This is a genomic window from Mesorhizobium sp. M2A.F.Ca.ET.043.05.1.1 (assembly GCF_003952445.1).
Taxonomy (GTDB): domain Bacteria; phylum Pseudomonadota; class Alphaproteobacteria; order Rhizobiales; family Rhizobiaceae; genus Mesorhizobium.
This window is the reverse complement of record NZ_CP034446.1, coordinates 2,584,758-2,693,734: the sequence shown is the minus strand read 5'-3', so window position 1 is coordinate 2,693,734 and position 108,977 is coordinate 2,584,758. Positions and strand designations below refer to the sequence as shown.

121 protein-coding genes, 1 pseudogene and 1 riboswitch (2 of these 123 cut by a window edge) are annotated in these 108,977 nt (G+C 64.4%); of the genes and pseudogenes, 62 read left to right on the top strand and 60 right to left on the bottom strand.

What is annotated here, in order from left to right; all coding sequences use genetic code 11:
- The 7 genes from EJ069_RS13320 to groES form a co-directional block, all read right to left on the bottom strand.
- On the bottom strand, nt 1-362 hold the 5' portion of the coding sequence (locus EJ069_RS13320; protein WP_126061674.1) for a gamma-glutamyl-gamma-aminobutyrate hydrolase family protein. It extends 319 nt beyond the left edge of the window; the window shows 362 of its 681 coding nt (coding positions 1-362); it begins with the start codon at nt 360-362; the stop codon falls past the left edge of the window.
- Between the two features lie 150 nt (nt 363-512).
- Complete coding sequence (htpG, locus tag EJ069_RS13315) at nt 513-2,405, bottom strand: molecular chaperone HtpG (protein WP_126061673.1); 1,893 nt, start codon at nt 2,403-2,405, stop codon at nt 513-515.
- A gap of 58 nt (nt 2,406-2,463) precedes the next feature.
- The gene (locus EJ069_RS13310; protein WP_126061672.1) at nt 2,464-2,781 is read right to left on the bottom strand and encodes a DUF982 domain-containing protein; all 318 of its coding nucleotides are present in this window, start codon (nt 2,779-2,781) and stop codon (nt 2,464-2,466) included.
- Nucleotides 2,762-3,130: a hypothetical protein gene (locus tag EJ069_RS32750; RefSeq protein ID WP_189476353.1), complete on the bottom strand. Its 369-nt coding sequence runs from the start codon at nt 3,128-3,130 to the stop codon at nt 2,762-2,764. Before EJ069_RS32750 ends, EJ069_RS13310 begins: the two co-directional genes overlap by 20 nt.
- A gap of 104 nt (nt 3,131-3,234) precedes the next feature.
- Nucleotides 3,235-3,456 (bottom strand): hypothetical protein, encoded by a 222-nt coding sequence (locus tag EJ069_RS13300; protein WP_126061671.1) that lies wholly within the window; start codon nt 3,454-3,456, stop codon nt 3,235-3,237.
- A gap of 65 nt (nt 3,457-3,521) precedes the next feature.
- Nucleotides 3,522-5,150, bottom strand: a complete 1,629-nt coding sequence (groL, locus tag EJ069_RS13295) for a chaperonin GroEL (RefSeq protein WP_126061670.1) — start codon at nt 5,148-5,150, stop codon at nt 3,522-3,524.
- A 61-nt stretch (nt 5,151-5,211) separates the two neighbouring features.
- The gene (groES, locus tag EJ069_RS13290; protein ID WP_126061669.1) at nt 5,212-5,526 is read right to left on the bottom strand and encodes a co-chaperone GroES; all 315 of its coding nucleotides are present in this window, start codon (nt 5,524-5,526) and stop codon (nt 5,212-5,214) included.
- 326 nt (nt 5,527-5,852) lie between these two features.
- Between groES and EJ069_RS13285 the strand changes: the two genes are divergently transcribed.
- From EJ069_RS13285 to EJ069_RS13265, 5 genes are all read left to right on the top strand, one after another.
- Complete coding sequence (locus EJ069_RS13285; RefSeq protein ID WP_126061668.1) at nt 5,853-6,200, top strand: hypothetical protein; 348 nt, start codon at nt 5,853-5,855, stop codon at nt 6,198-6,200.
- A gap of 12 nt (nt 6,201-6,212) precedes the next feature.
- Complete coding sequence (locus tag EJ069_RS13280; RefSeq protein WP_126061667.1) at nt 6,213-6,491, top strand: usg protein; 279 nt, start codon at nt 6,213-6,215, stop codon at nt 6,489-6,491.
- Between the two features lie 234 nt (nt 6,492-6,725).
- Entirely contained in the window at nt 6,726-7,202 is a 477-nt protein-coding gene (locus EJ069_RS13275; RefSeq protein ID WP_126061666.1) for an Hsp20 family protein, read from the top strand.
- Between the two features lie 94 nt (nt 7,203-7,296).
- A complete protein-coding gene (locus tag EJ069_RS13270; RefSeq protein ID WP_126061665.1) occupies nt 7,297-7,806 on the top strand; it encodes an Hsp20/alpha crystallin family protein in 510 nt (169 codons plus the stop codon).
- 428 nt (nt 7,807-8,234) lie between these two features.
- Nucleotides 8,235-9,662: a hypothetical protein gene (locus EJ069_RS13265; RefSeq protein ID WP_126061664.1), complete on the top strand. Its 1,428-nt coding sequence runs from the start codon at nt 8,235-8,237 to the stop codon at nt 9,660-9,662.
- A gap of 34 nt (nt 9,663-9,696) precedes the next feature.
- Here the strand turns inward: EJ069_RS13265 and EJ069_RS13260 are convergent, their stop codons facing one another.
- Together EJ069_RS13260 and EJ069_RS13255 are read right to left on the bottom strand one after the other, a co-directional pair.
- Nucleotides 9,697-10,578 carry a hypothetical protein gene (locus EJ069_RS13260; protein WP_245456542.1) on the bottom strand — a complete coding sequence of 294 codons (882 nt, stop codon included), beginning with the start codon at nt 10,576-10,578 and terminating at the stop codon, nt 9,697-9,699.
- A gap of 441 nt (nt 10,579-11,019) precedes the next feature.
- Nucleotides 11,020-12,675 carry an acyl-CoA synthetase gene (locus EJ069_RS13255; RefSeq protein WP_126061662.1) on the bottom strand — a complete coding sequence of 552 codons (1,656 nt, stop codon included), beginning with the start codon at nt 12,673-12,675 and terminating at the stop codon, nt 11,020-11,022.
- Nucleotides 12,676-13,075: 400 nt separating this feature from the next.
- Here EJ069_RS13255 and EJ069_RS13250 point away from each other — a divergent pair, with 400 nt between their 5' ends.
- Both EJ069_RS13250 and EJ069_RS33285 read left to right on the top strand, forming a co-directional pair.
- The gene (locus EJ069_RS13250) at nt 13,076-14,176 is read left to right on the top strand and encodes a KamA family radical SAM protein (protein WP_189476349.1); all 1,101 of its coding nucleotides are present in this window, start codon (nt 13,076-13,078) and stop codon (nt 14,174-14,176) included.
- 419 nt (nt 14,177-14,595) lie between these two features.
- The gene (locus EJ069_RS33285) at nt 14,596-15,159 is read left to right on the top strand and encodes a BA14K family protein (protein WP_245456540.1); all 564 of its coding nucleotides are present in this window, start codon (nt 14,596-14,598) and stop codon (nt 15,157-15,159) included.
- Between the two features lie 199 nt (nt 15,160-15,358).
- On the opposite strand, the gene EJ069_RS13235 is transcribed toward EJ069_RS33285, so the two are convergent.
- Nucleotides 15,359-16,735: an FAD-binding oxidoreductase gene (locus EJ069_RS13235; RefSeq protein ID WP_126061660.1), complete on the bottom strand. Its 1,377-nt coding sequence runs from the start codon at nt 16,733-16,735 to the stop codon at nt 15,359-15,361.
- A 249-nt stretch (nt 16,736-16,984) separates the two neighbouring features.
- Between EJ069_RS13235 and EJ069_RS13230 the strand changes: the two genes are divergently transcribed.
- Together EJ069_RS13230 and EJ069_RS13225 are read left to right on the top strand one after the other, a co-directional pair.
- Nucleotides 16,985-18,121, top strand: coding sequence for an ATP-binding protein (locus EJ069_RS13230; RefSeq protein WP_210211329.1), 1,137 nt, complete (start codon nt 16,985-16,987; stop codon nt 18,119-18,121).
- Nucleotides 18,122-18,368: 247 nt separating this feature from the next.
- Complete coding sequence (locus tag EJ069_RS13225) at nt 18,369-20,387, top strand: S8 family peptidase (protein WP_189476346.1); 2,019 nt, start codon at nt 18,369-18,371, stop codon at nt 20,385-20,387.
- A 91-nt stretch (nt 20,388-20,478) separates the two neighbouring features.
- Here EJ069_RS13225 and EJ069_RS13220 read toward each other — a convergent pair whose 3' ends face one another.
- Both EJ069_RS13220 and EJ069_RS13215 read right to left on the bottom strand, forming a co-directional pair.
- Nucleotides 20,479-20,913: a hypothetical protein gene (locus EJ069_RS13220; protein ID WP_126061658.1), complete on the bottom strand. Its 435-nt coding sequence runs from the start codon at nt 20,911-20,913 to the stop codon at nt 20,479-20,481.
- A gap of 113 nt (nt 20,914-21,026) precedes the next feature.
- Complete coding sequence (locus EJ069_RS13215) at nt 21,027-21,452, bottom strand: SgcJ/EcaC family oxidoreductase (RefSeq protein ID WP_126061657.1); 426 nt, start codon at nt 21,450-21,452, stop codon at nt 21,027-21,029.
- A 184-nt stretch (nt 21,453-21,636) separates the two neighbouring features.
- On the opposite strand from EJ069_RS13215, the gene minC reads away from it, so the two are divergent.
- From minC to minE, 3 genes are all read left to right on the top strand, one after another.
- Nucleotides 21,637-22,527, top strand: coding sequence for a septum site-determining protein MinC (minC, locus tag EJ069_RS13210; RefSeq protein WP_126061656.1), 891 nt, complete (start codon nt 21,637-21,639; stop codon nt 22,525-22,527).
- A gap of 99 nt (nt 22,528-22,626) precedes the next feature.
- Nucleotides 22,627-23,442 (top strand): septum site-determining protein MinD, encoded by an 816-nt coding sequence (minD, locus tag EJ069_RS13205; protein WP_126061655.1) that lies wholly within the window; start codon nt 22,627-22,629, stop codon nt 23,440-23,442.
- On the top strand, nt 23,439-23,711 hold the full coding sequence (minE, locus tag EJ069_RS13200; RefSeq protein ID WP_042638296.1) for a cell division topological specificity factor MinE: 273 nt from the start codon (nt 23,439-23,441) through the stop codon (nt 23,709-23,711). The genes minD and minE overlap by 4 nt, the downstream gene beginning before the upstream one ends.
- A gap of 340 nt (nt 23,712-24,051) precedes the next feature.
- Here the strand turns inward: minE and EJ069_RS13195 are convergent, their stop codons facing one another.
- Genes EJ069_RS13195 through EJ069_RS13180 form a run of 4 tightly spaced genes read right to left on the bottom strand, consistent with a single transcriptional unit; the run spans nt 24,052 to nt 29,097 of the window.
- The gene (locus tag EJ069_RS13195; protein ID WP_189476343.1) at nt 24,052-25,824 is read right to left on the bottom strand and encodes an ABC transporter ATP-binding protein; all 1,773 of its coding nucleotides are present in this window, start codon (nt 25,822-25,824) and stop codon (nt 24,052-24,054) included.
- Nucleotides 25,821-26,852: a glycosyltransferase gene (locus EJ069_RS13190; protein ID WP_126061654.1), complete on the bottom strand. Its 1,032-nt coding sequence runs from the start codon at nt 26,850-26,852 to the stop codon at nt 25,821-25,823. The genes EJ069_RS13195 and EJ069_RS13190 overlap by 4 nt, the downstream gene beginning before the upstream one ends.
- Nucleotides 26,849-27,958 (bottom strand): glycosyltransferase family A protein, encoded by a 1,110-nt coding sequence (locus tag EJ069_RS13185; protein ID WP_126061653.1) that lies wholly within the window; start codon nt 27,956-27,958, stop codon nt 26,849-26,851. The genes EJ069_RS13190 and EJ069_RS13185 overlap by 4 nt, the downstream gene beginning before the upstream one ends.
- Nucleotides 27,955-29,097, bottom strand: coding sequence for an acyltransferase (locus tag EJ069_RS13180; protein WP_126061652.1), 1,143 nt, complete (start codon nt 29,095-29,097; stop codon nt 27,955-27,957). Before EJ069_RS13180 ends, EJ069_RS13185 begins: the two co-directional genes overlap by 4 nt.
- Before the next feature lie 596 nt (nt 29,098-29,693).
- On the opposite strand from EJ069_RS13180, the gene EJ069_RS13175 reads away from it, so the two are divergent.
- From EJ069_RS13175 to EJ069_RS33750, 3 genes are all read left to right on the top strand, one after another.
- Nucleotides 29,694-30,581, top strand: a complete 888-nt coding sequence (locus EJ069_RS13175) for an EamA family transporter (protein ID WP_126061651.1) — start codon at nt 29,694-29,696, stop codon at nt 30,579-30,581.
- Nucleotides 30,582-30,861: 280 nt separating this feature from the next.
- A complete protein-coding gene (locus EJ069_RS13170; RefSeq protein WP_126061650.1) occupies nt 30,862-31,374 on the top strand; it encodes a hypothetical protein in 513 nt (170 codons plus the stop codon).
- Nucleotides 31,375-31,734: 360 nt separating this feature from the next.
- Nucleotides 31,735-32,289: a hypothetical protein gene (locus EJ069_RS33750; protein ID WP_126061649.1), complete on the top strand. Its 555-nt coding sequence runs from the start codon at nt 31,735-31,737 to the stop codon at nt 32,287-32,289.
- A gap of 251 nt (nt 32,290-32,540) precedes the next feature.
- Here the strand turns inward: EJ069_RS33750 and EJ069_RS13160 are convergent, their stop codons facing one another.
- Entirely contained in the window at nt 32,541-33,185 is a 645-nt protein-coding gene (locus EJ069_RS13160; RefSeq protein WP_126061648.1) for a response regulator transcription factor, read from the bottom strand.
- Nucleotides 33,182-34,585, bottom strand: coding sequence for a sensor histidine kinase (locus EJ069_RS13155; RefSeq protein WP_126061647.1), 1,404 nt, complete (start codon nt 34,583-34,585; stop codon nt 33,182-33,184). The genes EJ069_RS13160 and EJ069_RS13155 overlap by 4 nt, the downstream gene beginning before the upstream one ends.
- Nucleotides 34,586-35,712: 1,127 nt before the next feature.
- On the opposite strand from EJ069_RS13155, the gene EJ069_RS13150 reads away from it, so the two are divergent.
- Nucleotides 35,713-35,865 (top strand): hypothetical protein, encoded by a 153-nt coding sequence (locus EJ069_RS13150; protein ID WP_189476340.1) that lies wholly within the window; start codon nt 35,713-35,715, stop codon nt 35,863-35,865.
- Nucleotides 35,866-35,894: 29 nt separating this feature from the next.
- Here the strand turns inward: EJ069_RS13150 and EJ069_RS32745 are convergent, their stop codons facing one another.
- The 3 genes from EJ069_RS32745 to EJ069_RS13140 form a co-directional block, all read right to left on the bottom strand.
- Nucleotides 35,895-36,053 carry a hypothetical protein gene (locus EJ069_RS32745; protein WP_189341655.1) on the bottom strand — a complete coding sequence of 53 codons (159 nt, stop codon included), beginning with the start codon at nt 36,051-36,053 and terminating at the stop codon, nt 35,895-35,897.
- Nucleotides 36,054-36,199: 146 nt separating this feature from the next.
- Nucleotides 36,200-36,580 (bottom strand): YkvA family protein, encoded by a 381-nt coding sequence (locus EJ069_RS13145; RefSeq protein WP_126061645.1) that lies wholly within the window; start codon nt 36,578-36,580, stop codon nt 36,200-36,202.
- A gap of 62 nt (nt 36,581-36,642) precedes the next feature.
- On the bottom strand, nt 36,643-36,825 hold the full coding sequence (locus tag EJ069_RS13140) for a hypothetical protein (RefSeq protein WP_036258067.1): 183 nt from the start codon (nt 36,823-36,825) through the stop codon (nt 36,643-36,645).
- A 242-nt stretch (nt 36,826-37,067) separates the two neighbouring features.
- Between EJ069_RS13140 and EJ069_RS13135 the strand changes: the two genes are divergently transcribed.
- Complete coding sequence (locus EJ069_RS13135; RefSeq protein ID WP_108702822.1) at nt 37,068-37,217, top strand: hypothetical protein; 150 nt, start codon at nt 37,068-37,070, stop codon at nt 37,215-37,217.
- A gap of 68 nt (nt 37,218-37,285) precedes the next feature.
- Here EJ069_RS13135 and EJ069_RS13130 read toward each other — a convergent pair whose 3' ends face one another.
- Entirely contained in the window at nt 37,286-37,621 is a 336-nt protein-coding gene (locus EJ069_RS13130; protein ID WP_126061644.1) for a hypothetical protein, read from the bottom strand.
- A 308-nt stretch (nt 37,622-37,929) separates the two neighbouring features.
- On the opposite strand from EJ069_RS13130, the gene EJ069_RS13125 reads away from it, so the two are divergent.
- From EJ069_RS13125 to EJ069_RS13110, 4 genes are all read left to right on the top strand, one after another.
- Nucleotides 37,930-38,754 (top strand): Ku protein, encoded by an 825-nt coding sequence (locus EJ069_RS13125; protein ID WP_126061643.1) that lies wholly within the window; start codon nt 37,930-37,932, stop codon nt 38,752-38,754.
- A gap of 109 nt (nt 38,755-38,863) precedes the next feature.
- A complete protein-coding gene (locus EJ069_RS13120) occupies nt 38,864-39,121 on the top strand; it encodes a metal-sensing transcriptional repressor (RefSeq protein ID WP_040973109.1) in 258 nt (85 codons plus the stop codon).
- An 8-nt stretch (nt 39,122-39,129) separates the two neighbouring features.
- Entirely contained in the window at nt 39,130-40,482 is a 1,353-nt protein-coding gene (locus tag EJ069_RS13115; RefSeq protein ID WP_126061642.1) for a cation diffusion facilitator family transporter, read from the top strand.
- Nucleotides 40,479-41,192, top strand: coding sequence for a sulfite exporter TauE/SafE family protein (locus tag EJ069_RS13110; RefSeq protein ID WP_126061641.1), 714 nt, complete (start codon nt 40,479-40,481; stop codon nt 41,190-41,192). Before EJ069_RS13115 ends, EJ069_RS13110 begins: the two co-directional genes overlap by 4 nt.
- A gap of 4 nt (nt 41,193-41,196) precedes the next feature.
- Here the strand turns inward: EJ069_RS13110 and EJ069_RS13105 are convergent, their stop codons facing one another.
- Nucleotides 41,197-42,144, bottom strand: coding sequence for a DMT family transporter (locus EJ069_RS13105; protein WP_126061640.1), 948 nt, complete (start codon nt 42,142-42,144; stop codon nt 41,197-41,199).
- Between the two features lie 212 nt (nt 42,145-42,356).
- Entirely contained in the window at nt 42,357-42,761 is a 405-nt protein-coding gene (locus EJ069_RS13100; RefSeq protein WP_126061639.1) for a VOC family protein, read from the bottom strand.
- Nucleotides 42,762-42,864: 103 nt separating this feature from the next.
- Between EJ069_RS13100 and EJ069_RS13095 the strand changes: the two genes are divergently transcribed.
- The gene (locus EJ069_RS13095; protein WP_126061638.1) at nt 42,865-43,497 is read left to right on the top strand and encodes a TetR/AcrR family transcriptional regulator; all 633 of its coding nucleotides are present in this window, start codon (nt 42,865-42,867) and stop codon (nt 43,495-43,497) included.
- 141 nt (nt 43,498-43,638) lie between these two features.
- A complete protein-coding gene (locus EJ069_RS13090; protein WP_126061637.1) occupies nt 43,639-44,217 on the top strand; it encodes a dienelactone hydrolase family protein in 579 nt (192 codons plus the stop codon).
- Between the two features lie 35 nt (nt 44,218-44,252).
- Here the strand turns inward: EJ069_RS13090 and EJ069_RS13085 are convergent, their stop codons facing one another.
- The 3 genes from EJ069_RS13085 to EJ069_RS13075 all read right to left on the bottom strand — a co-directional run bounded on the left by EJ069_RS13085 (nt 44,253) and on the right by EJ069_RS13075 (nt 46,036).
- The gene (locus EJ069_RS13085) at nt 44,253-44,897 is read right to left on the bottom strand and encodes a hypothetical protein (protein WP_126061636.1); all 645 of its coding nucleotides are present in this window, start codon (nt 44,895-44,897) and stop codon (nt 44,253-44,255) included.
- A gap of 86 nt (nt 44,898-44,983) precedes the next feature.
- Complete coding sequence (locus EJ069_RS13080) at nt 44,984-45,724, bottom strand: CbtA family protein (protein ID WP_126061635.1); 741 nt, start codon at nt 45,722-45,724, stop codon at nt 44,984-44,986.
- A gap of 102 nt (nt 45,725-45,826) precedes the next feature.
- Entirely contained in the window at nt 45,827-46,036 is a 210-nt protein-coding gene (locus EJ069_RS13075; RefSeq protein ID WP_126061634.1) for a CbtB domain-containing protein, read from the bottom strand.
- Between the two features lie 48 nt (nt 46,037-46,084).
- Nucleotides 46,085-46,162, bottom strand: a riboswitch (adenosylcobalamin (AdoCbl) riboswitch).
- Between the two features lie 105 nt (nt 46,163-46,267).
- Between EJ069_RS13075 and EJ069_RS13070 the strand changes: the two genes are divergently transcribed.
- Nucleotides 46,268-46,840, top strand: coding sequence for a histidine phosphatase family protein (locus EJ069_RS13070; protein WP_126061633.1), 573 nt, complete (start codon nt 46,268-46,270; stop codon nt 46,838-46,840).
- Between the two features lie 118 nt (nt 46,841-46,958).
- Nucleotides 46,959-47,231: a PilZ domain-containing protein gene (locus EJ069_RS13065; RefSeq protein ID WP_126061632.1), complete on the top strand. Its 273-nt coding sequence runs from the start codon at nt 46,959-46,961 to the stop codon at nt 47,229-47,231.
- A 237-nt stretch (nt 47,232-47,468) separates the two neighbouring features.
- Here the strand turns inward: EJ069_RS13065 and EJ069_RS13060 are convergent, their stop codons facing one another.
- Entirely contained in the window at nt 47,469-47,990 is a 522-nt protein-coding gene (locus EJ069_RS13060) for a DUF6428 family protein (protein WP_126061631.1), read from the bottom strand.
- Nucleotides 47,991-48,032: 42 nt separating this feature from the next.
- Here EJ069_RS13060 and EJ069_RS13055 point away from each other — a divergent pair, with 42 nt between their 5' ends.
- The 4 genes from EJ069_RS13055 to EJ069_RS13040 are packed head-to-tail and all read left to right on the top strand — an operon-like array spanning nt 48,033 to nt 50,712.
- Entirely contained in the window at nt 48,033-48,383 is a 351-nt protein-coding gene (locus EJ069_RS13055; protein WP_126061630.1) for a metalloregulator ArsR/SmtB family transcription factor, read from the top strand.
- Between the two features lie 32 nt (nt 48,384-48,415).
- The gene (locus tag EJ069_RS13050) at nt 48,416-49,114 is read left to right on the top strand and encodes an MIP/aquaporin family protein (RefSeq protein ID WP_126064720.1); all 699 of its coding nucleotides are present in this window, start codon (nt 48,416-48,418) and stop codon (nt 49,112-49,114) included.
- Nucleotides 49,111-49,524, top strand: coding sequence for an arsenate reductase (glutaredoxin) (gene arsC / locus EJ069_RS13045; RefSeq protein ID WP_126061629.1), 414 nt, complete (start codon nt 49,111-49,113; stop codon nt 49,522-49,524). Before EJ069_RS13050 ends, arsC begins: the two co-directional genes overlap by 4 nt.
- Nucleotides 49,525-50,712, top strand: a complete 1,188-nt coding sequence (locus EJ069_RS13040) for an MFS transporter (protein ID WP_245456537.1) — start codon at nt 49,525-49,527, stop codon at nt 50,710-50,712. It abuts the gene before it with no gap.
- Between the two features lie 203 nt (nt 50,713-50,915).
- On the opposite strand, the gene EJ069_RS13035 is transcribed toward EJ069_RS13040, so the two are convergent.
- Nucleotides 50,916-51,641, bottom strand: a complete 726-nt coding sequence (locus EJ069_RS13035) for an outer membrane protein (protein WP_126061628.1) — start codon at nt 51,639-51,641, stop codon at nt 50,916-50,918.
- 403 nt (nt 51,642-52,044) lie between these two features.
- Here EJ069_RS13035 and EJ069_RS13030 point away from each other — a divergent pair, with 403 nt between their 5' ends.
- Nucleotides 52,045-53,010, top strand: a complete 966-nt coding sequence (locus EJ069_RS13030) for an AraC family transcriptional regulator (RefSeq protein WP_126061627.1) — start codon at nt 52,045-52,047, stop codon at nt 53,008-53,010.
- Nucleotides 53,011-53,238: 228 nt separating this feature from the next.
- On the opposite strand, the gene EJ069_RS13025 is transcribed toward EJ069_RS13030, so the two are convergent.
- From EJ069_RS13025 to EJ069_RS12975, 11 genes are all read right to left on the bottom strand, one after another.
- Nucleotides 53,239-53,523 (bottom strand): PRC-barrel domain containing protein, encoded by a 285-nt coding sequence (locus EJ069_RS13025; RefSeq protein ID WP_126061626.1) that lies wholly within the window; start codon nt 53,521-53,523, stop codon nt 53,239-53,241.
- A 223-nt stretch (nt 53,524-53,746) separates the two neighbouring features.
- A complete protein-coding gene (locus EJ069_RS13020; RefSeq protein ID WP_126061625.1) occupies nt 53,747-54,070 on the bottom strand; it encodes a DUF2934 domain-containing protein in 324 nt (107 codons plus the stop codon).
- Nucleotides 54,071-54,148: 78 nt separating this feature from the next.
- Nucleotides 54,149-55,258 carry a mandelate racemase/muconate lactonizing enzyme family protein gene (locus tag EJ069_RS13015; protein WP_126061624.1) on the bottom strand — a complete coding sequence of 370 codons (1,110 nt, stop codon included), beginning with the start codon at nt 55,256-55,258 and terminating at the stop codon, nt 54,149-54,151.
- A gap of 55 nt (nt 55,259-55,313) precedes the next feature.
- Nucleotides 55,314-57,752, bottom strand: coding sequence for an FAD-dependent oxidoreductase (locus tag EJ069_RS13010; RefSeq protein WP_126061623.1), 2,439 nt, complete (start codon nt 57,750-57,752; stop codon nt 55,314-55,316).
- Between the two features lie 131 nt (nt 57,753-57,883).
- Nucleotides 57,884-58,882 carry a L,D-transpeptidase gene (locus tag EJ069_RS13005; RefSeq protein WP_126061622.1) on the bottom strand — a complete coding sequence of 333 codons (999 nt, stop codon included), beginning with the start codon at nt 58,880-58,882 and terminating at the stop codon, nt 57,884-57,886.
- A 160-nt stretch (nt 58,883-59,042) separates the two neighbouring features.
- Entirely contained in the window at nt 59,043-59,327 is a 285-nt protein-coding gene (locus tag EJ069_RS13000; protein WP_126061621.1) for a DUF982 domain-containing protein, read from the bottom strand.
- A gap of 27 nt (nt 59,328-59,354) precedes the next feature.
- Complete coding sequence (locus EJ069_RS12995) at nt 59,355-59,657, bottom strand: DUF982 domain-containing protein (protein ID WP_126061620.1); 303 nt, start codon at nt 59,655-59,657, stop codon at nt 59,355-59,357.
- 198 nt (nt 59,658-59,855) lie between these two features.
- The gene (locus EJ069_RS12990; RefSeq protein ID WP_042638367.1) at nt 59,856-60,083 is read right to left on the bottom strand and encodes a hypothetical protein; all 228 of its coding nucleotides are present in this window, start codon (nt 60,081-60,083) and stop codon (nt 59,856-59,858) included.
- A 142-nt stretch (nt 60,084-60,225) separates the two neighbouring features.
- The gene (locus EJ069_RS12985) at nt 60,226-60,426 is read right to left on the bottom strand and encodes a hypothetical protein (RefSeq protein ID WP_042638369.1); all 201 of its coding nucleotides are present in this window, start codon (nt 60,424-60,426) and stop codon (nt 60,226-60,228) included.
- A gap of 86 nt (nt 60,427-60,512) precedes the next feature.
- The gene (locus EJ069_RS12980; RefSeq protein WP_189476338.1) at nt 60,513-60,716 is read right to left on the bottom strand and encodes a hypothetical protein; all 204 of its coding nucleotides are present in this window, start codon (nt 60,714-60,716) and stop codon (nt 60,513-60,515) included.
- Between the two features lie 175 nt (nt 60,717-60,891).
- The gene (locus tag EJ069_RS12975) at nt 60,892-62,232 is read right to left on the bottom strand and encodes a phospholipase D-like domain-containing protein (RefSeq protein ID WP_126061619.1); all 1,341 of its coding nucleotides are present in this window, start codon (nt 62,230-62,232) and stop codon (nt 60,892-60,894) included.
- Between the two features lie 161 nt (nt 62,233-62,393).
- Between EJ069_RS12975 and EJ069_RS12970 the strand changes: the two genes are divergently transcribed.
- Both EJ069_RS12970 and EJ069_RS12965 read left to right on the top strand, forming a co-directional pair.
- Nucleotides 62,394-62,777 (top strand): DUF768 domain-containing protein, encoded by a 384-nt coding sequence (locus EJ069_RS12970; RefSeq protein ID WP_126061618.1) that lies wholly within the window; start codon nt 62,394-62,396, stop codon nt 62,775-62,777.
- Nucleotides 62,758-63,042 carry a hypothetical protein gene (locus EJ069_RS12965; protein ID WP_126061617.1) on the top strand — a complete coding sequence of 95 codons (285 nt, stop codon included), beginning with the start codon at nt 62,758-62,760 and terminating at the stop codon, nt 63,040-63,042. The genes EJ069_RS12970 and EJ069_RS12965 overlap by 20 nt, the downstream gene beginning before the upstream one ends.
- A gap of 48 nt (nt 63,043-63,090) precedes the next feature.
- Here EJ069_RS12965 and EJ069_RS12960 read toward each other — a convergent pair whose 3' ends face one another.
- The 3 genes from EJ069_RS12960 to EJ069_RS12950 form a co-directional block, all read right to left on the bottom strand.
- Complete coding sequence (locus EJ069_RS12960) at nt 63,091-63,291, bottom strand: hypothetical protein (protein WP_126061616.1); 201 nt, start codon at nt 63,289-63,291, stop codon at nt 63,091-63,093.
- A 245-nt stretch (nt 63,292-63,536) separates the two neighbouring features.
- A complete protein-coding gene (locus EJ069_RS12955) occupies nt 63,537-63,830 on the bottom strand; it encodes a GYD domain-containing protein (protein ID WP_126061615.1) in 294 nt (97 codons plus the stop codon).
- A 203-nt stretch (nt 63,831-64,033) separates the two neighbouring features.
- Nucleotides 64,034-64,921 carry a transcriptional regulator GcvA gene (locus tag EJ069_RS12950; RefSeq protein ID WP_126061614.1) on the bottom strand — a complete coding sequence of 296 codons (888 nt, stop codon included), beginning with the start codon at nt 64,919-64,921 and terminating at the stop codon, nt 64,034-64,036.
- Between the two features lie 125 nt (nt 64,922-65,046).
- Here EJ069_RS12950 and EJ069_RS12945 point away from each other — a divergent pair, with 125 nt between their 5' ends.
- From EJ069_RS12945 to EJ069_RS12930, 4 genes are all read left to right on the top strand, one after another.
- A complete protein-coding gene (locus tag EJ069_RS12945) occupies nt 65,047-65,508 on the top strand; it encodes a VOC family protein (protein WP_126061613.1) in 462 nt (153 codons plus the stop codon).
- A 33-nt stretch (nt 65,509-65,541) separates the two neighbouring features.
- On the top strand, nt 65,542-66,270 hold the full coding sequence (locus EJ069_RS12940; RefSeq protein ID WP_126061612.1) for an SDR family oxidoreductase: 729 nt from the start codon (nt 65,542-65,544) through the stop codon (nt 66,268-66,270).
- A 207-nt stretch (nt 66,271-66,477) separates the two neighbouring features.
- A complete protein-coding gene (locus EJ069_RS12935) occupies nt 66,478-67,284 on the top strand; it encodes an alpha/beta hydrolase (protein WP_126061611.1) in 807 nt (268 codons plus the stop codon).
- A 131-nt stretch (nt 67,285-67,415) separates the two neighbouring features.
- Nucleotides 67,416-68,429 (top strand): nitronate monooxygenase family protein, encoded by a 1,014-nt coding sequence (locus EJ069_RS12930; RefSeq protein WP_126061610.1) that lies wholly within the window; start codon nt 67,416-67,418, stop codon nt 68,427-68,429.
- Nucleotides 68,430-68,589: 160 nt separating this feature from the next.
- Here EJ069_RS12930 and EJ069_RS12925 read toward each other — a convergent pair whose 3' ends face one another.
- Nucleotides 68,590-70,134 carry an alpha/beta hydrolase gene (locus tag EJ069_RS12925; protein WP_126061609.1) on the bottom strand — a complete coding sequence of 515 codons (1,545 nt, stop codon included), beginning with the start codon at nt 70,132-70,134 and terminating at the stop codon, nt 68,590-68,592.
- Between the two features lie 211 nt (nt 70,135-70,345).
- On the opposite strand from EJ069_RS12925, the gene EJ069_RS12920 reads away from it, so the two are divergent.
- The 3 genes from EJ069_RS12920 (at nt 70,346) to EJ069_RS12910 (ending at nt 72,259) form a co-directional block, all read left to right on the top strand.
- Nucleotides 70,346-70,987: a class I SAM-dependent methyltransferase gene (locus EJ069_RS12920; RefSeq protein WP_126061608.1), complete on the top strand. Its 642-nt coding sequence runs from the start codon at nt 70,346-70,348 to the stop codon at nt 70,985-70,987.
- A 261-nt stretch (nt 70,988-71,248) separates the two neighbouring features.
- A complete protein-coding gene (locus tag EJ069_RS12915; protein ID WP_126061607.1) occupies nt 71,249-71,581 on the top strand; it encodes a hypothetical protein in 333 nt (110 codons plus the stop codon).
- Nucleotides 71,582-71,722: 141 nt separating this feature from the next.
- Nucleotides 71,723-72,259 (top strand): cupin, encoded by a 537-nt coding sequence (locus EJ069_RS12910; RefSeq protein WP_126061606.1) that lies wholly within the window; start codon nt 71,723-71,725, stop codon nt 72,257-72,259.
- Between the two features lie 19 nt (nt 72,260-72,278).
- Here EJ069_RS12910 and EJ069_RS12905 read toward each other — a convergent pair whose 3' ends face one another.
- Complete coding sequence (locus tag EJ069_RS12905; protein WP_126061605.1) at nt 72,279-72,638, bottom strand: hypothetical protein; 360 nt, start codon at nt 72,636-72,638, stop codon at nt 72,279-72,281.
- 195 nt (nt 72,639-72,833) lie between these two features.
- On the opposite strand from EJ069_RS12905, the gene EJ069_RS12900 reads away from it, so the two are divergent.
- A complete protein-coding gene (locus EJ069_RS12900; protein ID WP_126061604.1) occupies nt 72,834-73,148 on the top strand; it encodes an EthD family reductase in 315 nt (104 codons plus the stop codon).
- Between the two features lie 16 nt (nt 73,149-73,164).
- Here the strand turns inward: EJ069_RS12900 and EJ069_RS12895 are convergent, their stop codons facing one another.
- Nucleotides 73,165-73,722 (bottom strand): DNA-3-methyladenine glycosylase, encoded by a 558-nt coding sequence (locus tag EJ069_RS12895; protein WP_126064717.1) that lies wholly within the window; start codon nt 73,720-73,722, stop codon nt 73,165-73,167.
- Nucleotides 73,723-73,735: 13 nt separating this feature from the next.
- Nucleotides 73,736-74,884, bottom strand: coding sequence for an amidohydrolase (locus EJ069_RS12890; protein WP_126061603.1), 1,149 nt, complete (start codon nt 74,882-74,884; stop codon nt 73,736-73,738).
- Between the two features lie 264 nt (nt 74,885-75,148).
- Here EJ069_RS12890 and EJ069_RS12885 point away from each other — a divergent pair, with 264 nt between their 5' ends.
- The 7 genes from EJ069_RS12885 to EJ069_RS12855 all read left to right on the top strand — a co-directional run bounded on the left by EJ069_RS12885 (nt 75,149) and on the right by EJ069_RS12855 (nt 83,293).
- Nucleotides 75,149-77,056, top strand: a complete 1,908-nt coding sequence (locus EJ069_RS12885) for an EAL domain-containing protein (protein WP_245456535.1) — start codon at nt 75,149-75,151, stop codon at nt 77,054-77,056.
- A 345-nt stretch (nt 77,057-77,401) separates the two neighbouring features.
- Complete coding sequence (locus tag EJ069_RS12880; RefSeq protein WP_126061601.1) at nt 77,402-79,471, top strand: ABC transporter ATP-binding protein/permease; 2,070 nt, start codon at nt 77,402-77,404, stop codon at nt 79,469-79,471.
- 337 nt (nt 79,472-79,808) lie between these two features.
- Nucleotides 79,809-80,234, top strand: coding sequence for a DOPA 4,5-dioxygenase family protein (locus EJ069_RS12875; RefSeq protein ID WP_126061600.1), 426 nt, complete (start codon nt 79,809-79,811; stop codon nt 80,232-80,234).
- Between the two features lie 585 nt (nt 80,235-80,819).
- Nucleotides 80,820-81,095 (top strand): PepSY domain-containing protein, encoded by a 276-nt coding sequence (locus tag EJ069_RS12870; RefSeq protein ID WP_126061599.1) that lies wholly within the window; start codon nt 80,820-80,822, stop codon nt 81,093-81,095.
- Entirely contained in the window at nt 81,073-81,663 is a 591-nt protein-coding gene (locus EJ069_RS12865; RefSeq protein WP_189476335.1) for a cytochrome b/b6 domain-containing protein, read from the top strand. Before EJ069_RS12870 ends, EJ069_RS12865 begins: the two co-directional genes overlap by 23 nt.
- A 125-nt stretch (nt 81,664-81,788) precedes the next feature.
- Nucleotides 81,789-82,325 (top strand): cytochrome b/b6 domain-containing protein, encoded by a 537-nt coding sequence (locus EJ069_RS12860; RefSeq protein WP_126061598.1) that lies wholly within the window; start codon nt 81,789-81,791, stop codon nt 82,323-82,325.
- A gap of 440 nt (nt 82,326-82,765) precedes the next feature.
- On the top strand, nt 82,766-83,293 hold the full coding sequence (locus EJ069_RS12855; protein WP_126061597.1) for a flavodoxin domain-containing protein: 528 nt from the start codon (nt 82,766-82,768) through the stop codon (nt 83,291-83,293).
- A gap of 55 nt (nt 83,294-83,348) precedes the next feature.
- Here the strand turns inward: EJ069_RS12855 and EJ069_RS12850 are convergent, their stop codons facing one another.
- Complete coding sequence (locus tag EJ069_RS12850; protein ID WP_126061596.1) at nt 83,349-83,699, bottom strand: hypothetical protein; 351 nt, start codon at nt 83,697-83,699, stop codon at nt 83,349-83,351.
- 359 nt (nt 83,700-84,058) lie between these two features.
- On the opposite strand from EJ069_RS12850, the gene EJ069_RS12845 reads away from it, so the two are divergent.
- Together EJ069_RS12845 and EJ069_RS12840 are read left to right on the top strand one after the other, a co-directional pair.
- On the top strand, nt 84,059-86,098 hold the full coding sequence (locus EJ069_RS12845) for a hypothetical protein (RefSeq protein WP_126061595.1): 2,040 nt from the start codon (nt 84,059-84,061) through the stop codon (nt 86,096-86,098).
- Between the two features lie 28 nt (nt 86,099-86,126).
- Complete coding sequence (locus tag EJ069_RS12840) at nt 86,127-86,684, top strand: hypothetical protein (RefSeq protein ID WP_126061594.1); 558 nt, start codon at nt 86,127-86,129, stop codon at nt 86,682-86,684.
- A gap of 101 nt (nt 86,685-86,785) precedes the next feature.
- Here the strand turns inward: EJ069_RS12840 and EJ069_RS12835 are convergent.
- The 3 genes and pseudogenes from EJ069_RS12835 to EJ069_RS12825 all read right to left on the bottom strand — a co-directional run.
- A pseudogene (locus tag EJ069_RS12835) lies at nt 86,786-87,022 on the bottom strand (hypothetical protein); the annotation flags it as partial.
- Nucleotides 87,023-87,183: 161 nt separating this feature from the next.
- On the bottom strand, nt 87,184-88,368 hold the full coding sequence (locus EJ069_RS12830; protein ID WP_126061593.1) for an ImmA/IrrE family metallo-endopeptidase: 1,185 nt from the start codon (nt 88,366-88,368) through the stop codon (nt 87,184-87,186).
- 75 nt (nt 88,369-88,443) lie between these two features.
- Nucleotides 88,444-89,481 carry a hypothetical protein gene (locus EJ069_RS12825; RefSeq protein ID WP_126061592.1) on the bottom strand — a complete coding sequence of 346 codons (1,038 nt, stop codon included), beginning with the start codon at nt 89,479-89,481 and terminating at the stop codon, nt 88,444-88,446.
- A gap of 31 nt (nt 89,482-89,512) precedes the next feature.
- On the opposite strand from EJ069_RS12825, the gene EJ069_RS12820 reads away from it, so the two are divergent.
- Complete coding sequence (locus EJ069_RS12820) at nt 89,513-90,838, top strand: ATP-binding protein (RefSeq protein ID WP_126061591.1); 1,326 nt, start codon at nt 89,513-89,515, stop codon at nt 90,836-90,838.
- A gap of 104 nt (nt 90,839-90,942) precedes the next feature.
- Here EJ069_RS12820 and EJ069_RS12815 read toward each other — a convergent pair whose 3' ends face one another.
- On the bottom strand, nt 90,943-91,125 hold the full coding sequence (locus EJ069_RS12815) for a hypothetical protein (RefSeq protein WP_126061590.1): 183 nt from the start codon (nt 91,123-91,125) through the stop codon (nt 90,943-90,945).
- Nucleotides 91,126-91,408: 283 nt separating this feature from the next.
- Here EJ069_RS12815 and EJ069_RS33275 point away from each other — a divergent pair, with 283 nt between their 5' ends.
- The 3 genes from EJ069_RS33275 to EJ069_RS33745 all read left to right on the top strand — a co-directional run bounded on the left by EJ069_RS33275 (nt 91,409) and on the right by EJ069_RS33745 (nt 92,294).
- Complete coding sequence (locus EJ069_RS33275) at nt 91,409-91,780, top strand: hypothetical protein (protein ID WP_245456534.1); 372 nt, start codon at nt 91,409-91,411, stop codon at nt 91,778-91,780.
- Entirely contained in the window at nt 91,777-92,001 is a 225-nt protein-coding gene (locus EJ069_RS12805) for a DUF768 domain-containing protein (RefSeq protein ID WP_126061589.1), read from the top strand. The genes EJ069_RS33275 and EJ069_RS12805 overlap by 4 nt, the downstream gene beginning before the upstream one ends.
- A 161-nt stretch (nt 92,002-92,162) precedes the next feature.
- Entirely contained in the window at nt 92,163-92,294 is a 132-nt protein-coding gene (locus tag EJ069_RS33745) for a hypothetical protein (protein WP_281060069.1), read from the top strand.
- Nucleotides 92,295-92,572: 278 nt separating this feature from the next.
- Here the strand turns inward: EJ069_RS33745 and EJ069_RS12795 are convergent, their stop codons facing one another.
- The 6 genes from EJ069_RS12795 to EJ069_RS12770 form a co-directional block, all read right to left on the bottom strand.
- The gene (locus EJ069_RS12795; RefSeq protein ID WP_126061588.1) at nt 92,573-92,818 is read right to left on the bottom strand and encodes a MoaD/ThiS family protein; all 246 of its coding nucleotides are present in this window, start codon (nt 92,816-92,818) and stop codon (nt 92,573-92,575) included.
- Nucleotides 92,819-92,936: 118 nt separating this feature from the next.
- A complete protein-coding gene (locus EJ069_RS12790) occupies nt 92,937-95,201 on the bottom strand; it encodes a xanthine dehydrogenase family protein molybdopterin-binding subunit (RefSeq protein ID WP_126061587.1) in 2,265 nt (754 codons plus the stop codon).
- A gap of 3 nt (nt 95,202-95,204) precedes the next feature.
- Nucleotides 95,205-95,681 (bottom strand): (2Fe-2S)-binding protein, encoded by a 477-nt coding sequence (locus EJ069_RS12785; protein WP_042639662.1) that lies wholly within the window; start codon nt 95,679-95,681, stop codon nt 95,205-95,207.
- Nucleotides 95,681-96,541: a xanthine dehydrogenase family protein subunit M gene (locus EJ069_RS12780; RefSeq protein ID WP_126061586.1), complete on the bottom strand. Its 861-nt coding sequence runs from the start codon at nt 96,539-96,541 to the stop codon at nt 95,681-95,683. The genes EJ069_RS12785 and EJ069_RS12780 overlap by 1 nt, the downstream gene beginning before the upstream one ends.
- A 186-nt stretch (nt 96,542-96,727) precedes the next feature.
- Nucleotides 96,728-97,264: a DUF1629 domain-containing protein gene (locus EJ069_RS12775; protein ID WP_126061585.1), complete on the bottom strand. Its 537-nt coding sequence runs from the start codon at nt 97,262-97,264 to the stop codon at nt 96,728-96,730.
- 105 nt (nt 97,265-97,369) lie between these two features.
- A complete protein-coding gene (locus EJ069_RS12770; RefSeq protein ID WP_126061584.1) occupies nt 97,370-98,401 on the bottom strand; it encodes an aldehyde reductase in 1,032 nt (343 codons plus the stop codon).
- A 127-nt stretch (nt 98,402-98,528) separates the two neighbouring features.
- On the opposite strand from EJ069_RS12770, the gene EJ069_RS12765 reads away from it, so the two are divergent.
- The 3 genes from EJ069_RS12765 to EJ069_RS12755 all read left to right on the top strand — a co-directional run bounded on the left by EJ069_RS12765 (nt 98,529) and on the right by EJ069_RS12755 (nt 101,061).
- The gene (locus EJ069_RS12765; protein ID WP_189476332.1) at nt 98,529-99,500 is read left to right on the top strand and encodes an AraC family transcriptional regulator; all 972 of its coding nucleotides are present in this window, start codon (nt 98,529-98,531) and stop codon (nt 99,498-99,500) included.
- A gap of 102 nt (nt 99,501-99,602) precedes the next feature.
- On the top strand, nt 99,603-99,950 hold the full coding sequence (locus EJ069_RS12760; protein ID WP_126061582.1) for a VanZ family protein: 348 nt from the start codon (nt 99,603-99,605) through the stop codon (nt 99,948-99,950).
- Between the two features lie 118 nt (nt 99,951-100,068).
- Complete coding sequence (locus EJ069_RS12755; RefSeq protein ID WP_126061581.1) at nt 100,069-101,061, top strand: GlxA family transcriptional regulator; 993 nt, start codon at nt 100,069-100,071, stop codon at nt 101,059-101,061.
- Between the two features lie 69 nt (nt 101,062-101,130).
- Here the strand turns inward: EJ069_RS12755 and EJ069_RS12750 are convergent, their stop codons facing one another.
- A complete protein-coding gene (locus EJ069_RS12750; protein ID WP_126061580.1) occupies nt 101,131-101,886 on the bottom strand; it encodes a hypothetical protein in 756 nt (251 codons plus the stop codon).
- Nucleotides 101,887-101,943: 57 nt separating this feature from the next.
- Nucleotides 101,944-102,780, bottom strand: a complete 837-nt coding sequence (locus EJ069_RS12745; RefSeq protein ID WP_126061579.1) for a hypothetical protein — start codon at nt 102,778-102,780, stop codon at nt 101,944-101,946.
- 567 nt (nt 102,781-103,347) lie between these two features.
- Here EJ069_RS12745 and EJ069_RS12740 point away from each other — a divergent pair.
- The 6 genes from EJ069_RS12740 to EJ069_RS33270 all read left to right on the top strand — a co-directional run.
- Nucleotides 103,348-104,667: an aspartate aminotransferase family protein gene (locus EJ069_RS12740; RefSeq protein WP_126061578.1), complete on the top strand. Its 1,320-nt coding sequence runs from the start codon at nt 103,348-103,350 to the stop codon at nt 104,665-104,667.
- A 13-nt stretch (nt 104,668-104,680) separates the two neighbouring features.
- Complete coding sequence (locus EJ069_RS12735) at nt 104,681-105,832, top strand: FAD-binding oxidoreductase (RefSeq protein WP_189476329.1); 1,152 nt, start codon at nt 104,681-104,683, stop codon at nt 105,830-105,832.
- Between the two features lie 208 nt (nt 105,833-106,040).
- A complete protein-coding gene (locus EJ069_RS12730) occupies nt 106,041-106,322 on the top strand; it encodes a hypothetical protein (protein WP_245456533.1) in 282 nt (93 codons plus the stop codon).
- 104 nt (nt 106,323-106,426) lie between these two features.
- Nucleotides 106,427-107,377, top strand: coding sequence for an EamA family transporter (locus EJ069_RS12725; RefSeq protein ID WP_126061575.1), 951 nt, complete (start codon nt 106,427-106,429; stop codon nt 107,375-107,377).
- A gap of 114 nt (nt 107,378-107,491) precedes the next feature.
- Nucleotides 107,492-107,815 (top strand): hypothetical protein, encoded by a 324-nt coding sequence (locus tag EJ069_RS12720; RefSeq protein ID WP_189476326.1) that lies wholly within the window; start codon nt 107,492-107,494, stop codon nt 107,813-107,815.
- Nucleotides 107,812-108,977: the 5' portion of an alpha/beta fold hydrolase gene (locus tag EJ069_RS33270; RefSeq protein ID WP_245456532.1), read on the top strand. 385 nt of this gene lie beyond the right edge of the window; 1,166 of the gene's 1,551 nt are visible here — the first part of the coding sequence; its start codon is at nt 107,812-107,814; its stop codon lies beyond the right edge, outside the window. The genes EJ069_RS12720 and EJ069_RS33270 overlap by 4 nt, the downstream gene beginning before the upstream one ends.

Genomic DNA, 108,977 nt, shown 5'->3' with positions numbered 1-108,977 from the left:
TCGGCCGTGGGCACGATCTCGAAATAGCCGAACTCCCTGATGCCGCTTGCCACCGGCCCGACATCGGCGCCGAGATGCCAGGCGATCTGCTGCGCGCCCTGGCAGATACCGAGCAGCGGCAGGTCGTTTTCCAGGCAATGCTCGATCAGCGCGGCCTCGTGATCGAGGAACGGATGCTTGTCGGTGTCGAAGACGTTGAACGGACCGCCATAGATGACGGCGCCGTCGATATTTTCGAGATCGATCGCCTCGCCCTTGAACGGCATCGCCGTGGTAACCGCATGGCCGTTCGCCTCAAGGGTCGTCTGGGCGTGATCGTCGCCCGGTTCTTCCGAGTGCCGGACCAGAACGATGCGCTTCATCGGAACTCCTGCCGCTCATTTCGCGAGAACCACGGTAGAGCTTAGCGGGTCATTGGCAATGTGCCAGCCTCCGATCGTGTTTGGCGGCGCCGCCTCTCCATTCGTCCAGGATGGAGGCATGGGCGGCGCATCTCGGTATGGGCGCCTTCATCACCCCTTCGCCAAGCCGCGATCGATCAGCCGCGCCAAGCGCGCCGAGAAGGCCTTGGCGTCGGCCGGCTTGTCGCCATCGAGCACCCGCGCTTCGTCGTAGAGCAGATGCGCGGCGTCTTCCTTGAACGCCTTGTCGTCGTCGCCGAGCTTTGCCAGCGCCGCCACGCGTTCGTGGCGCGGGTTGATCTCCAGGATCGGCTTGGCCGCCTTGTCGAGCCGGCCGGCGGCGTTGAGCAGGCGCTCGAACTGGCGGTCCGGGCCATGCTCGGGCGCGACCAGGCAGACGGCGCTTTCAGTCAGCCGGTCGGAAGCCTTCACGTCTGACACCTCCTCGCCGAGCGTCGTCTTCACGAAGGCGAGGAACGCCGCGATGTCCGACGATGTCTCGGCATCAGGCTTCGCCGCATCGTCGGGCAGCGGGATGTCGGCAAGCTCCGCCGCGCCCTGCGTCACCGACTTGAACGGCTTGCCGTCGAATTCCGGCGTCATCGTCACCCAGAAACTGTCGACCGGCTCGGTAAGCAAAAGCACCTCGATGCCGCGCGCGCGAAACCCTTCGAGCTGCGGCGAGGCCTCCAGCCGGGCGCGGTCGTCGCCGGCCATGAAGAAGATCGCCTTCTGGCCTTCCTTCATAGCCCCGACATAGTCGGCAAGGCTGCGCCAGCCTTCGCCGGAAGCGGTCGAGCGGAAGCGCGCAAGCTTCAGCAGCTGCTCGCGCCGCTCGTAATCCTCATAGAGACCTTCCTTGAGGACGACGCCGAAATTCTCCCAGATCTTGGCATAGGTTTCGGCGTCGTTTTCGGCAGTCTTGGCAAGGTCGCCGAGAACGCGGCTGGTCACGCCCTTGCGGATCGCGGCGAGCAGCGGGCTTTCCTGGATCATCTCCCGCGAGACGTTGAGCGGCAGGTCGGCGGAATCGACCAGGCCGCGCACGAAGCGCAGATAGCGCGGCAGGAGATCGGCATCGTCGGTGATGAAGACGCGCCGCACATAAAGCTTCATGCGGCCCTTGCGATCCTGGTCGAACAGGTCGAACGGCCGCGATCCGGGCACGAAGGCGAGCACGCTGTATTCCTGCCGTCCCTCGGCGCGGAAATGGATGGTCGAGGCCGGCTCGTCATACTGGCCGGCGACGCTGCGGTAGAAATCGGTATATTCCTCCGGCTTGATCTCGCTCTTCTGCCGCACCCACAGCGCCGTTCCGTCGGCGATGTCGCGCGGCTCGGCGCCGGGCTTCTCGACAAGCGTGATCGGCACCGGCACATGACCCGACTGCGACTTCGCCAGCCCTTCGAGCCGGTATGGCGTGGTGTAGGAGGTGGCGTCCTCCATCAGATGCAGCACCACGCGGGTACCGCGCCTGGGCGCCGCCTCGATCGGGATCGGCGCGATTTCATAAGTGCCCTTGCCGTCGGACGACCAGCGGAAGGCCACGTCGCTGCCGGCCTGGCGGCTGATCACGTCGACCCGGTCGGCGACCATGAAGGCGGAATAGAAGCCGACGCCGAACTGGCCGATGAGCTGCGTGTCCTCCGCCGCCTTGCCGGCCTCGACGCGCTCCATGAAGGCGCGCGTGCCGGAGCGCGCGATGGTGCCCAGCGCCTCGGCCATCTCGTCGCGGCTCATGCCGATGCCGTTATCCTCGACGACAACCTCCTTGTTGTCCGGGTGGGCCGCGATCGTGATGCGCGGCTTGGCATCGTCGCCCAGAAGCTCGGGACGGCTCACCGCCTCGAAGCGCAGCTTTTCGCAGGCATCCGCTGCGTTGGAGATCAGCTCGCGCAGGAAGACGTCGCGGTCCGAATAGACCGAATGCACCATCATGTGCAGCAGCCGCGAGACGTCCGCCTCGAATGTCCTGGTTTCCGTCGCCTTGGTGTCAGTCGTCATTCAGAATTCCTGGGTTGGTCGTTTGTCCGCCGCGCAGCACGCGCCGGGCTTCGAATCTTCAGCTATTGTTGCTTATGCCATTGCTGCTTGTGGATGCGCGTCCTGCCAGCGCCGCGGGCGCAAGCGAGACCATGTCGGGCGCCAGAATATCGTGGCGGCGGGCGAAGGCAACAAGGGTTGCCCGCACTGTCTCGGCGTCGATTTCGCCGACAATGCCGGCTTTGCAGGCATTGAGCGCGATCGTATGCGCGCTGCTCCTGCTCGCGGCCGGCCAATCCTGCAGCAGGGCATAGGCTTCCGCCACCGTCTCCAGCCGCGCCGGCAAGCCCATGCCGACAAGCACCGTGACAGGCTCTTCAAAGCGGTCGTGGTTCATGGTCTGGACCCTCTTTCGGGTGGATAGCCACGGTTCCCGGGCGAAGCCCCCCGGCCAGCATATGTCGGCGCGGGTAGGGCGGTTGCAGGGCGATGCCATGCGGCCGCGGCTGGCCTATGCCGGGGAAGGCTTGCACCTTGACCGCGCCCGCCGGCGTGGTGTGCGTCGCTGAAACCTGCTGGTTCAGGCGCGGCGGCGGCAGCGCGCTATGCGCCTTGACCAGGGCTTCGATCCAGGCGGCGACCGCCAGCGGCACCGGCGCGCGCCCCTCGATCCAGCGCGTCGCATCGGTCCTGGAACAGCCAAGCTCCTGCGCAAGGTCGCCGGCGTCCCATCGCAAGCTTCTCAAGCATTCCCGCAAGCGTCCTGCAATCATGGCAATCGCAATTCCCTTCGCCCAAATCCCATCGCGACATAGTTGGACGGACCCCGCCGTGGCGGGGCCGATTTCGCTCAGCTTCGCGCGGATGTTTCGGTGGCCGACACCTGCTGAGCGGCAAGGAACATCAGCGTCGAGGCGACCGTCCGCCGGTTCCATCCGGCGGCTTCGGCCGCGTCGAGCAGGCCGGCCAGCAGCGGCTTCAGCGCGCTTCGGCATTCGGCTTCATAGGCGAGGAATTCGCTTGCCGGATGCGTCGGCGTGGGAATCGAGCCATCTGCGCTCATCATGTTCATAAGGGCCTCCCAAGTTTTGGCGGAACGCCCGCTCCCGTTGCCGGGAGCGGGCTCTCGTCAGCGTCTCAGAAGTCCATGCCGGCGCCGGTCGGCACGGCCGGAGCGGCTTCCTTCTTCGGCTTTTCGGCCACCATCGCCTCGGTGGTGACGAGCAGACCGGCGACCGAAGCCGCATCCTGCAGCGCGGTGCGCACCACCTTGGCGGGGTCGATGACACCCTGCTTGTAGAGGTCGCCATATTCGCCTGTCTGGGCGTTCCAACCATAGGCGCAGTCGGTTTTCTCGCGCAGCTTGCCGACGATGATCGAGCCTTCCGATCCGGCATTCTCGGCAATCTGGCGCGCCGGAGCCTCGATCGCGCGCCGCACGATGTCGACGCCGTATCTCTGGTCGGGATTGTCGACCGCAACCGCGTCGAGCGCCTTGGCCGCCCTGAGCAGGGCGACGCCGCCGCCGGGCAGGATGCCTTCCTCGACCGCGGCGCGCGTGGCGTGCAGCGCATCGTCGACGCGATCCTTCTTCTCCTTGACCTCGACTTCCGTCGCGCCGCCGACGCGGATCACCGCGACGCCGCCGGCGAGCTTGGCAAGCCGCTCCTGCAGCTTCTCGCGATCATAGTCGGAGGTGGTCTCCTCGATCTGGGCCTTGATCTGCGTGACGCGGCCCTGGATCTCCTCCTTCTTGCCGGCGCCGTCGACGATGGTGGTGTTCTCCTTCTCGATCGCGACCTTCTTGGCGCGGCCGAGCATCTCCAGCGTGACGTTCTCCAGCTTGATGCCGAGATCCTCGCTGATGGCCGTGCCGCCGGTCAGGATGGCGATGTCCTCCAGCATGGCCTTGCGGCGGTCGCCGAAGCCCGGAGCCTTGACGGCGGCGACCTTCAGCCCGCCGCGCAGCTTGTTGACCACCAGCGTGGCCAGAGCCTCGCCCTCGACATCCTCGGCGATGATCAGCAGCGGCTTGCCCGACTGGACGACGGCCTCGAGCACGGGAAGCAGCGCCTGGAGGTTACCGAGCTTCTTCTCATGGATCAGCACATAGGGCTCGTCGAGCTCGACGCGCATCTTGTCCTGGTTGGTGATGAAATAGGGCGAGAGATAACCGCGGTCGAACTGCATGCCTTCGACGACTTCCAGCTCGGTCTCGGCGGTCTTGGCTTCCTCGACGGTGATGACGCCTTCGTTGCCGACCTTTTCCATGGCCTCGGCCAGGAAGCGGCCGATCTCGGCGTCGCCATTGGCCGAGATGGTGCCGACCTGGGCGATCTCGTCGTTTCTTGTGATCTTGCGCGCATTGGTCTTGAGTTCGGCGACCACCGCATCCACCGCTTTGTCGATGCCGCGTTTTAGATCCATCGGGTTCATGCCCGAGGCGACCGCCTTGGCGCCTTCGCGAACGATCGCTTGGGCAAGCACGGTGGCAGTCGTGGTGCCGTCGCCGGCGAGATCGTTGGTCTTCGAGGCGACTTCGCGGACCATCTGGGCGCCCATGTTCTCGAACTTGTCCTCAAGCTCGATCTCCTTGGCGACGGTGACGCCGTCCTTGGTGATGCGGGGGGCGCCGAACGACTTGTCGATGACGACGTTGCGGCCCTTGGGACCAAGCGTCACCTTCACCGCGTCGGCGAGGATGTTGACGCCGCGCAGCATGCGCTCGCGGGCGTCGGAATGGAATTTGACTTCCTTGGCAGCCATTGGATCACTCCTTGTCTAGGCAGCTTTCATTGACTGGGTTGCGGTTTGATCGAAGCCCCGGTCAGGCGGCTTTCTTCAGCGTCGCGGCCTGTTCGATCACGCCCATCACATCGCTTTCCTTCATGATGAGCAGGTCCTCGCCGTTGAGCTTGATCTCGGTGCCCGACCACTTGCCGAACAGGATGCGGTCGCCGACCTTCAGGTCGAGGGCCACGAGCTTGCCGCTCTCGTCGCGGGCGCCCGGGCCGACGGCGATGACTTCGCCTTCCTGCGGCTTTTCCTTGGCGGTGTCGGGGATGATGATGCCGCCGGCCGTCTTCTCTTCGGCCTCGATGCGGCGGACGAGCACGCGGTCATGCAGTGGACGGAACGTCATATCGTTCTCCTTCAGGACAAACAGATTGCGAGAGGTCCCTCCGCTCCGGACCGGAGGACCGGAGCGGGGCTCGCGACCCTTTCGGCGTCGCGCGCATGTCGACCTAATTTTGCCTTCTTCTACTTTCAAGGGGGTGCCAAAAAAATTTTGGCACTCTCGATCGTCGAGTGCTAGCGCGCTGAAAACATGCGGTAAATTGGGTCGCTCCGACAAAGGAAAGGCTTGAATTCGCGATTGAGCTGAACAAGATTATCGGCGCCCGGCAGCGCCGGACCGCTGAGAAATTAGAACCCGAACCAAGGAGTTTTTGGAGACGGAGGACAGAAATGGACCGACAGACGCTCTCGCCGATCATTCCTTCCCTTGCTCCCGAAATATCAGACCTTTCGCTCGACCGGCTGCTGTCGCCGGCCAGCCATTTTCAGCACCCGCGCGATGTGCTGGAGGACGGCTCGCTCGACATATGGGAAAAGCGGGCGATCCTTTCGTCCTGGGCATCCGACGCCTGCGCCGTGGAATCGATGCCGGCGCTGCGCCAGCCGCCGGGGGCCGAGCGGCCGGTCTCCTTCGACGACATCATGGATGCGCTGCGCCGACTCGACGCAACCGCCCCGTCGCCCAGCGGCCCTGCCGATGACGACCACCGGCAGCTGGTCGACCGGCTGAGCGCGTGAGGGCGCAAGGCGATGGCGAGCACGGTCAGCTGGGAATTCCGCTTGCAGATGAATGGCTATGGCCTGACCACTGCCGAGATCCATTATCATCTGCCCGACCATCCCAGCCTGCTGCAGCTTTACGTCTGGCAGGACTATGATCTCGCCCCGGATTTCCCCACGCTGAGGGGTTTTCTGGGCTTTTGGGAACGCGAGTTGGCGGGCGCCTTGCATTCCGTCCGGGTTGCCCACCATCGGCTCATCAGGCCATCGGAATGGCGGGCCGTGGACGGGATCATCCCGATCCATTGAAGATCAGCTCCATCAAGGCGGTCGTGTTGTGCGGCCGCCTTCCATCATTGCCTGCCCGCGCGCGAAGAGGGTGGCTTTTCACGACCTTGAAGGGGGCTTCGGGTTGGGCCCTTGACGTCCCGGATCTGAATTCCCAGATGGATTTTGCCGGTGCTTTGAGAGACCGGCAAGGGTCAAGGGGCGCCGCTTCCTTGGCGCTCCTCGTATCTATGTTGCTCAATGGAGGATGTAGCTATGAGAACCAGCTTTGACTTCACTCCCCTGTTCCGGTCGAGCATCGGTTTCGATCGAATGTTGAACGCGCTCGAAACGGCGAGCCGGATCGAAACCGTCGACAATTGGCCACCCTACGACATCGCCAAGACCTCGGAAGACGACTATCGCATCAGCATGGCGGTGGCAGGCTTCGCGCAGGACGAACTGGACATTACCCAGGAGCAGAACATGCTCATGGTCTCGGGCCAGAAAGCCGGCGAGGATAAGGGTGAGTACCTGCATCGAGGCATCGCCGGTCGCGCATTCCAGCGCCGTTTCGAGCTTGCCGACCATGTCAAAGTCGTCGGCGCCAGCCTGGTCAATGGCCTGCTGACCATCGATCTGAAGCGTGAAATTCCGGAAGAGATGAAACCGCGCCGGATCGAGATCGCAGCCGACAAGGCGATGCCAAAAGGCGCGACGAAGAAGATCGAAGCCGAGAAGCACGCGGCCTGAGGCCTTCCTGTCGGCGCCCCCGCGCAACGCGCCGGGCAGATGGCCCGGCGCACCCGGAAGCCTTTTCAGACCGATGAGCAGAAAGGAGGAAACCATGAGTGTCCGTGACCTGATTCCCTGGGGCCGCAGCAACGGCAACCAGGTTCCAAGCCTGTTCCGCGACGGCGAACGCGATCCCTTCCTGTCGCTGCATCGTGAGGTGAACCGCCTGTTCGACGATGTTTTCCGCGGCTTCGACAGCCGGTTGCCGTCTTTTGGCGGTGTCTCCGCCCTCGGCTCTGGTTGGCCGAGCGTCGAGATCTCCAGCGGCGAGAAGGAGATCAAGGTGACGGCCGAGGTGCCGGGCCTTGAACAGAAAGACATCGAAGTTCTGTTCGACGACGGCGTGCTGACTCTGCGAGGCGAGAAGCGCTCGGAGACCGATGACAAGGATAGGCAATTCTCGGAGCGGTACTATGGCCGCTTCGAGCGTCGCATCCCGGTCGGCTACGAGGTCAAGGAAGACGAGGTGGAGGCGCGCTTCAGGAATGGCGTGCTGACCGTCACCTTGCCGAAGAGCGAGAAGGCGCAGTCGCAAGTCAAGCGCATCGACATCAAGAGTTGATGCAGAGACGCGGGAGGTCGTCCGATGCGCCTCCCGCGCAATCTTCCATGACAGCCACGGCAGTCGGATCCGGGGCGCGGTCGTCAGGGGCGGCGCGCAGAGAGAAAGTTGACGGACGGAGCTTCTCTGTTCCGTCGCAAAGTCTTCGTATCCACCATATGAATGATGCCAAACAGCTCGATGAATGATGCCAAGCAGCTCGGTGCCTTCTCCCTTTTACAGCGGCGAATTTCAGCACCCATCGCGAGATGAAGTTAACATATGTTATGCCCGGCAGGCAGATCACCTGGAAGCGGTTCCGCATAAGATTGCGACCGGCGATAACCTTAATTTCGGTTTCGGTTGCATAGGCTTCCCGAAAGGAAGGTAAAGGGCTAGATTAGCAATTCATTAAGTACGCGTGGGGCGTGAGTAAGGGATGTGTGGTGATGAATTTCAAGTCTCTGATCAAGCGGGCCGAGGACGTCGATAAGGAATTTCAGGAACTCCAATCGGATCTGGCGGAAGCATTCGAGGACGTTCTGAAGGATGATGAACAACCGCCGTCGGGAGACGATGCCGTTGCCGGTCAGGAACTCGTGGCAAGCGACGAAAATCCGCCGCCCGAAGAGCAGCAGCCCGAGGCAGCGTCATCGCGGTTGACGCCCCATACCCAGACGCGGCTCGCCGCGCTGGAGGCCGTCGCCGGGCTTTTCCGCGATGGGCAGGGCCATCTGCAGGAGATAGAGGCGAAGCTGGCGGAGATCGCTACCGCGCATCACATGACGCGCGAGGTCCTCAACGTCTTCCACCGCGACGTGTTGCGCTCCAACGAGCTGGAGCTGGCTAATCTCGCTCTTACCGCCGAACACAAAACGATTTCGGAACAATTGCTTGACGCCGCCCGCAAGCAGCGCGAGCGCGACGGCGCGACCGAGGCCTGGCAACAGCGCGAGGCGAGCCTCGTCCAGGACCGCGAGCAGTTGCGCTCGGCCCTGGCGGCCGTGCGCCTGGAACTGGTGGAGATGAGCAATGAGAACGCCAGGCGCGAGACGGAGTTCGGTGAGATCGTCAAAGCCTTGACCGCCAAGACCGTCGAAGTCGACAGGCGCGGCGCCGAGAACAAGCTGTTGCGCGAGAAGCAGGTCGGCCTCACGGTCGACCTGGAGCAGGCGCAAAAGCGCGAGGCTGAGGCCCGCCACAAATTCGACGAGTTCGCGGCAACCCACGCCCGCGAAACCGCCCATATTGCCGAGCTGATGGCTCAGATCGGCAACCACGAGAAGGAAGAAACCCGGCTGCAGAAGGCGCTGGAGGCAACCCAGGCCAGGTTCGCCGAAACAGCCGAGGCGGCCCGCATTGCCGAAAGCGACAGCGCCGCCGAATTGGCGCGCAGCCAGGCCGAGATGCGTGGTTTGCGCGCCGAAATGCAGGAGCTGCAGTCGCGCCTGGACAAGGTCTCGACCGACAATGGCGAAGCGACGGCCGAAATCGCCAGGCTCAAGGGGCAGTTGAACGATGCCGTCACCGAACGCCAGATCGCCGAGGAAAGGCTCGCCGTTCTCAGGGAGGAGAGCGAAGCCGACAAGAAGAATTTGTCGGAGGTCAGCACCAATCTCTCACAGCTTTCGTTGCAGCAGGCGTCCGAGCAGATCCAGCTCGATATCCAGAAGCAGGAATGCGAGGATCTGCATGCCGAGGTCGAAGCGCTCAATGCCCGCATCCGGGAATTGCTGCCCTACGAGCGGCTGCATCGGGTGACCGACGCAAGGTCGCGCAAGGATGCCGCGCCTCAGGCCAACGGGATCATCGCGGAAGCGGCGCGGCCCGCCGCGCGGCGTGTTCCGCGGCGGAACCTGCGAGCCAACGCTGGCTGAGAAAAACCGCTGCGCCCGGAATTGCTTTGGCGGGCTACTTTCCCGCCATGCCGTCGGCAAGGTCCTGCGCCTGCTTGAGCAGCGCCGGGAAGGACGGATCGCCGGGCAGGCGCTCAGCCATGCAGGCGCGGTAGTCGGCATCGCCTTTTTCCCAGGCGGCGTTGGCGGGATCGGAGGCCTGCGGGTTATCCTGATCCGAGCCCTCGTTGCCCTGCTGGGCCTTCTGCGCGGCGGCGTCGGCGGCTGCCCAGATTGAATCGCAGGCTGCGATCTTCGGCACGGCGGGCGAGGCGGGCGCCTCGGCAATCAGCACGCGGTCGCCCTTGACGACCACCACCACGACATGCTGCTCGTAGATCGGCCCGACATCCTGCGTCCAGCCGCCGAGCCGGGCCACCACCATGTCGGCGCCGTCGGGTTTCTTCAGCGGAAAGTCGAGCGTGCCCGAGAAGGCGGCGTCGCTGCCGATGGCCTGGGTGTAGAAGCTGTCGAGCTTCAGCGCTGCGCCGATGTCGGTTGGCAGCTTGAAATCCGCTTCCGCCTCGGTCGACTTGGACTTGAGCCAGCGTTCGGTCAGCCCGCGCGTCGAGACGACGATGCTCGGGCCGTCGTCGCTCTGGGCATAGCGCAGCCCGTCGAGCATGCCGTAGCCGATATCGGAAGCGTTGAGGCTTTCGATGTTGTTGGTGCCGGTCGTCGGAAAGCCCTTGACAGAAAGCGGGCCGAGAATGGCGGCGAGACGCTGCTGCAGGTCGGCCAGCGCCTTCTCGTTCTGCGCATCGATGGTTTCGATGGCCGTGTTCGCACTTTCCTGCGCCGTGATGTCGGCGATCGCCTTGTCGCGCGCCGCGATATAGTCGTCTTCCGGCGAGGCGGCGAGCGCCGCGCTGCCCGCCAGCGCGAGGAGAAGTGTCAAGACCAGCCGCATGATGTGCCCCGTTTCGCCCAAAACCGTATGCATGTCTTGCAGGCAAGATTGGGCTAAAAAAAGACTTAGGCGCTGCCGCCGAAGCTGCCAATCTACCCCTCGTGGGGGAGATGCCCGGCAGGCAGAGGGGGGCGCGAAGGAACGCAAACCATTGAGGTCGTCATCCTAGGACGAAGCAAGGAGCGAAGCGACGCAGCGCAGACCCCAGGATCCATGCCGTGACGCTAAGGTGTTGCAACGGTTCATAATTCTGCTCCGCTGCGTCCTCCGGAGAAGGTCACGGCATGGATCCTCGGGTCAAGCCCGAGGATGACGAAGCGCTGGGACGGGCCGATCCAAGTACCGATACGTCGGCGGGACAGCGCCCCCCTCTGTCCTGCCGGACATCTCCCCCACAAGGGGGAGATCAGCAGTTCCCGCCTCTGCGCGTTATGCCTTCCGCTTCTCGACTTCCGCCTTGCGCAACAGGAACCGCTGGATCTTGCCGCTCGGCGTCTTTGGCAGCTCGGCGACGAACTCGACCTCGCGCGGATAGGAATGCCCCGACAGCCGCTTCTTCACATGCTGGGCGAGCTCCTCGGCCAGCGCCTCGCTGCCTTTGTAAGCGGGCGCCAGCACCACGAAGGCCTTGACGATCTCGGTGCGCTGCGGATCGGGCACGCCGACCACCGCCGCCTCGTTGACCGCCGGGTGCTCGATCAGCGCGCTTTCGACATCGAAAGGCCCGATGCGGTAGCCGGACGAGGTGATGACGTCGTCGGCCCGGCCGATGAAGGAGACCGAGCCATCCGGCTCATACTCCACCGTGTCGCCGGTGCGATAATAGCCGCTTGCAATCGCCGGCGTTTCCGCCTGGTGGTAGCCGTCGAACCAGCGCAGCGGCGAGTTGGCGATATCGACAGCAAGCACGCCCGGCTGGTTGGGGCCGAGCTCATTGCCCGCTTCGTCCAGCACCACCATGCGATAGCCCGGCATGGCGAAACCGGCCGAGCCCGCGCGTACCGGATGCCTGAGCCCGTGATGGTTGTTGACCATCATGCCGTTCTCGGTCTGGCCGTAATGGTCGTGGATGGGCGCGGCGAGATGGGCGTCGAACCAGCGGATCACTTCTGGGTTGAGCGGCTCGCCGGCGCTGCTCACCACGCGCAGCTTTCCTTTGACGCGGGCGGCCGCCTCGGGCCCTTCCGCCATCAGCAGGCGATAGGCCGTCGGCGAGCCGGCAAGGCTGGTGACGCCCAGCCGCTCGATGATGTCGTAGGTCGATTTGGCGTTGAAGGCGCCTTCGTAGAAGGTGGTGGCGATGCCCAACTGCAAAGGCCCGGTGATGGCGTAGTAGAGCCCGTAGGCCCAGCCGGGGTCGGCGATGTTCCAGAAGACGTCGTCCGCCGTGAGCCCGATCGCGTCGCGCATATAGGCGCCGAAGGCAAGAAGCGCGCTGAGCGGCACCGGCACGCCTTTCGGGTGCCCGGTGGTGCCGGAGGTCGACATCATCATGAACAGGTCCGAGCCCTTGCGCATCACCGGCTCGCAGTCGGGGGAGGCGGCGGCGAGCGCCGCGCGGAAATCGATGTCGCCTGCGGGCAGCGTCTCGCCGGGGGCGAGGATGGTGGCGACGCGCGGACGGTTCTCCACCTCGTCGAGCTTGCCGCGGTTGGCGGGGTTGGTCACCACCAGCTTCGCCTTGCTGTAGCTCAGGCGATGCTCGATCGCCTTCGGGCCGAAGGCGGTGAACAAAGGCTGGTAGACCGCGCCGATCCGCCATGTGCCGAGGATCAGCGCCACGAGTTCTGGAATGCGCGGCAGCATGCCGGCCACGACATCGCCGGGGCCGACGCCGAGACTTTTGAGCAGGGTGCCGACGCGGCCCGACATGTCGGCGAGGTCGTCGAAGGAATATTCGCGCAATTCGCCGCCGGCCGAAATCGCGCGCAGCGCCAGCCGGTTCTGGCCTGTATAGCGGCCGCAGCATTCGACATAGGCGTTGATGCCGGTGGCCGGATCGCCGTGAAGCCGCGCGATCTCGTCCTCGATGCGGAAGCGCTCGACGGCATCTTCGTAGCGCGGCAGCGCCGGCATATCGGTCATGGCAGTCCTCCCTCGGGCGGCGGATCATCTCCCCATGATCGCCGCCCGAGGGAGATTGCCTGAAAAGAGGGCGCTGGTCGATTGCGGCGAAAGTCGATGAGCCCTGGTAAGCGAGTGAGGTCGCGCTCCACGGCGCCCCCTCTGTCCTGCCGGACATCTCCCCCACAAGGGGGGAGATTGGCGGCTTCAGCGCCGGCCCTTCATTACAAACATCGGCGATTGGCGAAACCCGGCGCGACATCCGATCTCCCCCCAAGTGGGGGAGATGTCCGGCAGGACAGAGGGGGGCGCGAAGGAATGAGACGCGGCCGGGTAGCGTGCTTGGCTCTGAGTCAACCGCGCGGTTGACCTCGCCGCCCATCCATCCGATATCCCCGCGCAAATCTGTTCCGGGATGTCCATGACCACCGATCTCAAACAACCGGCCGCCGACGCCGCCTGGCAGGACGATGTCCGCGCCGGCGTGCGCCATGTGCGCGACCTTGCCCCGCTGCCGCTCTCGCCGGCCGAGCGCGCCGCCGCGCAGGAGGCCGCGGCCGCCCACAAGGTGCGCGTGCCAAAACCCTATCTCGACCTGATCGACTGGAACGACCCGGACGATCCGATCCGCGCCCAGGTGATCCCTTCGCCCGACGAGCTGGTCGCTGTCGAAGGCGAGCTCGACGATCCGATCGGCGACCACGCCTTCAGCCCCGTTCCCAGGCTGACGCACCGCCATGCCGACCGCGTGCTTCTGTTCCCGACCTATCAATGCGCCGTCTATTGCCGTTTCTGCTTCAGGAAGGAGTCGCTGACCTCGATCGGCCGCGGCTATACGCGGGAAGCCCTGGAGCCGGCGCTGGCCTATATCGCCGGGCATCCCGAAATCCGCGAGGTGATCCTGACCGGCGGCGATCCGCTGTCGCTGCCCGATAAGGCGCTGGCCGAGATCCGCGCCCGCCTCGAGGCGATCCCGCATCTCAGGCTCCTGCGCATCCACACCCGCGTTCCGGTGGCGCTGCCGTCGCGCATCACGCCCGGCTTGGTCGATGCGCTGCAGGGCCGGCTGATGGTGAGCGTGGTCACGCATTTCAATCACCCGCGCGAGCTCACTCAGGAAGCCGAGGCGGCTTGCCGCGCGATGCGGCAGGCGGGTTTCGTGCTGCTCAACCAGAGTGTTCTCTTGAAAGGCGTCAATGATCGTGTCGAGGTGCTGGAAGAGCTCTGCCGCGAGCTGATGTATCGTCTCGGCGTGAAACCCTATTACCTGCACCACGGCGACCTCGCGCGCGGCATGGCGCACCGCCGCACCACGATTGCCGAGGGCCAGGCGCTGGTGGCGGAGCTGCGCCGGCGGCTCTCCGGCATCTGCATCCCGACCTATGTCATCGACCTGCCGGACGGCGGCGGCAAGGTGCCGCTGGCGGCAAGCCACATCGAGGGCCGCGACGGCGGCACCTGGCTGATCAGAGGCCAGGACGGCAAGGTGTGGGAATACACGGAAGTGGTTGGCCAGGACTGACGCCGTATCTGTCTTGCCGGCGTCCGGCGACGGCGCTTGCCCGCCCGACTTTGGCCCCCATTGCGCAGCAGAAGGAACTCCATCTCGCGCCCCGCATTCTATGAGCGGGGGCTGAAGGAGCGCAGTGTGAAGGCTTTGTTGGGAATTGCCGGTGGGTTCGTGCTGACCCTGGCCGTGTTCGCCAGCGGGCTTGTCTTCGCCACCTGGATGCTGGCCGCCAAGCCGGTGCGCCAGGCAACGCCCACGATCGGCGTTTCCGAGCTCTGGACGAAGGACGCTCAGCCGGTCGATCCGCAGAAGCAGAATCTCGAGCGCATTCCAGCCCAGCAGGCCGCGCCCGCCAAGGCAGGCGGCGAGCCGGCCCTGGCGAACCCGTCAAGGCGGGTGGCGCCACCCAGGCCGCGGCGCTCGCGGCCCCGGTGGCGCCAGCACAGCCGCGGCTGCAACCATTGCCGGGCGTCTCCGGGCCCGGTCAGCCCGCGCCGGACGCCAACGCGGCCCAGCGGCCGGCGCCGGCCGACCAGCAGGCTGAGCTGCCCGTCGCCCATCTGCAATGGTGCGCCGCCCGCTACCGCAGCTACCGCCCGGAGGAAAACAGCTACCGCTCCTACAGCGGCGAGCTGCGCCCCTGCATCTCGCCCTATTACGATCCCGGCGACCGCACCGCCTCGACCGGGCAAAGCGATCAGACCGGCGATCAGGGCGCGAACGACAGGCAGGCCGCCACGGCCGGCGACCGGATCAACGAGACGAGCGACGACCAGGCCGAGATGCAGGGCTACGCGCCGTCCGGCGACGGCTACGCCACCACCTATGGCGGCCCGCCGGAAGAGATCTCGCCCGAGGCGGAGGCCGCCCAGGCCTCCGGCCGGCAGGTCTCGGCCGACCATGTCGACTACTGCTTCAGCCGCTACCGCTCCTATGACCCGAGCGACAACACCTACCAGCCCTTCGACGGCGGCCCGCGCCGGCAGTGCGAGTAGGGCGCCGGCGCCCAGCGGTTCGCGTTTCCTCGCCCCACGAGGTGGGTACGAAGTGGGGAGAGGTGGCCGCGAAGCGGCCGGAGAGGGGCCTGCGGCGCTGGTGGGCTGGCACAGGTCCTTCAACGTCGGCGCTCCCCCTCTCCGTCTCGGCTTCGCCGAGCCACCTCTCCCCATTTTATGGGGGCGAGGAAAAGAGCCTTCACCCCACGACCTTCCTCGGATTCATCACATTCGAGGGATCCATCAACGCCTTGATCGCCTTCGCCAAATCCCGCTTCACCGGGTCGGCATGCCGCTCATAGGCCTCGCGCTTTTCCAGCCCGACGCCATGCTCGGCCGAGAACGAGCCGCCGGCCTCGTGCAGGCCTTCGTAAAGCACGTCCTCGATCGCCGCGTGCCGCTCATGCGGGAGCGGGCCGTCGCAATTGATGGAGATGTGCAGATTGCCGTCGGCGAGATGGCCGTAGACATAGGGCGCGTAGGCGGCGTCGATCCGCTTCAGCCCGGCCTCGACGCGCGCCACATAGGCGTCCAGCGCGCCGCCCGGCACGGACACGTCGAAGGAGGGCGCCATCGGGTGCGCGCGCTCGATGTGCTCTGTCTCCTCGCGCAGCCGCCACATCTGGGCGGCTTGTGCCTCGGAGCTCGCGACCAGCCCGTCGAGGATGCCGGCCTCTTCCCAGATCGCCGCCAGCCCTTCCTCCAGCACGCCTCTTGCCGCCTCGACACTGTCGGCGCCAAGCCCCAGCACCAGAAGGCAGGGCGCATCGAGCGGCAACTGCCCGGGCGCATAGCCCAGCCCCCGCTGCATCAGCGAGGCAAAATTGCGCCACAGGATCTCGGCGGCGGAAAGCCGCGCGCTGGTCGAGCCCAGGAAATGCCGCACGATGCGCTGGGCGCTGGCCGCATCCGGCACGCCGACCAGCGCCGTGGCGCTGGCGCCGGCCACCGGATCGAGCCGCACCGCCACGCGCGCGACGATGCCGAGCGTCCCCTCCGCGCCGATGAAGAGATGTTTCAGATCATAGCCGGCGCTGGTCTTCAGCACCCTTGTGAGATCGGAAAACACCCGCCCGTCCGGCAGCACGGCTTCGAGGCCAAGCACACGGTGGCGCATCGTGCCGTTGCGAAAGGCCATGATGCCGCCGGCATTGGTGGAAACCATGCCGCCAATCGTAGCGCTGCCGCGCGCGGCAAGGTCGATGCCGGGGTCCAGCCCATGCGCGGCCGCCGCCTCCTGCAGCGCGCCCAACGTCACCCCCGCCTGCACGATCGCCACCCGCGCGAACGGATCGATCTCCTCGATTTGGTTCTGTCCGCCAAGATCGCAGATGATCTGCCCATCAGACGTCGCTGCCCCGCCCGCCAACCCCGTGCGTCCACCCTGGGCGACAAGGCTGACGCCACGCTCCGCGCAAAACCGCACCAGCGCCGCAACCCCCTCGACATCGCGCGGCCGCACCAGCGCCGAAGCCCCGAAATTGCGGGCGTCGAAGCCGGGATCGCGCGAGGCGAGTTCGGCGGCGTCCCAGATGGTGGCGGTGGGGAGAAGAGCGCGGAGGGCGGGGAGGAGCATGAAGGGTATACCTGGGAGGTTAAAGCCCACCTATAGAGGCCGCTGGCGGTCAAAGTCACTCCTAAGCCGGAAGTAATTATGAGTCGCCGGGTCAGCTATCTACCATTGCTTAGATCATGTCAGGACGTTGGCACCAACCAGGCACCTGCCGCAGATATTTAAATGGACCACCCAAAAAAAATATGCGAGAACTAGTCCGCATCTGAAGCGCGAAAAAATCTGCAAAAATCAACGAAGAATGGCTAAGATATGGACTTGCTGGATAAATTGTCTGAAAATGTGGTCCAGTTGGCCAGGCTGGGCCTTTCCGGCCGATCGCAAGACGTGCAGGCGTATGTCAGGCAATCGATTCGCAAATTGCGACAGCAAAACCCGGAGCTTGCGAGCCAGCTATCGGAGTTGCTTGCGCTTGCGCCGACATCGCTCTCTCCGCTGCGGGATTTTGGAGGGGCAATCGTTCCTGTGGATGCCGATTCGCGACTCGCTCTAGCTAAAAGCGAGTTTCCAGTGGTGTTGTCTGGCAGCCCTATCTTGGACCGGAACCTGAAGGCCAGGATCGAGCAGATTGTCGTCGAGCAACGTCAGCTGTCGGCTCTTGAACGGGAAGGCTTGGGGCCGACCAGGTCACTGCTTTTTGTTGGACCTCCTGGGGTAGGGAAGACAATGAGTGCGCGATGGCTGGCATCGTTGTTAGGGAGGCCATTGATAACCCTCGACCTCGCTACAGTAATGAGCAGTTATTTGGGAAAGACGGGAGGAAATATAAGGTCTGTTCTTGAGTATGCTAAGAGTGTCGAGTCAGTTCTTCTGCTCGATGAGTTTGACTCTATTGCAAAGAAGAGAGATGATGAAGGTGACGTCGGAGAATTAAAAAGGCTGGTAACGGTTCTTCTACAAGAAGTTGACGATTGGCCATCGACAAGTTTGCTCATAGCGGCAACTAATCATGGGGAGCTTCTCGATCCTGCGGTTTGGCGCCGATTCGATGATATTTTGGAATTTCGTGCGCCTGACGCGGATGAGAGAATGGAGGTTTTGGTTAGTTTATTTGGAGGTGATGTCGAAAAGTTAGAAGAGTGGCTACCTGTGCTTGTGAATATTTGGGAAGGTCGGTCATTTAGCGATTTGACGCGTACGGCGCAATGGATTAGGCGTAGAGCAATAACGTCAGATAACACCGTGTTGGACATACTTCTTGACAGGATTGGCCATGAGTTAAGGGGTGGCAGCCCCGACGATCGAAAGCGGGCGGCTCGTCTGTTAGCGGAACGAGGATATAGTGACCGTAAGATAAGTGAGATCGTTGGGATTTCACGGGACACTATCCGTAAAAGTCGTCCAAGTTCAGCGCCAAATTCTAGTAAGATGAGGGGACGCAATGGCTAGTCCGCGATATCTAATAGGTCAGGGCGAAAAGCTGTCGGAAGAAATCTCTCGACCTCCACGCGGCATGGGCGAGAAAGCGCACCCTTATTCGTTCGCTGATGCGCGTCGCCGGCTCGCTCCTCAATGGATGTCCACCGCGAAGGCAATTGATGCTTTGCCGGCGCTTGCTCGCCCGGGTGGGGAAGCTGCCCTGGAGATAACGCTCCATCCGAGCTACCTCGCGAAGTCATACTATCCGAGCTCGCTCATGCGCGAGCTCGGACTGCACCATCTAGGCAGCCGGGCGGTGCACATAATTCCAGAAAAGGTGATTGCCAGTCGCGCCGAGGAGAGCGGCAAGGCTCAACCTGCACCGGTTTTATATTTGGCTGGCGATGCTGACCGGCTGATTAGATTCAGTAATGCCGTAGGGCAATGGTCTCCTCGTGATGACACTGTGGAAGACGCGTTCAGGCGCATAGAAACAGTGGCCGTGCCAGGCCGTAGCCGTCTCAAATCTTTCTCAAAGCGGTTTGATGATCGGGACGAGATTCCCTTAGAGGTGGTCCTCCACAACCCCGAGGAACTCGGCAACAGCTTGGTAATTCAGACTTTCGCAAGATTTATGCGATCACTTGGAGTTCGTTTTGATCTGGATAGGCAAAGGCTAGCAGGTGGCTTGGCATTCCTGCCGATCATCGCTCATCGCGAACGACTTGATGATGTTCTGGGCTTTTCGTTCCTACGTGCGCTTCGCGAGGCACCTCGTATCGTCCCTTTCGACCCCATTGCCCGCTCTGTTGGACGTTCTTTCCCGGTAGAACTTGCAAGTGAGGACGCTGTAGCCCCTGACCTTTCCGTTGCTATTTTCGATGGTGGTCTCCCAGACAACCATGGGCTCGAAAGATGGGTCACGCTTCATGATGCGCCCGGCGTTGGCGCACCCGTGAGAGATGCACAGCAACACGGTCTTGCAGTCACTTCAGCCTTCCTGTTCGGACCGCTGACCCAAGGCAGATCGTCGGCGCGCCCATACGCTAACGTTGACCATTGGCGTGTATATGGCGATGGTGATGGTAGGAACGACTTCGAAGCATTTGATCTGCTGGACCGTATCGAGGATGTTCTTACTTCCCGTCGCTACGATTTTATAAACATAAGTCTCGGCCCGGATTATCCCTTGGATGACGATGACATAAGTCCGTGGACCGCTAGACTAGATCAAATACTTGCCCCCGGTGAGACGGTAGCGACTATCGCATGCGGCAACAATGGTGAACGTGACCGGGCAACGGGCCTTCATCGAGTTCAGCCACCTTCTGACGGCGTCAACATGCTTGCAATCGGAGCAAGCGACGGCTTTGGATCGGGCTGGCGGCGCGCGACATATAGTGCGTGCGGTCCTGGCCGTAGCCCAGGGTATGTTAAGCCGGACTTTCTCACTTTTGGTGGATCTCATGGGACGCCGTTCCTCGCACTTAACACTGTTGCACCACATGCCGCTGCGGGCATCATGGGCACAAGCTTCGCAGCACCTGTTGCGATGCGGACGGGAACAGGAGTTCGCGCTCAGTTTTCAGAAGCACTTTGGGCGCCAGCAGTTAAAGCTTTGCTAGTGCATCATGCGAACGGAAATGAAGCGGATCGGACCGAGACCGGCTGGGGGTTCGTTTCACATGGCCTTGGCGATCTTGTGCTCTGCGGCGACTATGAGGCCCATATTGTCTATCAGCGTCACATGCCAACTACAGGTGCGGTGCGCCTCTATCTTCCGGTGCCGGATGGTTTGACGGGGAATGTAGAGATCAAAGCGACCTTCAGTTTCTATTGCGAGGTCGATCCGGAGGACGCGATCAATTACACTCGCGCTGGGCTAGACATTCAGTTTCGCCCCGACACGACAAATATCCCTGCTCCCTACTACAAAGGAGGCAAGCTGATCACTCCGACAGTGGCTGCGTCAGACACGTTCTTTTCAGCTAAAAATTTTTATGCTTCCGAGCATATGCAGCGTGACGATGCACAAAAGTGGGAAACAACGCTTTCTCGTACAAAAAGCAAGCGCGCGTCTTCTCTGAACCAACCGGCATTTGATGTCAGCTATATCGCGCGCGAACATGGGCACGGTGGCCGGCGTTCCGCAAACATGAAATTCGCGCTCGCGCTAACAATTCGCAATCGATCTGCGAGAGACCTTTATGATCAAGTTATTGTCAGTTCCGGCAATCGGTTGCAGCCGATGAGACCACGTGTAGGGGTCCAAGTGCCAATCAGGTTGCCAAAGTAAATTAATACCAGAAAGCTCGGCGAAGCTGCCACGTAGCCAACCGTGGCAATTACCCTATATTCCGCCGTCACTCCACCGACCCACGCCCCCTCTAACCCGCCCAAACCGAGCACCCAACCTTCTGCCCTGTAGCGCTGTCCCGCACCACCTTCGCATCCACCCGCCTCAACCCGACCCTGTTCGCCCGCACTTCCTTGCTCGCGAGATAGGCCGGGTCGCCCACTTCCCAGTGGTAGCGCGTGTTGGCGGGCGCGCGCGTCCAGGTGAATTTCGACAGGTAAGCCACCTGTCCGGGCGTGGTGTCGGCGAAGCGGCAGTCGATGGTGGCGGGCATCAGGCCCTTCGCGGCCATCGCGTTGACGACCTTGTCGGCATCGGCCGTCGCCAGCCATTGGTCGATGCCGCTCGTCTGGTATGCGTCAATGCCCGTCGGCCGGTGCGTCATGCATCCTCCCAGCAGCATCAGCGCTGCCAGTGCCGTGCCTGCCTTGCCTGCTCGCCTGCAGTCTTCCCGATAAATGCCCATTGCCCGTCTCCTTGTCCCTGAAGAGTGGAAAGTCCCGGGCGGGATGGTGCTCGGCTGGACATCGCCTGTATATTAGCCGCTTCACATGCGCGGCTCGAGCGGGCTTGGCCGTCCTACCGGCCTGCGCGGGCAGGGGGAGCGATCGCGCCTGGGACGATGTCGGTGTTCTGGGCCACCTTGATCCGCCATCCAGGCTGTTCCTTCTTCAGCACCAGAAGCAGGATGCCTTCGCGCGTTCCGGCGGGCGAACCGTCCGGGGCGGATGCGCCGGTGAGGGTCCATCTGTAGTGCACCGATGCGAGGCCGGGAGACAGCTCGACGACCGACGCGGCGACACCCTCCAACCGGCTGTCGCGAAACATCGTGTTGTGTGTCGCGCGGTGCGCTGCTTCGATCTCGGCCCGGTCTTTCCACCACATGCCCACGACATTGACGAAATTGGCGTCCTCGCTAAACAGCGCCGCGAAGTCGTCCATGTCATGCCTGTTCCAGGCATCGGCGAACGCGGCCGCGGTGTCCTCGGGCTTGCTGATCTTCATGACATGATCTCCCTTGCTTTCCGCCAGGCTGGGGTGAGACGATAGCGGCATCGGCAGGTCCTGTCACCGTTCGGCCACAGAACTTGGCCGCGCCACTTCCTTAACGGCCCTGACCCCCAAAATTAACCTTTTGTTAACCATTCGCCCGGCACCCTTTAACCATTGAGTAAGGATTCGCCTGGACGTGACCTTCGCCGCCCCCCTGCACAACAAATCGATCCGCTTCCGCGCCCGTTCCTTCGTCGCTTTCACGCTGACGCCGGAGGCGCCGATCGCCGACTGGCTGGAGGGGCTGGATCGCTGGATCGCCAACTCGCCGGGCTATTTCAACGGTCGCCCGGTGGTGCTGGACCTCAACCTCCTGCAGCCGGGGCCGGAGGAGATCGGCGCGCTGGTCGGCGTGCTCGGCTCGCGCGGCATCCGTGTCTATGCCATCGAACTGGAAGGCGCCGAGCTCGGGCCCGAGCTGCCGCCGCTGCTGGCCGGCGCCAAGGAGGCGACCGCCGAGGGGCTGCTGGGCCGGGCCGCGCGCAAGGCGCGGGCCGAGGAGCTGGAAGTCGTCGCCGGGGAGCAGGTCCAGGCCGCTGAGCAGATCCAACCGGTCGCGGAGGCGGCTCCGGCCGAGGCTCCGCAGATCGCGATGTCCGCCGACGAGCCGGTCGACCCCGAGCTCGCGAAGCTCGAAGCGGTCAGGATCGAACCGGCGCAAGCCGCAAGCGCGGGCGCCGGGCCGGCGCAGCCCTCCGCCGGCACGCTGATGATCAAGGCGCCGATCCGCTCGGGACAGTCGGTGTTCCATCCGCATGGCGACGTCATCGTGCTGGGCTCGGTCGCGTCCGGCTCGGAAATCGTCGCCGGCGGCTCGATCCATGTCTATGGCACGCTGCGCGGCCGCGCGATCGCCGGGTCGGAAGGCAATGTGTCGGCGCGCATCTTCTGCCGCAAGAACGAGGCCGAGCTGCTCGCCGTCGACGGCTGGTACACCACGGCCGAGGAGATGGAAGGTGTGTCGCGCGGCAAGGCCGTGCAGGCCTTCCTCGACAATGATGCGCTCTGCGTGGTGCCGCTCGGCTGAGGCCGCAAGCTTCGGACCGGTTTCGCGTGCCAAAGTTGTTAACGAGTTTGCCGTGCCCGGCACGGTCATGAATAAGAATCGCCAACGGAGGCTGTATAAATGGGCAAGGTAGTCGTGGTCACATCGGGCAAGGGGGGCGTCGGCAAGACGACCTCGACGGCCGCGCTCGGCGCCGCCGTGGCCAAGACCGGAAAGAAGGTGGCGCTGGTCGATTTCGACGTCGGCCTGCGCAACCTCGACCTCATCATGGGCGCCGAGCGCCGCGTGGTGTTCGACCTCGTCAACGTCATCCAGGGCACCGCGAAGCTGTCGCAGGCGCTGATCCGCGACAAGCGGCTGGAGACGCTCTATCTGCTGCCGGCCTCGCAGACCCGCGACAAGGACGCGCTGACGGAGGAGGGCGTGGCCGAGGTCATCGCCCGGCTGCGCTCGGTCTTCGACTATGTCTTCTGCGACAGCCCGGCCGGCATCGAACGCGGCGCCCAGCTTGCCATGCGCTTCGCCGACGAGGCGGTGATCGTCACCAACCCGGAAGTGTCGTCGGTTCGCGACTCCGACCGCATCATCGGCCTGCTCGACGCCCGCACCATGAAGGCCGAGCAGGGCGAGCTGGTGCAAAAGCACGTGCTGGTCACGCGCTACGACGCCGCGCGCGCGGCGCGCGGCGAGATGCTGTCGATCGACGACGTGCTGGAGATCCTCTCCACGCCGCTGCTCGGCATCATCCCGGAAAGCCAGGATGTGCTGCGGGCCTCCAATCTCGGCTCGCCCGTCACGCTCTCGGAACCGCTCAATGGTGCCGCAAAGGCTTACCTGGAAGCGGCAAGGCGCCTGGAAGGCGAGGACCTGCCGGTGGTCGTCCCCTTCGAACGCAAGGGCTTCCTCGACCGGCTGCTCGGAAGGAGGGCCGCATGAGCATCCTCGACCTCTTCAAGCGGCGCACCAGCGCGCCGGTAGCGCGCGAGCGGCTGCAGCTGCTGCTCGCCTATGAGCGCCAGAGCCGCGGCCAACCCGACCTCGTCTCCATCCTGCGCGAGGAGATCATGGCGGTCATTGCCAAGCATGTGCAGATCGACCAGGACTACCTCCAGGTCTCGATGGATCGCGGCGCCACAATGTCGACGCTGGAGATCGATATCCAGATCCCCAACAAGAGCGCCGCGCCGTTGGCGATGGCGGGGTGATCTTTACCCTCCCCCTTGTGGGGAGGGTCGGTCCGCAAAGCGGATCGGGGAGGGGGCCTGCCAGCCTCTCGGGGTCGGCGCCGACCCCACCCAGACCTTCGGTCCGACTCCCCACAAGGGGAGATAGGATGCCGACGCCAGTAGCGCAGACAATTGGGCAAAGCCGCGGAGCGCGTAATCTCCCCCCTCGAGGGGGAGATGGCCGGCAGGCCAGAAGGGGTCGTCTCACGTAGATCGCCGACCTCGTCGCTCGCCGCCCAGGGCGCTGGCGCTTCACGCGCGGCGACCCCCTCTGTCGCCTTCGGCGACATCTCCCCCTCGAGGGGGGAGATCCCAGCCCTCACTCCGGCTGGTACAACTCATCCATGCTGCGCGCCGCGAGTTCGGCGAAGGGCACCTGCTTCCTCACCCGTCCATGCTCCAGGATCACCAGGTCGTCGCAGAACGAGATGGTCGAGTGGTGGTGGCTGATGACGATCGTCGTGCGGCGGCCGGCGCGCGACTTCAGCGTTTCCACGATCGCCGCTTCCGACAGCCCGTCCACCGCGTTGGTGGCCTCGTCGAGGATCAGGATGTCGGGGTCGCGCACCAGCGCGCGGGCGAGCGCTATGCGCTGCCTCTGGCCGGCCGACAAATTGACGCCGCGATAGCCGACGATCGTCCCATAGCCCTGCGGCAGGCGTTCGATGAATTCATGCGCCTCGGCAAGCTCGGCGGCGCGCCGGGCCTCTTCCTCGCTCGCCGTGTCCTTGCCGTAGGTAATGTTGTCGAGAATGGTGCCGTCCACCAGCTCCAGTTCCTGGCTGGCCAGGGCGATATGCGCCCGCCATGCGACCGGATCGATCTCGCCGAGCGGCGCGCCGTCGACGAGGATGCGGCCGCCGTCCGGCTCGACGAAGCGGCAGAGCAGGTTGACGATGGTCGTCTTGCCGGCGCCAGAGCGGCCGATCAGCGCGGTCGAGCGGCCGCTTCTTATGTCGAAGCTCGCCGCGTGCAGCACCGCCGCGCGCTGCTCCTCATTGGCATAGCTGAAGCTCACGCCCTCGAAGGCGATTTTTTCGCCTAAAGACGAGAACGGCCGGCTGCCTTGCGGCGCGGCCGGCTTGCCCTCGGGATCGAGCAGCCAGGTCACTTCCTCCAGCGAGCCGGAAAGCCCCTGCAATTGGCTCCATGTCATCTGCAGGGCCCTGACATGCGGCTGCAGCCGGTAGAGCAGGATGAGGAAGGCGGCGACCATCGGGAAGCTCAAACCCGCGAGCCAGGCGCCGATCACCACCGCCAGGAACAGCATGGCGTGCAGCACTTCGGTCAGCGGCGCCAGTGCGCCCTGACGGTTGGAAAGCTGGAAGGCCGCCCGGCGCACGCCGTCCGACGCCGCCTCGAACGCCACCTTCTCGCGCGCTTCCTGGCCGAAGATGCGGATCAGCCGGCCGGCATGGACCAGGTGCAGCATCCGCGAGGCCAAGGCGCTGTTGCGCGAGGCAACGCTTCGGCTCGGCTTTCTCAGATGCGCCGACAGCGCCATATGCGCGACCTGGACAAGCGCCAGCCCGAGCATCACCAGCAGCGTCATCTGCCAGGAGAGCAGCAGCAGGAAGACGAGCAGGATGATCGCGGCCGAGGCGCTGACGATCGAGCCCAGCATCGCCTGGATGGCGTCCGACGCCCGCCAGGATTCGCTGGAGATGATGTTGAGCAGCCGCCCGGGGCTCTCCTTCAGGAAGAAGGGATAGCCGATAGTGAGCAGCCGCTCGGCGAGCGCGCCGCGGATCGCCTGGCTGGCCTTGCCGTAGATATGGGCGGTCAGCACCGAATTGGCGAAGGCGAGCAGGTTCTTCAAGAGGATCGAGCCGAGGATCGCGGCCGCAATCGCGATCAGCCGCTCGCGCTCGCCGAGCCCCGCGCCGACCTTTTGCAGGAGGGCCGACAGGCCGGCCATGCCGGTCGCCTCGCCATGCCCCATGATGATGCCGAGCAGCGGGATGATCAGCCCGATGCCGAAGCCTTCGAGGGCCGCGCTCGCAAGCCCGAGCGCGACGACGATCGGCAACAGGCCGAGCTGCCGGCGGCCGAGCGCCTGGTTGAGCATCGGCAGGGTCGGGCGCCGGCTCATCGCGCGCCGGCCTCCGCCCTGGCCTCGATGGTCTCGTGGCCCGACCGCGGCTGCCGCCCAGGCCGCCCGACAAGCGCGAGAGCGATGAACTTCGCCGCGCCCGCGAGGTTCATCAGAACGATCGGCCAATGCGACAGTTTGAGCTCCTGGTCGAAGCGCGGCCCGCCGACGAGCTCGCGCATGGCGGCCCGGGCCGCCCAGTAGAAATGGCGCAGCAGCCAGGGCGCGCGGCGAAAATGCTTCAGCAACAGCGCGCCGTTGCCGAAATGATAGTCGCGGTGCAGCCGGTCGATCGCCATGCGGTCGCGCCGTCCGTGATGGTGGAAGATCGTCATGTCGGGCACATATTCCACCGCCATGCCGGCGAGCATCGCCCGCACCAGATAATCCGTGTCCTCGGCCGAGCGCAGCGCCCCGCCGGCGCCGAAGCGTTCGTCGAAGGGGCCGATGCGGGCGGCGACGGCGCGGTGCATGGTCATGTTGCAGCCGAGCACGAAGCCGCCCGGGTGGACCGCCGGCGTCAGCCGCTCGCGCTTGTCGCAGCGCTTGATGGTGAAGGGCAGGTCCAGCGCGTCGCCGGTCTCGACGCGGCCGCCGCGGATCAGCCATTTCTCGCCGCTCGCATAATGTCGCTCGAGGTCGGCGAGATAGTGAGGGTCGAGCCTGCAGTCGTCGTCGACGAACACCAGCACCCGCCCGCGCGCCCGCGCCAGCCCCGCATTGCGCGCCGCCGCCAGTCCGGGGCGAGGCTCCGAGATTGCGGTCAGGGCGATGTCAGAGCTAGCGGCGGTCGCAGAAAGATAACTGGCCGTGCCGTCGCGCGAGCCGTTGTCGACCACGACCAGTTCGGCTGTGTAGGCCGGGTGCGCCCGGCAAGCGGCGCGGATCGAATCGATACAGGCTTCGAGCACGTCCAGCCGGTCGCGCGTGCAGACGATGAAGGAGACCTGTGGCCGCTGCCTGGGCCACGGAGGAGGGGGCAGGGCGGGGCGCAGGTGCCGCAGCAGCGGATGGCGCTCGGCGTTCATGGCGCGGCCATCCTGTAGGGCGCGAGCACTGACGCTGCCGGCGCGGATTTGAAGCGGTAGGCAAGCCCGTCGGCGCGCTTGCCCGCCCACATCGAGGCCTGGCTCAGCCAGGGCGCCCAGGCGCCGGGGCCGAGCGCGTATTTCTCGCGGCGGCGGATCGCGTTCCATTTCCCGGTCAGCGTCAGCAATTCATGTGTCAGCGCGGGCCGCTCCTCGTCATTGACGAGCTGGTAGAGGAAATAGAACAGGTTCAGCGCGCCGGCCTCGAAGCTCGGCCGCGTCGGGTCGGGCAGTGCCGCGATCCGCTCTTCAAGCGCCCGGATGAAAGCGGCCGCCCGGCGCACGGTGTCGAGGCAGACGCGATCGCCGATGGCGCGCAGGTCCGTGCTGTCTTCCGCCAGTCCCTGACGCTCGAGATTCTCGCCGACAATCTTGAGATGCGTGCGCCGCATCTCCTTGCTGTGCCGGCTTGTCACGCTGCCGGGGTGCAGGCGGTAGACGAGCAGGCTCTCCGGCATCAGCGCTGCCGGATAGCGCTCGGCCAGCCGCCGGAAGAGGTCGAAGTCCTCGGCGTGCCGGTAGTTGCCGTCGTAGTGGAGGTCCGCCTCGGAGATGACCTTGCGATTGTAGACCACCGTCGGGTGCAGGAAGATCGTGAAGAATTTCGACAGCACGGTGAGGTCGAGACGGAACACCGGGTCGAGCCGCCCCTTAAGGACGCGGCCATGCAGCAGCGTGTCCACGAGCGCGCCGCAGAAGCCGAGCTCCGGCCGCGCGGCAAACAGCGCCGCCTGGCGCGACAGCCGCCAGGGATAGGCGAAGTCATCGGCGTCCATGCGCGCGACGAGCTCGCCTCGCGCGATCGCCAGTCCCTCATTGAGGCTGGCGACGAGGCCACGGTTTTCCCGCGAGATGATCGATACGCGGCCGTCGTCCCGGCGGCAGCGTTCGAGGATCTCCAGCGACCTGTCGGTCGATCCGTCGTCGATGGCGATGATTTCGAGCTGGTCGTAGTCCTGCCGCAGGATCGACTGCATCGCGGCGGCCACGTAGGGCTCGGCATTGTAGACCGGCAACAGCACGGAGATGAGAGGTGCCGCGGTCATGGTCGGCTCCGGTCCGTCGGCCGCAGATCGAGCGCCGGGGCGGCGCCGAACCGGAGGGCCTCGCTCGCGCTGCGCGGATGAGCGGGCGCGACATAGGGGAAATAGCGCTTGAAACCGTTGAGCGGCTTCTCGAAGAACACCCAGGAAAGCGAGGCGACGACCACGGTGGCGGTGCCGGCGACGAGGAACCGTCCCGGCCCCTGTTCCGAGACGTTGACCGGGATCCATGGCTGCGCCCTGACCGCACAGGCCAGTAGGATCGAATGATAGAGGTATACGCCGTAGCTGATGCGGCCGAGCCACAGCAGCGGGGGGAGTTCGGCCAGCCTGCCAATTGTGCCGCGCAGGCCGTTCGAGCATGCGGCGACGATTGCCAGCATCGGCACCAGCGGCAGCACCTGCACCAGCGCCCAGCGCGGCCACTCCCAGGCCGAATTCGCCGTCCCGGGATCGGAATGGACCACGAACAGGAACGCCACCGCCAGGGCAGGCCAGCAGAGCCGCATCCATTGCGGCGCATCCGCGCCCCTAACGCGGCGGACGGCAAGCAGGGCGCCGCAGCCAAGCGCGTCCATCGAGGCCGGCGGCAGCAGGTCGCGGGCCAGCGCCGGGTTGGCGGCGATCGGCCAGTAGAGCCGGTAGGCGAGCGAGAAGGCGATGACGCCGATGGCGATCGCCTCGATGCGCCGGCGCGGCGCCAGAAGCACGATCAGCGGCCAGGCGAGGTAGAATTGCTCCTCGATGCTGAGGCTCCAGAAGTGGCAGAGCAGCCAAGGCGTCCAGTCGTTCTGCCGCGCGTACCAGAAATTCGAGAGGTAGAGCGCATGCCAGGCGAGCGAGGGCCTGGATTGTTCCGAGACGAGCCATGCGAGCGCCAGCACCGCGAAGTAAGGCGGGAATATCCTGAGCATGCGCCTGGCATAGAAGGAACGCAGCGCCGGCCCGGAGGCGAATGCGCTGGTGTCACGCGCGTCCAGCAACAGCCGGGTGATCAGGAAGCCGGAAAGCACGAAGAACAGCCTGACTCCGAGATGGCCTACGAAGGACGAGCCGCCGGGAGCAAAGAAATGCGAGTAGAGCACCAGCATCACCGCAACGCCCCGCAAGGCATCCAGCTGGATGTCGCGCGCGTTTGTCATCAGCGGCGTTCGCCAGGTCGGTCACGCCACGCGGCAGAGGGCCGGCAAATCTCGCCGCTGCGGGCCGACCGCTTGCCGTCCGGGCCCGGGGCGCAATCCCTGCCGGCCGGCGGAATGCCCATCCGAGTCACAATAATGGCATCCTCCAACGAGCATGCCCCCGCTCCACGATTGTCGCGGCAGATGTTGCGGTGCAACACAAAATGCTTACGATCCTGAAATAAGATGTGATGCCGGTTTGGGACGAAAATAGTTGTGTAGCGAAAATATTCGTACGGTTCGTCCAATGGTCCTATGAAGCCATAGGCAATTGGTCTGATTTGCGGAAAGTATCAATCGCGATGGATGTCGGAGAGTTATCCCTGCAACCGCAGCGGGTATGATGGCAATATTGAGAAAAAGGCTCGCTCGCGGAGCAAAATTCTACGGAAGAGTCCGCGGAAACATCTTGAATTTCAAGTTATTGTGCGATGCAGCGGGCCTGCCGCCCGAGGAAGGGGGCGCCTTGTCCTATCATCCGCCGCCCGCTGCCTCACGACGGCGCTGCCGCAAAGGCTTTATCTCCGATCCCGACCAAGGCAGGGGACGGAGAGCAAGTGACGTCGACGCCGATTGCAAAACCGCAGGCGCAAATGGGCGCCATGCCCGTGCTCGGCCTGCTTGGCTCGATGCTGTCGGTGCAGGTTGGCGCCGCCTTTGCCAAGGGCCTGTTCCCGGTGCTGGGACCGGAAGGCACGACCATGCTGAGGCTTGCCATCGGCGCGCTGATGCTGGCCGCTGTGCTGAGGCCATGGAAGGTGCTGCCCTCACGGAGGAACCTGCCCTGGCTGGCCGCTTACGGCATCACTGTCTGCGCCATGAACCTGCTGTTCTATGCCGCGCTCCAGCGCATTCCGCTGGGTATCTGCGTGGCGCTGGAATTCACCGGGCCGCTGTTCGTTGCGACCCTCGGCTCCAGGCGCCTGCTCGACCTTGTCTGGGTGGGGCTGGCGATAGCCGGCATCGCGCTGCTGTCGCCTTTTGCGGGGATCAGCCGCGGGCTCGATCCGCTGGGCGTGGCGCTGGCGCTGGCGGCCGGCGCCTGCTGGGGGCTCTACATCATCTTCGCGCAGAAGGCCGGCGCCGAGCTCGGCGCGCGCACCTCCGCCTATGGCATGGCGATCGCCGCGGTGCTGGCGCTGCCTTTCGGCTTCGGCGCCGCTCAAGCCCATCTCGCCGACCCGCACGTCATGGCCGGCGCGGCCGTGGTCGGCCTCTTCTCCAGCGCGCTGCCCTTCTACCTGGAAATGCTGGTGCTGGCCCGCATGCCGGCCAGGGTCTACGGCATGCTTGTATGCCTGGAGCCGGCGGGCGCCGCGCTGACCGGCTTCCTGTTCTTGGCGGAGAAGCTCAACTTTCTGCAATGCGCCGGCATCGCCGCTGTCATTGCCGCCGCCTTCGGCACGGCGGTCGCAGCGCGGCGGCCGGCGCCTTCGCCGGCCTGACCCCAGGAAGCCGTCGCGCGCACCAGAATCCATTTCTGAGCGACGCGCTCCAAAGCGTTGCCAGGCTTGGAGAAATCGATGCGCGCACGGCAATATCCGACCACATCCGGTGGTTGAAATAAGACTTAGGTCCTATAGAAAATAGCAATAAGTCCGAGTGGACAAGACAAGGGTCGTGGGCCACTTCCTAATCATGGGCTGATTGGGGATGCTTATGCTGCGACATTGCCGGTGGGGTAGTTCGGCCGACGGGCTGAAGGGCTGGCGTGGGGAGAGCGGGATGCGCTTAACGCGCAGGGGCTGCAGGCTGGTCTTGCGAGCGCTGACTGCGTTGGCGCTTGTTGTCGCGCCTTTCAGTCTCTCCCTCGATGGTGTCGTTGTGACCAAGGCCTATGCCGGCAAAGGCGGCAATGGTGGCGGGAACGGCGGCAATGGTGGTGGAAACAGCGGCGGGAACGGCGGCGGCAACAGCGGAAACGGCGGGAACAGCGGCGGAAACGGCGGGAACAGCGGCGGGAACAGCGGAAACGGGAACAGTAACGGCAACAGCAGCGGGAACAACAGCTCGAGCAACAGCGCCAGCGAGGCGAGCGCCGCCGATGTCGACAGCCACGTGAACGCGGCGACCGGCGATAAGGTCGAGGCCACCGCCGGCAGCATCCAGGTTACGCACCGCAATGGAATGAAGGAGACGATCGAGAACGGCCGGTTCACGATGGAAGACAAATACGGACGCACCATCGTCGACCGCAAGGCCACCATGGCTGATCTCAATCGCCTGAAGAGTTTGTGAGAGCAGAGTTTGTGAGAGCGAGGTTTTATCCGGATTAGATCTTAAGGGACCGAAGGTCAGCGCTGCAAAATCAGGTTGCCACCTTTTGCTTCGTCTCTGCGGTCCTGATCGTCTTGCGATGGAATCTGGCTACTCACCTTACCCCCGCCTCCGTGCGGGGGTAATTTTTTCAAGCTGCGGCGATTGCTGCTGTTGCGACATTGGTCACGCGTGGCGGCGGAAATGGTCTGATCGGCCGGAGCATGGGTCGTGGGCCGCTTTCGTCGCGTCGGAGGAATGTGATCCTTGCCTCCGTCAAGAGACCGGTTCCGCATTGCCCGTGCCGAGAGCGGACCTTCGGAACCGGCAAGAAGGAAAAGAATGCGCCAACCCGCCCGCAAAAGGCTAGCCGACCTCTCGCTGCGCTTCTCTGTCGCCCTGGCGGTTGTGGTCGCGCCCTGCCTGTTGGCGCCGGGCAACGTGACAAAGCTCGTGTCCGCCGCCTACGCCGGCAACGGCAATAGCGGCGGCAATGGCAATGGCGGCAACTCGGGTTCCGGCGGCGGTTCCAACTCCGGCTCCGCAGGTGGCTCCAATTCCGGCTCTGCCGGCGGATCCAATTCCGGCAACGCCGGCGATGACGGTAACGCCGGCGGCAATTCCGACAACAGCAATGCCGGCGGGGGCAACCCCAATGCGGGACCAGGCAACAACAGCGGCAAGGGCCATGCCAATCCCGGCGGCAAGAACAGCTATACCAACGCGGCAACCGGCGACACGCTCTCGATCGACGGCAACAAGATCACCGTCGTCCACCGCAACGGCATGAAGGAAGAAGTCCGGAACGGCCGTTTCGAGATGACCGACGCGCAAGGCCGCACCATCATCGAGCGGCAGGCGACGGAGGAGGATCTGAATCGTCTGCTGAGCTTGTGAGGGCCGGGAAAGGCTACCCCCTTTTTCCGATGCCCTCGCATGTCACCCCCGTCCCTTGAGGCGGGGGTGATTTGCGTTGGGGGAGGGGAATTGGGGAATTGAGGAACTGAAGAACTGAAGAACTGAAGAACTGAAGAAAGAAGGATCGGCCACCGTTCCTTGCTTCCTCGATCTCCAACGTCTCAAATTCTCCAATTCTTCAATTCTTCAATTCCTCGGGCCCCCAATTCCCCAACTCTCCGTCCCGCCCCTCAGTTCCTCTCCCTCGCCTCATGCATCAGCAGCGCCGCTTCGGTGCGGTTGCGCACGTTGAGCTTGGCGAGCACCCTGGTCATGTGATGCTTGACCGTCTTTTCCTGCAGCGACAGCCGGGCGGCCACCTCCTTGTTGCTCAGCCCCTCCGCGACCAGCTTCAGGATCTCGGCTTCGCGACCGGTGAGCTGGGCGAGCGGGTCCGGCTTGCTGCCGGTGGGCTGCAGAAGGTCGGAAAGCAGCCTGGCCGAGAGGCTCGGCGAAACATAGCTCTGGCCGTTGGCGACATCGCGAAGGATCTCGGCCAACGCCTTGGAGCCGACGCCCTTCAGCACATAGCCGCGCGCGCCGGCCTTTAGCGCCTGGGCGACGTCGGCATTGGTCTCCGACACCGTCAGCATCACGATCTTCTGCTCGGGCATCGCTGAAAGGATGCTGGCAAGCGCGCTGAGGCCGCCGCCCGGCATGCTGATGTCGAGCAGAAGGATATCGGGCATGCTGGCGCGCACCAGCCTTTCGGCGTCCTCGGCGCTGGCGCCTTCGCCCACGAGTTCGAAGCCGCCTATCTCGCCGAGGCTGCGCGCAACGCCCTCGCGAAACAGGGGATGGTCGTCGACTATTGCGATGCGGATGGGTGTGCTCACGGTTGCTCCTCGACAGACAAGGTGATCACCAGTCTCGTTCCTCCGGGGCCTGTCAGTGTCTCGAACTGACCGCCTATGCTTTCGATACGTTCCCTCAGGCCCGCAAGCCCAAGTCCCTCGCTTCGGGCCGGGTCGAAGCCGGGGCCGGTGTCCACGACCTCGACGAGAAGCTTGCCGCCTTTCGTCGTGGCCCTGACCTGCTGGCCCTTGCCCTTGCCGTGCCGGAAGGCGTTGTTCAGGCCTTCCTGCACGAAGCGATAGATGCTGATCTTTTCCGAGGTGCCCAGTTCCGGCAAGCGCTCTGGCAGGGTTAGCAACACATTGGTGCTGGTGCGGCGCTCATGCTCGGCCACAGCCAGCCGCAAAATGTCGGCGATGGCCTGGGTCTCGATCTGCGGCAGCACCAGCCCGTTGCAGATGCCGCGTATCTCGCGCATCGCTTCGCCGAGCGTCTTGTGGATTCCGGCGATCTCGGCTTCGCGCAGCGTGCTCGACGTGGCCGGATCGACCAGCGCCGGGCTGTCCATCCTGAGCGCGGCGAGCGCCACAAGTTGCGCCGGCCCGTCATGCAGGTCGGCGCCTATGCGCCGCAGATAGCGCTCGTTGATGGCGGTGGCGCGGCGCGAGGCGCGCTGAACGCGCTGCCGCAGCGACGAGTTCTGCGCCAGCGCCGCCTGCAATTCCGAGACCTTGGCCTTGAGCGCTGCCTGCTGCGTGACGATGGTGCGGCTGCCGCGGAAAACGATGCCCGAGAGCAGGGCAAGCGCCGCCGCCGTGGCGCCCGCCACCACCAGCCAGCTCCACAACAAGGCCGAGTGCAGCGATTCCTCGAAATCGCCGGACAGTTCGTAGAATTCCGACACGGCCACGACCTCGCCCGACCAGGGTTCGCGCACCGGGTTGTAGATCTCGAGCAGCGGCACCCCCATCGACCGTTCCTTCTCGTCTTCCTCGTCCGCGAGCCTGTTGGAGTTGTATTTGACCATGACATTGCCGGCGAAAGCGGCGACGAGATTGACGTTGGGCTTGATCTGCCTGCCGATCAGGCTGGTGTCCTTCGAATAGAGAATCGTGCCGTCGCGCCGCCATAGCTTGAACGAGACCAACCTTTTCCCAAGTGCCCCCTGGCCCAGCGTCTCGTCCAGCGCCCGCTTGACGGTGTCGTCAAGCTCCTGGCTCTTGCGCATGTCGGGCAGCAGCGGCGCGATCACGCTGTCGACATAGAGCGCGGTGGTGGCGGCGGAATTGTGCAGGACGCCGTCACGGATCTGCGATGTCACCCACAGCCCGACCACGAGCATCACCGCCAGAAGGCCGATGCCGCCCGCGATCACGAACTGCCAGGCAAGCGAGAGCCCGCTCCAGATTCGTGCAAGCCGTTTCAGATACCTCCCAAACATCGGACCGTTCACCCACCCGTTCGCGACAGTATAGGCGAGGTGGCGCAATTGCGACACCGACCTTGGTCCGTGCCGATGAGGAAGGTTAATGACGGGCCGTTGCCGGCGGCGGCAGCTCTGATTCGCAAGCGGCAAGGTTGCCCATACCCCGAATGGCAAATGCCCGCGTCGCTCCTGTTGACGGGGAAGACGCGGGCCGGCTGCCACCTGAATTTCTTGCAGCGCCGACACAACCACCAATCCGGCCCAAGGTCCAGACCAAAAGACGTATGCCCCGCAGAATATAGCGCTGCGCCGCCGCCGTCTCGCTCCAGCGCGGTCCTGTCATCGGGCGTTGCGGATATGAATATATAGCGATGTCTGTCGGATGCCCAGCCCCGGGCCGGGCGGCCCTGCCTTGCATAAGACGCGGGAAGTCGCGACGGCATTTGCGCCCAAAAGAAGTCAGGGCCAAGGCCTTGATCGGCCGGACACGCGCCGCCTATACGATGGACGTTACCTTGCTGTTCGTGGCAACGCAGTATGGACGTAGGCACAAAAAACCATAAAAGAAATCAGCGGCTGTCGATCTTTGATCTCGAAGCATTACGGGAAGCTTTCAGGCAGTCTGTTCGGGAGAACGACGTCACGGAAGCCGAATGGGCGCGGCACGCCGAGCATTTCGTCAAGAGCACGCTCCAAAAAGGCAGCCGGCTCACGCGGACTTGAGCGTTCCGTGCGCCCGGGATCGGGGTGATTCCAGGCAGGAACGTTTCGGCCATGGCCGCTCGGACCATTGCGCCGGCGCATAGGACCTCAGCGACAATTGCGGGCGCAGGTGGAAACGGACACTGTGTCCGTGCGCCGGCTACCCCCAAGGAAACCCAATGGTCGGCGCTTTAGCCCGGCTTGCCTGTAAGAGAGCCATACTCTTTTACCGCCAAGGCAAGCCGGGCTACCCCACTCCCTGAACGCTCCAAGGCTGGTCCGTCGTCGAAACCCGGCGCCGAAGAATGTATGGCCGTGGGCCATTGCAATGCGGCGGAACGAAAAGCAGGTCGGGGGCGTTCTAGGCCGCGATGTCGAGGAGTCCTCACCATCACAAGGCCGAAAGGCCGTTTCAGGCCTCGACAGAAGAGGCGGAGCGCTTGGCGCGTGCGGAAAAGAACGCCAGGCTGAAGGAGCTTCGCACCCACGCTTCCTGGCTGGTGCTCGATCCGCAGGCGCATTTCCAGGAGGAGATCGACTGTTCGGCCCTGTTCGGCGACCTGTCGATCCGAAAGGTCGGCCGCGAGGGCTAGGACAATTCCAGGAACGGGCTTTCAGCCCGTCACGCGAGCTGCAATCCGGCCGCGCCATCCTCGCGCGCGATCTCGATCAGCCGCGCGATCGCCCATGGCGTCATCAGCGCAAGGAAAGCAGTGAGATCGAAGAAGAGCGACCGCGCCAGATCGAACCCGCTGTGGTCGTAGCAGACTGCAAACTCCATAACGCCTTACCCCTTTTGACCCACCCGCAGCGCTCGTAATTTCGCGCACCCTTGAGCATGATCCTGATTTGCATCGAATACAAGGGGTCGCTAATCAAGCCGAATGTGCACCGCTATCGGCGAATCTGAAAGATCGCGATGCCGCTTTAGGCCGGCTTCGGCCAGAACAGCCAGGTGAGCGCCAGCGCCGCCAGAACCCAGGCCGCGATCATGAAGGCGAGCCCCGCCTTGCTGACCGGCTTCTCGCGCCGCGCGGCTTCTTCTCGGAATTCACGCATCAGATCGGGCGGCACCAGCCTGACCGCGAGCATGATGCCGAGAGGCACGACCAGCAGGTCGTCCAGATAGCCGATGATCGGGATGAAATCCGGGATGAGATCGATCGGGCTCAGCGCATAGGCCGCGACGGCGCCCGCGATGGCTTTTGCGTACCAGGGCACCCGCGAATCACGGGCCGCAATCCAGAGCGCCATCACGTCGCGCTTGATGGCGCGCGCCCATCGCTTTGCCGAGTCGAGAGCCGACATGAGCCCATTGTATAGGGCCGTACGGGCCTTCAGGCCAACGGACGAATACCGGATTTGGCCTCTCAGGCGCAGTCCTTCAACTCGACAACCTCGACGCCAAGGCGGAAAGCCTGGCCATCGGCGTAGGAACGCGCATATTGCTCGGCTTCGAAGGGGAAGATGAGCGTGGTGCCGTAGGCGGTGACGCGCACCGTCCACTTCTGTCCCCTGACGAGTTCAACACCGTGAAGCTTCGCCGTCACCATCTCACCCTCCTCAGATCCGGCACGCTCGCAACATCCGCATAACGTCGCGAAAGTCATTTGAATACAAACAATTCGACTTAATCGTGTCGTTGCGATGTCGATTCCGACATTGGGTCGTTTGCGTCCGTGAAGTGGTTCACCGACAGAAGCGTTTTTTGCCGCCGGCGCGCGCGGGCATCATGGTGACCGGAACCGAGGCAGGCCCCGGCGGGTTGGAGTCGTGGCCCGCACAGGAGGTTTCCATGATCCGCAAACTGAAAACCGGCGAATACCGGCTCTATTCGCGCAAGATCGATCCCAGGACCGGCAAGCGCCGCAATCTCGGCACCTTCAAGTCGCGCGAAGCCGCCGAAAAGCACGAACGCGAAGTGCAATATTTCAAGCGGCACTAGGACAGTTCAGCGAGGTGAGCTTCTGGGAAAGCGACCGGCGTTTCACCGGGAGCAATCGCCGCCTAGTTTCATCCATGCGGTGTCGGTTGCGTGCGCGGGCGAGGGTGGCCAGGCACGTTCGAGCCGATATGGTCGAGGTCGCAACGCCTCGTCACCATCTCGACCGACCCGGTGTCGACGGTCACGCGCCCCAGCACCTGCACCGTCGTGCGTCCGAGATCCTCGTCGACATGGACGACGTCACCCTCGAGCCTGAGTTTGTCGCCGGCCTTCGCATTGGGCTCGACCATCGAATAGCGATGGCCGTTGCCGTCGAGGCTCAGCGTCACGCGGTCGTTGATACGTTCGACCACGGTGGCGATCACAGCCACCCTGTCGCCTATTTCAACAACGGGCCGGGCCATTGCGACCTCCTTTCTGCTCCGCGCGGTGTTGGCCGGGAGCCAATGGGCTGACGACATGACGGATGCCGACAGCTGTTGAAAAAAACGAAAAAACAAGTGTTTGGTTGCCTCTGCGCCGCCGGCCACTACGGCCGGCCGATCACATGAAGCCGGGATTTCGCAGCAGCGCATGCTTTGATCGACCGCAAGGCCGAGCGGCTTATCGCATTGCCTGCCGTCGCGGCTACTGGACTACTGGGGGTGGCCCGCGCGGAACCACGCGGGTCGCCAGATGTTCCTGTTGATCGCAACGACAACAGGAATGGTACATGGTTGCGCCACGCGCGGTCTGGAAGGGTTTTCTCAAGGTTGGGTCGGTCTCGTGCGGCGTGAAGCTAGTCGGCGCGACCAGCGAAACCGGAAAAGTCCATTTCAGGATCCTGAACCGCAAGGACGGCCTGCCGGTGAAAAGCGCCTATGTCGACGAGCAGACCGGCGATGTCGTCGAGACCGAGGACCAGACCAAGGGCTTCGAGGCGGAGAAGGACGATTTCATCGAGATCGAGCCGGATGAGATCAAGAAGCTGAAACTCACCTCGGCGCACACATTGGAAGTTGACGAGTTCGTCGCCCTTGACGAGATCGACACCCGCTATCTGGAAAAGCCCTATTACCTCATCCCCGCCGATGGCGCCGCGCTCGAGGCCTTCAGCGTGCTGCGCGAGGCGATGAAGAAGAAGCGCGTCGCCGCAAGGTCCTGCGTCGTGCTCTACCAGCGCGGCCGCGAGGTCGTCATCCAGCCTTTCGGCAAGGGCATGCTGCTCACCGAACTGCGCACCCGGGACGAGATGGTCTCGGAGAAGAGCGTTTTCGAAGACCTGACGTCACCGAAATACGACAAGGACCTGCTCGAGATTGCCGAGCTTCTGATCGACAAGAAGGTGACGAAGTTCGATCCTTCGAAATTCGAGGACACCTATGAGGATGCGCTGATCGCGATGATCGATGCCAAGCGCAAGGGCAAGAAGCCGCCCAAGGCCGCGCCGCCGCCAAGGGAAAATGTCGTCGACCTCGCCTCGGTGCTGAGGAAGAGTCTCGCCAAGGAAGGCATCAAGGCACCCTCGAAAGCCAAGCCCGCGCGCAAGTCGGCCTGATCGGTCGACCGATAGGATCCCTCAAGCTCGATCAGCGGATTCGCTCACTCCTGTCGGACGTGATCCTTCCCCAATTGCCATATCCTACCCTGGGGGATAGGATCGTGCCATGACGATACACAGCTCCCATCCCGATATCATCGCCCGGCTCAAGCGCGCGCACGGCCATCTTGCCGCCGTGCTCACAATGTTCGAGCAGGGCCGTTCCTGCCTCGACCTTGCGCAACAGCTCCATGCCGTCGAAAGCGCCGTCGGCAACGCCAAGCGCGAGCTGATCCACGACCATATGGAGCATTGCCTTGTCGAGGGCGGCGAGCCGACCAGGGACACGCTGAAAGAGCTGAAGCAGCTCACCAAATATCTGTGAGGCCGCTCATGTTGACGAGGATTCTCGACTGGTTCGGCTTCGGCTCGCACGGGCATGACCACGGCGGTCATGGCGGGCACGATCATGGCGGGCAGGGGCATGACCATCATGGGCCGCACGGGCACACGCATGGCGTCATAGATGCGACGATCGCCACGACTGAGCGCGGCATCTGGGCGATCAAATGGTCGTTCGTCATCCTGGCGATAACGGCCGCGCTGCAGCTCGCCGTCGTCATCTTTTCGGGCAGCGTGGCACTGCTTGCCGACACCATCCACAACATCGCCGACGCGACGACCGCCATTCCGCTCTGGATTGCCTTCGTGCTGGCACGACGCAGGCCGACCCGAACGTTCACCTATGGCCTCGGTCGCGTCGAGGATCTTGCGGGCATCGTCATCGTGCTGATCATCCTGGCGAGCGCGCTGGTTGCCGGCTACGAAGCGATCGATCGCCTGTTCAATCCGCAGCCGGTGCGGTTCCTGGGTTGGCTGGCCGCCGCCGGCGTCATCGGCTTCCTCGGCAATGAGGCGGTGGCCGTCTTCCGCATTCGCGTCGGCCGTCAGATCAACAGCGCGGCCCTGATCGCCGACGGCTACCACGCGCGCACCGACGGGCTGACCAGCCTTGCCGTCGTTGCCGGCGCGGTCGGCGTCTGGCTTGGCTACCCGCTCGCCGACCCGGTCATCGGCCTCATCATCACCATCGCCATCTTCGGCATCGTCTGGCAGTCGGCGCGTTCCGTGCTGACGCGCATGCTCGACGGTGTGGAGCCGGGGCTGGTCGACGAGGTTCATCACGCCGCTGATCATGTCGCCGGGATCGACAGGGTGGTCGACGCGAAGGCCCGCTGGCTCGGCCACAAGCTGCATGTCGATGTGGAGATCGCGGTCAATGACGGGCTGCTGCTCGCCGCCGCCAACAACATCGCCGCGTCGCTGAAGACGGAGCTCTTCGCGCACATTCCCGCGCTTGACGTCGCCACGGTGCGCTTTGCCGCGCCCGAGGCCGAGGGTGGCCACCACCACGCGCCTGACCCGTTCCTGGTGTCGGGCAAGCTGGCCAGCGGGCTGCTCGAGATCGTCGACACGCCGCAGGGCGAGCGCATGCGGCTGCGCCTCTCGCGCCATGCCGAGGGCTTGCAAGCGAACGTCGCCATCGAACGCGCCGGCGGTGCCGTCGAAAGCCTGCCGCTGTCCCCGGTCGGCGGCGACCATCACTATCTGCAAAGCCTTGTCGCGCCAGCCGAGCCGCATGAGTTCAGCGCCAGGCTGCAACTGGCGGCCGGTCAGGACAGCGAGGACCTGCCCTTCGCCATGGCCGAGCCGGAACGCCACCACCACGAGCACGCGCATGGATGATACAGGCGCTCTTTGACTATCAACGCGAGATTTACCTGGCGGTGGCGCAGCACCTCAAGGCGTTTGCCGGCGACGGCAACTGGCTTACGCTCCTTGCGGTCCTGCCGATGGGCGTCGTGTTCGGGGCGGCTCACGCCCTGACGCCGGGCCATTCGAAGACACTGCTCGCCGCCTATATCGCCGGCTCGCAGGTGAAACTGGCTCGCGGATTGCTCGCCTCGCTTGCCCTTTCCTTCACCCATATCACGATGGCGGTGCTTATCGCGGTGCTGGCGCTGCCGCTCGTGTCGATCTCGCTGGGCAGCGTCGGCCGCGCTCCCGCGCTGGAAATGCTGAGCCGTGGGCTGCTCGGTCTGATCGGCGTGTGGATAATCTGGCGCGCGCTGCGCGGCCGTCACCATCATCACGTCCATGAGGGCGAAGCGGTTGGCTTCATGGTTGGACTGATCCCTTGCCCGCTGACGCTGTTCGTCATGACTTATGCCATCTCGCGCGGCATACCCTGGGCCGGACTTGTCTTCGCTGTCGCGATGATGGTGGGCGTCGCGATCACGCTCGGTATCGTCGTGCTGCTGGCGGTGCTGTTCCGCAGCGGATCGGTTGCCGCGCTGGAACGGCTTGGATCGAGCACGGCCGGCGTGGCCACCTTTCTGGAGATCGGGACCGGGCTGATTCTGGTTGGCGCGGCATTGCATCAGATCTTCGGGTAGCGCGTCACCGTACGCTGATCAGCGCCGTGCCGGCGATGGCCAGCAGCGCTCCGGCCCAGGCGGCCGCGGTCGGCCTTTGGCCGCTGCGCAGCCACACCATCGGCAGGATGATGACCGGCGTCATCGAGGACAGCGTGGAGATGATGCCGACATTGCCGGTGCGCAACGCGGCCATCAGGCAGGACATGCCGAGCGAGGTGCCGACGAAGGCGGACAGCACGGCGAGCCCGACCGTGCCAAACTGGACGGCCTCCCTTTTGCCCTTGCCGAACGGCGTTGCCGTGAGCGCGATGAACAGGATGACGGCCAGCCCGGAACGCAGTGCCATGGCCGTGAACGGCTCGACGCCGGCCGCCATGGCCGGCCGCGCCAGAAGCGTGCCGATCGCCTGGCCGAGCGCCGTCGTCACGCCGAGCACGATGCCTGGTCCCATGCGGCCGGTGAGCGGCGGGCCGGGCACGGTGCTGACCGGCACGGTGGAAGGGGTGACGACCGGCATTGCCGGCGCCAGGTCGCCGCGCTTGAGGAAGCGCCGCGGCATGCCGATGGCAAGCACGATGCCCGCCAGCACCAGCGCCACGCCCAGCGCCTGCCAGCGGCTGATGGTTTCGCCGAGCACGAGATAGCCGAGCGCCAGCGCGAAGGGCGAGGTGAGCGAGAACAGCAGCGCCGTGATGCGCGGGCCGACCGAATAGATGGTGGCGAAATAGGTTGTGCTGGCGATGCTGATGCCGGCGAAGCTCGACCCGGCGAGCAGCCAGAATTCCCTCGCGCCGATCGTGTGCCAGCCGCCGATCGCCAGCGACACAGAGCCGGTCATCACGAAGGTCGCGAGCATCTGCCAGCGGGCAAGCTGGAGCAGGGGAACGCGCCCCTTGAGCTCGCTGAGGAACATGGAGCTCAGCGCGCTGCACAAGGCGGCGGTGACGGCAAGGGCTTCGGAGACGAACATGGCTGGCGGCTGCGGCGATTCCACCCCAGGATTGGGCAGGCGCCGATGCTTACGCCAGCTCGCCGCAATGCGCTAGCCGGACCGGCGGCCGCAGGGGCATGCACCGAGACATCAAGTCGAGGACGACGACGGGCTTCGCCCGAACACAGGAGCGACGGGGCGGTGCCCCGCCGCTTCCACGGTGTCATTCCGGCAAAAAGGATACGGACGGTCTATTGCATGGCAGCGGGGTTCATCCACAAGAACTCCCAGACATTGCCGTCCGGGTCTTCAATGTGGCGGTTGAACATGAAGCCGAGATCCTGCGCCGGGTTGGGATCGGCGCGGCCGCCCGCTGCAACACCTTTCTCGATGACCGCGTTGACCGCGTCCTTGCTGTCGACGGTCAGCGCGATCAGCATTTGGCTCTCGCGCTTGGCATCGCCTATCGGACGGGCCGTGAACTGGCTGTAGTGCTGGTGCGTCAGCAACATGACCCCGATCGATTCGGAGAACATGATCGAGCTGGCTTGGTCGTTCGAGAACTGCGGGTTGAGCGTGCCGCCGATCGCGAGATAAAACTTGGTCGCCGCCTGCAGATCGCGCACCGGCAGATTGAGGAAGAGCATCTGGGTCATCGGGTTGAAACCTCCGTTTCATTGACGGGTACTAGTCAGTCTAGTACTGTTGCGTTGGCTATCATGCGGGAACGGTACCGTCTAGTACTGATAGAGGGGCGCTATGAAAATTGCTGTTGAGACCAGATCGGCCCGTAAGGATCGTGAGATCATCGAGGCGGCGACCGCCGCCTTCATCGCCAAGGGCTACGATGGGACCAGCATGGAGGAGATCGCCACCAGGGCGAGCGCTTCGAAGCAGACTGTCTACAAGCATTTCACGGACAAGGAGACGCTTTTCACCGAAGTCGTGGAGTCCACCGCTTCTCAGGTCAACGACGTTGTCGAGTCCGTCACAATGCTGCTTTCCGAGGCAAAATTCTTGGAGGGGGGCCTGCAGCAGCTTGCCCGGCGATTGACCACGACGCTGATGAACGACGAGTTGCTGAGGCTCCGGCGTCTGATTATCGCCAATGCCGATCGGATGCCGCAGCTTGGCCGCAGTTGGTACGACAAAGGCTTTGAGCGCATGCTTGCCTCGGTGGCGGAGTGCTTTGAAAAGCTCACCAGCCGAGGCCTGTTGCAGACCGGCGATCCCCGTTTGGCGGCCAGCCATTTCTTTGGCATGCTGCTTTGGATTCCGATGAACGAAGCCATGTTCACCGGAAGCAATCCGCGCTCGAAAGCCGACCTTGAGCGCCACGCCGATGCCTCGGTCGAAGCATTCCTTGCCGCCTATGGGGCACGCTCGAAATAGTCGCGCCGCCTGGCACGATCTGCTCAGCGCAACGGGCCGCGTTACGTTGCCTGGTGTCGTAGGAGGTCGGCCGGCCTCAGTCAGTTAAGCAGCGCCTGAGAGTCCAACGCGATCGGCTAGGGGACGGCGGAGGGAAAGCGAATGGCTACTATCGTACTCTTTCACTCGGTGCTGGGCCTTCGGGCGGTGGAGCAGCAAGCCGCTGAGAGAATGCGAGGCGCCGGCCATGATGTTGTGACGCCGGACCTGTACGCGGGATTAACGGCGCCGTCGGTCGACGAAGGGCTTGACCTGATGGGCAAGGTCGGATGGGAAATCATCTGCGGCCGTGCCAGGGCGGCGCTCCTCCAGACTTCTCGAGACGCGGTGCTCGCAGGCCATTCGATGGGAGCTGGGGTGGTCAGTGCCGTTTGGCCAGAAAGAATCGCTGCCGCGGGCGTTGTGCTGCTGCATGGCCTTGCCGATATTCCCACAAATGTTCGTCGACACATTCCGGTCGCGGTCCACGTCGCCGACCCGGATACGTTTGCGCTGCCTGAACAAGTTGCCGGCTGGTCGGCGGCGGCAAAGCGCTGCCAAGTCAAGGCGGAGATTTTCACCTATCCGGGGATCGGCCATTTCTACACCGATCGAGCGCTGCCGGACTATAATGCGCCCGCAGCCGAACTGACTTGGTCGCGCGTTCTGGCTTTCCTGGAAACGATCGCACGAAAGACTTGAAACGGTTCGGTGATATTGTGAGACGCTGAATCGTTCTAGACGGTGCCGGCCCGCGACGAGGGCAAACGGAAGATCGACCACGCAGCCGTCATCAGCGCCGCCACCGTGACCAGCAGCACCGCCAGGCTCGGCAGGTGGAAGACCATGTCCCGCCATCTGGGCTCGATCACCGCGCCGGTGCTGAAAGCCTCGCCGCTGAACTGGCACAGGATCCAGGATGCGCCGCTGCGCACCATGTCTGCGTCGATGTCGGAGATGAGCGCTTTCGCCTGGCGCTCGGCCGCTGGCATCTTCGCCATATAGGCGAGCAGCTCCTTGGCGGTGGCGAGATAGGCGTGGCTGCATTCGTTGAAGGGGCTTTCCTCGTCGCCCAGGCTTCCCGGCATCAGGCCCCAGAGGCAGTATGTGAATTGCAGATTGCCGTGATTGTAGAGCCGCCTGAAGGTCGGATCGGTCGCGGTCTGGCGTTGGGCAAGGTCGAGGATGTCGCCGCGATAGCGCGCGATCACCGCCATCTGGCCGTGGGTGAGGCTGGGGATCTGGATGCCCGCGGGAGGCGGGGCCGAGGAGCCGCTATGCGCCAGCGCCGAGGCTGTCGCCAGCAGGGCGAACAGTGCCGCAACCGAGCAATTCCAGGAAAAGTGTGCCGCGGTTTTCCGTCCGGAATTGCGAGAAAACAAAAGACCAAAGCGGCTCAGCGGTCGTGTCGACCGTTGAGCCGCTTTGGCCGCCAGGGCAAAGAACCGTGGCGGCCAGCGCATGGGTTTCAGGCGTAGCGGCGGGCGGAGCCGCGCTGGTCGCGCACTGCGACCACGCGCTCGGCAACAGCGCCGAAGCCGAGTCCGACGACGGTCCACAGCACCAGCTGGATGCCGAGCGAGGCGACGCGGAATTGCCACAGCACCGTCGCCGAGAAGTTCTCCGGCACTTCGTTGATGTCGGGCAGGGCCGCCTTCACCAGCGCGAAGACGACGAGGAAGGCGAGCCCAGCCACGATCGAGGCATTCCAGGCGCCGAGCCTGCTCCACAGCCGCTGCGCCAGGCCGACCGCCGCCACCATCGCGGCGATCGAGATGACGATCATGATGAAGAACAGTTCGGTGCGGTAGGCGATGGTTTCGGGATTGCCGACCGCGGGCGGGTTGGCCGGGTATTTGAGGCTCGGAACCACGATCACGGCAAGGAAACCGAGCAGCGCCAGCAGCGCCGAGGTGCCGCGCGGGCCGAGCGAGCTCAGCCGGCCATAGGCATAGGCGAAGACCAGCGAGAACAGCCCACCAAGCGCCGCGCCATAGACCAGCACGCCGGTCGCCAGACCGATGCCTGCCTGCGTGGCGCGGCTGACCATCTCGGGCTCCGGCGCCTCGCCGGCGGCCTGCGCCTGCTGTTCCTCGAAGGCGATCGCCTTGTCGACCTGCGGCTCGCCATAGACGCGGGCGAAGGCGAACGCCAAAATCCCCGCCACCAGCCCGACAAGCATGCCGCGCAGCAAAAGTTTTCCGACCATGTCAGAGTCCCTTCAAGCAATTTTCCGGAAAAATTAAGCGTTTTCCTCCCGGAATTGCGTCAGACCAAAACTTAGGACGGTTCAGCCTTCGCTGAATCGCTCCTAGTGGCAGGGGAAGCCGAGCAGGTGGCGGCCGTCATGCACGAATTCATGCACTACCGTGCCGCGGATCAGCGACGTCGCGCCTTCTTCCGCGCCGACGAAATAGATCATCAGCATCAGCATCAGGCCGGCAAAGATTGCCCAGGGCAGAAGCTCGCGGACGGGAATCGCAACCGGGCCGTAGGTCGGGGCGAAGGTGGTGTCGGACATTTTGACCTCCTACTGGGATGCTGCGTCCCGTTGATCCAACTGTGGCTGCGGGATAAGGCCTGACTTTCGGCTGGTGCCGATCACAGTGGCGCGACCGTGCCGGACTCGCACCGGCTTCCAATCCCGTATAGCGCTAAAACACTTGTCAGCAGTTCGTTCGCCTGTCAACGACATGTAATGGCCAACGCGGCTTCGCCTGGCCGAAATTTCACTGGACCACGGAGTTTTGGGATGTTCGCCCGCCTGACGATGATCGCAAGCGGCGCGACGCAGGCCGCGCGCAAGGGCCGCTTTCCGACGGACGAGGCGCCGGAGCCGAGCGCCCTCGATCGCGCCGGCGCGATCGCTTCGTCGCTGCGCCGGGCCGACCGCGTCTGGACAAGTCCGGCGCTTGCCGCGCGCAGGACGGCCGAGGCGCTCGGCCTGGATGCCACGGTCGAGCCGCTGCTTGCCGAGCAGGATTTCGCGCGCTGGGCCGGCAAAAGCTTCGAGCAGGTGCAGGCCGAGGACCCGGCAGGCATGGCGGCCTGGTTTGCCGATCCGGACGCTGCACCCCATGGCGGCGAATCGCTTGCCGCCGTCGCCCGGCGGGGTGCCGCGCTGATGGAGCGGCTGGCCGGCGAGGGCGGGCACACCATCGCGCTCACCCATGCCGTGCCGATCCGCGCCGCCATCGTGCATGTGCTGGGCGCGCCGCTCTCCTCGGTTTGGAAGATCGACATCGAGCCGCTGTCGTTCACCGAGTTCCGCAGCGACGGCCGCCGCTGGGTGCTGCACGCGAGCGGAGTCGCCGGGGCGAGATAGCGCTGGAGAACAGCTTTTCGAATCCTGCTGTTTCAGCAACCGCTAACGGAACGGAAACGCCTTGCTGCTATGGTGCTGCCCTGTGGCGAGGAGAGCCTTGCCTTAGGAGCCGCCGGATATGGCCAATTATCCCGAGACCGAGCGCCGTCTTCATGCGCGCGAATTCGTGCTCAAGGAAGCCACGATCATTGCCGGTGACGTCAGGATCGGCTGCTCGGTCAGGAATCAGCACGAGCAGGGCGCGGAGTTGCGCGTCGCCGCCGATACGGAGATCCCGGAACGCTTCCTGCTCGAGGTCCCAGCCGACGATATGATCTATCGCGCCCTGGTGCGGTGGCGGCGCAACGATCGCATCGGCGTGGCGCTCTACAGCAACGCGCCGAGGGGCTGACGCGTGGTCCTCGGCAATTCGTGACTTGATCCTGTCCGGATGGAATGCAACCCGGCACATCGGGAACGCAACCGCGGCGCGTGCGTTCATGAGGGCCGATCAACTGGGATTTTCGCGCATGAGCAGGACAGCCGTTTGGGTGGCGCTGATCGCTATCATTCTCGTGGGCCTCTATTTGTTGCAGCACAATGGCATGATCAGATTCTGAAGCGGCGGCGCTTAGGCTGCGTTCGCCGGTCAGCAGCAGCGGCTCTCTCCGCAACACGGTTTTCCCACGGCCGCCTGTTCCTTCAGCCAGCGGTCACGCGGCTTGCAGCTCGCCGGCCGTGGCGAAAGCTCGACCTCGATGGCGCCGCCAACGACGCTTGGCTGGGCCGCGCGGTGCAGTTCCATCGGGCGCACGCCGTCGCTGACCTCGAAGGTCAGCTTGGCCGACTGGTCGAGGGCCACGTGATCCGAGACCTTGCGGATGATCGCCGCGAACTTGCCGGCAGGCATATGGACCGGCCCGCCTTCGTCCACGTCCCATAGCTGGACGAAGATCTCCGACCAGGATTCCGGATTGGCCTCGCAATCCAGCGCCGAGAACTGGCCCGCCTTCACCTCGGTGACATGATAGCCTGGTTTAACCGGCCGCCCGTCATAGCGGAACACCAGTGGCCTGTCCTTGTAGTCGGCCAGCGCGCCCAGTAGGTCGCCAATGGTCAGGTCGGAGGGGTCGATCGGGGCGGCGATTTCATGATTGTCAGAAGACAGCATGTCGGCTATTCCTCATTTCAATATTTCAAGGATTATTGAAACGTGGATGAACGTCAAGCCCTGATCGCCTTTGGCGCGTTGTCGCAGGAAACCCGCCTGCGCCTGCTGCGCCTGTTGGTCGTTGCCGGGCCGGAAGGCGTTTCCGCCGGCTCGCTCGCCGAACAGGTCGAGGTCTCCCCCTCCAATGTCAGCTTCCACCTCAAGGAACTGGAACGGTCCGGCCTTGTCACCGCGCGGCGTGATGCCCGCTCGATCGTCTACAGCGCCGAGTACGACGCGCTGTCCGGCCTGATCCGGTTCCTGATGGAGGATTGCTGCTCGGGCCGCCCGGAAATCTGCGCGCCGGCGCTTGCCGCGCCTTGCTGCCGGCCGGGCGAGGGGACCAGGCAATGACTGCCGCGCCCTTGGCCCAGCGGGGCAAACCGATGAGCGGCTTCGATCCATTGCGCCGGTTGGTCGCCGAAGCCCTGGGCACCGGTCTGCTGGTGGCGACGGTCGTCGGTTCCGGCATCATGGCCGAGACGCTGACGCACGACACCGCGCTGGCGCTGCTCGGCAACACGCTCGCGACCGGCGCCATGCTGGTGGTGTTGATCACCATCCTCGGTCCGATCTCAGGCGCGCATTTCAATCCCGCCGTTTCGCTGGTGTTCTGCCTCAACCGGTCTCTGCCTGCCCGCGATCTCCCTGCCTATATCGCCGCGCAGTTCGCCGGCGGCGTCGCCGGCACCATCGCCGCGCATCTCATGTTCGCCCTGCCGGTTCTGGAGATCGCGACGAAGCCGCGGACTGGGCCGGCGCAGTGGTTTTCCGAAGGCGTCGCGGCATTCGGCCTTGTCGCCGTCATTCTCGCCGGGTTGCGCTTCGAACGGCGGGCCGTGCCGTGGCTGGTCGGGCTCTATATAACGGCGGCCTATTGGTTCACCGCGTCCACGTCCTTCGCCAATCCTGCGGTTGCCGTGGCGCGGTCGCTCACCAACAGCTTCTCCGGCATCAGGCCGGTCGATCTGCCGGGCTTCATCGTCGCCGAACTGCTCGGCGCCCTGATCGCGCTTGCGCTGATGGGCTGGCTGCTCAAGCCCGAAACCGTTCAGCAATCCCATCCCCTGAAAGCAGAACCATGACGGTCACAATCTACCACAATCCCGCTTGCGGCACCTCGCGCAACACGCTCGCAATGATCCGGGCCAGCGGCGAGGAGCCGGTGGTGATCGAATATCTGAAGACGCCGCCGAGCCGCGAGCGGCTGCTCGAACTGATCGCGGCGATGGGGATCACACCCCGCCAGTTGCTGCGGGAGAAGGGCACGCCTTACGCCGAGCTCGGCCTCGCCAACCCGAAATGGAGCGACGAGGAGCTGATCGATTTCATGCTTGCCCATCCGATCCTCATCAACCGGCCGATCGTCGAGACGCCAAAAGGGACAAGACTGTGCCGGCCGTCGGAGGCGGTGCTGCAACTGCTCGACAATCCGGTGCGCGGGTTCGTCAAGGAAGATGGCGAGAAGGTCGGCCACGAACCGGGGCAAGCCTGATTGGAAGCCGCCGCGCCCATCGCCCGCAACCGCCACGTCCTCGTCACGTCTCTCGGCATCACCCAGATCATCGCCTGGGGATCGTCCTACTATCTGCCCGCGGTCCTTGCCGCCCCGATAGCAAAAGATACCGGCTGGTCGCTCGCCTCGGTCGTTGCCGGGCTGTCCTGCGGACTGCTGCTTGCCGGGCTTGTGTCCCCCATCACGGGCCGGCTGATCCAGCGCCATGGCGGCCGTCCGGTGCTTGCCGCCGGCTCGCTGCTGCTGGCGGCCGCGCATTCGTTGCTGGCGACGGCAACCGCCTATCCGCTTTACCTGGTTGCCTGGCTGCTGATGGGCCTCGGCATGTCGAGCAGTCTCTACGACGCTGGCTTCGCCACGCTGGGGCGGCTCTATGGTCAGGCAGCGCGCAGCGCCATCACCAACCTGACGCTCTTCGGTGGTTTCGCCAGCACCGTCTGCTGGCCGCTCAGCGCCTTCCTGGTCGAGCATGGCGGATGGCGCGTCGCCTGCCTTTCCTATGCCGCGATCCATCTGGCGATCTGCCTGCCGCTCCACCTTTGGATCATACCGCCGCCTCCACCCGCGGCGCCCGCCCCGGTGAGAGGCAAGTCGAGAGAGGCATACGCCACGGGCGGGACGCGGGCACGCTTCATTCTGCTTGCCTCCATCCTGACAGTGGCCGCGATGATCGCATCCACGCTCTCCGTCCACCTGCTGACGCTGCTGCAATTGCGGGGCCTCGGCCTGGCGGCGGCAGTCGGTCTTGGCGGCCTGGTCGGCCCGTCACAGGTCGGCGCGCGCGTGGCCGAGCTGCTGATCGGCCGCAACCGGCATCATCCGATCTGGACGATGCTGGCATCCGTATCGCTGCTCGCGGCCGGGATCTGGCTGCTCCTGGTGGGCCACGCATTCATCGCGCTCGCCCTGATCCTCTACGGCGCGGGCAACGGCATCCACACGATCGCGCGCGGCGCGCTGCCGCTGGTGCTGTTCGATCCGCAGCAATACGCCGTCCTGATGGGCAAGCTCGCAACGCCGAGCCTCATCATCCAGGCGGCGGCTCCTTCCATCGGAGCGCTGCTTCTGGGCATGGGCGGCGGCAATCTCGTCCTGACCACGCTGGCGCTCGCGGCGACGCTCAATGTGGGGCTCTCTATCTGCCTGCTTGCAGCCATGGGCCGCTGATCCTCGGATCGGTTTGACCCCCGACGAAATCGCTGAATCTGTCGCGGATATCCGCTTTCAGGCGGCTCCGGACGGAAGCCGCCGCACATCTTCTGGCGAATTGTGCCAATGCATGTCGCTCAAATGCGCCGTGGTTTCGGCTGAGCGACATGCATCAAACAAGGCTTAACTGCGGGTAGCGTATCTGAACGATCGCGAGGCGCTCAGAAACGGTAATTCACGAAGGCCTTCAGCGTGTGGAAAGCCACGTCGTCCTTGACTGTCAACCCCTCGCCATTGTCGAGTATCTGCTTCGAGCCAAGGTCGACATAAGCATACTCCGTGCCGAAGGAGATGCGATCGGTGATGGCGTGCTCGAGGCCTGCGCCGATCGTCCAGCCGGTGCGTGTCTGCTCCTCGTTGAAGACCGTCGTCCCGCCGACCGTCAGTGTCTGCTCGGTCTTGCCAAAGGCAAGGCCGCCATGGCCGTAGATCAGCGTGCGGTCCCAAGCGTGGCCCAGCCGCGCGCGAACGGTGCCGAGATATTTGAGATCCACGTCGCCATTGAAGATCTCGGTGCCGTCCACCGAGGCCGTGACCGAAGCGCCGTAGCTGGACGCGGCAATATCCGCCACCGCACCGATCACCCAGCGGTCGGCGAACTGCCAGTCATAGCCTGCCTGGATGCCGCCGAGGAAGCCGCTTGCGGAAATCTCGAACGCGCCGTTGATCGGCGGCGGGTTTCCGTCGGCAAAGATCTGCCGCGAATTGAGCTTCATGTCGCCAACCGCAAACGAACCGAACCCGCCGAGATAGGGCCCCGTCCAGCTGAAGCTCTCCTCCGTCGGCGGCATCGGGGCTGCTTCCGGGGCGAGCGCATCGGCCGCGAAAGCGCTGCCGGCGGCAAGGACGATCGCCATGGCAGCCATGGACGTGGGTATGATCTTCATCGGATAAGTTCCTCGTTGAATTGCCAGTTTCGAAATTGCGTCCACATTTGTTCCCGCCCATGCATGAGCGGGCTTCCGGGGCCGTCAGCCAATTTGCGAAGACATGTCCGCTCATTGCGGACATGAAAATCGAGTGCCACCCCTTCAACGCACCGCTAGCAGAGAAAATCCGGGTGCGTGTGGCGAATACGGAAGTCAAAATTGCAATAACGGAACAGTTGTTGTTCCGGAATTTCTGTCTTGCAAATTTGTCACACTTAACTCACTTTCCGAAAGCTGAGAGGCATTCTGGATCGGGCTCAAACCAGGGCGGAAATGGTGTTTCTCAAGCGCCAACGGACAGGCAAAGGCCAATTGCGGGCAGGCGCCGTCCAAATCCAGGCAGTCTTCGACAGGGAGCACGATGGCGAGCGCTGATCGGGTGGCTACATTCTCGGCGGACGACATTCCCGAGGATCAACGGGACGAGTTCATTCGCGATTTCTACGGTCGCATCCAGATGCGGTTGGACATCACGCCGCGTGCCGACACGCCTCTCAAATTCTCTGCCCGCACCCTGATCCTGCCCGGGATGAATCTCACCAAGGGCGCTGTCTCTCCCATGGTCTGGGAGCGCAACAGCGCGCTGATGGCCGACGGCAACGACGATATCCTCCTGTCCTGGAACAAGGGCGGCTACCGCTTCACCATGCCTGGGCGTGGCGATTTCAGCACCGATCCCGGCACCGCCGCCATCTTCCCGATGGACCGCCGCTACTCGGTCGTCAGCGAGGATTCGCAATGGACCATGGCGCTTCAGTTCAAGCGCTCGCTGCTGGCCCCGCTGGTGAAGAACCTCGATGATGTGCGTCCCGACAGTCTCGGCCGCACGCTCCCGGCCCACCGGCTGCTGTTTGATTACCTCTGGTCGCTCCTGCATATCGAGGAGCCCGAGACGCTCGCGCCTCTTGCTTCCCGCCATATCACCGACCTTCTTGCCGTTTCCTTCGGTGGCATGGAGGCCCATACGCATCCCCCTGGTGTCCGCGCCGCAAGGCTTGCGGCCATCAAGCAGCACATCGCCCGCAATCTCACCGATCCCGGGCTCAACGCCGGGCAGATATCGCGCAAGTTCGGCATCAGCGAGCGCTATGTCCGCCAGCTCTTTGCCGGGGAGGGCACAAGCTTTTCCGACTATGTCAACGGAGAGCGGCTCGCCTATGTCCATAGCTGCCTCACCGACCGCCGACAGTTGCTGCGGCGCATCGCCGACATTGCCTTTGAGGTCGGCTTCAATGAGCCATCCACTTTCTATCGGCAGTTCCGGCTGCGCTACGGCATGACGCCGACGGAAGTTCGTGCCTTGACCGAGAAGGGCGATAGCGGCTGAAGGGCCGGGGTTCGCTGCCGCATCTTCGTCCGAAGCGGCGCATCGGTGTGTTTGCCAGCAGCCTGATCTCCGCGCGCAGCCGCTACTTGTCTGCCGCCAGCGTCTCGTTGAGTACGGCGGCCAGATGCTGGCCGCCGAGCGCCAGCTGCTCGACCGCGCCGCCTCCAAAAAAAGACCCGGCAGTTGCCGGGTCGGGTTCGTCTCATTCATTTCACGAGCGCTTGCGTCTCAGTCGCGATGCTCAGGCATCGCCTTCAACTGGTCCTTTGTCCAGCTGGTGGCGGCGTGGACGTCGCCGTCCTCGTCGCGCATGAAATCGAGCTGGCTGGCGGTGACGGCCACCGGCTTGGCGCCTATGCCGAGAAAGCCGCCGACATCGATCACGACCTGGCTGCCGTGCAGGTGGTCGACCGAGCCGATCTTCTCGTCATCGGGGCCGTAGATGGTCGCGCCTTCGAGGATGTCCGGCGTGAGCTCGGCATTGGTCAGTCTCACGTGGCTGGTATGGTCCATGATGCATCTCCTGTGGTGTACAGGAGGAACCGTCGATGCGGCCGAGGGTTCCGCCGATGGAGCGAAAAGAAAGCGCTGCTCAGCGAAGCGCTGCCCATCCCACCACGAGGATGAGGACAAGCGCGACCAGCGCGCCTGAGAGCGCACGCCAGGCGCGGACGCGGTGGGACGTGTCCTGGGCATGCCCGCGGTTCTTACCGCGGATAGGTTGGTTGCCGACTCGTCAGCTGCGCCGCTTGGCCTCGAGACTCCGCGCCGCCTCCTCGATCGCGGCGCGATCGTTGCCCAGTCGGTCGAGCAGCTCCTGCGCCTCGTCGCCGGAAATGCCGGTGCGCATGGCAAGCGCCTCGACCGTCAGCACATCCGCGCTGTCGATCTCGCGTGTTTCGGGCAGGGCGTCGCCCGCCGTCAGCGGCAGTGCGGCCTCGCGGTCGATCTCCATCTCGGCCTGTTGCCAGTGCCGTTCGTGATTGCCGAGGATGCCGCCCTCGCGCTGAAAGATCTCAAAGGCGCGCTGTCTGATCTTCTCGGTCCGATCGTCGTCCATCGCCGTTCCTCCTTGCGTGTCACAAGAACGCGGGACAGGGCGGAACGATCCGTGTCGCCCACGAAGTGATCGACCGGCCTACGGCCCGTAAATCGCCACCGGCTTGCCGAACATGCCGGGCTCGGGTTTCACGCCCAGCCCCGGCCGTTGCGGCACGGCGATATGGCCTTGCTTGATGACGACCGGCTGCTTCTGGTCGAAATGGCCCTTGATGTATTCCTGGGCGATCCAGGCGCCTTCCATGCGGCGGGGCTCGACGGTGGCGGCCAGATGCACGCAGGCAGCCGCGATGATGTCGCCGCCCCAGGCGTCGTCGCAGCTATGCGGCAGCGAGCGGATGGCACAGAGGTCGCGCACAGTCGCCATTTTGGTCAGCCCACCGAGGCGCGTGACCTTGAAGCCGAAGCCGTCCGCGATGCCGAGCGAGATTGCCCGCAGCACCGCGTTCTGGTCCTCGGTGCTCTCGTCGAGATAGACCGGATGCGTGACGCGGCCTTTCAGCGTCGCGATCTCATCCATCGTGTTGCAGGGCTGCTCGAAGACGAAGGGGATCGCCTGGCAGAGCCGGTCGAGATGGATCGCCGCGGCCACCGTCAGGCCACGGTTGCCGTCGACCGCCAGCCGGGCCTTGTAGCCGACCGCTTCCCAGACCTGGCGGACAACGGCCACGTCCTCTTCCAAATCGCGCCCGCCGATCTTCACTTGCAGGCGCGGATAGCCCTCCTTCACCTTGTCGGCGGCGATCCGCGCCGTCTCCTCCGGCGCCCCGACGATCAGTGAATAATAGGCCGGCACGCGGTCGGTGAGAGCGCCGCCCAACAGCGTCGAGACCGGCACGCCGAGCTTTTGCCCGAGCAGGTCGAGAAAAGCCATGTCGAATGCGGCTTTGGCATAGCCGTGCCCGTTGAGCCGCTCGTCCATCTGCTTCGCAAGCAGCCTGATCGAGGCGATCTCCGAACCGATCAGGCCGGGTGCGATTTCGGCGATCGCGGCGCGCGCGCCCAGCGCGTGATGCGGCTGGTAGACCGGGCCGATCGGGCAGGTCTCGCCCCAGCCTGCGAGCCCCTCATCGGTGACGATCTCGACCAGCGTTGAGTCCAGCGCCTCCACATCGGCGCTGGCCATGCGGTAGACGCCGTTCTTGACCGGCAATTGGGCCGAATAGACGTTGATCCGCTCGATGCGCATACGGGCTTCCCTCCGAAGGACAGGTCGGCAACGGGGCCTTTGCCGGCCCCGCCTGTTACATCCGCGCCCTGGCCGAGGTCGGGTCGTAAGGCGAATCCGCGATGACCTCGGCGACCTTCCAGTCGCCCAGGATCGCAACATCGAGCTGGGTGCCGGGCCTGGCAAAACGCTCGGGCAGCAGCGCCAGCGCCACGTCATGCCCGAGCGTGTAGCCATAGCCGCCCGACGTGATGCGCCCGACCAGCTTGCCGTCGCTGTAGAGCCCTTCATTGGCCAGGGTGCTGGCGCCGTCCGTATCGATCTTGAGCGTTACCGAGCGGCGCTGGTCGTTACGCTCCTTGTATTTCTGCACCGCGTCGCGCCCGACGAAGTCGCCCTTGTCGAGGCGGATGAAGCGTTCCAGCCCGCTTTCCAGCGCGTTGAGCTCGGGGTTCATGTCGCGATACATGGCGCGATAGGATTTCTCGAGCCTAAGCGACTCCAGCGCGTGCAGCCCGACCAGCCGCATGCCGTGCTTCTCGCCCTCTCTCAGGATCGCGTCGAGCAACTGCCGCTGGTAGGGCAGGGGGTGATACAGCTCCCAGCCAAGCTCGCCTTCATAGTTGACGCGCAGCAGCCGCACGTCGCTGGCCAGGGCCACGCTGCCGGTCTTCACGCCGAACCAGGGGAAGCTTTCGTTGGAAAGGTCGATCCCGGTGAGGGGCTGCAGCACCTCGCGAGCCTTGGGGCCAACGACCGTGAAACAGCCACGGTCGTTCGTCACGTTCTTCAGGCTTACGCTGCCGTCGGCGGGCAGCAGCCTCGACAGATCGTCGAAATTCCAGAGCTCGGCGCGCGGCGTCGAGATCAGGTAGAACTGATCTTCGCCGAGACGCGCCACCATGTACTCCGCCTGCACGCCGCCATTGGCCGTCAGATGGTGCGCCAGCGTCACCTTGCCGACTGAGGGCAACCGGTTGGCGATGACCCGGTCCAGCCAATGCGCCGCGCCTCGTCCCGACACCTCGAACTTGGTCATCGGCGTCATCTCGACCAGGCCTACGGCGTTGCGCACCGCCAGCACCTCCTCGCCGACGAGGTTGCCCTTGGGCGTCCAGCGCCAGCTATACTGGTCCTTGGCCCCGATCCCGTCGCGCGCGAACCAGTTGGGCATCTCCCAGCCATTGAGCACGCCCCAGACCGCGCCGAGCTCCGTCAGCCGGTCATAGGAGGGCGCGGTCTTCTGCGGCCGTGCTGCAGGCATGTCCTGTCCGGGATATTTCTGCTCGGCATGCGTGCCCCAGGCCTCGCGCACCTTCTGGCGCGTCCATTCCTTGTTGGCGTAGTCGCCGAAGCGGCGCGGGTCGAGATCGGACGTGTCGAGGCTGTTGCCGCCTTCGACGATCCGCTCGGACAGATAGTAGCCGATCGTACCGCCCCACAGGATGCCGCCCGGCACGCCCTCCGCGAGCCAGACATTGGGCAGGCCCCAGGCCGGTCCCATCAGCGGCAGCTCGTCCGCCGTCATCTGGAAGGGGCCGCGCACATTGGCCTTGATGCCGACGCGCCCGAGCGCCGGGACCAGCCGCAGGGCCTGCTCCCAGTTCCACGACACCGCCTCGAAATCCTCGTCGAGCAGATCGGCGCCGAACCAGGCGGGCACGCCGTCCTCGGCGAACAGCTTAAGGTGCTCGGTGCGCTCATAGGGCCCGAACATGAGCCCGTCGCCTTCCTCGCGCAGATAGCCCTCGAAACCCTCGTCGCGCAGGATCGGCATTTCGGGCCGGCCCGCGCGCTTGCGCTCGACTACTTCCGGCACCGCCTCGGTGATCCAGTACTGGTGCAGGATCGGGATCGCCGGAATATCCAAGCCAAGCAGCGCGCCGGTCTGGCGCGCGTAATTGCCGGTGGCGCAAATCACATGCTCGCAGGTGATGTCGCCCTGATTGGTCCGGACCAGCCACTCGCCGCCAGGCGTCCGGCTGAAGCCGGTGACCTCGGTGTTGAGATAGACTTTTGCCCCAAGATCGCGCGCGCCCTTGGCCATGGCGTGCGTGACATCGGCCGGCGCGATATGGCCGTCATCGGGATGGTAGAGCGCGCCCAGCATCTCCTTGTTGTCGAGCAGCGGCCAGAGCTTTCGCGCCTCGTCGGGCGTGAGCAGCTGCGCCCGCATGCCTTGCACCTCGGCAACGCTCATATAGCTCTTGAACTCGTCGAGCCGGTCGCGCGAATTGGCGATCCGCAGCTGCCCGCATTTGTGCCAGCCCACTGGCTGCCCGGTCTCGGCCTCCAGCCCCTCATAGATCTCGATGGTCTTGTTGATCATGCGCCCGACATTGATGTTGCGGGCATAGGACGGGATCAGCCCCGCCGCGTGCCAGGTCGATCCGGCGGTCAGCTGCGTGCGCTCCAGCAGCGCCACGTCGGTCCAGCCGCGCTTGGCCAGCCCATAGAGAATTCCCGCGCCAACGCACCCGCCGCCAACGATCACCACCCGCGCATGTGTCTGCATCAAACCACCGATTCTGGACCGAGCTGAGAACAACCGCGATCGAAAGCTACAGGCGGTGATTGGCCCTGTAACGTCTTCAAAAATTAGGGGTCATGATAAGCTGGATTTATGCAGCGGCCTGCGGGCCGTAGTCACTGCGCCTGCCCGTCCTGCGCCGTCTCGTCCTTGAAGTCGACCTTCGTTCCCGGCTTGACCATGGCGGCGAGGTCTTCGGCGTCCCAGTTGGTCATCCGGATGCAGCCATGCGAGAAGGTGGTGCCGATCTTGCCCGGGTCTGGCGTGCCGTGGATGCCGTAGCTCTCGATCGAGAGGTCGATCCAAACCGATCCGACCGGATTGTTGGGCCCCTTCGCGATGGTGAAGGGATGCTTGGTCTTCACCCCTTTGAAGGCGAATTTCGGATTGTAGTGATAGGTCGGATTGTGCACCACGCGCTTGACCTCGGCCGAGCCGCTCGGCGCCGGTTTCTCCGCGCTGCCGATCGAGGCCGGATAGACGGCAATCGCCTTGCCCGACCCATCGAGCGCGCGCACCTGGCGCGATGCCTTGTCGATCTCGACGCTGGCAACCTGTGAAGGCGGATCGCCACGGCCGACATCGGGCACGACCAAGGTGGTGCCGCCCTTGCTGAACCCGGCTTTGGGATTGAGCATCCTCAGCAATTCTTCGCTGACATGAAACCGTTCCGCCAGCTTCTCCCGCGCGTTGCGATAACCGAGGCGCTTGAGATGCGCCATGCTCTCCATGCGGGCGGGGATGCGCTTTGTGAAGGGGCCGCGCACATCCTTCGCGGTGGTCTCATAGGTCGCCAGCACCGGGCCGGCGAAGGTCGCCGCGAGCTTGTCCCACGTCTCCCGCGTGAGGTTGCCGTCGGAGGGCAATCCGTTCGCTGCCTGGAAGGCCGCGACCGCCTTGGTGAAGTTCTGCGACGCGCGGCCGTCGATCAGGCCGGGCGAGAAGCGGGCGCGATCCAGAAGCACCTGCGCCTTGAGCAGCATGGGGCTGACGCCTTTTGGTTCGCTTTCGCTGAATTGCGCTTGATTGACGGCGTCGGGTTCCAGACTCGCCGCCTGCGTGACGCCGCACGCGATGCCGAGCACCACCGCTAAGACAACAAGGAACCTGACCATCGACGTCACTCCCGAACCGCGACAAGGACCTGCCTTTATGACGCGGCAGCCCTGATCTGGTTCCTATCGAGGGGCAACGTGAAGGTCGTCGCGAGTGCTTCGCTGACGGCGATCCCGGCTGAGAGCGAATGAGGCGGCGCTGTGCGCCGCCTCACTAAGATCAGGCATGTCTTGGGTGAGCTTTTTCAAGCATGGGGGGAATGGCGCCATCCTCGATGAGGATGTCCTTCTTGCGCGCAAAGGCGACGAAAACGCCCCTCGCTGTTTCCGCATCGACATCCCCGGCGAGCGCAGCCCTGCAGGCGCGGATAGCCGCCTTCTGCTCCGGGCTGTTACCGCACCAGTCGATGACGAATTGATAGGCGTCCACGACGGTGTTCAACTGACGCGGAAATCCCAGTCCTACCCAGACGCGGATTGGTTTTTCGAACGGTTTGGCGAACATGGCAAACGTCCTCGATCCGCGACGATGCTAGGCGGTCAGCCCGCCGCCCTTGCGGCCTTTGCCGACCATCCAGGGCAGGGTGGTGCTCACGTCTTCATGGATTCTGGCGGATTTGGCGAAACCACAAAATGACTCTCTGGCCGCCGTCAGCGGAAAGCCGCTGTCGAAGGCCCGCTGGCAGGCGCGCAGCGCCGTTTCATAAATCGGCCCGCGCCGGTTCTTGGGCCATTCATAGAGGAATTCCAGGGCGTCTTCGAGGCACGCGATCTCCTGGACGAGGCTGTTTCCGCTCTTGACGAAAACAGGGCTGTCGAACATCCGGTCGTTCATAAGATCCTCCAAGTCGAACGAACAATTTGAGTTTGATGGGGGCGGGGACCGCGGCGGTCTGCGCCCGGCTTCGATATGGGTTTACGAGTTTGAACCGTCAAGGACTTGGCGGATGCTCTCATACCCCATTGCTCGGGCCCGATGTTCTGCGCGCGATCAGTCGATCAGCCGGCATCCGAGCCGCCGGCGGCGGCCTTCTCACCGACTGGAATTGAGCTTTTGGATGCGCCCCTTGTCCAGCCGGAAAACGCCATCCGTGCCGCCTTGCTGCTCGAAGTCTGTTTGAAGCTCATCCCACGTGCCGAGATATTCGCCGCACTCGGCGCAGTGGATCGGCGTTGCGGGTTGGGCATCGGCTGGAATGTTCAAACGGATGACGCCGCAAAACGGGCATTCCAGTTTGTGGTCCAGATACTGGGTGGTCATGACCGTTCAGCATCGTGCAAACGGCATGCCCGCGCAAGCCGACGGACTTCGACGAGCCCATGCCTGGTTCGGCACGGTCTGCGAAACCGCAAGCCGCGAAGCGCCTTCACGGTCGCAGGCCGGAGACCATGCGCCGCGCCGGTCACACACGACCTGGAGCGGACGCCTGAGCACGCGCCCTTATGATCCGGGCTTCTCGCAAAAGCGACGGCCGGTCGCGCCCGACGGCCTTTATCAGCCTCTTGGCTTGCGCATCGGAGATGCCGGTTTTTTGCTTCAGCAGAATGACGAGCTGCTTGTCGTCAATTCGCCCATGAGAACTGCCTTCACCGGGTTCAGTCATGTCTGGGATCCTCCTTGCAACCGAACTGGAAAAGCCGTCGAAAGTTTCATCGCGGCTCTGCTTTGCCTGGCCGCTCCGCTGCGGCGTTATCTGCCCAGCGGTCTTCGCGACAGCTCAGCCAGCTCCCGCTCGTCGGTGATCCCCGCCATGTAGTTCGCGATGATGCGCAAGGCCCGCCGCTCGCGCTGCTCCTCGGTTTCGTCCGCGCCGGCGCCGAGTTCAAGGACGCGGCCAAGGAAGGTCACCTCGTCGGGCAGGAATGCGCCTTTCGACAGTCTCGTAATCGGCATTGTCTCCTCCTCCGTGCCCCAGCCCAAGGATGCCCGACCGGCGGACATGCTCGTGACACAACGACCACCGACCGGGCCTGCCAACCCCAACGTTTTGGCACGACCATACTGCATGTTTGTTGATGATCCGCCCTAACCAAGGTGAATCGGCACCACGAAACTCTTCGTGCCGAACCTAAAGCTGCGTATGCAGCTTGCTCGCAAGCCAATCGGTGACTTTCTCGGTCAGCGGACGCGCCTGCCACTCCGCCAGGCTGATCTGCCTCGACCGTTTCAGGTCCTCGTTGAACAAGTCGATCTGCGTCTGCGCAAAATCCCTGCCGTAGACATTGAGGCTGGCTTCGTCATTCAGGCGCAACGAGCGCTCGTCCAGGTTGGTGGAGCCGAAGCTTGCCCAGACGTCATCGACGATGAGCAGTTTGGGGTGATACATCGTCGGCTGAAACTCGTAGATGCGCACGCCGGCTTCGAGCAGTTCTCCCCAGAAGTGGCGCGAGCCCTTTCGCACGATGGGCACATCGGTCAGCGAATTGGGCACGATGACGTCGACGGCCACGCCTCGTTTCCTGGCGTCGAGTATCTGCTGCAGCGCGATTTCGTCCGGCACGAAATAGGCCATGCCGATGCGCAGGTGATCCTTGGCCGCGGCGATCGCTGCCAGCATCATCAGCTCCATATCCTCGGAGCCGTTCGGTTGCGATGACAGGACCAGCTGGGCGCAAAGTGCGCCTGCGGGCTCGGGTGGTGGATAGAACTTCTCTCCTTGCAATGTTTCGCCTGCGGACTCTACCCAGTTCTCGGCGAAGGCCGCCTGGAACGCGCCCACCGAAGGCCCCTCAATCCGATAATGGGTGTCACGCCACTCCTTCGGATTGCGCGCATCGCCCAGCCAGTTGTCCGCGATGCCGACCCCGCCGGTGAACGCGACCCGCCCGTCCACGATGAGCAGTTTGCGGTGGGTCCGGTTGTTCACCCGGTCAAGCGTATACCAGTAGACGGGCCGGTAGCGCTGGAACCGCACCCCGGCGCCCGTCATGATGTGGATCAGGTTCTCGTCGAAGGGCAGGGAGCCGAGCCAGTCGACCAGCACTCGGACCTCGACGCCTTCGCGGGCTTTCGCGGCCAGGGCCGTGGCGAACTGATAGCCGACCGAGCCCGACCAATAAATGTAGGTTTCCATGTCGATGCTGGATCGGGCCGCGCCGATCGCTTGCAGCATCGCAGGAAAAATCTCGTCGCCGTTGACGAGGGTTTGCACGGCGTTCCGTCCGGAGATCTGCCCTTGCGAATAGCTGCTCATGCTTTGCACGAATTGCGGATCCGCCGCGTCGAAACGGTGCGGAACGATCGTGCGGATGACACGCGGCTCCGGGGTCAGGTTTACCGCGGCCAGCGTGACAATCGCGGCGGCGACGGCCACGGCGACATATTTGAGGATGTCGAGCCAATAGCCGGCCTTGCGCCCGGCAGCGAGTGTCTTGCTGGCCAGCAGCGCTCTAAACCCCTGAGCCTTCACGTCTTTCGCCCGCGGTCAGTTTCTCCCAACAGCAAGAATGTTCGACCGTGATTCAGGTTCCCGGCTGGACCTGCGCGGACTCCGAGCGGCGCTTCGTCAGCCGATCCCCGGCCCGCCGCACGCCATCAAGCGAGCGCTGCATCCTTTGCGACCAATCGGCGTTGAAGAAGATCATTCAAGGATGGTCTTGCATGGATATCAAGCTGGAACAGCCCGTAGCCGAGGCCTCGCCGGAGGCCGACATGCTCGTGAACAAGACGGCGCATTTCGTGGAGGAATGGATCAATGAGCACAAGGCCGAACCTCGGGTCTCGATGCCGGCCGAGATAGTCGCCACCGAATTGGCCGACCAATGTATCGCCGACGCCGAAAGCCAAGGCATAGAGCCTGACGAGATCAGCGAGGAAGTGGGCGACCTCAAGGAATATATCGCCGAGACCGTGCTGGAGGAACAACGCGACGGCAGCGGCGATGATCATGAATCGATAGCGCCTGCGCCGCCCGCCGCTGGGAACGGAGAGACGAATGCCAAAATTCCGCTTTGAGTTTCTCGAATCCGCGGCGCAGCCGCCGATTCACGTCGAGATGGAAAATCTCGAAACGGCGAAGGCCGAGGCCAAACGGGCTGCGAAGGAAGCCATGCTCGACGGCATTGCCGCGGGGTCGGACCCGACATCCTGGGTGACCAAGATCTACGACGAGGCGGGCTACCTGGTGACGACCATCGAATTCCAGGATCTGCTGTCCGAGGCCCAGCGGCCCGGTCAGGCGGACGAGACCGGCGAGCCCGGCGTGATGCGCTCAGGTTGAGGCTTGATCCCACGCCGGCGAGGACTGATCGCGCCGATATCCGGGCCCTTATTCGTCGCCCTTGTAGGTCTTGGCGGCTTCCTCGATCTTGCGCCAATCATTGCCATAGCGCCGCACAAGCTCCCGCGCCTGCGCAGTTGACAGTCCCTGCGTCTCGACGACGTGCTTCACCTCCGTCTCTTCGCCCTTCAGCGGACGCGAGCGCGGCCGTCTGGAGTGTCTGGCCGTCTCTCCATTTCGTCTCGGCATGAATGCCCCTCTCTCGGATCGGTATCAACCGCCGAGCCGAAGGAAGGTTTCCTGAGCCCGTGCGTCAGCCCGGGCCGATGCACAGGGCTCGCCGGCAGGGCTGAGCCGCACCGACAGCGTCGCGCTCGAAGAGCTGCACACCGAGCCGCTCCGCCAATGCGTGAGGTCGAATTCGTAGGCGGCCTGCGCCGGGCACCCTGCCCGCCGCAGGCTTCGATCCGCCACGTGCGTTGGTAAGGTAACGGTCAGGCCATCCTTGCCAGTATCTTGGCCATATCCGCCGTATCGAACGCCCTCAGGGTCTCGGTTCTGATGTTGCCCATCGATGCGATTGATAGGCCCAGCGCAGTCGCGGCAATGTCGTCCTCCGCTTCGGCAACCGCCACGACATCATGCTTGCCCAGAGTCCACAACAAGGTGTGAATCTTGACCCCGCTTTTGCTGGCCATCTCCTTGAAAGCCTCGGCACGCTTCTGGGTGTCCTTTATGGTCCTGATACCCTGGTCGGTGAAGTTCGACAGCAATACGTAGTGAGCCATTGGTTTCCTCCCACAAGGGAAACGCGGGGCGCTCACGGCGCGTCCGCCGTTCCCAGGACCACAATAGCACGTGCCCGCCCTATGAAGAAGCAATTGCTAATATATCGGCGTACAGGTTGGATTGCCGCAAGAGGCGCGGGTCAAGTGTCATGTCGTGAAGGCGGCACGCGCGTGCAAGGCGGTGTGTAGATGGCTGCCGCTCGTCAGCCCGGACCGATCTCCTCAAACAGCCAGTCGCGAAACGCCTTGACCTTGCGCTGGCGGATCGCCTCCGGTGGGTAGACCAGATAGAAGCTGGAGAAGGCCTTCAACGCATGGTCGAACGGCCGCACCAGCCGGCCGGTGGCTAGGTCGGCGGAGACCAGCATGGTGCGGCCGAGCACCACGCCTTCGCCCTGGACGGCGGATTCCACGGCGAAGGTGGCGGAATCGAAGGTGAGGCCGCTGTTGGGATCGACGCCTTCGACCCCGGCGCTGGCCAGCCACGCCGCCCAGTCGATGCGGTAGCCGTCGCGGATCAGCGTGTGATACCTGAGGTCCTCGGGCCGCTTCAGCGGATGCGGCCCTTCCAGCAGCTTCGGGCTGCAGACGGGAAACACTTCCTCGCCGGTGAGGAATTCCGACGTCAGCCCGTGATAGTGGCCGCCGCCATATCGTATGGCGACGTCGATGCCGTCGCCGCGGAAATTGGTCAGCCGGCCGGTGGTCGAGACGCGCACGTCGATATCGCCATGCGCGCGGTGAAAACGGTAGAGCCGCGGCACCAGCCATTTTCCGGCAAACCCGTCCGACGTGCTGACGTTGAGTGTCGAGCCGGAATGGCGCGAGGTCGCGGTCTGCGTCGCCAGCGCGAGCTGGTCGAGCGCCTCGCGCACGGCAACCGCATAAGGCTCGCCGACCGGTGTGAGCCGCACCGAGCGCGTCGCGCGCTCGAAGAGCTGCACGCCGAGCTGATCCTCCAGGTGTTTTATCGCCCGGCTGATCGCGCCATGCGTGAGGTTGAGCTCGTCGGCAGCCCTGGAAAAATTCAAATGCCGTGCGGCGGCCTCGAAGGCCGGCAAGGCGTTGAGCGGCGGCAGTCTGCGGGTCATGGCGAAGCCATTTGTGAGTTATGGTAACAAATACTTGCCAAACTTTGGTTTGTCCGTCGAGCTTTTTCAGCCCAAAAAATCCTCACAGAACTTGTGATCAAAACTCACCAACGTGCGAGGACGCCATGGCCACCGTTCATCCCTTCCTCTGGTTCAACCTCGATGCCGAAGCCGCGCGGGATTTCTATCTGTCGGTCTTCAAGAACAGCCGCGCGCTCGGCGCGATCGAGTTCACCGACAAGCCGCACGCTATCTTCGACTTCGAGCTCGAAGGCCAACGTTTCACGGCGCTCAATGCTGGCGGCGTGCCGCCTTTCAACGAGCGCATCTCGCTCTACATCGAGACCGGGGACCAGGTAGAGACCGACTATTTCTGGAACGCGCTCACCGCCGGCGGCGGCTCGGAACAGCCTTGCGGCTGGCTGAAGGACAAGTTCGGCGTCTATTGGCAGGTCATCCCGGCCGAAGCCTTGCGGCTGATGAACGATCCGGATCGCGCGAAGGCCGACCGGGCGCGCCAGGCGATGTATTCGATGAAGAAGATCATCCTCGCCGACATCGCCGCCGCCCACGCCGGCCGCGGCTGATTCAACTCATCACTGCAAGGACGGAGAAAACCCATGACCAGTCTCGCGGGAAAAAAGATCATCGTCGTCGGCGGCAGCTCCGGCATCGGCTTCGGCGTCGCTGCGGCCGCCCTGGAACACGGCGCGGAAGTCGTGATCGTCGGCCGCTCCGAGGACAAGCTGAAGGCCGCCGAAGAGCGGCTCGGGGCAGGACACGTGACGGCCATCGCCGCCGACATGGCGAACGAGGCGGACGTGTCCCGCATGTTCGAGCAAGCCGGCGCCTTCGATCATCTGGCGGCGACGGCCGGCACGCCGCCGCCCAATTTTCCGATCGGCGAGACCGACATGGATTTCGTGCGCGGCTTCGTCGACGGCAAGCTGATCGGGTCGGTGATGCTTGCCAAGCATGCCGTGCACAAATTGAACAAAGGCGGCTCGATGATCTTCACCTCCGGCATCAACAAGGACCGCCCTACGGTCCCCGGCGGCGCGGTGGTCGCGGCGGTCGCCGGTTCCTTCAGCTATTTCGCTCGCGCGCTGGCGCTGGAGCTCGCGCCAACCCGCGTCAACATCGTCTCGCCCGGCTGGGTCGAAACCGAAATGTGGGACGAGATCGTCGGAGAAGCCAAGACAGGCTATTTCGAGCGGATGGGCGGCCGCATCCCGGCCGGCAGGATCGCCAGGCCCGCCGATATCGCGCCGGCCTATCTCTATCTGATGCAGAACAAGTTCATGACCGGCGAGACCGTCCACATCGACGGCGGGCAGCGGCTGGTCTGAGCGAGCGAGCACAGACTTGATCACGACGTTCGGTTCCGCCGGTGGCGATGGCTTCGGTGCCAAACGCGATGCGGATCTTGCAGTTCCAATCGCTTCATCGATCCGTATCCGGCCGGGGCAGGGGACGTCGAGGGGACGCCGGCCTTTTATCCATCCCGCAGCGTCGGATCGATCGGGCCCGGCAAGGAGCCTCCTTCGGAGCGGGAAATGTCACTGGTCAACACTCTCACCCACCGTCGCATGCTCGAGGCTGTTGCCGAGGATGGTATCTTTATCGCTTACGAGGACCTGGGTCGTGGCGAGCCGCTCGTGCTGCTGCACGGCGCGACCGAAACCAGCGAGTCTTGGCACGAGGCGGGTTACGTCGACCGATTGCTGCGACGCGGGCGCCGGCTGATCCTCATCGATTGCCGCGGCCATGGCCGGAGCGGAAAGCCTTATGACCCGATCGCCTATTCCGACCGCAGACGGGCAGCGGATGTCGTTGCCGTGCTCGACCATGCTGGTGTCCGGAATGCTGCTTTGATGGGGCATTCGATGGGCGGCGTGGTCGCACTGGCCGCGGCGGCCTATCACCCAGACCGCATCAGCGCGTTGGTCGTCAACGGCGCGCATCCGTTCGCAGAAGATATCACCTTCCTGCGTACGACGCTCAAGAATGACTTCGAGGCTTGGGTCGGCCTCTTGACGCAACTGGCCCCCCGCCTTTCGCAGGCCGCATGCCGGCGGATCCGGGCCAACGACATCGCCGCTGTTCAAGCAAGCCTTGCCACGGACAGGCTCGATTTCTCGGCAACCTTCGCGGAGCTGGGGATACCGGTGCTTGCAATCAGCGGCACGCTCGATCCGCGCTGCCAGTCCGTCCGGAATCTCGCCGAACTGGCGGGCGGCGAGTTTCTGCCGCTCCCGGGCAAGAACCATGTCACGGCCTTCCTCGATGTCGAGACCGTGGCGCCGGTTGTCGACTCTTTTCTGGAGCGTGTCGGTGTCCAGAAGACAAGGCAAGGAGGCTAAGCGATGTGCCGGTCCTGTCCAGCGCGTCGGAAATTCCTTCGTTGGCCACGATCACGATGCGACCATGACGATCAAACCCCGGTCAGTGCGTCACGCGCAGGCCGCCTCGATCAAATCCAAGGATACAGACTATGATTTCGACATCCATCACCCGCGACTTCGGCCTTGCAACGCCAATTGTCAATGCAGGTATGGCGATGATCGCCCGTCCCGCCCTCGCGGCTGCTGTATGCGAAGCCGGCGGGCTTGGCACGATCGGCTCCGACATCAACCCGCCCCACGTCCTGCGCGAACTCATCCGGAAGACCAGGGCGCTTACGAAGCGGCCCTTCGGCGTCGACCTGATCGGCGACTTCGTCACCGACGAACACATATCCGTTCTCGTCGAGGAACAGGTGATGCTCGCGATCTTCTTTTGGACGTTGCCGACCTCCGAGCATGCCGAACGCCTGAAGCAGGCCGGCATCAAGCTCTGGATGCAGGTCGGCCGCGTCACCGAAGCTGAGCAAGCGGTTGCCCTGGGCGCCGAAGCTCTCATCGTCCAGGGTGCGGAGGCGGGCGGCCACAATCGGGCGGAAGCGTCCACCATGACGCTCTTTCCCCGTATTCGCAGACGCTTCCCCGGTCTGCGGCTGCTTGCTGCAGGCGGCATAGTGGATGGTACGACCATGGCCGCCGCACTCGCGCTCGGCGCTGATGCGGTCTGGTGCGGCAGCCGTTTCCTCGCCTCGAAAGAGGCCGAAGCGCACGATGCTTACAAGGACCGCGTGCTAGCGGCCGATGTGGGCGACACGGCGATCCTATCCATCTACGGTCCCGAGTGGCCCGATCAGCTCATGCGGGCCATCGTCAATGACGGCGCACGTGCGGCGCTGGGTCGGGAAACCGAGGCCACCAAGGATGCAGAAGGCCAGTTCATCGGCTCTACCGTCCTCAACGGCCAGACGGTCCCGGTGCCGCGCTACAGCGCTATCCTGCCGACGCCTGATTTCGACGGGGACATAGAGCAGGCATGCCTGACGGCCGGGCAAAGCGCCGGCAACATCGACGAGATTCTGCCTGCGGGCGAGATAGTCCGGCGCATGACGGCCGAGGCAAACTCAGTGCTCCAGCGCCTGACCAGAGCAATTCCAGGAAAAGTGTGAGCGGTTTTCCGCCCGGAATTGCGTCAAAACAAAGGCATGGAGCGGTTCGCCGTTTCCGAGAAACGGTGAACCGCTCTGGCATGGCGGAGGCCGCGTGACGCGCGGCCTTCACAGATCCATTTGCAACGATCATCCCGGGCAGCGCGCTGCGGCCAAGCGATCAGCCGCGTCGAGCAAACGCGCTGATGCTGTTGAGCAGCGGCTGTTGGTCGCCCACCCAGAACCAGTGGTCGTCACCGTCGACTTCGATGAACCGCGCACCCGGGATCTTGGCCGCCAGGAACCGCCCGGCCTCGACACGCACGGCGCGGTCGCCGGAGCGGTGCAGAATCATCGTCCGGGCCGAGACGTTTGTGAGCAAGTGACGGACATCGGCATCGCGCAGCGCTTCGAGCAGGCCTGCGACCGCGCCGGGACTAGAGGCTGCCCTCAGCAATCCGGCCCACCAGGTTTCCGCTTGGCGGTCTGCGGCGAGGCTCGGGGCGAAAGTTTGGATTTCCGCCGGGCCGCCCCAGCCAGCGAGCAGGCGTTGCTTCCAGAGGTCGTATTGCGCGACGGTCAGGGCGAACGGATAGTCGGGCGCGCGGCTGCCTTTCGCCAGCGAACCCCAGAGAACAAGGCCGATCAGGCGATCGGGGTGATCTACAGCAAAACGGATGCAACCCGGCCCACCTTCTGACGCGCCGATGAGCAAGGCCCTGCGGCTGCCAGCAGCATTCATGACGGCCAGAATATCCTGGGCCGTCGCTTCGACGGTCGGGCGGGCGCCGACGCGGTCGGAAAGTCCCATGCCGCGCCGATCGAACAGGATCAGGCGACCCAGGCGCGAAACAGCGCTGATCCAGGCGCGGCAGCTCCTGTCTTCCCAGATACGCTCGACATGCGAAATGAAGCCGGGAACAAGCACGATGTCCGTCGGGCCGCTGCCGACGATCTGGTACGCGATATGGATGCCGCCCACTTCGACGTAGCGCGTTCTGGGCAGGTCCAAGGTGGCATCGCGCGTTGGCTCACGCAGCATGGCAAGCGTGGTGGGGTCGGGCGCTATGCCGAGTTCCTCCCGCAACAGGCGGATACAGGTTTCGCCCTGGCGCTCCGCGGCCGCCCTGTCCCCGGCCGCCAGGTGGGCCCGGATCAGGTGACGGTGCGCGCTTTCGCTCAGCGGGTCCAGTCCAGCCAAGCGCGTCGCGTGCACGACCGCGCTGCGCGGCTCGCCGTCGGCGATCTTCGCCTCGATCAGCCTTTCCAACGCCTGCACCAGCCGGCTGCGCAAGGCCTCGCGCCTGAAGAAGATCCATTCCTCGATTTCGGGACAGTCCGGCAGTGAGAAGCCGGCGAGATAGTCGCCCCGGTAAATGTCGGCGGCTGCATCGAGAGGGCCGACATTGCAGGCATGCTCGAAAACCCTGGAATCGGCCTCGACGGACAGCGCGGGGTTCAGGCTGAGCGATGCTCCGGCCGCAGCGATCACCTCGCTGCCGAACGCGATGCGGATTTTATACAGGGTGCGCCGAAGGCGTGCCCGTGCGGCTTCTTCGTCGGTCTCGGGCCATAGAAGCGTGGCGGCGACCTCCCGCGCCACGGGCCCGCCGACTTCGGCGAGATAGATGAGGAGTGCCGCCGCCTTGCGCAAGGCAAGCTCCACCGTCCGGCCGTCCAGACGGAACTCCGGAAAACCCATAAGTTGGAGTTCCAACCGCTTCATCGATCGGTATCCGGCCGGGCGGGGGACGTTGAGGGGACGCCGGCATTCTATCCACCCCCATGACGTCGGGCCGATCGGGCCCGATCAGGAGACTCCCTTGGAGCGAGAAATGTCACTGGTCAATACTGTCACCCACCATCGCACGTCCGAGGCCGTTGCCGAGGATGGCGCCCTTATGGACATTCGGACGACCGGACAGGGAGGTTGAGACATGTGCCAATCCTGTCTCTCCTGGTATGCGCGCTGCATTGCTCCCTACCTCGTCCACGCCGGGTGTTCGGCCGGCGCATTCGCGCGCATGCGAAGGCGCATGATCCCGCGGGCAGAGGGCATTGTCGTCGAAGTCGGCTTCGGGTCCGGCCTGAATCTTCCCTATTACGACGCCGCCAGGGTGGAAAGGCTGGTCGGCGTCGATCCCGACGGCACGATGCTCGGCCTCGCCGAATCGAAGAGCCGCTCCTTGTCATTTGAGGTCGAATGCCTGCGCGCCAATGGCGAAAGCCTGCCGTTGAGCGATGACTTGGCCGACACGGTCGTCGTGACCTACGCCTTCTGCACCATTCCCGACCCTCAGGCGGCGCTGAACGAGATCCGGCGCATCCTGAAGCCCACGGGCCGGCTGATCTTCCTCGAGCATGGCCAGGCCGAGGGACCGCGTTGCCGCAGGTGGCAGGCGCGCCTGAATGGGCTGTGGGGGCGGCTCGCCGGCGGTTGCCATCTCAACCGCGATCCACTGCGCTTGATCCGCGCGGCGGGCTTCCGTGTCCTTGAAGAGGAGCGCGGGCGGTTCCAACTGCCCTTCTGGCAATTGGGAAGCCACTACGCTGGCGTCGCGGCACCCCCGAGAGGTTGATGGCCCTCGGCCCGCCGAACTTGCACTTCCGAAAACAAATAAGACGTCCGCGTCGCTCTATGGATAGGCGAGACGGTTCATGGGCTGGTGGCCGGGGCGGGTAAGACTTAGATTGAAGTTCCGCTTTCATCCATTGCGGTCTTTCAGTTCCGAGCGCCGCTTGCCGGAGCAGCGTCCGCCCCTCGCGGACCAATGGCATCTTTAGCGGAACGCTATATACGTTGACGCTTGAGCAGCGCCTCCGCTTCGTCGAGGAACGCCATGGGAAGGGTCATCGTCATCGCCATCTGCCTTGCCGTCGCGACAGGCGCCAACGCCCACGACTGGTACCAGAACAAGGTCGATCCGGTAACGAACTTCAAATGCTGCGGCGGCACGGATTGCCGCCCCATACCGGAGTCCTCGGTGCAGTCCAGGGCGGACGGCGGCTATGTCTATCTGCCCGATGGCTTCAACATCCCGCGAGAGCGCGTGCAGGAATCGCCGGACGGCCGATACCATATCTGCGAGAACAGATACGTCATCACCAACCAACCCTATCTGCGCTGCTTCTTCGCGCCGCGCCTCAAGGTCTCGCGGTTGCTCACGCAGTAACAGCCGCCACAGGCTCTTTAGGCGCTCACTGCCGATTACCGGCCCGTTGGGCGCGCCCAAGTCCATGCTGAAGACGATGTTGACCGGAGCAAAGCGCGCTGCAAACCGTTAGACCCGACAGTGCTGCAGGGAGTGACAAGCATGGCGCAACTGGTCAAAAAGCAGGAGCCTCTCGCCTTTCGCTTCGCCGATGACGGGCTGGTGCCCAATCATCCGCGCTGGCCCATGCTTGTCTATCCCGGCGCGGTGCCGCTGCCGGACGACGTCGATCCGGCTGCGGTCTTCGAGGATATTTTCGGCGCGAATGGCTGGGGCGACAGCTGGCGCAACGGCATCTACAGCTTCGTCCATTATCACTCGCGCATTCATGAGGTTCTGGGCATTGCGCGCGGCTCCGCCGAGGTGCGCTTCGGCGGCGACAAGGGCAAGGTGCTCGAGGTCAAGGCGGGCGACGTGGCGGTGCTGCCGGCCGGCACGGGCCACCAACGCCTGTCCGGCTCGGCCGATCTCCTGGTGGTCGGCGCCTATCCGCCCTTCGGCACATATGATCTGTGCCGCAGCCCCGAGCAGCATGCCGAGGCGCTACGCACGATCCCGGAGGTCCGCCGTCCCGACAAGGATCCACTTTTTGGGAGCGGCGGCCCGCTGCTGAAAGCATGGAGCAAGTTGGCGGCCTGAACCGCGACGCGGCCGTCCCCTACGGATAATGCTCCTTCTTCGGCGCATAGATTGCTGGATCGAAATCCAGTTCCTTCGGCAGCCTCTGGCTCGAGCATTGCAGATGGGTCTGGCGGGCGAGTAGCAGCCGTTGCTGCCGCTCATGCTCCTTCACGGCCGCCACCATCCCCATGCTGTAAGGTCCAAGCAGCACGCCAAAACCCCAGCCGGGATGGTCCTTCTCGCGCTGCGTATAGTCAGCGGCGGCGGCGCGGGCCTGCTGGCATCCCGGCGATGCCCATTTCGGATCCTGCTGCGACAGCGAGGCGCCGTAATCGACAGGCGAGGACGCGCATCCAGCCACACCCGCGCAGAGCGCGGCGATCATCGCATTTCTCATTCTTGAGTCCTCGCTAATTTAAGGCCGGAGAGACCACAGAATGCTTCTTCGCACAAGCGAGATGGCGGCAAAAGGAGAGAGCCGGACAAGTGCTGTCGTCGTCCGTCAAAGCGTTCCCGAAATTTTTCAACACCTCGTTCCGTTTCCACCCGCCGCTTCGTCCTTGGTTCGTCCGCACCGAAAAGGAGAGCCGCAATGGCTGAAATGATCGTCATCTACAAGCAGCCAGCCGACGCGCAGGCGTTCGACAAGCACTATTTCGAGACGCATATACCGCTGGCCAAGAAGATACCGGGCTTGAGGAAATACGAAGTAAGCCGGGGGCCGATCACAGTGCTCGCCGGACCGTCTGACGTCTACCTGATCGGGACACTTCATTTCGACGATCTCGACGCGATGAAGAAAGGGATGGCGAGCCCGGAGGGAAAAGCGGCCGGCGCGGATCGCCGGCTCTACGCGCCTGATGAGTCAGGCGTCCAGATATTTATCTTCGACAGTATGGAAATCTGAGCCCGCTCGTCGCCGCTCAGAATTTCCGGCTGAGATAGGCCGACCCGGCAAGCCCGAACCGCCACTCGAATTCCACCGCCTTGGTCAGGCCGATCCTGCGGCCGCTGACGATGGCAGCCGGATCGGTCCGCGATGGCGCGAACTCGAAAGGCGGCGCGGTCAGCGGCAGCCGATTGTGCGAGCCGTCGATGCCGAGCGCCTGGCAGAGCTTGCCGGGCCCGGAGCAGAGCACCCGCTCGTCAGCTACGCCGCGCCGGCCGTGCATCTCGGCAATGCCCGATTGCGGCTGGAGCGCGCGGATCAGCACGGCGCTGCCCGGCAGGCACACCGCGTTCAGGCACCAGTGCAGGCCGTAGGAGCGATACACATAGGCCGTGCCGGGCGCGCCATACATCGGCGCATTGCGCGGCGTCTCGCCGCGATAGGCATGCGAGGCGGGATCGTCGGGCCGGTAGGCTTCGGTCTCGACGATGATGCCGCCGACACCGGAAAGCGTAAGCGTCGCGCCGATCAGCGCGCGGGCGACCACGAGCGCGTCGCGGGCGAAGAAATCGGCGTCGACCGGATCGACCATCGTAGGCGTTCGATCAGCCAAGCAGATTTCGCGCCGCGCGCATGAAGATCCGCGAGCCGATCGGGATCAGGTCGTCGGGGAAATCATAGTCGGGGTTGTGCAGCGATGGGTGCTTCTCGCCGGCGCCGAGGAAGAACATCGCCGATTTGGCGCTGTGGCCGAAAATGCCGAAATCCTCCGACGCGCGCATCGGCAGCGCCGCCTCGCTGCGCGCAACGCCTTCCTCGTCGAGCGCGCGGGCGAGATGCTCCACCGCGTCCGGCGCGTTGACGCTGGCGACGAAGATCTCGTGATAGTCGAAGCGCACGGCAAGACCATGCGCGGCGGCGATTTTCCTGGCCAGTGCCTCCGCGGCGGCGACGAGTTCGGCCATGCGCTCGTCGCGCCTCGTGCGCAGCGTCGCCCACACTTCCGCATAGCCCGGCGCGATGCCGAACACGGCTTCGCCCATCGAACAATGGGTGACGGTCACCATTCCGAAATCGTCGTCCGCGAAAGTGCCGCGCCCGAGCGCGGGTAGCGCCGGCATCAGCTCGCTCACCGCCGTCATCGGCGAGGTGCCGGTCTCGGGCATGGAGGAATGCGCGGTCTTGCCCTCGAGCACGATGCGCATGCCGCGCGAGGCGCAGTTGACGGTGCCGGCCTTGAGCCGCACCTCGCCGAACGGCACGCCGGGCAGATTGTGCAGCGAAAAGGCGAAGTCCGGCGCGATCTCGGCAAAGCGCGGATCGGCGACGACGCCGGCCGCGCCGTTTCCGGTCTCCTCGGCCGGCTGGAACATCAGCACGACGCGGCCCCGCGCCGGCCGCTCGCGGCCGAACTGGCGGCCGAGCGCGGCCAGGATCGCGGTGTGCCCGTCATGCCCGCACATGTGCGACTTGCCCGGCACTTGCGAAGAATGCGCGACGCCCGAAAGCTCTTCGATCGGCAGCGCGTCGAGCTCGGAGCGGAACAGCACCGTCGGCCCGGCCTGGCCGCTCTCATAGACCGCCGCCACGCCATGGCCGCCGAGCCCCGACAGCACCTTGTCCGGCCCGGTATCGGCGAGGAAGTCCACCACTTCCTTCGCCGTCTTCTCCTCCTCGTTGGAAATCTCCGGCTGCCGGTGCAGCTTGCGGCGCCATTCGGTCAGCTCGACGATGTCTCGATTGGTGAGGGTCATGGGTTGGAACTCCTCTTGGGCTTGCCGGTCACACAAACACGATAGGGTTTTTCTGGCGCCGTGCCATGGGGATCAATTCCGCTAGGCCATCGGCGCCCTGTTTTCTCCGAGCTTCTGGCGCCGTCAGTTCCTAATCAGGAAATGCTCCGTAAACCGCTGAAATCCTTAACACGATTTTCATCCCGGTCGCCTAACCACTTAGGCATGACAAGGCATGATGAGCGGCTGGCTGCGGGTCCCTCTTCCGGGGAGCGCGGCGGAGCCGTGGACGCCGGCATCCTGCGCGATCAGCTTGCCGATCTGAGCAAGGGCGTCTTCATCTCGATGCCCATCGGCACGGTGCTGGCAGCCCTGATCCTGGCGGTGCAGCTTCTGTCCGGCGGCGGCCTTGCCGCGGTGGCGTGGTTTGCCGCCATCGCCCTGGTCAATGGCGCTCGCGTGGTGCTCGCGCTCGCCCAGTCGGGCGCGGCCGACGAGCGGCAGCAGGCGGTCGGCGTCCGGCTTTCCCTCTATGGCGTGCTGGCGCTGGCGTCGGGTATCGCCTGGTCGTTCCTGGCGCTGCTCAGCGACGGATACACCACCGCCCAGGCGCCGCTCTATCTGATCGTGCTCGCAGGCACCTCGGCCGGCTCGGTCACCTACTGCACCTCCCACGCGCCGGCCTCGATCAACTTCATCACGCTGCCGCTTCTCACCGCCGCGGCCTGCGTGCTGGCGCAAGGCGGCGTCGAGAACGACGTGCTGGCCTTCACCATCCTGCTGTTCCTCGGCGGCATGATCAGAGGCGCGCTTCTGGGGCAATCCCGCTTCCGCGAGACAAGCCGCCTCAAATACGAGGCGCGCGAGTTCGCCGCCGAGATGGAACGCAACTCCAGGCGCGATCCGCTGACGGGCCTGCTCAACCGCTCCGGGCTGGAGCAGGCAATCGCCGGGCTCGGCGTTTCCGACGGCCCGTTCGTGGCCATGCTGATCGACCTCGACGGCTTCAAATCCGTCAACGACACCTATGGCCACACCATCGGAGACGGCCTGCTGGTCAAGGTGGCGCGCCGGATCGAGGACCACGCCCCGCAAGGTGCCACGATCGCGCGCATCGGTGGCGACGAGTTCGTGCTGCTCTTCTCCGCCTGCAGGTCGCCGCAAGCGGCCGAGCTTGCGTCAAGCATCATCGCGGCCATCGCCAATCCGGACCCGGAGCTGAATTCGGTGCGCGTCGGCGCCTCGATCGGCATCTATCAGGCGGACAAGCCGCAATTGACGGAGATGCTGCTCAAGGCCGATTTCGCGCTCTATGCGGCCAAGCGCGGCGGCAGGAACGAATACTGCCTGTTCGACGCGGATCTCGACGCCGCGCTGGAGCGCAGGAACCGCATCGAGCGCGATCTGCGCGGCGCGATCGAGTCGGGCGCGCTCTGCTGCTGGTTCCAGCCGCTGGTGCGGCTCGACACCAGCGCGGTCGTCGGCTTCGAGGCGCTGCTGCGCTGGCAGCACGAGGTCCATGGCGCCATCTCGCCGCCCGAGATCGTCACCGCCGCGCGCGAGACCGGCCTGCTTTCGCTGCTGACCGAAACGGTGTTCCTCAATTGCTGCGCCATGATCGCAGAGCTGGTGCGCCAGGGTCGCCCGGATGTGCGGGTGGCGATGAATCTTTCACCGCGCGAGCTCGAGGCCGGCAATGTCGATGACATGATCCTCGACGGCCTGAAGGCGAAGAACGTGCCCGCCGCGATGCTCGAGATCGAGATCACCGAGGAGGCGCCGGTCGACCGCGACCGGGTCGGCCAAAAGGTCGGGCACCTGGCGGATGCCGGCATATCGATCGTTCTCGACGATTTCGGCACCGGTTTCTCGACCTTGGTGTCGCTGAAGGACAGCCGCATCCGCAAGATCAAGATCGACAAGGATTTCGTGCGCGACCTGGCGAAATCCGTGGAGGACCAAGCCGTGGTCGAGGCGGTGATCGGCCTTGGCCGCACGCTGGGGATAGAGGTGATGGCCGAGGGCGTGGAGACCGACGCCGACCGCATGATCCTGCGCTCGCTGGGCTGCATGATCGCGCAGGGCTATCTGTTTTCGGCGGCACTGCCGATGCGCGACGCGCTCGCCTTCGACGCGACCGGTGAGGTTATTTTCGAGCCGTTGCGCAATCCCCGCAGCGGCAGTGCCGCCTGACAGACCGTCAAGGGCATTCTTCGTATTTCGGCTGGCAAGGATCGGCGACAGGGCACGGGTTAGCCGACGTGGAGGGGCGGTGGGAAGCGCTCCGATGTCGTGCGTAATCGCATAGGGCGCTCCCCTCTCCGTCTCGGCGCTGCGCGCCGAGCCACCTCTCCCCCATTTCATGGGGGCGAGGAAGCGCCAATCGCGAACGGGTGCGGCCTCGGCCTGGGTTCCTCGCCCCCGCCAAAGGCGGGGGAGAGGTGGCTCGGCGAAGCCGAGACGGAGAGGGGGAGCGCCCTATGCGATTGGCCCGGCCGCACCCATGAAACCTTTTGATTTTTGGGCCGTTGTGCGGCGATGCCCAAGGCCAAAGCCAAACCGACGCCCGCAGGCGCCGCCACTTTGCGTGCGGTCCGCCAATCGCGCCCGCAGAAGCAGGTAGAGAAGCCGAAGCCGCGGCAGGAGAAGCGACCCAGGCCGCGCGATGCCGAGCCCAAGGCTTCCGAGCAAAAAGCCCCCGCCGATGCCGCGCCCGAGGCCATCGGCCATGCCGGTTCGCCGCCGCCCGAGGCCGCCGAGCCGGGTCCTCAGCTTTCGCCCGAAGAGGCCGAGCGGGCGCGCAAGAAGTATCTTCTGCGGCGCTTCTGGATCAGCGGCCGCGGCTACTGGGGTTTACATGGCGACAGGCTCGCCTGGCCGCTGACGATCGGGCTGCTCACGCTGATCTGCGTCAATGTCGGATTTCAATACGGCATCAACCGCTGGAACCGCGCGATCTTCGACGCCATCGAGCAGCGCGACGCCCACACCGTCTATTGGCTGAGCGCCATCTTCCTGCCGCTGGTCGCCGGCAGCATCAGCCTGGTGGTCGCCCAGGTCTATCTGCGCATGACCATGCAGCGCCGCTGGCGCTCCTGGCTGACCACGGCGGTCATCCAGCGCTGGCTGGCCAGCGGCCGCTACTACCAGCTCAACCTCGTCAAGGGCGACCATGCCAATCCCGAGGCCCGCCTGACCGAGGATCTCAGGATCGCCACGGAATCGCCGGTCGACTTCGTCGCCGGCGTCCTCAACGCCTTCCTCTCGGCCTCGACCTTCATCGTCGTCTTGTGGACCATAGGCGGCGCCCTGAGCGTTTCGCTGGGCGGCTCGGTCATCACCGTGCCCGGCTTCCTCGTCGTCACCGCCGTCATCTATGCCGCCATCACCTCGACCTCGATGTTCTTCATCGGCCGCCATTTCGTCGAGCTTTCCGAGCAGAAGAACCAGACGGAAGCCGAGTTCCGCTACGTGCTGACGCGCGTGCGCGAAAACGGCGAAAGCATCGCGCTGCTCGGCGGCGAGGAGGAGGAGAACGCCGGCATCGACCGCTCCTTCGCCGCCGTGCTCGGCCGCTGGGCGCGGCTCACCGGCCAGCACATGCGCACCACGCTCGTCTCGCAGGGCTCCAGCCTGTTCGCGCCGGTCGTGCCGGTGCTTTTATGCGCGCCGAAATTCCTCGACGGCTCGATGTCGCTCGGCCAGGTCATGCAGGCGGCCTCCGCCTTCGCCTTGGTGCAAGGCGCCTTCGGCTGGCTGGTCGACAATTATCCCCGGCTCGCCGACTGGAACGCCTCGGCCCGCCGCATCGCCTCGCTGATGATGTCGCTCGACGGCCTGGAGCGAGCCGAAGCGAACGACAGGTTGGGCCGCATCCAGCGCGGCGAGACCGAGGACGGCGCCATGCTAAGCCTCAGGAATCTTTCCGTGACCCTCGACGACGGCACCTCGGTGGTGAAGGAAACCGAGGTGGAGATCGAGCCCGGCGAGCGCGTGCTGGTCTCGGGCGAATCCGGCACCGGCAAGTCGACGCTGGTGCGCGCCATCGCCGGCCTCTGGCCCTGGGGCAGCGGCAGCGTCGATTTCCACCCGGGCAAGCGCCTCTTCATGCTGCCGCAGCGCCCCTATATCCCGTCCGGCACGCTGCGCCGTGCCACCTGCTATCCGGCCGCCGCCGACAATTGGAAGACGAAGGAGATCGCCGCTGCCCTCGACAAGGTCGGCCTTGCCTATCTGAAGGGCCGGCTGGAGGAAGAGGCGCCGTGGGACCAGACGCTGTCCGGCGGCGAGAAGCAGCGCCTCGCCTTCGCCCGCCTCCTGCTGCATGCGCCCGACATCGTCGTGCTCGACGAGGCGACCTCGGCGCTGGACGAGAAGAGCCAGGACACGATGATGCAGACGGTGATGAAGGAACTGCCCACCGTCACCATCATCAGCGTCGCCCACCGCGCCGAGCTGGAAGCGTTTCATACGCGCAAGATCACCCTGGAGCGGCGTGAGGGCGGCGCGCGGCTGGTCAGCGATGTCGATCTGGTATCGAGGAAGAAGAAGCGCGGCCTGATCCGGCGGGCGCTGTGGGGAAGCGGCGCGAATGGCGGCGAGGGGTAGGGGAGCGCCCCGAGCGCAATCGCGCAGGTCGCTCCCCCTCTCCGTCTCGGCTTCGCCGATCCACCTCTCCCCCGCCTTGGCGGGGGCGAGGAAGCGCCAGTCGTCAAGGGCGCCGCCAGCTGAAAGCTTGGGTTCCTCGCCCCCGCAAAGCGGGGGAGAGGTGGCTCGGCGCGCAGCGCCGAGACGGAGAGGGGGCAGCGCCTGCGTATGCGATTACGCGCCGCACCAACCCGCCGATGCTAAACAGTCTGTAGAGCGGCCAGCCGTTTCCAGGAAACGGATAACCGCCTACAGTCCCGCCGTTCAGGATGGAACCATCGGGGAGGGGAGCATCGGGATGAACGACGCCGCGCCACATAATCCGAGACAGCTTTCGGAGATCGCCAGCTATCACGCCCATATCTATTACGGCGATGCGGCCGAGCGCCGGCACGCCGAATGGCTGCGCGAGCGCATCGGCGAGCGTTTTCGCGTGCGGCTGGGCAACTGGCACGACAGGAAGGTCGGCCCGCATGACCAGGCCATGTACCAGGTCTCCTTCGCCACCGGCCTTTTCGCCACGCTGGTTCCATGGCTGATGCTGAACCATGGCGGCTTGAGCATCCTGATCCACCCCAACACCGTCAATGCCAGGCGTGACCATCTCGTCGACCCGCTCTGGATCGGCAAACCCCTGGCGGTGCATGGCGAGGTCCTGCCCGAGGAGGATCACGAGGCGGAAGCGGCGCTGGAGGTCAACACCGAGCCGACGCTCGCCGTGTAGCAGCCCGCCGGACTAGTGGCACTGCACAGGGATTTTGAAAGGTCGCCGTTTGTCTTGGTGCAAGTCTTTCCGTTCATGTCCGTGAAATCAGCGCAAACGCCGGGGATTGGCTGAAGCCGCCCCAACCTCGTCATTCTATGGCGGAGCAAGGAGCGAAGCGACGCGGCGCAGACCATAGAATCCATGCCGTGACTTGGAAGCGTTGCCGCGGTGCAGAATTTTGCTCCGTTGCACGCCGTGGCGAAGGTAACGGCATGGATTCCAGGGTCTTCGCGACGGAGCTTCGCTCCTGCTCCGCCCTGGAATGACGATCGCGATGGGCGTTCCGGCCAATCTCCAACGCATGCCACCTGCCAACGCAAACAGAGCCGACCGGTCAAAATCCCTGTGCAGTGCCACTAGTCGCAAATTCTAGCGATATCGGGCACGCCGCCCCGTTTTCCGCGCCGGCCACTCTTCTGGACCGGCTGTCAGTCGGTTGTCAGTTTGGATTCGCTATGCCTCGCCAATGACGCGCGCAAGCCGTCACGGCCTGTCGGCTGAATCCTCAGCCGCGCCGCAACCTCCCAACCGGATGGAGATCCCATGTATCGCACTCTTCTTATCGCCGCCCTCGCGGGCGTGATCGCCGGACCGGCGCTGGCCGCCGGCACCTGCAGCACCGCCGCGAAATCGAAGTTCCAGCCCAAGGCGACGCTCGAGGCGCAGTTGAAGGCCGAGGGCCTCAAAGTGCGCCAGATCAAGACCGAGAAGGGCTGCTACGAGGTCTATGCGATCGACAAGGACGGCAAGAAGGTCAACACCGCCTACAATGCCGAGACGCTGGAGAAGCTCGACAATGCCGAAGCCGGCGAAAACTGATCGAGCCTTGCCGGCACAGGCCCAGGCGCCCCGCGACGTGGTGCGCGTCTGGGACCGTGTCGTGCGCGGCTTCCACTGGGCGCTGGTGCTGAGTTTCGCCATCGCCTGGTTCACCCCGCAAAGCTTCGAGGACATCCACCACTGGGCCGGCTACGCCGCCGCCTCGCTTGTCGTCATGCGGCTCGTGTGGGGCATCGTCGGCACGCCCTATGCGCGCTTCTCGCAATTCGTGCGCGATCCAGCGACGGTGCTGCGCTATCTCCTTGCGATACTCAAGGGCAGCGAGGCCCGCTATATCGGCCACAACCCGGCTGGCGGCGCGATGGTGATCGTGCTGATGGCCATGATGGTGTCGGTGGCGGTGACCGGGTGGATGCAGACGACGGACGCGTATTTCGGCGTCTCCTGGGTGGAGGACGCGCACAGCCTCGCCGCCCACGGCCTGCTCGCGCTGGTGCTCGTCCATATCGGCGGCGTGGCGCTGGCAAGCCTTCGCCACAATGAAAACCTTGTTCGCGCCATGATCACCGGACGCAAGCGCAAAGCCGCGCCGGCCGACATCGCCTGAACGCGCCCCGCACCGGGGCAACCGCGGACGCCTGCCTTGACGCCCGCGGAACCATATGAACGTTGCGCGCCGAGGCGTTCCCGGCCCCGGCATGTGCGCGTGCCTGAAAAGACGGAGCAAGCCCGATGCGGCGCTATTCACAGATCACCATCGCCATCCATTGGCTTACGGCCCTGCTGGTCGTCATCGCCTGGTTCACCGCCGAGGGCGGGCGCCATGCGCGCGCCGACCCGCCCTACCTGCACTTTACCCTCGGCCTTGCCGTGCTGCTGCTGGTCGTGCCGCGCCTCTTGGCGCGCTGGCTGGGCGGTGCGCCCCGCGTCGAGGACCCGCAGAGCCGCTGGATGGACCTTGCCGCGCGCGCCGGACACACGGTGCTCTATCTGTTCCTCATCGCGCTGCCGCTGAGCGGCTGGTACGCCGCCTCGCGTCTCGGCATCCAGGTTTCCTTCCTGGGGTTGGACCTGCCGGCGCTCGCCGTGCCCGTGCAGGGTGCGCCGGGCCTGATCGCCGACCTGCACGAGACCGGCGGCACGCTGATCCTGTGGCTGGCCGGCGCCCATGCGCTGATCGCGATATGGCACCAGTTCGTCATGAAGGACGGAACGCTGGAGCGCATGAACCCGCTCGCCTCGAACGAGCTCGCCGACAGCCGCGAATAGCAGCGCCCGGGCTGGACAGAAGGCTGCGGCAGCACATCGGCTGCGCAGCGGCGCTGGCGGTGGATACCGAGCCGGCACTTGATGCGCAGGGCCGCGTTCCGAGTGGCCGGCGCCTGTTGCCTGATGGGAGCACCCGCCCCGGCGCCGGCCCGGCGAACCTGCGTCCGCCGCAATATTCAAGATAGCTAAAAAACACCCGCCGAGGGATGGCGCGATCGCATAAGCCTTGGCGGATGGAAGTCGAGCCGCGTCACATAAGGCAGCGCTACCCCGCTCCGTCCTTCGCGCGGACCCCCGGCATCCGCGCCGCCGCGAAAATCGCTGCGTGAAACCCCTTTCATGCGCTATGATGCGCTCCGCTGCATCGGGACGCGGGCGTGCTGGGCGAGACGGCACTGGATTGTCCCCATCAATGCCTTCCCACCCCTCGGAGGGACATCGTGAACCTCTTGATTGTCTATGGAACGACTGAAGGGCAGACCAGGAAAGTCGCCGAACGGATGGCGACCGACATTCGCGGGCGCGGGCATCAGGTCGAGCTGCTGGACAGCGCGAAGTTCACGCCCGATTTGAAGCTCGGGCATTTCGACGCCTTCGTTATTGCCGCGTCGGTCCACCAGGAGCACCATCAGGAAGCCGTCACGACCTTCGTGTTCGCGCATCGCGACCTGTTGAGCGGCAAGCCTTCGGCGCTGATATCGGTCAGCCTGTCGGCTGCGCTGGAAGGCCACGAGGCCGCTGCCCAGAAATATGTCGACCGCTTCGTCTCCGTGACGGGGTGGCAGCCGAGCATGACGCTTCTGCTGGGCGGCGCCTTGCGCTTCACCAAATACGATTACTTCCAGGAGCAGTTCGTCAAATTCGTCGTCATGAAGGGCGAGGATCCAGGCCCCGGGCAGGATCACGAATTCACCGATTGGAACGCGCTCGCCGGCTTCACCGACCGGTTCCTCGCAGCGATCGGCTAGGCATAGGCTGAGCCGGCCGGTCAAGCACCGGCGCCCGGCGGCTGCAGGCGCGCGGTCAGCGCCGTTTCGAAAGCCGGTCGAAATTGCGCCGCACCTGCCTGGCCGCGGGCAGCAGGGCAGCGGCCGCCGCTTCCATCGCCACCGTCCCGTCGCAAAGCACCGGGCTTCTGCCGGAAAGGACGTCAGGCCAGAAGCGCAGCGCTGCCTCGAGCATCTTTTCCTGCGCCGCGAACAGCCCTTGCGTTCCCGCAAGCGCCTTTTCCTGCACCGCCTGCAGCGCTTCCCGCCCGTTGGGCGCGTGGCTCATGGCATCCAGCACCAGCAGCGGCATCCGCATGCCGATCACCGCCGGCGCCAGCAAGAGGTCGCTGCCGGAGTGCTTCCTGCGTTTTCTGCGGACGGACATGGACACCTGCCTTCTTGTGCTGGGAACGATGGCGAAACTACGCGCCAGAGGCATGTTGGTTCCACGCGAGGGAGCCCAACTGGGCAGGGAAGGCGACAATCGGACCAGCTGCATATATTCGGCTTAGCTAAAATACACCGCGCGACACGGTGGGTCTGTGCAGTTCACATTGAGGCCGCGCAACGGCCGTCACAATCCAAGCTGGAAAAGAATCTGAACACCGCCCGGCCGTTACTGGTGATGTTCTGGGAACACACCCGCGATAAAGACCGGCGGCGAGCGCTTCTACTGCTTGCCAAACCGGCGGCCGGCACATAAGCCTGCACATCTGCGATCATTGATCCTCGGGGGAGGGGCTTGTGGCGAAACCAAGACAGCTCGCGACGAAATGCGTGGCGTTGCGCCTCGGGGCCGCGATCCTCGCCATGCCGGCCGCCGACGCGCTTGCCGACAATGTCGTTCCGGACGACCAGATCGTGCAAGGAAGCCTCTGCGTCGGGTTCGACTGCGTCAACAACGAGTCCTTCGGGTTCAACACGATCGTCGTGAAGGAAAACAACACACGCATCTACTTCGACGACACGAGCACGAACGCCGGATACGCCGCCAATGATTGGGCGCTGATTGCGAACGATTCCGCTTCCGGCGGCGCCAACTACTTCGGCATCCAGGACGCGACGAACAACAAGATGGTGTTCCGCGTCGATGCGGGCGCTCCCGAGAATTCGGTCTATGTCAACAGCTTCGGCAATCTGGGCCTCGGCACGTCCAACCCGACTCTCGGCCTGCAGATAACCCGAAGCGACACGCCGGCGATCCGCCTGGAGCAGACAAACGCCGGCGGCTTCACGGCGCAGACCTGGGACGTCGGCGGCAACGAAGCGAATTTCTTCATACGCGACTCGACGAATGGCAGCCTGCTTCCTTTCCGCATCCGGCCGGGCGCGCCGACAAGCAGCCTCGACATTGCCTCGAACGGCAATGTCGGTCTCGGCACCGCTGCTCCCACCAGCAAGCTGCATGTCTATGGAGACTACAACAAGGATACGTTCGAGACGATCGGCGTGTCCTCGGCGGCCAACGCGGATGCGCTGACCTTCGGCTATGGCGGCGCGAGCTTCGGCGTCGGCACCTCGCTGATCAATGCGCATTCGGCCACCGGCTCGAGCGGCAGGCTTCTGCTTGCCACCGACGGCGTGACCCGCATGACCATCGACGCAAACGGCAATGTGGGCATCGGCACGACCGCGCCGGCCGCCGGCCTCGATGTCGTGGGCACCGTTCGCTTCGCATCGCTCGCCGGCTGCACCTCCGGCATCGGCACCAATGCCGCGGGCGACTTGGCCTGCATCAGCGGTGGCGGCGGAAATCCGCCCTATTACGACACGACCGCCTCGGGCGCGCAGCCGAACGCCAGCGGCACCAACTCCACCGCGGCCGGCTCCGGCAGCAACGCCAGCGGCACCAATGCGCTGGCCGGCGGCACCAACAACCAGTCGCAGGGCGACAACACCACCGTCATCGGCTCGAACAACAGCGTCACCGGCGACGACAGCGGCGCTTTCGGCACCGGCAACACCGTAAGGGGCAATGGCAGCTACGCGATCGGCGACCCCAATGTCGTCAATGGCGACAAGTCCTTCGTCTATGGCGACGACAATGCCGTCAACGCCCCGAACGTCGCCGGCAACGGCAACGGCATCCAGGTCTTCGGGTCGAACAACATTGTCGCGAGCACCGCCAATTCGTCGGGATCGGTGGTGATCGGATCGGGCAGCACGGTCAACGCCACCAATGCGATGGCGTTCGGCAATGGCACGACGGTGACCGGCGCCAACGCGATCGCCATGGGATCGGGCGCATCCTCGGGCGGCCTGAACGCCGTCGCGATCGGCACCGGCGCCAGCGCCGCCTATGCGGGCTCGGCCGCCTACGGCTCGGGCGCGGTCGCGACAAGGCAGAACGAGCAGGTGTTCGGCACGGCGGGCAACACCTATTCGATGCCCGGCCTGACGTCGGCGGCCAGCTCATCGGCCCAGGCCGGCGCGATCGAGATCGTCACCACCGATGCCAGCGGCCATCTCGCCTCCGTAACCCCGGGCTCGCTCGGCTTTTCCGATCCCGCGCAATTCAACAGCCTCAACTCCCGCATCGACAGCGTCGGCAGCCGCGCCTATTCCGGCGTTGCCATGGCGATGGCGCTGGCCGGCGCGCCGACCGTGCTGCCGGACGAGAAATTCGTGACCACCCTGAACTGGGGCACGTTCGAGGGCGCCAATGCCTTTGCGCTCAGCGCGGGCGCCCGGCTCGGCTCGCAACTCCAGCTCAATGGCGGCATCGCCTTCGATCCCAACCGGAGTATGGCCGGCGGACGGCTGGGGCTGAGGATGAGCTGGTAGGAAGCGCCGGCGCGCCAGGATGATTCCGATGCGAACAGTGACGATTCTCCTGGCGGCGATGCTGGCCTTGTGCGCCGCCGGTCCTGGGCTTGCCCAGACGCAGACCCAGGCCCCGGCGCCGGGCAAGAAGAAGGCGGCGCCGACAGCACCGGCGCCGGCCGCGCCCGCATGGCCGGCAAACGCCGCGCAGGCAATCTACCTCGCCCGCAGCACCATGATGGCTCTCCAGCAGGCGGTGGAAACAGGCAACTTCACCGTGCTGAGGGACATGGGGTCGCCAGGCTTTCGCGCCCAGAACACCGCGGCCGACCTCGCGATCAGGTTCCAGGCGCTGCGCCAGTCCGGCGCCGACCTGACGGCGGTTGCCGTGATCGCCCCGCAGCTCTCCACGCCGCCCTTTCTCGATCCCCAGAAGCAGTTGCACCTTGTCGGCCTGTTTCCCACGCAACCGCTGGAGATCGACTTCGACCTGTCCTTCGAAAACGTCGACAACCGCTGGCGGATTTCAGCCATCGGCGTGACAACCGCCCCGGCGCCGAAAGGGCAGGATGCGGGAGATGCCGAGAAGGGGAAGGCGGCGAGGTAGAGCGTGGGCGAGGTGGTCGGGATTTAGGAGATCACTGCCGAGCCAACTTTCACCGCACAGGCTTAGCGCTGAGATTCAGCGGTGGCGAGCACGCCGCTTGGCAGCGGCTCGAGGTCATTCCACAGCTCCGCCCAGTTCTCCCGCCCTGGCCGGCCCAGCGCGCGCGGGTCGCCGATGGTCGGCGCATAGGCGTCGTTGTAAAGCGCAACGAAATCCGACCCACAGAACAGCACGACCTGCGCTTCGGCCGCGAGCATCAGGTCGACCGTGGCGCGAAGGCTGGGCGTCCACGCCTCAGGCAGCCCGAGCGGGCTCGTGTCCCAGCGATAGCCGCGGATCAATCCCCGACCTCGCCAGTGACCCGACCCCGTGCGCTGAGCCCATCCACCATCGAGGCACAAGCGCGCGAGGGAGATGGTCCGTGGGGTGAGGGATTTTTGGAACGGGGAGGGGGAACGACAACCTGATGCTTTTGCACGGAGGCTGAGTATGCGCTAGGTCATATAGTGTGTTGAAGCCCGCCTGGGACTAATGAGCGCGTGCGGCCCTCTTGGGCTACTTCCCAATCCTCCGGCAGTTTCAGAGACAACTCCTCGAAAGGCCAGACCCTCATGATTGGTTCTAGTTCCAACAACACGCATTTGAGTACGTTCCGGGCAGAACTGCAGAAATCTAGTCGGGTCTGATAACTCGCAATTTGCAAAACATTCCTGTGAGTGATTTTGTCCGCACGGTCGACAAAATCAGGGTGAGTATTGAAGTGTGGATTGTAGAAAATCTTTTCCTTGACCTTCCTAAAAATTTCGATCGACCCAAGGAGCAATATGCCGCCAGCTCCGCTCCAGAGGTACGGGTTCGGTAAAGAATACCCCTGCATTTCTCGATACGCAAAAGTTCCTTCTATGGTCTCGCACAGCTTGGCCGCAAACGAATCCGCTTCGAATTCTTCGCTCCTAGAGTCGCTTGAGCCGTTGAGTTGCCGACCGTGAGCGAGGCAGTGGTGTCCAAGTTCATGAGCGAGCGCAAAAATCTCCATGGCAGCCGCCATCTGTTCAACAAAAAGTATTTCATCCTTGGTTGATGGCTTAAACTCAGTAAGGCAATGAGTTCCCGTCAACGCGTATGAAGTGAAGATGCGCCACCAATAGAACAGCAGGTCTGGATTTCGACGCAATTTGAGACGTAAGTCATTCTCACTGTACTCCATACCTGTCGCGAAGGGCAGCAGGTTACAGGTTCGGACATACGCCCTAGCGATCAGGCCACAGTAGCGCGTGAAATGTGTTCCCATAGCGATGATAGTTTCGTCGGTCATCGGAACGTTGATCGTTGAAACCAACGGGCCAGCTTTTGGCTCCACGACGAAATGAGCTTCGTCGGCCAGCAGTCGATCTGCCGGTGACAATCCACTCATCAGCGGCTTGAGTAACCGCTCCAACATTGCCTCGGAGTTGCGGTTTACACCTTCGCTTGTAACTGGCGCAGAAACAGACCTCTGACGAGTTCCATCCTCCAAAGCCTCGATGTCGGTTGCATGCCACCCGGCATCAAGGAAAGCCTGCCTTACGACCTCGCGGTCCGTATCGCTTATCAAATATTCCGGATCTTGGAACGATGACCAGTCGTTAGCTCTGGCTCTAGCTAATAGTTGAACCCACAAATCGACCGCCGCAGCCTTTTTCATGATTACTCGTTTGGGTTGATAGGCTCGCAAATTCGTCCAGCGGCCTATCGAATCAAAAGCGGGACGCGAACACAATCAACAATTGGAACACGGTGGGTGATGAACACCGACTGTTACCAAATTCTCCACAGGGCGCAGCGTTCGGCCTTCGACTCGATCAAGGCGATAAGTCCGGCCATCAATAACGCTCGCGACATATTCGTCTTGGGCGGGCAAAAAACCAACGGGTAGAGGGTTAATTGCGTTCGGGTTATGAACAACAACCATCCTAGCTGGCAGGTCCATAACCGCAAATTCATCAATATCGACCGCCCAAATCGCACTGATAGGAGCAAAGCGCGGATCGAGAAACGTATCGGCGGGAACGGGTTGGCCAACCGGCTTGTGAATCAAATACCGTTGCTGATGCTCAGGCTCCGATGCCTCTAGCGTTTCGCGATTGGTCCGCACCTGAAGTGGGCCAACTGCAAATGTCGCCTCAACCGCGAACGGAAACTGACTAATACCGATCAACGCTTGCAATGCGCCGCCTAAGCCACGCAAGAGACGTCCGTTGATCGCTATCACGTAGCAGTCACGCGGGCCAACGATGCCGTTGGCAAGATAGCCGTTGGCTCCGGGTAGATTTCCAAGTAAGACCTCCGCCTTCTGCTTGATGGCGGCAGTCCACCGAAGAAGGATTGCTTCATGTGGAAATTCGCGAACGCCGTCTGTGGCGGAGAGCCAAGCCTCTGGGATGTTTGCAGGAGTCGGTGCAATCACCTCAATCCAGATACGCCTTCCATTGTGGTTGATACAAAAGTCTGGCCCAATAGCTTGATGGGTGAAGTCAATGCCAGCTGTTGTAAGTTGATGAGCCAGCAACACTTCGGAAAGTTGCTGATAATAGGTGAAATCGTCAGGCGAGCAAAGCCTTTGTTCAGCATTGCCATCCCCAAGTCCGCTGTCGAGATAATTTTGGCATATCTCTATCAAGCGCTCGCGCATGGCCACCGTCTGTTCGCTGTCTTGAGGGAGGCGCCGTTCAATCGCAATTCTAACCGGCATGACCTGCACCTGTGGTAGCGTTTGAAGCCCGCTCTGTGTACTAACTTCACCGCGGATGATAATCATAGAACCTTAATATGTCGCCGAGGCGCTTGCAGTGGCAACGATAGAAGACCTTAAACAATTATTTCAACTTCAAAACGAGACACTCGCAACAGAATTCAAGTCTTGGCTCGATCTCGCTGTTCCAGCGGGTCGAGCGCCACTCGCCAAGGCTGCCATCGCGCTCGCAAATCATGGAGGTGGAACTATTGTCATTGGCATGCGCGAAGGCATCAACGCTCCTATCGGTTCCTACCCTCGGCCAGCTCAAATTGGCCGGTACACGGCCGACGCTATAAATGCGGCAATAAATAAGTACGCGGATCCTCATATTCACTGCGACCTGGTCCATTTGACTCATCCAGCATCGGGCAATGAGCATGCGATCGTAATTGTGCCGGGCGGCCAAATTGTTCCAGTAATGGCAACCAAGGGTACCGACGGAGAAATCCTCGCTCAGAAGGTTTACATCCGAAAGCCAGGTCCTAAAAGCGAGGAGCCGTTTACGGCCGAGGAATGGCGAACACTCCTCGACAGATGTGTACGCGCTAACAAGGATAGCCTGCTCGAAGCAATAAGGGGCATCGTACAAGGGCGCTCACTAGATTCATTGGCGCGGGAGCAGATCGACGAACTGTTAAAGTTCACAGACGACTCGCGGGACAGTTGGAAAATGCGTCTGGTGCCATTGCCCAAGGATGATCCTGCGCGCTTCCCTCTTGGGCACTATGAGCAATCGTTCCAGATTTTGGGTGTAGAGCCTGCGTCGGGACTTAGAAGTTTGCTGGAGAATCTACGGAAGGCAAGCGAAGTCAGGTTGACCGGATGGGGTCCGTTTGTGCTCCTTGAGCGGAAGCCGATTGGACCAGTACCCGTAGGCGAGGTGATCGAGACCTGGGTTGGTACTCCGAGCGAAAAAGCTAGGGATGGTCGACACTGTGATTTTTGGCGTGCTCGGCCAGACGGCTTTCTTTACGAAGTTCGATCTTACGACGAGGATTTCACAGAAAAGGCTGAGCCGGGAACGTCTATCGATTTGACGATGCCAGTTTGGCGCATCGGCGAGACACTGCTTTATGTTGCGCGCCTTGCTAGGTTGTTTGGTGAGGACCCCGAGATTTCGGTGCGCATTCAATACGATGGCTTGAAGGGTCGACGGATGTCGGCCCTGTTTGATTGGCGTTACCTTAGCTATGAACGCGAGTGTTTTGTCGACACAGTGAAAATGCAGGGGCAAGCGCGAGCGTCCATCATCGAGGACAACCTTGCTGAAGTGCTGGTTTCGCTACTCAGACCGCTTTACGACGCGTTCGACTTCGCTCCTTTGTCACCAACCATGGTGAGCGAAGAGATCGCAAAGTTTCGAAACAACCGTTATTGAATTCGATGGTGGCGTGGCCCCACTCACCCCCCCAGCCAGCCAGCCGGCGACGGCGCTCAGCGAGCCCAGGCTGCGACTAGGTCGCGCCCTGCCCGTCTAGCCCCTCAATCCTCATCCTCCACCACGAACGACAGCGCGATCAGGTCGTCGAGGTCAATGCCGCCATGGCCATTGTCCAGCACGTCCGCGACCTTCTGGAAGGCCAGCATGTCATCCATGCTGAGCTTGGCTGCTTTCAGCCTGTCCTGCAAACCCGCCACCCTGGTTTCCAATGTCGTGGTGAGCATGCTTGCCTCCTTTACTGTCCAACGCCGCGTTCCAGATGCCCGGCGTCAGGCACGAGAACATCCCCGGCCCGATAAGGGCTGAGCGCTTTGTCGTCAGTTCGCCCGCCACCTGGGGGCAAGTAGCGGGCGATCCAGCCACTGACGATGAAGGGACTGATTGCTCGTCAGCGCAGCCCTAATGAGATGGCCGGGCTTATGTTTCACGCGGGGGACCAATGCGCCGGCGCGCGGGACCTCAGTCCCCATCAGCGGAACCTAATGTTCCTCGCGCGCTTAAGCCGACATGAGCAGGCGCGGCATCGACTTCTTCGACAAATGGATGGCGGAGCATCTGCCGAACGTGCTGACGGACGATCCTGTCGCGGTGAGCGATCTTGCCGACGAGATGATGAAGGCTGCCGCGCGCGAAGGCATCGCGGCCGGCGAGATCGACGAGGAAGTCGACAGCGTCTTCGAGGTGATCTTCGAGGCGCTGCAACATCGCGAAGGCAGTCTGGGGGAGAGCGACCAGGCTGTCTTCGAATTGCTCTCAGGGCGGCTGGCGAGGGAAACCGGGATCACCCAGGAACAGGCTGGCGAGCTGATCGAGACGATCGGGACCGACTGGGAAGCGCTCCTTCGCGAGGCGCATTTTGTGAAAGAGCAGGGCGAATGAGCGAGCGCGGCGCGGCGTTCTTTGGCCGATGGATCACCGATAATGTGATGCGCGGCAAGGTCGGCGCGGACATCGTCTCGGTGGCCGAGCTGACGAGCAAGCTGTTCGCCGATGCAAAGGCAGCGGGCATCTCCGAGGAAGAGATCGAGGAGGAGATCGGAAGCGCATACGAAGCGATCCTGGCGGCGATCGTCGGCTCCGGGAAAACCGACGGAGCCTGAGCGTTGCGCGGCCGTCCGCGTCGCTTCCGGACGGAAAACCGCTCACACTTTTCCTGGAATTGCGCCAGGCGCAGCCGGCGAAGATCGGCGCTGGCCGTCAGGAACATTAGCGCGCCCTGGAGGTTCTCCCAGAGAAGTCCCTCGCATCCTGGGTTGAAGCCATGGCCGAGCTGGCATTTGCTTTCGTGTATTACTCCGGGCTGACCGGCCATGACATGGTGGGCGCCGTGGTGTCCTTGATGGCGGGCCTGCTGCTCTACAACGTCATGCGCGAAGACCGGCCAACCCGGTAAACCGTCCGTCCGGGAGCGGCCCTGCCCGAGAGGGGAGGAGCATACGAGCCTCGCCTGGCTGGTGACGTTTCGGGCGCGCCCTATCCGGCGGAACATTAGTGCACGCTAATTGTTGATCCTCCACAGGAGGACATGCCATGCACAGCATTATCTATATCGTCGGCCTCGTGGTCGTCATTCTCGCCGTTCTGAGCTTCTTCGGGCTCAGGCGCTAGGCGGCAACAGCGGCGGGATCCGCACGGGATCTGCCAAACGAGCGGCGGCGGGCCGCTCGCTCGCTACCCCCCAGCCAACCGCGGCAGCAGAAAAATCTCCGCGTCCTTCGGCAGTTCCTTGCTCCACGTGTCGCGGTAGATCGTCCCGTCGATCGCCACCGCGATCCCGCGGTCGATCCAGGGCTCGATGCCGGGATACTGTTCCGCCAGCTTGCGGAACAGCTCCCTGATGTCCTTGGCATCGATCTCGTGCCTGGCCTTGCCCCCGGCGACGGCGCTGAGCGAACCCCAGAGGGTGACTTCGACCATTAGGGATGACTCCCACAGCGCAGCGTGGTGAGACGAAAGCTGCTGCGCACCTTTCGCACCTTTTTCGTTTGCCGCAATTCCGGACGGAAAACCGCTGACACTTTTCCTGGAATTGCTCTTAGCCTTCCCGTTCCGCGTCCAGCGCCGCAAGAATGCGCGGCGGCGACATCGGGATGTGGGTCATGCGCACGCCCACCGCGTTCGACACCGCGTTGGCGATCGCCGCCAGCGGCGGCACGATCGAGGTTTCGCCAACGCCGCGCACGCCATAGGGGTGGTTGGGGTTGGGGATTTCCAGGATCTGCGTGTCGATCATCGGCAGGTCGGAGCAGACCGGGATGCGGTAGTCGAGGAAGCCCGCATTCTGCAGCCGCCCGTCCTTGCCGTAGATATACTCCTCGTTGAGCGCCCAGCCGATGCCTTGCGCGGCGCCGCCCTGGTACTGGCCCTCGACATAGGTCGGGTGCACCGCCTTGCCGGCATCCTGCACCACCGTGTAGCGAATCACCCGGGTCGAGCCGGTCTCGGGGTCGACCTCGACGTCGCAGATATGCGTGGCGAAGGAGACGCCGGCGCCGTCGGCCACCAGCTCGCTATGGCCGGCGATCGGCCCGCCGGTCTTGCCGGAAGCGGCAGCGATCTCCTTCAGCGACAGCGGCGACAAGTTGCCGTATTTCTCGCCCTTGGCGATGGCGTGGCCCTTTTCCCAATGGACGTCGTCCACGGGCACGTCCCACATCTGCGCCGCGCGCTCGCGCAGGATCTTGATCGCGTTGCGCGCGGCCGAGATCGTCGCCATCGAGGAGGAGAAGGTGCCGCGGCTGCCGTCGGTCATGTCGTTGTAGCCGAGCGAGGACGTGTCGGCGACGATCGCCTTCACGTGGCTGTAGTCGATGCCGAGCTCCTCCGCCGCCACCAGCGACAGCGAGGCGCGGGAGCCGCCGACATCCACCGTGCCCACGGCCAGCGACACCGACCCGTCCATGCCGATGTTGAGGTCGGTGCAGGTCTGGCCGCCGAAATTGAACCAGAAGCCGCAGGCCATGCCGCGCCCCTGGTTTTCCTTCAGCGGCGCCTTCATGTGCGGATGGTGCTTCACCGCCTCCAGCGTCGGGCCGATGCCGATCGGTCCGTAGACCGGGCCGTAGGAGGCGCGGGTGCCCTCCTGCGCGGCGTTCTTGATGCGGAAGTCCACCGCATCCATGCCGATCTCCTTGGCGAGCTCGTCGACAGCGCTTTCCACGGCGAAGGCCGCCATCGGCGCCGAGGGCGCGCGATAGGCCGCCGTCTTCGGCCGGTTGACCAGCACCTCGTAGCCGACGGTCTTGACGTTCTCGAGCTTGTAGCAGGCGAAGGCCGTCATGGCGCCGATCTCGGCCCAGGAGCCGGCATAGGGGCCGGAGCTATAGCGCAGCGTCGCTTCCGCGGCAGTGATGGTGCCGTCCTTCTTGGCGCCGATCTTGACGTCGATCGAGGTGGCGCTGGTCGGGCCCGACGCGCGGAACACTTCGTCGCGGGTCATCACCAATTTTACGGGACGGCCGGCCTTGCGCGACAGGGCCAGCGCCACCGGCTCGGCCCACACATGGGTCTTGCCGCCGAAGCCGCCGCCGATCTCCGAGGACGTGACGCGCAGCTTCGAGGCTTCGAGCCCAAGCAGCTGGGCGCAATGCTGGCGGTAGACGAAATGGCCCTGCGTGCAGACCCAGAGATCCGCCGTGCCGTCGGCATTGACGCTCGCCACGCAGGCATGCGGCTCGATATAGCCCTGATGCGTCTGCTCGGTCTTGAAGGAGCGCTCGACGACGAAATCGGCCTCGGCGAACCCCTTGTGGACATCGCCATGGCCGAACTGCGTGCGCTTGGTGACGTTGGAAGGCTTTGCCGGCTTTTCCTCGAGGCCTTCGGTATAAACCTGGTCGTTGATCAGCGGCGCGTGGTGGTGCGCGGCCTCGTCGACATCGGTGACATGCGGCAGCACCTCATACTCGACCTCGATCAGCTTCAGCGCCTGGCGGGCGATGCGGGCGTCGATCGCCGCCACCGCGGCCACCGCATGGCCGTCATAGAGCGCCTTCTTGCGCGCCATGCAATTGTCGAGGATGTCGTACATGGCGGCATCGCCGTCGGTGAGGTCCGGCAGGTCCTTCGCCGTGATCACCGCCTTCACGCCGGCGAGCTTTTCCGCCTTGGACGTGTCGATGCTCTTGATCACCGCATGCGCATGGGGGCTGCGCAGCACTCGGCCCACCAGCTGTCCAGCCATGTTGAAGTCGGCGCCATAGCGGGCGCGGCCAGTCACCTTGTCGACGCCGTCGGGGCGGATCGGGCGCGTGCCGACGGAAGCGAACTGGCGTCCTGAAAAGCGCGGATCGAAATTCATGGATCAGGCTCCCTTCATCACGTTCGCCGCGTCCTGGACGGCGCGCACGATCTTGTCATAACCGGTGCAGCGGCACAGGTTCCCAGCGAGGCCAAAGCGGATTTCCTCCTCGGTGGGCGAGGGGTTTTTCTCCAGCAGGTCCTTGGCCGCGATCAGGAAGCCCGGCGTGCAGACGCCGCATTGCAGCGCCGCATGCTCCAGGAACTTCTGCTGCAGCGGGTGCAGCTGGTCGCCATGCGCCATGCCTTCGATGGTCTCGACCTTGCGGCCTTCCGCTTCCGCGCCAAGCACCAGACAGGAGCAGACGAGCCTGCCGTCGACGATGACACTGCAGGCGCCGCAGTCGCCGGTGCCGCAGCCTTCCTTGGCGCCGGTCAGGCCGAGGCGATCGCGCAGCACTTCCAGCAGCGTCTCGTCGGGCTGGCAGAGATATTCGACGGCATCGCCGTTGATCGTGGTTGATACAGCTACACCGGCCATTATTTGCCTCCCGCACGCTTGTAGGCGATTGCCGCGACGCGCCTTGCCAGCACGCCCGCCACTTTCCGTCTGAATTCGATGGTGCCGCGCTTGTCGTCGATCGGCCGGCAGGCGCCGGAGCAGATCTTCGCCAGCCGCTCCAGCGTCGCTTCGTCGAGCTTGGAGCCGACCAGCACCTGGCCGGCTTCTTCGACCAGAAGCACCGTCGGCGCCGCAGCGCCCAGCGCCACGCGGGCGGTCTTGATCGCGCCGTGATCGTCCAGCGTCAGGTTCACGCCGGCGCTCACCACCGCGATGTCCATTTCGGTGCGCGGAATGAAGCGCAGATAGGCGTCGCCCGCATGGTCAGGACGCTTGTCGAGCAGGATCGCCTCGATGATCTCGCCCTTGGCGAGCGAGGTGCGGCCCGGTCCCGTCGGCACGGTCTCCACGGCAATGGTGCGCTTGCCCGAAGGCCCGGCGACGACCGCCTTGGCGCCGGCGGCGACCAGCGCCGGCACGCTGTCCGCGGCGGGCGAGGCGTTGCACAGATTGCCGGTGATGGTGCAGCGGCCCTGCACCTGCTTGGAGCCGATCAGGTTCGCCGCCTCGACCACGCCCGGCCACGCCTTGCGCACCGCCTTGTTCTCGCCCAGCACCGCGCAGGGCACGGCGGCGCCGATGCGGAATCCGTCAGCCGTCTCGGTGATGTCGGCCAGGCCGCCTATGCGCTTGATGTCGACGATCAGCTCGGGCTCGATGAAGCCGCCCTTCATCCTCACCAGCAAGTCGCTGCCCCCGGCCAGGATGGCGGCCGGTCCTACCGCCTTGGCGAGCTCGCCAACGGCATCTTCGATTGAAAGCGGACGTATGTAACGCATCGTCTCCCCTTGGTGATCGCTTTGTCAGCGACCGTTATAAAGCGTCTGGTTATAATGGCCATCCCGTTCATGCATGTGCGGGTTGGGCCAGAGCCATGCTCCAGATGCGCCCAGCGGCCGGGCCAGGGCGTCGCGGCCAGTACCTTCCCCCCGTCTCCGCCGCAAACCGCAAAACTGTTATTCGCCTCAATCGACCGCCGTTCCGGATGTCCATACCGGCGCGAACGACACATTGCGCAACCCGGCCTTGCGCACCCGCTCGACGAACACGTCATTGACGAAGACCGGGGAAGCCCGCATCGGCAGCCTGAACACTTCCGCTGTCCCGATCTTCCTCTCATCGAAGGCGTAGCGCTCGATCGCCAATATGTCGCCGCCGTCGAAGCGCACGATCTGCGAGCGCGCCTCGTCCAGCGCGTCGATCACATGGGTGACGTTGAGCAGCCAGACTTCCTCGCCGCGCAGCGCGACAAGCTCGCCATAAGGCCGCAACGCCGCCGCCAGCGCCTCGACGGCCGGCCGGCGCAACAGCGGCGCATGCTCGCCGAGCCACGGGAAGTCGGAATAGAGCCGCTCGCCTTCCTCGACGCGCCGCATCACAGGCGGCTTCCAGCCCTTGAGCGAGCGTCCATCGAGGCTGAAGAATTCCTCGTAGGCGTCGTCATCGGCCGGCAGCACCCATTCCTGCCCCTCCGACACGGCGAATTGATGGATGGTCGTCATCGCCCGATGGCTCCGCTGGTTTCGTCCGAGGATCGCGGCTCCAGGCGGTTCGCCGAAAGCGCGCGGGGGCAACATGCACCGGCCCAGCGCGCCGTTCAAGGAAGCTCAGCCGCGCAGCAGGCCAAGCCGGATCAGGCTCTCGGCGCAGGATATGATCGCCTCCTCGCGCGAGCGGGGCGTCCAGCCCAGCAGGCGCTCGGCCTTCCTGCCCGTCGCGCTCATGTCGTAGTGGAGCAGCGGCACCACGCCCTTGAGCTGCGCGTTGGTTTCGGCGGCGATGCGCACCTGCTCGTCGGGCCACACCTGCGTCGACACTTTTTCGGCGGCCTTGCCCAGCCGCTGCCGCAGCAGTTCGGCGATCTCGACCATCCACATGCTTTCGCCCACGGTTGCGAGGAAGCGTTCGCCCTTGGCGGCCGGATCGGTCATGGCGCGCAGATGCAGGTCCGCCACGTCGCGCACGTCGACGCAGCAGGAACTGACATTGAGGCATCCCGGCTGGCCCTCCAGCATGTTGGCGATCAGCCTGATCGAGTGCGAATAGTCGGCGCCCAGCACCGGCCCGTAGACGGCGACCGGATTAATCGCCGCCAGCTCCAGCCCGTTGCCTTCACGCGCCACGAAATCCCAGGCGGCGCGCTCGGAAAGCGTCTTCGATTTCTGGTAGGGCGCGACATTGCCGGTCAGGTCGCTCCAGTCGGTTTCGTCGAAGGGCCTCCGGTGATCCGGCTTGTGGCCGACGCCGATCGCGCCGAAGGCCGATGTCAGCACCACGCGCTTGACGCCGGCGTCGCGCGAGGCGCTGAGCACCCGAAGATTGCCGTTGACGGCGGGCCCGATCCAATCCTCCTCGCGGGTCTGGTCGCCGGAAGGCGTCGGCGAGGCGCCATGCATCACATAGTCGCATCCGGCCGCCGCTTCCGCCCATCCGTGGTCGTCGGTGAGATCGGCGATGACGAAGGAGAGGCGGTCGCCCGCATCGACGCCGCCGACCTCGAGATGCGCGCGCACCTCCGCTTCCCGCCCTGGCGAGCGGATGGTCGTGCGCACGCCGTAGCCCGCGTTCAGCAGGGCCAGCATGCAATATTGCGCGATGAAGCCGGTGCCGCCGGTCACCAGGACGAGTTTGTCGGTCATTTGATGCCTCTGGGTCTGGAATGGAGCGCCGCATGCGATGGCGATGCGTCGGATGGGCGCTAGGTAGGACGGCGCTTCTGAACTGTGAATGCTTGAAAACCCGCGTTTCCTGCGCGAGAGTACGGAAATGACGGTCGATCCCTTCTCCGATGTTCTCACGCTTACCAATGCCGAGGCGGTCGTCACGGGTGGCTTCTCCGCCGGCGGCCCGTGGGCGATCAGCTTCCCGGGCCGCGACAGGATCAAGTTCTTCGCCGTGGTGAAGGGCAGCTGCTGGGTCACCCTCGAAGGCGAGCCAAATCCCTTCCGCTTCGAGACAGGCGATGTCGGGCTGCTGGCGGCGCGGCGCGGCTTCGTGCTCGCCAGCGACCCAAGCGTTCCACCGGTCGACGCGATGAGCCTGTTCACCGGCGCCGGCCGCACGCTGGTGACGCTCGGCGACGGCTCGGAATTCGCCCATATCGGCGGCCATGTCCTGCTCGATCCGTCGCGCGGCGGGCTGCTGGCGGATCTATTGCCGCCATGGATCCACACGCGCGCGGCGTCCCCTCAGGCGGCTATCTTCCGCTGGCTGCTCGACCGGCTGATCGAAGAAAGGGACGCCGGCCAGCCCGGCGCGCAGCTCGCCTCAGCGCAGCTGACTCAACTGCTCTTCATCGAGATCCTGCGCTCGCATCTCGACAGGGCGAGCCTGATGCCCGCCGGCTGGCTCAAGGCGCTGGCCGAGCCGCGCATCGCGCCGGCGCTGCGCCTGATGCATGGCGACCCGGCGCGCGCCTGGCATCTGGAGGAGCTGGCGAAAGCCTGCGCCATGTCGCGCACCTCGTTCGCCGTCCATTTCAGGACGGTCGCCGGCATCGCGCCGCTGGCCTATCTGACCGAATGGCGCATGCGCCTTGCCGAGCGCGCCTTGCGCGAGGAGCGGACGCCAGTGGCCGTCGTCGCCCGCACGCTCGGCTACACCTCCGAAAGCGCCTTCAGCAACGCCTTCAAACGCGTCAACGGCAAGTCGCCGATGGCATATCGAGCATCGCTGAACGGCGGGAAGGATTTCGGACGCCCGCTGCCGGGCAAGGGCGCTGATGCCGTCCCGGCCTGACGGCATCGCCGGGAAGGCATGGCGCCGCCGGTGTGGGCGGACCAAGCCGCGGCCGGGCGCCGGCAATATTGTTATCGCGGCCTGCGGCCTGTAAGAGCGGGCATGACCTCCATTTCCCGTCTCGCCGCGCTCGCCCTGCTGGCTCTCATCACCTTTGCGACGCTGTCGCCCATCGAACTGCGGCCACGCTTGAGCGACCCCAACATCGAGCGCGCCTTGGCCTACGTCCTGCTGGGGGTGGCCCTGGCGCTCGGGTTCCCGTCCCGCGTGACGCAGACCGTGCTGTTCGTTTGCGCGGTGGCCGGCGTTCTCGAGGTCCTGCAACTGTTCGACCCTGGCCGGCACGCGCGTTTTGTCGATGGCCTGCTCAAGGCGGCGGCGGGCGTCGCAGGGATCGTCCTGGGGCGCTTCGTTATCACCTTGCTGAGCCGCGCCGCCGAGCGACGCTAGAGCATTCCAGCCGGCTCGGGCGGGTAGTGTTGCGACCTCATGCACGTCGTATTCAGAGGGCTCGCAGCAAGCATTTCCGCATAAGCTGCGGCCGAACGATGGACGATCCCGGAAGCAGATGGCCAAGAAGTTCGCATTTCTCCTGGTGCGCGATTTCACGCTCTCGCCGCTGTCGCTGTTCATCGACACGCTGCGGCTGGCGGGCGACGAGGGCGACCGCAGCCGCCGGGTCGAGTTCGACTGGGAGATCGTCGGCGAGCGCGGCCTGCCGATCCGCGCCAGCTGCGGCGTTGAATTGCTGCCGACCAAGGCGATCGGCAATCCGGAGGATTTCGACAATGTCGTGGTGGTCGGCGGCCTGCTCGACACCAGCCGCGGGCTGAGTTCGGAAAAGGAGGCGTTCCTGATGCGCGCCGCCGAAAAGGGCGTGCCGCTCACCGCGCTCTGCACCGGCAGCTTCGTTTTGGCGCGCTACGGCCTGCTCGACGGCTACAGCGCCGCCGTGAGCTGGTTCCACATCAAGGATTTCCGCGCCGAGTTCCCCGATGTGAGCGCCCATGCCGACAGCCTCTATTCCGTCGACAGGGGCCGCGCCACCTGCGCCGGCGGCACGGGTGCGGCCGACCTCGCCGGCTATTTCGTCTCGCAGTTCATCGGCCAGAAGGCGGCGGAGAAGGCGGCCAAGATCCTGGTGCTCGACCGCATCCGCTCCAGCCGCGACGTGCAGCCGGTCGGCGACCTTTTTCCGGCCGCCGCGAGCCGCGCGGTGAAGCGGGCGCTGCTCCTGATGGAAAGCAATTTGCAGGAGACACTCTCGGTCGCCGAGATCGCCGCCAGGATGAACTGCTCGCGCCGCCAGCTCGAGCGCCTGTTCGGCGCCGAGCTCGGCATCGGCCCGATGGCCGCCTACCTGGCGCTGCGGGTGCACTACGCCAAATCGCTGCTGGAAGGCAGCGACCTCGCCATCGGCGAGATCGCCTATCGCTGCGGCTTCCCCAATGCCGGCCATTTCAGCCGCGTCTTCCGCCAGCAGACCGGCATCACGCCGACCCATCTCAGGCACCCGAACCGGACAGTGGCGAATGACGTTGCCGGTAGCAGTGCCAAGTAGCAGGCCCTGTGGACGATCTCGGTAAAGCGGGCAACTCCACCGGTGTTCCAGGCCATTGACGGCCGGTTGCTACGTTACCGCGATCACCTTTCTCGTCGCATCGAGGTGACAGATGACTTTCGCTTGCCGCACCTGGATGCCACCTGGGAGCGCATAATTTATCCGCACCTCGATCGGCGCCGCCTGACCGGCTTTGCGTTGGCGCATCGGACCGGCGCTGACCGCGTATACGCGCACAGCGCCAAGGGGCCTCGCGGCCGCTACGATCGCCGCACGGCACGCGCTCACGACATTGGTCGGCGTGCCCGGCATCGCTTTCAGCAGGGGCGCAAAGGGATAGCCCGCCGCAAACCGCCCGCCGCCACCTGTACGGGAAGGCTTGAGGACGGATGGCAGGCTGACCGCGGTTTTTGCGCTTTTGGCAGAGAAAACGGCGGGGTCGTCGGGGGGCGCGGCGTCCGTGGTGCCTGACGTGGCGGTCCCTGTGGAAACGCCTGCGCTTACGCCGCCTGGAGAAGCACTGCCAACCGAAACGCCCGCGCCGACTGACCCTGTGTCAGCGTTCGCGGACGCGCCGACACTCGTCCCACCTGCGCTCACTGACGCACCAACGCTCACGCCTCCTGTGCCCGCTGACGCGCCAACACTTGCGCCGCCCGCACCGCCGACACTTGCCCCCACCCCTGCGGAAACACCTTGCGATCCGGCGCCCACTCCAGCGCCAACGCCAACGCCGCCGATCTTGCCGCCACCACCGATATCAAGGGCCGCCGCCGGTCCGGTAGCGACTGCGATCATCATGGCGACTGCCACGTATTTGCCCATTTCGGGACCCTCCTGCGGCATGCGTTCGTGTTAACCCAATTGTGTTCCTGGCGATGGTCATTGAGGTGGGAGCGGCAGCAAGGCGTCGGGGAGCCTAATCGTCGTCGCCGCCAGATCCCGTTTCGGTGATCCTGCCATCTTCGCTTTGCTTTTGCCCTGCAAGCCTGTTTGACCGACAAGTTTGCCATCCTGGCCGGTAAGGGAAACTGCGGTGGAACGCGTGCTGGGTGCGCGCTCTATTTGTGCTGTGCGACGCGCACCTTGCGCGTTGACCAGGTCGATCGCCTTTCGCGCAGCGGTAAGGGCAACGGACATATCGATCAGTTTTTGACGCGCTTGCTCCAATGCTGCGCTCAAGTCGGCGGATGCCTGCTTTGCCACGTCTCTTTCCCGACGGGCACCGTCGAGATCGCTTGCGGCCGAAACCGCGCGGGCACGTTCCAGGTCCAATGCTTCGTTGGCATGCTTTGCGGCAGCGACCGCCAGCTGGAGGTCGGTGGCTCGCTCGGCCACGGCCAAATCTGCGCGTTTCTTTTCGGCGTCGGCGGCCTGGCGGGCCATGGCGAGTTCTTGCTCGGATTGCTCCACCTTGTGCCGCTCATCGGCGAGCGATTGGTTCGCCTCGGCCAGGGACGCTTCCATGGCGTTGCGTGCTTCGTTCGAGGAAATGGCTTGTGCTTTCAGGCCTTCGATGACGCGCTGCGCCGCCTCCAGATCGAGTTTGAGGGCCTCGTTGCTCTGGTTCGCCTCATTCAAGGCTTTTGCTTGCTCCGCGGAAGTGCCGGCCAACACCTTTGCCTGCGCGCTCGCCGTACGCTCGGCGTGCTGGCTTAGGTCCAACTGGGCCTTTGTCGACGCCAGTTCACTCCGCGCCGCAACGATCTGCTGCTGCATTTCGGCGCCGTTGTCTGGGGGAGATATCGCCGCCAGGAGGAGGATGCATACCGGAACGGCGCTCCACCTCCAGTGGCGCACGCTGAAGCGAACCCATGCCGGGCGCGTGTCGAACTCCTCGTAAGATCCATGTGTGAGTGTCACTGGCCAGGGTTCTCTGTTTGCTAGGCACTCCTCGCGGTGCTCAAGAAACACGCCAAAGTGACTGCGCGTGCGTAGATTGAGATTTTTCCTTGTAACAGTCTGCCTCAAGTTGAAGTGAATAAACAACCGTGAAAAAATTGCCTTGTTTAGAATTGCTTCGCCATTTTATACCGGATACGTCTTTCGACGTACGTAGCATCATCCAAATGGACTAGATGTCGAGCCTGGTCGTTCCGATGTGGAACTTGTCGACGGCCGTTGACCAGCGTCGGACGCTCAAAGCGAGATCATGCTTCGCATTCACGCGCTGGTCGCCTCGCATGCCCGGCCTGGCCGATTGCGCCGGCGCGCAAACGAACCGTAGCTTCGTGACGAGCGGCCATTGCGCCGCTGTTTCAGCCGTCGAAATCGCCTCGGAGAGCCATGCCGCATTATCCCGACGCCATGCCCGGATCGAAAGCCCTGTTCGAGCGCGCCAGGAAGGTGATGCCGGGCGGCAACACGCGCACCACGGTCTTTATCGACCCGTTCCCGATCTATGCCGAACGCGGGGAGGGCTGCAGGGTCTGGGATGTCGACGGCAATGCCTATTACGACTGCATCAACAATTTCACCGCGATGATCCATGGCTATGCCCATCCCGACGTCACCGCGGCCGTGGCCGGGCAGCTGCCGCTTGGCACCGCCTTCGGCGCCCCGACGCTGAGCGAGATCGAGCTTGCCGAGCTCCTGGTCGAGCGGCTGCCCTCGGTCGATCAGGTCCGCTTCACCAACTCCGGCACGGAGGGCGTGATGATGGCGATCAAGGCCGCGCGCGCCTTCACCTTGCGGCCGAAGATCGTCAAGATCGAGGGCGCCTATCACGGCTCCTATGATTTCGCCGAAGTGAGCCTGGATTCCTCGCCGGCCAATTGGGGTGACCTGCCGAGGTCGACGGCTTACGCCAAGGGCACGCCGCGCGGCGTGCTGGACGACGTGATCGCCGTGCCCTTCAACGACACCGAGGCCTTGCGCGCCGTCTTTGCCGCCGAGGGCGACGGCATCGCGGCCGTGCTGATCGACCCGATGCCCAACCGCGCCGGCCTCATTCCGGCGCGCCGGGATTACCTTCAGGCCATGGTCGAGATCGCCCATGCGGCGGGCGCGCTGGTCATCTTCGACGAGGTCATCTCGTTTCGCCTGGGATGGTCCGGCGCGCAAGGCCTGTGGGGCATCGAGCCCGACCTGACGGCGCTCGGAAAAATCATCGGCGGCGGTTTTCCGGTCGGCGCGGTGGGCGGGCGCGCCGATATCATGGCGGTGTTCGATCCGACCGCCGGCAAGCCGGCGCTTCCGCATGGCGGCACCTTCACCGCCAATCCGGTGACGATGCGCGCCGGCCTTGCCTCTATGCGGGCGCTGACGAAGGAGAGCTTCGCCCATCTCGATCAGCTGGGCGCGTTGCTGCGCCAAGGCGTCGCTGCCTCATTCGAAAAGCACGGTCTTGCCGGCCAATGTGTCGGCCTCGGCTCGCTGTTCAAGGTTCATTTCACCTCGCACCCCGTCACGGATTACCGGTCCGTCTATCCGGGCCAGGGCGAGCGCAAAAAATCCGACGCCTTCCACAAGGGCCTGCTTGGCCGCGGCGTGCTGTCGGCCAGCTACGGCCTGTTCGCGCTGTCGACGCCGATGACCGCGGCGGATGCCGGCGCCATCCTTCAAGCGATCGATGAGACCCTGGGCGACATCGCCGCGCAGTCGTGAAAGCAGGCCGCAGATGACAGCTTCTCCTCATGTCGTGGTGATCGGCGCAGGCACGCTGGGCATGTGCACGGCGCTTAACCTCGTCGAGCAGGGCGCGCGCGTCACCGTGCTCGAAGCGCAGTCGATCGCGTCGGGGTCGAGCGGCCGGTCCGTCGGCGTCGTCGGATCGCAGCTGACCGATCCGTTCGAGATCATGCTGCGCGTCCATTCGCTGCGCCGGTTCCGCCAATGGGAGGCCGAGGGGCTTCGCTTCAACCATATCGGCTATCTGCGGCTGGCGCGCACGCAAGCGCAGATGGCGCTGTTCGCGAGATCGGTCGAGATCCAGTCCGAGGCGGGCTTAAGGTCGCGCCTGGTCCGCGCCAACGAGCTCCGGGACCTCGTGCCCCATATCAATCCCGATGGCCTCGAAGGCGGGTTGTTCGGACCCGACAACGGCTTCCTCGATCCGCACGAAATGTGCAATTTCCTGGCCGGCATCGTGCGCGCCAAGGGCGGCGAGATCCGCCAGTACCGCAAGCTGCTTGGCGTAGAACGGCGGTCGGGCGGCTATACGCTGGAGACCAGTCATGGCCCGATGGATTGCGATGTCGTGATCAATGCGGGCGGCGCCTGGGCGCCGCAGGTCGCAGCGCTTTTCGGCCAGCGCCTGCACATCTGGCCAGAGCGCCACGAAGCCGTCGTCATCCATCTCGACGAGCCGCTCGGCTACACCATGCCGATGGTGATGGACCTGGTGGACGGCGAAGGCAGCGGCCTCAATTTCCGCCACGAAAAACCGGGCGAGCTGATCGCCGAGATCCACAAGGTGAAGTCGATCGCGCCGGAAGATCCCGACAATTACAACGACCAGTGCGAGGAGCAGTCGAAGGTCGATCTGGCCGAGCTGCTTCTGGAACGTGTGCCCGACCTGCCTGGCGCGCGGCTCGGCCGGGGCTGGGCGGGCCTTTATCCGGTGACGGCCGACCATCGCCCGTTTGTCGGGCCGATCGATGCCTCGGAGCCCACGCTGATCACCGCCGCCGGCGCCGGCGGCTACGGCATCCAGCTCGCCCCGGTCATCGGCCAGATCGCCGCCGACTGGGTGCTTCACGGCGCGCCGGTTTCGGTGCCTGGTTCGCAGAGCCTCGCGCCATCGGCCGAGCGCAACATTCCCGGCCACTGACCGATGTGTTTTGACGAGGCCGAACGTCTAAGATGCGACCGTTCGCGTTAACCATCAATTAACTATCCGGTCGCCTTCAATAGTGTTCTGGAGGATACTGAGTCTGGCCGCGAGCCATGGTCTCGCGACGCCGGAATGAGAAAAGAAGCGGCGCCATCGCCGCCATCTGCCGGGGAGGCGCCGAGCATCTTTGATGAGGAGCGCCGGCATGAATATAGAGGAAGCAGTCACTGCGGCGACGGCGGGGTCGGGAGCGCTTCTCTCCTGTCTCGGCCAGCCGGTCGTGGCCTATCACGTCACGGCCATCATGCGCGAAACCGACAGGAGTCATGCGCGGCAGATGCAACTCGCTCTATTGCGGCGAAGCATCGAGGCGCTGGTCGACGACGGCCTCGAAGACATCGAGGCCGAACGCTTCGCATCGCAATTCCACGGCCGCGTCGGCTCGGCCTGGGATCGTCTGCATCCGGCCGGTGACACATCGCACTGATTTTTGGACGGTGGTCCTCCATCACCGGCCATAGGGAACAAGCCCGGGATGAGGTAGACTGCCGCTTACGTCCGGGCTGACGTTCATCGAACGGGGGGCATGCGATGCAGGCGATACCGATTGCGCATCCGGCAGAGCAACCTGCCGCGATACCCGCCCTGGGCGGTTATCCGACCGCCGTCTTGTGCTGGCTGCTGTCGGCCGGCGTCTATATCGCGGCCAAATGGGTCGCGCCGGAAATGCCGCCCTGGGGCTTGTGCTTCTGGCGGCTCTTGCTCGCCTGCGCCATCCTGTTGCCGATCGTCCACCGCCATCACGGCGCCATGCTGGCGCTTCTCAAATCCCGGCCTCTTGAGATCGTCGCCGTCGGCGCGATCGGCCTGACGTTTTGCCAGGGCATGATCTATCGTGGACTGAACGACACCGACGCGACCACGGCCGGCATCATCATGGCGATGTCGCCGATCATGACCATGGTGCTGGCGCGCCTGGTGCTGGGCGAACCGCTCGGCCTCTGGAAAGCGCTCGGCGCGGTTGCGGCACTTGCCGGCATGCTGGTCATCGTCGCGCATGGCAATATCGGCGCGCTGGTGCAACTGCGCTTCAACATCGGCGAATTGTGGATCGTCGGCAGCGCCTTCTGCTGGGCGCTCTACACGGTGCTGCTGCGCCGGTCCAAATTCGGTCTCGAGCTTCTGCCGTTGGTGGTCCTCCTGCTCGGCGCCGGCGCGCTGGTGGCGCTGCCGTTCCATCTCTGGGAGATATTCAACGACGAGCGCTCCGCCCTGAATGGCAATGGCCTGCTCGCGCTCGCTTATCTGGCCGGCCCGGGCGGCGCGCTGATGTATTATCTCTACAACAAAAGCGTCGAGACGCTGGGCGCCAGCCGGGCAAGCATGCTGCTCTATCTGCAGACGCTGTTCGTCGCTATCCTCGCCTATCTGCTGCTCGGCGAGAGCCTGCATGACTACGACCTGGTCGGCGCGGCCTTCATCGTCGTCGGTGTCGTGCTGGCAACGGTCATCAAGCCAAGGGCGGTTCCATCCAAGGCGTGAGCAGGCCCCAAAGCAGCTCGCTTAACATATGTGGATGTCTCCGCCGCCAAGTCGATCTATCGCCTTGGCGGGGCGGAGAGAATCGACATGAACTGCTTCACCAGGCTCGAAGCGTTGATCGACACCGGCAGCGCCGATGCGGTCGAGGAAGCTCGCGCTCTGCTCAAGCATCTCGCTGCCGGCTCACGCGCCACTTTCGACGCGGCCGACGAATTCCTGATCGAGTTGATGACCTTGGCCTTCCTGGTCGAGGCCGGCCTGGAAGCCTTTCACAACCCGGCGCGGCGCCTGGCGCGCCTCAGGCTCTCACGATTGAAGCTGCTGCTGCCTGAACCGCCAAGCTTTCCTAAATTAGCCATTTTTGCTATTGGCTGCCCTTCGCAGCGGCGGCCTCGGCCGAAGGGGACCATGGCGATCGACAAGCGCGTGAACGCATGAACGGCCCTCAGCACAGGCTGGAGCTGCGCGTGCTTGGCGATTTTCAGGTCACGCGCGATGGCCAGCCGCTGGACCTGCCGCCGTCGCGCAAGACGCGGGCGCTGCTTGCTTACCTCGGCGTCACCGGCAGACAGCATCAGCGCGAGCGGTTATGCGAGATATTCTGGGACATTCCCGACGACCCGCGCGGCGCCTTGCGCTGGAGCCTCTCCAAGATCCGCCAGGTGCTGGCCGCCGACGAATCCGCTTTGAGCGCCGACCGCAACGCCGTCGTACTGAACATCGCGACGGACTATGCGCAGCTGGCGCCGCTGGTGAAGGCTGACCTTTCTTCACACTCGACCGACGAGCTTGAAGCCGTCCTGGCCTCGATCCGCGGCGGCTTTCTCGCCGACCTCTCGCTCGAGCGCTGCTTCGACTATGAAGCCTGGCGACAGGCCATCGCCAGCGAGGTGGAGATCGTCGAGCTTGGCATCCTGCGCGAGCTGGTCGAGCGTCTGCCAGGTGAGCCGCGACGGGCGCTGCCCTTCGCCCGGCGCTTGCGCCGCCTCCTGCCGGACGACGCCGGCCTCGCCGCCGAGACCGAGGCGCTGGAGGAGAAGGTTCGGTCGGCTGCCGCTCAGGCAACCGGCCGCGCGCCGCAGTCTGCTCTCCCCACGCCGCAGCAGCCGTCGAAACCCGCTGCGTTACCGCAGGATCCCGGCCGCGCAGTGCAATTCTGCCGGGCTCTCGACGGCACCAGGCTCGCCTATGCCAGCACCGGCAGCGGCTCGGTGATCCTGCGCGCCGCGCACTGGATGTCGCATCTCACTTTCGACTGGGACAGCCCGATCTGGCGGCACTGGATGCGTGAACTGTCGCGCCACAATCGGCTGGTGCGCTATGACGAACGCTGCAACGGCTTGTCGCAGCGGCAGGTCGTCGACATCTCGTTCGAGACCATGGTGTCCGACCTCGAACGCGTGGTCGAGGCGACAGGGCTCGACCGCTTCACATTGCTCGGCCTGTCGCAGAGCTGCGCGGTCTCGATCGCCTACGCCATCCGTCATCCCGAGAAAGTATCGGGCATGATCCTCTATGGCGGTTACGTCAAAGGCTGGCGGGCGCGGGGCGACGCCGGCGAGATCGCGACACGCGAGGCCGTGGCGACGCTGATGCGCGA

Coding starts and splice junctions, on each gene's coding strand:
- htpG (WP_126061673.1), bottom strand. CDS start 2,405: ATGACGACTGACACCAAGGCGACGGAAACCAGGACATTCGAGGCGGAC.
- EJ069_RS13310 (WP_126061672.1), bottom strand. CDS start 2,781: ATGAACCACGACCGCTTTGAAGAGCCTGTCACGGTGCTTGTCGGCATG.
- EJ069_RS13300 (WP_126061671.1), bottom strand. CDS start 3,456: ATGAACATGATGAGCGCAGATGGCTCGATTCCCACGCCGACGCATCCG.
- groL (WP_126061670.1), bottom strand. CDS start 5,150: ATGGCTGCCAAGGAAGTCAAATTCCATTCCGACGCCCGCGAGCGCATG.
- groES (WP_126061669.1), bottom strand. CDS start 5,526: ATGACGTTCCGTCCACTGCATGACCGCGTGCTCGTCCGCCGCATCGAG.
- EJ069_RS13285 (WP_126061668.1), top strand. CDS start 5,853: ATGGACCGACAGACGCTCTCGCCGATCATTCCTTCCCTTGCTCCCGAA.
- EJ069_RS13280 (WP_126061667.1), top strand. CDS start 6,213: ATGGCGAGCACGGTCAGCTGGGAATTCCGCTTGCAGATGAATGGCTAT.
- EJ069_RS13275 (WP_126061666.1), top strand. CDS start 6,726: ATGAGAACCAGCTTTGACTTCACTCCCCTGTTCCGGTCGAGCATCGGT.
- EJ069_RS13270 (WP_126061665.1), top strand. CDS start 7,297: ATGAGTGTCCGTGACCTGATTCCCTGGGGCCGCAGCAACGGCAACCAG.
- EJ069_RS13265 (WP_126061664.1), top strand. CDS start 8,235: ATGAATTTCAAGTCTCTGATCAAGCGGGCCGAGGACGTCGATAAGGAA.
- EJ069_RS13255 (WP_126061662.1), bottom strand. CDS start 12,675: ATGACCGATATGCCGGCGCTGCCGCGCTACGAAGATGCCGTCGAGCGC.
- EJ069_RS13250 (WP_189476349.1), top strand. CDS start 13,076: ATGACCACCGATCTCAAACAACCGGCCGCCGACGCCGCCTGGCAGGAC.
- EJ069_RS13235 (WP_126061660.1), bottom strand. CDS start 16,735: ATGCTCCTCCCCGCCCTCCGCGCTCTTCTCCCCACCGCCACCATCTGG.
- EJ069_RS13230 (WP_210211329.1), top strand. CDS start 16,985: ATGGACTTGCTGGATAAATTGTCTGAAAATGTGGTCCAGTTGGCCAGG.
- EJ069_RS13225 (WP_189476346.1), top strand. CDS start 18,369: ATGCGCGAGCTCGGACTGCACCATCTAGGCAGCCGGGCGGTGCACATA.
- EJ069_RS13220 (WP_126061658.1), bottom strand. CDS start 20,913: ATGGGCATTTATCGGGAAGACTGCAGGCGAGCAGGCAAGGCAGGCACG.
- EJ069_RS13215 (WP_126061657.1), bottom strand. CDS start 21,452: ATGAAGATCAGCAAGCCCGAGGACACCGCGGCCGCGTTCGCCGATGCC.
- minD (WP_126061655.1), top strand. CDS start 22,627: ATGGGCAAGGTAGTCGTGGTCACATCGGGCAAGGGGGGCGTCGGCAAG.
- minE (WP_042638296.1), top strand. CDS start 23,439: ATGAGCATCCTCGACCTCTTCAAGCGGCGCACCAGCGCGCCGGTAGCG.
- EJ069_RS13195 (WP_189476343.1), bottom strand. CDS start 25,824: ATGAGCCGGCGCCCGACCCTGCCGATGCTCAACCAGGCGCTCGGCCGC.
- EJ069_RS13190 (WP_126061654.1), bottom strand. CDS start 26,852: ATGAACGCCGAGCGCCATCCGCTGCTGCGGCACCTGCGCCCCGCCCTG.
- EJ069_RS13185 (WP_126061653.1), bottom strand. CDS start 27,958: ATGACCGCGGCACCTCTCATCTCCGTGCTGTTGCCGGTCTACAATGCC.
- EJ069_RS13180 (WP_126061652.1), bottom strand. CDS start 29,097: ATGACAAACGCGCGCGACATCCAGCTGGATGCCTTGCGGGGCGTTGCG.
- EJ069_RS13170 (WP_126061650.1), top strand. CDS start 30,862: ATGCGCTTAACGCGCAGGGGCTGCAGGCTGGTCTTGCGAGCGCTGACT.
- EJ069_RS33750 (WP_126061649.1), top strand. CDS start 31,735: ATGCGCCAACCCGCCCGCAAAAGGCTAGCCGACCTCTCGCTGCGCTTC.
- EJ069_RS13155 (WP_126061647.1), bottom strand. CDS start 34,585: ATGTTTGGGAGGTATCTGAAACGGCTTGCACGAATCTGGAGCGGGCTC.
- EJ069_RS32745 (WP_189341655.1), bottom strand. CDS start 36,053: ATGGAGTTTGCAGTCTGCTACGACCACAGCGGGTTCGATCTGGCGCGG.
- EJ069_RS13145 (WP_126061645.1), bottom strand. CDS start 36,580: ATGTCGGCTCTCGACTCGGCAAAGCGATGGGCGCGCGCCATCAAGCGC.
- EJ069_RS13140 (WP_036258067.1), bottom strand. CDS start 36,825: ATGGTGACGGCGAAGCTTCACGGTGTTGAACTCGTCAGGGGACAGAAG.
- EJ069_RS13135 (WP_108702822.1), top strand. CDS start 37,068: ATGATCCGCAAACTGAAAACCGGCGAATACCGGCTCTATTCGCGCAAG.
- EJ069_RS13130 (WP_126061644.1), bottom strand. CDS start 37,621: ATGGCCCGGCCCGTTGTTGAAATAGGCGACAGGGTGGCTGTGATCGCC.
- EJ069_RS13125 (WP_126061643.1), top strand. CDS start 37,930: ATGGTTGCGCCACGCGCGGTCTGGAAGGGTTTTCTCAAGGTTGGGTCG.
- EJ069_RS13120 (WP_040973109.1), top strand. CDS start 38,864: ATGACGATACACAGCTCCCATCCCGATATCATCGCCCGGCTCAAGCGC.
- EJ069_RS13115 (WP_126061642.1), top strand. CDS start 39,130: ATGTTGACGAGGATTCTCGACTGGTTCGGCTTCGGCTCGCACGGGCAT.
- EJ069_RS13110 (WP_126061641.1), top strand. CDS start 40,479: ATGATACAGGCGCTCTTTGACTATCAACGCGAGATTTACCTGGCGGTG.
- EJ069_RS13105 (WP_126061640.1), bottom strand. CDS start 42,144: ATGTTCGTCTCCGAAGCCCTTGCCGTCACCGCCGCCTTGTGCAGCGCG.
- EJ069_RS13100 (WP_126061639.1), bottom strand. CDS start 42,761: ATGACCCAGATGCTCTTCCTCAATCTGCCGGTGCGCGATCTGCAGGCG.
- EJ069_RS13095 (WP_126061638.1), top strand. CDS start 42,865: ATGAAAATTGCTGTTGAGACCAGATCGGCCCGTAAGGATCGTGAGATC.
- EJ069_RS13090 (WP_126061637.1), top strand. CDS start 43,639: ATGGCTACTATCGTACTCTTTCACTCGGTGCTGGGCCTTCGGGCGGTG.
- EJ069_RS13080 (WP_126061635.1), bottom strand. CDS start 45,724: ATGGTCGGAAAACTTTTGCTGCGCGGCATGCTTGTCGGGCTGGTGGCG.
- EJ069_RS13075 (WP_126061634.1), bottom strand. CDS start 46,036: ATGTCCGACACCACCTTCGCCCCGACCTACGGCCCGGTTGCGATTCCC.
- EJ069_RS13070 (WP_126061633.1), top strand. CDS start 46,268: ATGTTCGCCCGCCTGACGATGATCGCAAGCGGCGCGACGCAGGCCGCG.
- EJ069_RS13065 (WP_126061632.1), top strand. CDS start 46,959: ATGGCCAATTATCCCGAGACCGAGCGCCGTCTTCATGCGCGCGAATTC.
- EJ069_RS13060 (WP_126061631.1), bottom strand. CDS start 47,990: ATGCTGTCTTCTGACAATCATGAAATCGCCGCCCCGATCGACCCCTCC.
- EJ069_RS13050 (WP_126064720.1), top strand. CDS start 48,416: ATGAGCGGCTTCGATCCATTGCGCCGGTTGGTCGCCGAAGCCCTGGGC.
- arsC (WP_126061629.1), top strand. CDS start 49,111: ATGACGGTCACAATCTACCACAATCCCGCTTGCGGCACCTCGCGCAAC.
- EJ069_RS13035 (WP_126061628.1), bottom strand. CDS start 51,641: ATGAAGATCATACCCACGTCCATGGCTGCCATGGCGATCGTCCTTGCC.
- EJ069_RS13030 (WP_126061627.1), top strand. CDS start 52,045: ATGGCGAGCGCTGATCGGGTGGCTACATTCTCGGCGGACGACATTCCC.
- EJ069_RS13025 (WP_126061626.1), bottom strand. CDS start 53,523: ATGGACCATACCAGCCACGTGAGACTGACCAATGCCGAGCTCACGCCG.
- EJ069_RS13020 (WP_126061625.1), bottom strand. CDS start 54,070: ATGGACGACGATCGGACCGAGAAGATCAGACAGCGCGCCTTTGAGATC.
- EJ069_RS13015 (WP_126061624.1), bottom strand. CDS start 55,258: ATGCGCATCGAGCGGATCAACGTCTATTCGGCCCAATTGCCGGTCAAG.
- EJ069_RS13010 (WP_126061623.1), bottom strand. CDS start 57,752: ATGCAGACACATGCGCGGGTGGTGATCGTTGGCGGCGGGTGCGTTGGC.
- EJ069_RS13005 (WP_126061622.1), bottom strand. CDS start 58,882: ATGGTCAGGTTCCTTGTTGTCTTAGCGGTGGTGCTCGGCATCGCGTGC.
- EJ069_RS13000 (WP_126061621.1), bottom strand. CDS start 59,327: ATGTTCGCCAAACCGTTCGAAAAACCAATCCGCGTCTGGGTAGGACTG.
- EJ069_RS12995 (WP_126061620.1), bottom strand. CDS start 59,657: ATGAACGACCGGATGTTCGACAGCCCTGTTTTCGTCAAGAGCGGAAAC.
- EJ069_RS12990 (WP_042638367.1), bottom strand. CDS start 60,083: ATGACCACCCAGTATCTGGACCACAAACTGGAATGCCCGTTTTGCGGC.
- EJ069_RS12985 (WP_042638369.1), bottom strand. CDS start 60,426: ATGACTGAACCCGGTGAAGGCAGTTCTCATGGGCGAATTGACGACAAG.
- EJ069_RS12980 (WP_189476338.1), bottom strand. CDS start 60,716: ATGCCGATTACGAGACTGTCGAAAGGCGCATTCCTGCCCGACGAGGTG.
- EJ069_RS12965 (WP_126061617.1), top strand. CDS start 62,758: ATGCCAAAATTCCGCTTTGAGTTTCTCGAATCCGCGGCGCAGCCGCCG.
- EJ069_RS12960 (WP_126061616.1), bottom strand. CDS start 63,291: ATGCCGAGACGAAATGGAGAGACGGCCAGACACTCCAGACGGCCGCGC.
- EJ069_RS12955 (WP_126061615.1), bottom strand. CDS start 63,830: ATGGCTCACTACGTATTGCTGTCGAACTTCACCGACCAGGGTATCAGG.
- EJ069_RS12950 (WP_126061614.1), bottom strand. CDS start 64,921: ATGACCCGCAGACTGCCGCCGCTCAACGCCTTGCCGGCCTTCGAGGCC.
- EJ069_RS12945 (WP_126061613.1), top strand. CDS start 65,047: ATGGCCACCGTTCATCCCTTCCTCTGGTTCAACCTCGATGCCGAAGCC.
- EJ069_RS12940 (WP_126061612.1), top strand. CDS start 65,542: ATGACCAGTCTCGCGGGAAAAAAGATCATCGTCGTCGGCGGCAGCTCC.
- EJ069_RS12935 (WP_126061611.1), top strand. CDS start 66,478: ATGTCACTGGTCAACACTCTCACCCACCGTCGCATGCTCGAGGCTGTT.
- EJ069_RS12930 (WP_126061610.1), top strand. CDS start 67,416: ATGATTTCGACATCCATCACCCGCGACTTCGGCCTTGCAACGCCAATT.
- EJ069_RS12925 (WP_126061609.1), bottom strand. CDS start 70,134: ATGAAGCGGTTGGAACTCCAACTTATGGGTTTTCCGGAGTTCCGTCTG.
- EJ069_RS12920 (WP_126061608.1), top strand. CDS start 70,346: ATGTGCCAATCCTGTCTCTCCTGGTATGCGCGCTGCATTGCTCCCTAC.
- EJ069_RS12915 (WP_126061607.1), top strand. CDS start 71,249: ATGGGAAGGGTCATCGTCATCGCCATCTGCCTTGCCGTCGCGACAGGC.
- EJ069_RS12910 (WP_126061606.1), top strand. CDS start 71,723: ATGGCGCAACTGGTCAAAAAGCAGGAGCCTCTCGCCTTTCGCTTCGCC.
- EJ069_RS12905 (WP_126061605.1), bottom strand. CDS start 72,638: ATGAGAAATGCGATGATCGCCGCGCTCTGCGCGGGTGTGGCTGGATGC.
- EJ069_RS12900 (WP_126061604.1), top strand. CDS start 72,834: ATGGCTGAAATGATCGTCATCTACAAGCAGCCAGCCGACGCGCAGGCG.
- EJ069_RS12895 (WP_126064717.1), bottom strand. CDS start 73,722: ATGGTCGATCCGGTCGACGCCGATTTCTTCGCCCGCGACGCGCTCGTG.
- EJ069_RS12890 (WP_126061603.1), bottom strand. CDS start 74,884: ATGACCCTCACCAATCGAGACATCGTCGAGCTGACCGAATGGCGCCGC.
- EJ069_RS12880 (WP_126061601.1), top strand. CDS start 77,402: ATGCCCAAGGCCAAAGCCAAACCGACGCCCGCAGGCGCCGCCACTTTG.
- EJ069_RS12875 (WP_126061600.1), top strand. CDS start 79,809: ATGAACGACGCCGCGCCACATAATCCGAGACAGCTTTCGGAGATCGCC.
- EJ069_RS12870 (WP_126061599.1), top strand. CDS start 80,820: ATGTATCGCACTCTTCTTATCGCCGCCCTCGCGGGCGTGATCGCCGGA.
- EJ069_RS12865 (WP_189476335.1), top strand. CDS start 81,073: ATGCCGAAGCCGGCGAAAACTGATCGAGCCTTGCCGGCACAGGCCCAG.
- EJ069_RS12860 (WP_126061598.1), top strand. CDS start 81,789: ATGCGGCGCTATTCACAGATCACCATCGCCATCCATTGGCTTACGGCC.
- EJ069_RS12850 (WP_126061596.1), bottom strand. CDS start 83,699: ATGTCCGTCCGCAGAAAACGCAGGAAGCACTCCGGCAGCGACCTCTTG.
- EJ069_RS12840 (WP_126061594.1), top strand. CDS start 86,127: ATGCGAACAGTGACGATTCTCCTGGCGGCGATGCTGGCCTTGTGCGCC.
- EJ069_RS12830 (WP_126061593.1), bottom strand. CDS start 88,368: ATGAAAAAGGCTGCGGCGGTCGATTTGTGGGTTCAACTATTAGCTAGA.
- EJ069_RS12825 (WP_126061592.1), bottom strand. CDS start 89,481: ATGATTATCATCCGCGGTGAAGTTAGTACACAGAGCGGGCTTCAAACG.
- EJ069_RS12815 (WP_126061590.1), bottom strand. CDS start 91,125: ATGCTCACCACGACATTGGAAACCAGGGTGGCGGGTTTGCAGGACAGG.
- EJ069_RS33275 (WP_245456534.1), top strand. CDS start 91,409: ATGAGCAGGCGCGGCATCGACTTCTTCGACAAATGGATGGCGGAGCAT.
- EJ069_RS12805 (WP_126061589.1), top strand. CDS start 91,777: ATGAGCGAGCGCGGCGCGGCGTTCTTTGGCCGATGGATCACCGATAAT.
- EJ069_RS33745 (WP_281060069.1), top strand. CDS start 92,163: ATGGCCGAGCTGGCATTTGCTTTCGTGTATTACTCCGGGCTGACCGGC.
- EJ069_RS12795 (WP_126061588.1), bottom strand. CDS start 92,818: ATGGTCGAAGTCACCCTCTGGGGTTCGCTCAGCGCCGTCGCCGGGGGC.
- EJ069_RS12790 (WP_126061587.1), bottom strand. CDS start 95,201: ATGAATTTCGATCCGCGCTTTTCAGGACGCCAGTTCGCTTCCGTCGGC.
- EJ069_RS12785 (WP_042639662.1), bottom strand. CDS start 95,681: ATGGCCGGTGTAGCTGTATCAACCACGATCAACGGCGATGCCGTCGAA.
- EJ069_RS12780 (WP_126061586.1), bottom strand. CDS start 96,541: ATGCGTTACATACGTCCGCTTTCAATCGAAGATGCCGTTGGCGAGCTC.
- EJ069_RS12775 (WP_126061585.1), bottom strand. CDS start 97,264: ATGACGACCATCCATCAATTCGCCGTGTCGGAGGGGCAGGAATGGGTG.
- EJ069_RS12770 (WP_126061584.1), bottom strand. CDS start 98,401: ATGACCGACAAACTCGTCCTGGTGACCGGCGGCACCGGCTTCATCGCG.
- EJ069_RS12765 (WP_189476332.1), top strand. CDS start 98,529: ATGACGGTCGATCCCTTCTCCGATGTTCTCACGCTTACCAATGCCGAG.
- EJ069_RS12760 (WP_126061582.1), top strand. CDS start 99,603: ATGACCTCCATTTCCCGTCTCGCCGCGCTCGCCCTGCTGGCTCTCATC.
- EJ069_RS12755 (WP_126061581.1), top strand. CDS start 100,069: ATGGCCAAGAAGTTCGCATTTCTCCTGGTGCGCGATTTCACGCTCTCG.
- EJ069_RS12750 (WP_126061580.1), bottom strand. CDS start 101,886: ATGGGCAAATACGTGGCAGTCGCCATGATGATCGCAGTCGCTACCGGA.
- EJ069_RS12745 (WP_126061579.1), bottom strand. CDS start 102,780: ATGCAGCAGCAGATCGTTGCGGCGCGGAGTGAACTGGCGTCGACAAAG.
- EJ069_RS12740 (WP_126061578.1), top strand. CDS start 103,348: ATGCCGCATTATCCCGACGCCATGCCCGGATCGAAAGCCCTGTTCGAG.
- EJ069_RS12735 (WP_189476329.1), top strand. CDS start 104,681: ATGACAGCTTCTCCTCATGTCGTGGTGATCGGCGCAGGCACGCTGGGC.
- EJ069_RS12730 (WP_245456533.1), top strand. CDS start 106,041: ATGAATATAGAGGAAGCAGTCACTGCGGCGACGGCGGGGTCGGGAGCG.
- EJ069_RS12725 (WP_126061575.1), top strand. CDS start 106,427: ATGCAGGCGATACCGATTGCGCATCCGGCAGAGCAACCTGCCGCGATA.